Origin of the sequence: Corallococcus sp. CA054B (genome assembly GCF_003611625.1) — a bacterium.
Lineage (GTDB): Bacteria > Myxococcota > Myxococcia > Myxococcales > Myxococcaceae > Corallococcus > Corallococcus coralloides.
In genome coordinates this window covers 1-103,804 of sequence record NZ_RAVY01000007.1, presented here as the reverse complement: position 1 = coordinate 103,804, position 103,804 = coordinate 1, and the positions used below count along the sequence as shown (strand labels likewise).

The 103,804-nt window shown below is 68.9% G+C and carries 87 protein-coding genes, 1 other RNA gene and 2 pseudogenes; 42 read left to right on the top strand and 48 right to left on the bottom strand.

The features are described from left to right. Window positions 1–133 precede the first annotated feature (133 nt). From ssrA to D7V80_RS03505, 3 genes are all read left to right on the top strand, one after another. Window positions 134–497: a transfer-messenger RNA gene (gene ssrA, locus D7V80_RS03515) on the top strand. A gap of 57 nt (window positions 498–554) precedes the next feature. Continuing rightward, window positions 555–851 carry a hypothetical protein gene (locus tag D7V80_RS03510; protein ID WP_147446976.1) on the top strand — a complete coding sequence of 99 codons (297 nt, stop codon included), beginning with the start codon at window positions 555–557 and terminating at the stop codon, window positions 849–851. A 772-nt stretch (window positions 852–1,623) separates the two neighbouring features. Beyond that, the gene (locus D7V80_RS03505) at window positions 1,624–2,178 is read left to right on the top strand and encodes a DUF4145 domain-containing protein (protein ID WP_158616544.1); all 555 of its coding nucleotides are present in this window, start codon (window positions 1,624–1,626) and stop codon (window positions 2,176–2,178) included. Between the two features lie 104 nt (window positions 2,179–2,282). Here D7V80_RS03505 and D7V80_RS41650 read toward each other — a convergent pair whose 3' ends face one another. Together D7V80_RS41650 and D7V80_RS03495 are read right to left on the bottom strand one after the other, a co-directional pair. Next, entirely contained in the window at window positions 2,283–2,462 is a 180-nt protein-coding gene (locus tag D7V80_RS41650; RefSeq protein ID WP_158616543.1) for a hypothetical protein, read from the bottom strand. Between the two features lie 722 nt (window positions 2,463–3,184). Continuing rightward, entirely contained in the window at window positions 3,185–3,859 is a 675-nt protein-coding gene (locus D7V80_RS03495) for a hypothetical protein (protein WP_233585111.1), read from the bottom strand. A gap of 220 nt (window positions 3,860–4,079) precedes the next feature. On the opposite strand from D7V80_RS03495, the gene D7V80_RS03490 reads away from it, so the two are divergent. After that, window positions 4,080–4,355: a hypothetical protein gene (locus D7V80_RS03490; protein WP_233585110.1), complete on the top strand. Its 276-nt coding sequence runs from the start codon at window positions 4,080–4,082 to the stop codon at window positions 4,353–4,355. 45 nt (window positions 4,356–4,400) lie between these two features. Here the strand turns inward: D7V80_RS03490 and D7V80_RS03485 are convergent, their stop codons facing one another. Continuing rightward, window positions 4,401–4,808 (bottom strand): hypothetical protein, encoded by a 408-nt coding sequence (locus tag D7V80_RS03485; RefSeq protein WP_158616542.1) that lies wholly within the window; start codon window positions 4,806–4,808, stop codon window positions 4,401–4,403. Between the two features lie 177 nt (window positions 4,809–4,985). On the opposite strand from D7V80_RS03485, the gene D7V80_RS03475 reads away from it, so the two are divergent. Continuing rightward, the gene (locus tag D7V80_RS03475; protein ID WP_120586786.1) at window positions 4,986–5,264 is read left to right on the top strand and encodes a hypothetical protein; all 279 of its coding nucleotides are present in this window, start codon (window positions 4,986–4,988) and stop codon (window positions 5,262–5,264) included. A 7-nt stretch (window positions 5,265–5,271) separates the two neighbouring features. Here D7V80_RS03475 and D7V80_RS03470 read toward each other — a convergent pair whose 3' ends face one another. The 4 genes from D7V80_RS03470 to D7V80_RS03455 all read right to left on the bottom strand — a co-directional run bounded on the left by D7V80_RS03470 (window position 5,272) and on the right by D7V80_RS03455 (window position 8,012). Further along, window positions 5,272–5,640 (bottom strand): DUSAM domain-containing protein, encoded by a 369-nt coding sequence (locus tag D7V80_RS03470; protein ID WP_120586785.1) that lies wholly within the window; start codon window positions 5,638–5,640, stop codon window positions 5,272–5,274. Window positions 5,641–5,644: 4 nt separating this feature from the next. Further along, window positions 5,645–6,046, bottom strand: coding sequence for a hypothetical protein (locus D7V80_RS03465; protein ID WP_233585112.1), 402 nt, complete (start codon window positions 6,044–6,046; stop codon window positions 5,645–5,647). A gap of 124 nt (window positions 6,047–6,170) precedes the next feature. After that, window positions 6,171–6,374, bottom strand: coding sequence for a hypothetical protein (locus D7V80_RS03460; RefSeq protein WP_120586784.1), 204 nt, complete (start codon window positions 6,372–6,374; stop codon window positions 6,171–6,173). Between the two features lie 435 nt (window positions 6,375–6,809). After that, complete coding sequence (locus tag D7V80_RS03455; RefSeq protein WP_120586783.1) at window positions 6,810–8,012, bottom strand: hypothetical protein; 1,203 nt, start codon at window positions 8,010–8,012, stop codon at window positions 6,810–6,812. Window positions 8,013–8,358: 346 nt separating this feature from the next. Between D7V80_RS03455 and D7V80_RS03450 the strand changes: the two genes are divergently transcribed. From D7V80_RS03450 to D7V80_RS03420, 7 genes are all read left to right on the top strand, one after another. Then, window positions 8,359–10,680: a kelch repeat-containing protein gene (locus D7V80_RS03450; protein WP_233585109.1), complete on the top strand. Its 2,322-nt coding sequence runs from the start codon at window positions 8,359–8,361 to the stop codon at window positions 10,678–10,680. A gap of 195 nt (window positions 10,681–10,875) precedes the next feature. After that, a complete protein-coding gene (locus D7V80_RS03445; protein ID WP_120586782.1) occupies window positions 10,876–11,250 on the top strand; it encodes a hypothetical protein in 375 nt (124 codons plus the stop codon). Between the two features lie 724 nt (window positions 11,251–11,974). Continuing rightward, entirely contained in the window at window positions 11,975–12,817 is an 843-nt protein-coding gene (locus D7V80_RS03435) for a LirA/MavJ family T4SS effector (protein ID WP_120586781.1), read from the top strand. Window positions 12,818–12,946: 129 nt separating this feature from the next. Then, window positions 12,947–13,054, top strand: coding sequence for an SMI1/KNR4 family protein (locus tag D7V80_RS42525; protein ID WP_233585108.1), 108 nt, complete (start codon window positions 12,947–12,949; stop codon window positions 13,052–13,054). A 558-nt stretch (window positions 13,055–13,612) separates the two neighbouring features. Then, window positions 13,613–14,980 (top strand): hypothetical protein, encoded by a 1,368-nt coding sequence (locus D7V80_RS03430; protein WP_233585107.1) that lies wholly within the window; start codon window positions 13,613–13,615, stop codon window positions 14,978–14,980. A gap of 151 nt (window positions 14,981–15,131) precedes the next feature. Continuing rightward, complete coding sequence (locus tag D7V80_RS03425) at window positions 15,132–15,887, top strand: DNA alkylation repair protein (protein WP_199738352.1); 756 nt, start codon at window positions 15,132–15,134, stop codon at window positions 15,885–15,887. Next, complete coding sequence (locus tag D7V80_RS03420) at window positions 15,884–16,663, top strand: hypothetical protein (protein ID WP_120586779.1); 780 nt, start codon at window positions 15,884–15,886, stop codon at window positions 16,661–16,663. Before D7V80_RS03425 ends, D7V80_RS03420 begins: the two co-directional genes overlap by 4 nt. 110 nt (window positions 16,664–16,773) lie before the next feature. Here D7V80_RS03420 and D7V80_RS03415 read toward each other — a convergent pair whose 3' ends face one another. Next, window positions 16,774–17,046: a hypothetical protein gene (locus D7V80_RS03415; RefSeq protein WP_120586778.1), complete on the bottom strand. Its 273-nt coding sequence runs from the start codon at window positions 17,044–17,046 to the stop codon at window positions 16,774–16,776. Between the two features lie 428 nt (window positions 17,047–17,474). On the opposite strand from D7V80_RS03415, the gene D7V80_RS03410 reads away from it, so the two are divergent. Beyond that, complete coding sequence (locus tag D7V80_RS03410) at window positions 17,475–18,242, top strand: hypothetical protein (RefSeq protein WP_120586777.1); 768 nt, start codon at window positions 17,475–17,477, stop codon at window positions 18,240–18,242. Between the two features lie 69 nt (window positions 18,243–18,311). Here D7V80_RS03410 and D7V80_RS03405 read toward each other — a convergent pair whose 3' ends face one another. Further along, entirely contained in the window at window positions 18,312–19,148 is an 837-nt protein-coding gene (locus tag D7V80_RS03405; RefSeq protein ID WP_120586776.1) for a dienelactone hydrolase family protein, read from the bottom strand. 75 nt (window positions 19,149–19,223) lie between these two features. Here D7V80_RS03405 and D7V80_RS03400 point away from each other — a divergent pair, with 75 nt between their 5' ends. Beyond that, complete coding sequence (locus D7V80_RS03400; RefSeq protein WP_120586775.1) at window positions 19,224–20,222, top strand: GlxA family transcriptional regulator; 999 nt, start codon at window positions 19,224–19,226, stop codon at window positions 20,220–20,222. A gap of 173 nt (window positions 20,223–20,395) precedes the next feature. Here D7V80_RS03400 and D7V80_RS03395 read toward each other — a convergent pair whose 3' ends face one another. The 3 genes from D7V80_RS03395 to D7V80_RS03385 all read right to left on the bottom strand — a co-directional run bounded on the left by D7V80_RS03395 (window position 20,396) and on the right by D7V80_RS03385 (window position 24,593). Beyond that, complete coding sequence (locus D7V80_RS03395) at window positions 20,396–21,478, bottom strand: TIGR03118 family protein (RefSeq protein ID WP_233585106.1); 1,083 nt, start codon at window positions 21,476–21,478, stop codon at window positions 20,396–20,398. 292 nt (window positions 21,479–21,770) lie between these two features. Then, entirely contained in the window at window positions 21,771–23,168 is a 1,398-nt protein-coding gene (locus tag D7V80_RS03390; protein WP_120586773.1) for a chloride channel protein, read from the bottom strand. A gap of 96 nt (window positions 23,169–23,264) precedes the next feature. Beyond that, window positions 23,265–24,593, bottom strand: coding sequence for a CotH kinase family protein (locus D7V80_RS03385; protein ID WP_158616541.1), 1,329 nt, complete (start codon window positions 24,591–24,593; stop codon window positions 23,265–23,267). A 184-nt stretch (window positions 24,594–24,777) separates the two neighbouring features. Here D7V80_RS03385 and D7V80_RS03380 point away from each other — a divergent pair, with 184 nt between their 5' ends. Continuing rightward, window positions 24,778–25,134: a hypothetical protein gene (locus D7V80_RS03380; protein ID WP_120586771.1), complete on the top strand. Its 357-nt coding sequence runs from the start codon at window positions 24,778–24,780 to the stop codon at window positions 25,132–25,134. A gap of 6 nt (window positions 25,135–25,140) precedes the next feature. Here D7V80_RS03380 and D7V80_RS03375 read toward each other — a convergent pair whose 3' ends face one another. Continuing rightward, entirely contained in the window at window positions 25,141–25,527 is a 387-nt protein-coding gene (locus D7V80_RS03375) for an HNH endonuclease (protein ID WP_120586770.1), read from the bottom strand. Window positions 25,528–25,647: 120 nt separating this feature from the next. On the opposite strand from D7V80_RS03375, the gene D7V80_RS43425 reads away from it, so the two are divergent. Then, window positions 25,648–25,770 (top strand): hypothetical protein, encoded by a 123-nt coding sequence (locus D7V80_RS43425; RefSeq protein WP_255417614.1) that lies wholly within the window; start codon window positions 25,648–25,650, stop codon window positions 25,768–25,770. Window positions 25,771–26,063: 293 nt separating this feature from the next. Next, window positions 26,064–27,254, top strand: coding sequence for a hypothetical protein (locus D7V80_RS42520; protein WP_233585105.1), 1,191 nt, complete (start codon window positions 26,064–26,066; stop codon window positions 27,252–27,254). Window positions 27,255–27,685: 431 nt separating this feature from the next. Here the strand turns inward: D7V80_RS42520 and D7V80_RS03360 are convergent, their stop codons facing one another. The 3 genes from D7V80_RS03360 to D7V80_RS03350 form a co-directional block, all read right to left on the bottom strand. Beyond that, window positions 27,686–30,946, bottom strand: coding sequence for a type 2 lanthipeptide synthetase LanM family protein (locus D7V80_RS03360; protein ID WP_120586768.1), 3,261 nt, complete (start codon window positions 30,944–30,946; stop codon window positions 27,686–27,688). 116 nt (window positions 30,947–31,062) lie between these two features. Next, a complete protein-coding gene (locus tag D7V80_RS03355) occupies window positions 31,063–31,287 on the bottom strand; it encodes a mersacidin/lichenicidin family type 2 lantibiotic (protein WP_199738350.1) in 225 nt (74 codons plus the stop codon). A gap of 178 nt (window positions 31,288–31,465) precedes the next feature. Then, on the bottom strand, window positions 31,466–31,927 hold the full coding sequence (locus D7V80_RS03350; protein ID WP_120586767.1) for a hypothetical protein: 462 nt from the start codon (window positions 31,925–31,927) through the stop codon (window positions 31,466–31,468). A 212-nt stretch (window positions 31,928–32,139) separates the two neighbouring features. Here D7V80_RS03350 and D7V80_RS03345 point away from each other — a divergent pair, with 212 nt between their 5' ends. Then, window positions 32,140–33,066 (top strand): RluA family pseudouridine synthase, encoded by a 927-nt coding sequence (locus D7V80_RS03345; protein WP_120586766.1) that lies wholly within the window; start codon window positions 32,140–32,142, stop codon window positions 33,064–33,066. A 19-nt stretch (window positions 33,067–33,085) separates the two neighbouring features. On the opposite strand, the gene D7V80_RS03340 is transcribed toward D7V80_RS03345, so the two are convergent. The 7 genes from D7V80_RS03340 to D7V80_RS03310 all read right to left on the bottom strand — a co-directional run bounded on the left by D7V80_RS03340 (window position 33,086) and on the right by D7V80_RS03310 (window position 43,660). Beyond that, window positions 33,086–33,817 carry a hypothetical protein gene (locus D7V80_RS03340; RefSeq protein ID WP_233585104.1) on the bottom strand — a complete coding sequence of 244 codons (732 nt, stop codon included), beginning with the start codon at window positions 33,815–33,817 and terminating at the stop codon, window positions 33,086–33,088. Between the two features lie 299 nt (window positions 33,818–34,116). Continuing rightward, complete coding sequence (locus D7V80_RS03335; protein WP_120586764.1) at window positions 34,117–36,258, bottom strand: M28 family peptidase; 2,142 nt, start codon at window positions 36,256–36,258, stop codon at window positions 34,117–34,119. A 101-nt stretch (window positions 36,259–36,359) separates the two neighbouring features. Beyond that, window positions 36,360–37,673, bottom strand: a complete 1,314-nt coding sequence (locus D7V80_RS03330; RefSeq protein ID WP_199738349.1) for a kelch-like protein — start codon at window positions 37,671–37,673, stop codon at window positions 36,360–36,362. Next, window positions 37,670–38,560 carry a hypothetical protein gene (locus tag D7V80_RS03325; RefSeq protein ID WP_120586762.1) on the bottom strand — a complete coding sequence of 297 codons (891 nt, stop codon included), beginning with the start codon at window positions 38,558–38,560 and terminating at the stop codon, window positions 37,670–37,672. The genes D7V80_RS03330 and D7V80_RS03325 overlap by 4 nt, the downstream gene beginning before the upstream one ends. Before the next feature lie 157 nt (window positions 38,561–38,717). Beyond that, window positions 38,718–39,539 (bottom strand): hypothetical protein, encoded by an 822-nt coding sequence (locus tag D7V80_RS03320; RefSeq protein WP_199738347.1) that lies wholly within the window; start codon window positions 39,537–39,539, stop codon window positions 38,718–38,720. A gap of 120 nt (window positions 39,540–39,659) precedes the next feature. Next, window positions 39,660–40,559, bottom strand: a complete 900-nt coding sequence (locus D7V80_RS03315; RefSeq protein ID WP_120586761.1) for an RNA polymerase subunit sigma-70 — start codon at window positions 40,557–40,559, stop codon at window positions 39,660–39,662. Further along, complete coding sequence (locus tag D7V80_RS03310; RefSeq protein WP_120586760.1) at window positions 40,556–43,660, bottom strand: tetratricopeptide repeat protein; 3,105 nt, start codon at window positions 43,658–43,660, stop codon at window positions 40,556–40,558. Before D7V80_RS03310 ends, D7V80_RS03315 begins: the two co-directional genes overlap by 4 nt. Before the next feature lie 345 nt (window positions 43,661–44,005). Between D7V80_RS03310 and D7V80_RS03305 the strand changes: the two genes are divergently transcribed. Further along, window positions 44,006–48,304, top strand: a complete 4,299-nt coding sequence (locus D7V80_RS03305; RefSeq protein WP_147446974.1) for a hypothetical protein — start codon at window positions 44,006–44,008, stop codon at window positions 48,302–48,304. 24 nt (window positions 48,305–48,328) lie between these two features. After that, window positions 48,329–48,676, top strand: coding sequence for a hypothetical protein (locus tag D7V80_RS03300; RefSeq protein ID WP_120586758.1), 348 nt, complete (start codon window positions 48,329–48,331; stop codon window positions 48,674–48,676). A 1,674-nt stretch (window positions 48,677–50,350) separates the two neighbouring features. Here D7V80_RS03300 and D7V80_RS03290 read toward each other — a convergent pair. Both D7V80_RS03290 and D7V80_RS03285 read right to left on the bottom strand, forming a co-directional pair. After that, window positions 50,351–50,767: an EamA family transporter gene (locus D7V80_RS03290; protein ID WP_120563698.1), complete on the bottom strand. Its 417-nt coding sequence runs from the start codon at window positions 50,765–50,767 to the stop codon at window positions 50,351–50,353. A gap of 99 nt (window positions 50,768–50,866) precedes the next feature. After that, window positions 50,867–52,861, bottom strand: coding sequence for a S8 family serine peptidase (locus D7V80_RS03285; RefSeq protein ID WP_120586757.1), 1,995 nt, complete (start codon window positions 52,859–52,861; stop codon window positions 50,867–50,869). Window positions 52,862–53,095: 234 nt separating this feature from the next. Between D7V80_RS03285 and D7V80_RS03280 the strand changes: the two genes are divergently transcribed. The 3 genes from D7V80_RS03280 to D7V80_RS03270 are packed head-to-tail and all read left to right on the top strand — an operon-like array spanning window position 53,096 to window position 56,263. Further along, window positions 53,096–53,704 (top strand): TetR/AcrR family transcriptional regulator, encoded by a 609-nt coding sequence (locus D7V80_RS03280; RefSeq protein WP_120586756.1) that lies wholly within the window; start codon window positions 53,096–53,098, stop codon window positions 53,702–53,704. After that, a complete protein-coding gene (locus D7V80_RS03275; protein ID WP_120586755.1) occupies window positions 53,701–54,546 on the top strand; it encodes an alpha/beta fold hydrolase in 846 nt (281 codons plus the stop codon). Before D7V80_RS03280 ends, D7V80_RS03275 begins: the two co-directional genes overlap by 4 nt. Window positions 54,547–54,583: 37 nt before the next feature. Next, complete coding sequence (locus D7V80_RS03270) at window positions 54,584–56,263, top strand: hypothetical protein (RefSeq protein ID WP_120586754.1); 1,680 nt, start codon at window positions 54,584–54,586, stop codon at window positions 56,261–56,263. A gap of 12 nt (window positions 56,264–56,275) precedes the next feature. On the opposite strand, the gene D7V80_RS03265 is transcribed toward D7V80_RS03270, so the two are convergent. Together D7V80_RS03265 and D7V80_RS03260 are read right to left on the bottom strand one after the other, a co-directional pair. Beyond that, window positions 56,276–56,797, bottom strand: a complete 522-nt coding sequence (locus D7V80_RS03265) for a hypothetical protein (RefSeq protein ID WP_120586753.1) — start codon at window positions 56,795–56,797, stop codon at window positions 56,276–56,278. Window positions 56,798–56,930: 133 nt separating this feature from the next. Continuing rightward, complete coding sequence (locus D7V80_RS03260; RefSeq protein ID WP_233585103.1) at window positions 56,931–57,371, bottom strand: MetQ/NlpA family ABC transporter substrate-binding protein; 441 nt, start codon at window positions 57,369–57,371, stop codon at window positions 56,931–56,933. Here D7V80_RS03260 and D7V80_RS03255 point away from each other — a divergent pair. Then, a pseudogene (locus D7V80_RS03255) lies at window positions 57,253–58,215 on the top strand (PLP-dependent aminotransferase family protein); the annotation flags it as partial. The gene D7V80_RS03260 and the pseudogene D7V80_RS03255 sit on opposite strands and share 119 nt — an antisense overlap. Here the strand turns inward: D7V80_RS03255 and tam are convergent. Further along, window positions 58,196–58,969, bottom strand: a complete 774-nt coding sequence (gene tam / locus D7V80_RS03250; protein ID WP_120586752.1) for a trans-aconitate 2-methyltransferase — start codon at window positions 58,967–58,969, stop codon at window positions 58,196–58,198. The pseudogene D7V80_RS03255 and the gene tam overlap by 20 nt on opposite strands. 108 nt (window positions 58,970–59,077) lie before the next feature. Here tam and D7V80_RS03245 point away from each other — a divergent pair, with 108 nt between their 5' ends. Beyond that, window positions 59,078–62,737: a VIT domain-containing protein gene (locus D7V80_RS03245; protein WP_120586751.1), complete on the top strand. Its 3,660-nt coding sequence runs from the start codon at window positions 59,078–59,080 to the stop codon at window positions 62,735–62,737. Here D7V80_RS03245 and D7V80_RS41645 read toward each other — a convergent pair. The 3 genes from D7V80_RS41645 to D7V80_RS03230 form a co-directional block, all read right to left on the bottom strand. Then, window positions 62,729–63,865, bottom strand: a complete 1,137-nt coding sequence (locus tag D7V80_RS41645) for a (2Fe-2S)-binding protein (RefSeq protein ID WP_158616540.1) — start codon at window positions 63,863–63,865, stop codon at window positions 62,729–62,731. The genes D7V80_RS03245 and D7V80_RS41645 overlap by 9 nt on opposite strands. Beyond that, window positions 63,862–66,729, bottom strand: a complete 2,868-nt coding sequence (locus D7V80_RS03235) for a xanthine dehydrogenase family protein molybdopterin-binding subunit (protein ID WP_158616539.1) — start codon at window positions 66,727–66,729, stop codon at window positions 63,862–63,864. The genes D7V80_RS41645 and D7V80_RS03235 overlap by 4 nt, the downstream gene beginning before the upstream one ends. 137 nt (window positions 66,730–66,866) lie before the next feature. After that, a complete protein-coding gene (locus tag D7V80_RS03230; RefSeq protein WP_158616538.1) occupies window positions 66,867–67,988 on the bottom strand; it encodes a right-handed parallel beta-helix repeat-containing protein in 1,122 nt (373 codons plus the stop codon). Between the two features lie 205 nt (window positions 67,989–68,193). Here D7V80_RS03230 and aac(3) point away from each other — a divergent pair, with 205 nt between their 5' ends. Further along, a complete protein-coding gene (aac(3), locus tag D7V80_RS03225; RefSeq protein WP_120586748.1) occupies window positions 68,194–68,991 on the top strand; it encodes an aminoglycoside 3-N-acetyltransferase in 798 nt (265 codons plus the stop codon). A 13-nt stretch (window positions 68,992–69,004) separates the two neighbouring features. Here aac(3) and D7V80_RS03220 read toward each other — a convergent pair whose 3' ends face one another. Together D7V80_RS03220 and D7V80_RS03215 are read right to left on the bottom strand one after the other, a co-directional pair. Then, window positions 69,005–69,883: a hypothetical protein gene (locus D7V80_RS03220; protein WP_120586747.1), complete on the bottom strand. Its 879-nt coding sequence runs from the start codon at window positions 69,881–69,883 to the stop codon at window positions 69,005–69,007. Between the two features lie 103 nt (window positions 69,884–69,986). Then, complete coding sequence (locus D7V80_RS03215; protein ID WP_120586746.1) at window positions 69,987–70,430, bottom strand: putative immunity protein; 444 nt, start codon at window positions 70,428–70,430, stop codon at window positions 69,987–69,989. Between the two features lie 84 nt (window positions 70,431–70,514). Here D7V80_RS03215 and D7V80_RS03210 point away from each other — a divergent pair, with 84 nt between their 5' ends. Next, the gene (locus D7V80_RS03210; RefSeq protein WP_120586745.1) at window positions 70,515–71,543 is read left to right on the top strand and encodes a hypothetical protein; all 1,029 of its coding nucleotides are present in this window, start codon (window positions 70,515–70,517) and stop codon (window positions 71,541–71,543) included. A gap of 4 nt (window positions 71,544–71,547) precedes the next feature. On the opposite strand, the gene D7V80_RS03205 is transcribed toward D7V80_RS03210, so the two are convergent. From D7V80_RS03205 to D7V80_RS03195, 3 genes are all read right to left on the bottom strand, one after another. Continuing rightward, window positions 71,548–72,918, bottom strand: a complete 1,371-nt coding sequence (locus D7V80_RS03205) for a sigma-54 dependent transcriptional regulator (protein WP_120586744.1) — start codon at window positions 72,916–72,918, stop codon at window positions 71,548–71,550. Next, complete coding sequence (locus D7V80_RS03200; RefSeq protein ID WP_120586743.1) at window positions 72,915–74,264, bottom strand: PAS domain-containing sensor histidine kinase; 1,350 nt, start codon at window positions 74,262–74,264, stop codon at window positions 72,915–72,917. Before D7V80_RS03200 ends, D7V80_RS03205 begins: the two co-directional genes overlap by 4 nt. A gap of 157 nt (window positions 74,265–74,421) precedes the next feature. Then, a complete protein-coding gene (locus D7V80_RS03195; RefSeq protein WP_233585102.1) occupies window positions 74,422–76,026 on the bottom strand; it encodes a hypothetical protein in 1,605 nt (534 codons plus the stop codon). A gap of 363 nt (window positions 76,027–76,389) precedes the next feature. Between D7V80_RS03195 and D7V80_RS03190 the strand changes: the two genes are divergently transcribed. The 3 genes and pseudogenes from D7V80_RS03190 to D7V80_RS43810 form a co-directional block, all read left to right on the top strand. Beyond that, the gene (locus D7V80_RS03190; RefSeq protein ID WP_147446973.1) at window positions 76,390–77,388 is read left to right on the top strand and encodes an HlyD family secretion protein; all 999 of its coding nucleotides are present in this window, start codon (window positions 76,390–76,392) and stop codon (window positions 77,386–77,388) included. Further along, window positions 77,385–78,311 carry an ABC transporter ATP-binding protein gene (locus D7V80_RS03185; RefSeq protein WP_120586741.1) on the top strand — a complete coding sequence of 309 codons (927 nt, stop codon included), beginning with the start codon at window positions 77,385–77,387 and terminating at the stop codon, window positions 78,309–78,311. The genes D7V80_RS03190 and D7V80_RS03185 overlap by 4 nt, the downstream gene beginning before the upstream one ends. Further along, window positions 78,308–78,646: pseudogene (locus tag D7V80_RS43810) on the top strand (ABC transporter permease); the annotation flags it as partial. The gene D7V80_RS03185 and the pseudogene D7V80_RS43810, both read left to right, overlap by 4 nt. On the opposite strand, the gene D7V80_RS43420 reads toward D7V80_RS43810, so the two are convergent. Continuing rightward, complete coding sequence (locus tag D7V80_RS43420) at window positions 78,577–78,786, bottom strand: hypothetical protein (protein ID WP_255417613.1); 210 nt, start codon at window positions 78,784–78,786, stop codon at window positions 78,577–78,579. The pseudogene D7V80_RS43810 and the gene D7V80_RS43420 sit on opposite strands and share 70 nt — an antisense overlap. Before the next feature lie 23 nt (window positions 78,787–78,809). Between D7V80_RS43420 and D7V80_RS43415 the strand changes: the two genes are divergently transcribed. The 6 genes from D7V80_RS43415 to D7V80_RS03155 all read left to right on the top strand — a co-directional run bounded on the left by D7V80_RS43415 (window position 78,810) and on the right by D7V80_RS03155 (window position 85,144). Further along, entirely contained in the window at window positions 78,810–79,445 is a 636-nt protein-coding gene (locus D7V80_RS43415) for an ABC transporter permease (protein WP_199738346.1), read from the top strand. Between the two features lie 158 nt (window positions 79,446–79,603). After that, window positions 79,604–81,679 (top strand): hypothetical protein, encoded by a 2,076-nt coding sequence (locus D7V80_RS03175; RefSeq protein WP_120586740.1) that lies wholly within the window; start codon window positions 79,604–79,606, stop codon window positions 81,677–81,679. Window positions 81,680–81,755: 76 nt separating this feature from the next. Continuing rightward, window positions 81,756–83,063, top strand: coding sequence for a hydroxyacid-oxoacid transhydrogenase (locus D7V80_RS03170; protein ID WP_120586739.1), 1,308 nt, complete (start codon window positions 81,756–81,758; stop codon window positions 83,061–83,063). A gap of 23 nt (window positions 83,064–83,086) precedes the next feature. Further along, window positions 83,087–83,533 carry a thioesterase family protein gene (locus D7V80_RS03165; RefSeq protein ID WP_199738345.1) on the top strand — a complete coding sequence of 149 codons (447 nt, stop codon included), beginning with the start codon at window positions 83,087–83,089 and terminating at the stop codon, window positions 83,531–83,533. A gap of 160 nt (window positions 83,534–83,693) precedes the next feature. Next, window positions 83,694–84,803, top strand: coding sequence for a M4 family metallopeptidase (locus D7V80_RS03160; protein ID WP_233585101.1), 1,110 nt, complete (start codon window positions 83,694–83,696; stop codon window positions 84,801–84,803). A gap of 17 nt (window positions 84,804–84,820) precedes the next feature. Then, entirely contained in the window at window positions 84,821–85,144 is a 324-nt protein-coding gene (locus tag D7V80_RS03155; RefSeq protein WP_120586737.1) for a protealysin inhibitor emfourin, read from the top strand. Window positions 85,145–85,147: 3 nt separating this feature from the next. Here the strand turns inward: D7V80_RS03155 and D7V80_RS03150 are convergent, their stop codons facing one another. Continuing rightward, on the bottom strand, window positions 85,148–86,689 hold the full coding sequence (locus D7V80_RS03150) for a M91 family zinc metallopeptidase (RefSeq protein WP_120586736.1): 1,542 nt from the start codon (window positions 86,687–86,689) through the stop codon (window positions 85,148–85,150). A 350-nt stretch (window positions 86,690–87,039) separates the two neighbouring features. Between D7V80_RS03150 and D7V80_RS03145 the strand changes: the two genes are divergently transcribed. Further along, window positions 87,040–88,305, top strand: a complete 1,266-nt coding sequence (locus D7V80_RS03145; protein ID WP_120586735.1) for a porin — start codon at window positions 87,040–87,042, stop codon at window positions 88,303–88,305. Window position 88,306: 1 nt separating this feature from the next. Here the strand turns inward: D7V80_RS03145 and D7V80_RS03140 are convergent, their stop codons facing one another. From D7V80_RS03140 to D7V80_RS03120, 5 genes are all read right to left on the bottom strand, one after another. Next, window positions 88,307–90,865: a polynucleotide kinase-phosphatase gene (locus D7V80_RS03140; protein ID WP_120586734.1), complete on the bottom strand. Its 2,559-nt coding sequence runs from the start codon at window positions 90,863–90,865 to the stop codon at window positions 88,307–88,309. After that, window positions 90,862–92,265 carry a 3' terminal RNA ribose 2'-O-methyltransferase Hen1 gene (locus tag D7V80_RS03135; RefSeq protein ID WP_120586792.1) on the bottom strand — a complete coding sequence of 468 codons (1,404 nt, stop codon included), beginning with the start codon at window positions 92,263–92,265 and terminating at the stop codon, window positions 90,862–90,864. Before D7V80_RS03135 ends, D7V80_RS03140 begins: the two co-directional genes overlap by 4 nt. Window positions 92,266–92,344: 79 nt before the next feature. Further along, complete coding sequence (locus D7V80_RS03130; protein WP_120586733.1) at window positions 92,345–93,349, bottom strand: fumarylacetoacetate hydrolase family protein; 1,005 nt, start codon at window positions 93,347–93,349, stop codon at window positions 92,345–92,347. Further along, window positions 93,346–94,653 (bottom strand): homogentisate 1,2-dioxygenase, encoded by a 1,308-nt coding sequence (gene hmgA, locus D7V80_RS03125; RefSeq protein WP_120586732.1) that lies wholly within the window; start codon window positions 94,651–94,653, stop codon window positions 93,346–93,348. The genes D7V80_RS03130 and hmgA overlap by 4 nt, the downstream gene beginning before the upstream one ends. A gap of 41 nt (window positions 94,654–94,694) precedes the next feature. After that, the gene (locus tag D7V80_RS03120) at window positions 94,695–95,162 is read right to left on the bottom strand and encodes a MarR family winged helix-turn-helix transcriptional regulator (protein WP_120586731.1); all 468 of its coding nucleotides are present in this window, start codon (window positions 95,160–95,162) and stop codon (window positions 94,695–94,697) included. 100 nt (window positions 95,163–95,262) lie between these two features. Between D7V80_RS03120 and D7V80_RS41640 the strand changes: the two genes are divergently transcribed. Together D7V80_RS41640 and D7V80_RS03115 are read left to right on the top strand one after the other, a co-directional pair. After that, complete coding sequence (locus D7V80_RS41640) at window positions 95,263–95,424, top strand: hypothetical protein (protein WP_158616537.1); 162 nt, start codon at window positions 95,263–95,265, stop codon at window positions 95,422–95,424. A gap of 168 nt (window positions 95,425–95,592) precedes the next feature. Beyond that, window positions 95,593–95,874, top strand: coding sequence for a hypothetical protein (locus tag D7V80_RS03115; RefSeq protein ID WP_120586730.1), 282 nt, complete (start codon window positions 95,593–95,595; stop codon window positions 95,872–95,874). On the opposite strand, the gene D7V80_RS03110 is transcribed toward D7V80_RS03115, so the two are convergent. Next, window positions 95,871–96,275, bottom strand: a complete 405-nt coding sequence (locus D7V80_RS03110) for a hypothetical protein (RefSeq protein WP_120586729.1) — start codon at window positions 96,273–96,275, stop codon at window positions 95,871–95,873. The two genes, D7V80_RS03115 and D7V80_RS03110, sit on opposite strands and share 4 nt — an antisense overlap. 252 nt (window positions 96,276–96,527) lie before the next feature. On the opposite strand from D7V80_RS03110, the gene D7V80_RS03105 reads away from it, so the two are divergent. Further along, complete coding sequence (locus D7V80_RS03105) at window positions 96,528–97,103, top strand: M91 family zinc metallopeptidase (RefSeq protein ID WP_233585100.1); 576 nt, start codon at window positions 96,528–96,530, stop codon at window positions 97,101–97,103. Between the two features lie 126 nt (window positions 97,104–97,229). Beyond that, window positions 97,230–98,924, top strand: coding sequence for a tetratricopeptide repeat protein (locus tag D7V80_RS41635; protein ID WP_158616536.1), 1,695 nt, complete (start codon window positions 97,230–97,232; stop codon window positions 98,922–98,924). A gap of 2 nt (window positions 98,925–98,926) precedes the next feature. Here the strand turns inward: D7V80_RS41635 and D7V80_RS03095 are convergent, their stop codons facing one another. The 4 genes from D7V80_RS03095 to D7V80_RS03080 all read right to left on the bottom strand — a co-directional run bounded on the left by D7V80_RS03095 (window position 98,927) and on the right by D7V80_RS03080 (window position 103,049). Further along, window positions 98,927–99,967: a hypothetical protein gene (locus tag D7V80_RS03095; RefSeq protein WP_120586728.1), complete on the bottom strand. Its 1,041-nt coding sequence runs from the start codon at window positions 99,965–99,967 to the stop codon at window positions 98,927–98,929. Window positions 99,968–100,035: 68 nt separating this feature from the next. Beyond that, window positions 100,036–101,316 carry an MFS transporter gene (locus D7V80_RS03090; RefSeq protein ID WP_120586727.1) on the bottom strand — a complete coding sequence of 427 codons (1,281 nt, stop codon included), beginning with the start codon at window positions 101,314–101,316 and terminating at the stop codon, window positions 100,036–100,038. An 11-nt stretch (window positions 101,317–101,327) separates the two neighbouring features. After that, complete coding sequence (locus D7V80_RS03085; RefSeq protein ID WP_120586726.1) at window positions 101,328–102,065, bottom strand: dienelactone hydrolase family protein; 738 nt, start codon at window positions 102,063–102,065, stop codon at window positions 101,328–101,330. A 129-nt stretch (window positions 102,066–102,194) separates the two neighbouring features. Further along, window positions 102,195–103,049, bottom strand: coding sequence for a hypothetical protein (locus D7V80_RS03080; protein ID WP_120586725.1), 855 nt, complete (start codon window positions 103,047–103,049; stop codon window positions 102,195–102,197). A gap of 299 nt (window positions 103,050–103,348) precedes the next feature. On the opposite strand from D7V80_RS03080, the gene D7V80_RS03075 reads away from it, so the two are divergent. After that, window positions 103,349–103,804 (top strand): alpha/beta hydrolase (locus tag D7V80_RS03075; RefSeq protein WP_147446972.1); only part of this gene is annotated, 456 nt, incomplete at its 3' end.

Sequence of the window (103,804 nt, the reverse complement as noted above, 5' to 3'; positions counted from 1 at the left end):
GCCTGGGGGGCAGGCAGGGGAGGGGATGTTGCAGGAGCGACCGCCGTGGCCTCAGGAGGATTGACGGAGAGCGTTCAGCGGTTAATGTAGGACGGGTGCGGAGCAGATGGGGCCGCATGACGTACATCGAACCGGGGGCGACCTGGCTTCGACGGGGGCAATGACGTTCGAGACGCGTGCCGAGCTTGTTGGGTGCTCGTAAAACTTCCGACAACAACACAAAAGCCAACGACAACGTTGAGCTCGCGCTGGCTGCCTAACTAGCAGTCTTTAGTGCGCGGTCCCCCTGCTCTCGGTCCGTGGGGTAGGGATGGGCCGTCATAATGCGGACTGGTCGCCAAGGGTGCCTGGGCCCGAGGTGACGAGATCTTTCCAGGACCGGCATCAGGTATCCCGTCCGTGGGAGCCCTGGTGACGTAGCAAATCGCGGACTACGCACGTAGGGTCGAAGAGCCGACGGCTTTCGGACGAGGGTTCGATTCCCTCCGCCTCCACAGTGAAGCCTGGCAATCCAGTACGGGTTGCCAGGCTTTTTCTTTGGGCGGGAGCCCCCCGTGAGCAACGTGACGCCGTACGACGACCTCTGCCCCATCACCTGTGATGCGTCCGTCCGGGTGAAGCTTGATGCGCTGCCTGAGGCTGTTCGTGAACGTCTGGAGTGGGCTGTGAAGGTAGATGCCGCCGTGCGTGGCTATCCCGTGCCGCACTTGGTGGATCCGGTCGTGCCTCGCCCATTGTTTCCCATCGCTGTGCGCGTGGAGGGTTGGCGCGCCAGATACATGGTGGACTTCTTTACGAAGACCCTGGTGATCACGAACGTGGAGCAGATGGCCGACGACATCCGTGAGTAGCCGATGGGCAACACGCCGCGCCACTGACATGCCGTCGTCACCGTTATCCAGGTCGCGGCCAGGGTAGCGCGGGCGCGGCGCATCCAGGTGCAGCAGCTTGTGGTCCGGCAGGTCCACCAACTCGCTGGAGACGGTTGCCTCCTTCAGTGTCTTTGCGCGCAGCGCGGGATTGGCGGACTTCAGCCGGTGGTCGAGCACGCCCAGGACGCCGGGACGAGCGCTCTTGTAGACGAGCCAGCGGCGCGTGACCACGGCCTCCGCGACGGTGCGCAGCCAGCCGTTCTCCTTGTACGCGCGTAGCAGTTCGCGGCTACAGCGACGCGGGCTGAATCTGACGAGCGGGAGGGTGTGGACGAGCTACGGTTTCCCGCCCGGTGCTCTGAAGACGAAGCCGATGGACTTGAGAACACGGCGAACGAGAGAGGCCATGTTCATTTAGAAGGGGTGCCGCTATCGTGACTCCGCCGATTAGCCGGAGGGAATTGTGGCTACACTTAACTTGAATACGCTTGATGGACTTCGTAAGGCAATCGCAGAGAACGCTGATGTATTCATCGGGAATGCCTTGTCGAGTGTGACTGCGGGGACCGTCTATTGCCCCCGATGTTCAGATCGACGGCGAGTGACTCTGAGAGTGCATTATTACCGAGACGGCACGTTCACTGGTTTCCGCCTTCATGCTCGGAAGTCAGTTTCAGGAGCGCCGGTTCCGCCGACTCCGTTGACCGATGGAGAACGTATTGAGCAAATGCTCAAGAGGCTGGAGGGCGGAATGTCTCCCTTTCTGTTTACATATGTTTGCCTACAGTGTGAATGTCTGTTTACTGGTGTTGTTTATAGTGGGCCCGAGAAAGATGAGTTGGCGCTGTTCTCGAAGTCTCCTGGAGGAATTGCAACAGCCCATACCCCAAAAGCTGTCGCTTACTACCTTGACCAGGCGGCCCGCTGTCAATCGGTGGGTGCGTTGAGTGCAGCTATGGCGATGTATAGGGCTTCCCTTGAGCACATTCTAGGGCTGGCAGGTTTCAAAGGGATGCTTCATGCAAAGGTGCAGGCGCTCGTTGCGGCGATAAAAGACGGGTCAGCGCCCGAGTGGAGTAAGCGCCTTGATGTGGCGTACTTGAATTGCATTAAGGAAATAGGAAATGCTGCTATTCACACGAATGGCGGTGATATTTCGGTGCAGGAGCATATTTCGGCTGAGCTTGTTGCTCTCATTCAGGTGACGATCGAGGCGATAATTGATCGTGCGTATGAGGAGCCGGCAAAAGACAAAGCTCGCCTAGAGCAGATGCAGGCAGTTGCTGCGGCCGTTCCCAAGAAGTGAATGTCCAGGGCATTTAGTCCTCAAGCGCTGCATCCTCCGTTCCACGTTGCCCGCCCAGCGGCCCCCGCGTTGCGGCGCTTGGGGATGACGTAGAGATAGATGGGCTATGCGAAGGCATCTGCTCGGTCGTCTCTCGCGTGGCTCCCCTCCTGGCCAGTGAACATCGCCAACTGCGCCTCCATCTTGTCGATCTTCCCCTCCATGTGGACGAGTCCCGCCTTCGCGTAGGAGGACACGGGCGCCACGCGTTCGGCCTTCGACTGCATGGCGCGCTCGGTGAGCACCTTCACCTTCTTCGCCGTGCGGATGGAGCGTCGCGGCTGGGCTCGCGTCGGGGTTGCCCGCCGCCGGCCACACCTTCTCCAGCGTCACGCCGTCCGGGCCACTGCGGGCGAGCACCAGCCCCGCCAACTGGGCACCAGGGCCTGCCCGCGCTCCAGGTGGCGCACTCCCGCCACGAGGGTGCTCCGGTCCAGAACGGCGCTGTAGCAGAGGGCCTGAGCGGCGGAGGCGCCGCAGCGCGTCCCCGTTCGCTTTCACCTCATACCCGTGGAAGATGTCAGAGACCGGGGTAACGGATCGCGTCGGGGTCGGCAGAACGGATCGCATCCGCTGATCCAGCAGCACAGGCCGCTGGCGGCCGGTTGCCCTGCGCCCGCGCGCGGAGGGAGGGTCAAGGGCGCAGAACCGTTCAGGTTTCGGCGAAGCCGACCCTTGACGCTCCCGAGCACGCGGGCTCCTCGTTCTGATCGAAATCGCGATCCGAGCGGGTGACCCGCGAGCGATCCGACAGGGCGGCCCATGACAGAAGAGCGCGGGGCTGAGCGCGGCCATATCCACCCGCACTAGCCCGTACTCCAGCAGCACCCGCGCCTCCTGGTACGTCTCCTGGGGAAGGTGTCTTAAAAGTGGGCTGGCATCAGCATTGCGGCGCGCCTTCAGTCTGCGTTGCAGGTCGCATCCGGACACAATTGCGAGAAGTGTACAGTGTGAACCCGAATGAACGCTAAACTCGGGCATCAACGGAAATGGGCTCAATGAGCCCGATCCGCGTCTGGATAGCGACGCAAATTGCATCAATTTTCGAGGCAATCTGTTTCTGGCTATTCTCTACTTCCTCCTTGAAGAACTGCGGGTCGATAGCATCTATCCGCTCGTCGGAACTCCATTTGAGGGCCTCGTCAAGAGAAGAACCAGCGAGCTCACGAACCTTCTCGTAAACCTCTTTGGGAAAGAAGGGCTGATGCTCTTCGATAATATCTGTCGCGCTCCTCCAGGCGTCAGCAAACTCTTTGACGCGATGCGAAAGTTTCTCGTTGATGCCCTCGGCCGGGTGGAGAGACAAGGTCTTAATTTTCAAGTCGTTGAGCGCTTTCCATGTCAGCGTGTAGAGTTCGAACTCCTTGGTGAATTGCAAATTATGCACTCGGTGCTTGCGAGAGTGCTCAGCTTCAAGGTTTTTGATGAGAATGTCGGTGCGCTCCTTCAATTCGTGGAGACGCTGCGAGGACTCGGCCTGTAGCGCGTGCAACTCGCGCTGGATGGCTAACTTCTCTCGCTCAAGTATGCGGTTGGCCCAGACCTTCCCAATCCAGCTTGATAGCCCGAAGATGAGAGCACCTGCTCCGCCTACGGACAATAGGACCGCGCTCACGAGGTTCCATAGTTCCGTGCTTCTCATGGACTTCGAATGCCTCCTTACATGTGTGCCAGCGCAAGGTATCACTCCGCTGCTTCCACTGAGCGGCCGCGAGCACCAGCTGAGATCGGCCGCCCCTTCTTGCGAAGCTGCCCCCCCCGTTAGCACCGAGTCCGCCGTCCTTATCCTGGCCGTGAGCCAGTTCCTGGTTCCGCTCCTCAACGGCCTGCTGTCTCTCCGGCAGACGAAGCACGAGTCTGCCGTGGACCAAGTGCCCTTGCTGGTGCAGTCGCTGGGCGCGGTGGCTCAGGACGTGCGCGATATCAAGACGGAGCTGCTCGTGGTGAACGAGCATGGCGCGAAGCTCCAGACGCAGGACCTGCGACTCCGGGCCCTGGAGGACTGGATGGGCGCAGCACGGCCGCAGCTGCACCAAGTGGTGAACCATGTCACGGTGCTGATGGGGGAGCGCACCTTCAGGCAGCTTCAACACGCCGCGAACGCAGTGGCCAAGGACACTGGCCCGGGCCACCCGTGAGTCCTACATGCGGCAGTCACTTACGCTATTCGGGAGATAATGGCTTTACGCTCCCAGGTCACGATCACGCTGAGTGAGGACGTCCTCGACGGTCTGCTTGAACGTAGCCAGAGAGGAAAGCCGCTCCTCGCAGAGCGCGATGACTCCCTTGAAGTTGACGATTGCGTTGAACTTCCCCTCTTGAAACATGCCTTGGGCCTCTTGGAGGAGACTCGAAGCCTTCCGAGTCTCGGTGTCCACGTCGGTCAGCAGTTCGTAGAGCGACGTCTTAACCGGATTTGCCTTCGCAAGGCGGAGCCGGTCTTCAAGCTCTTTCATTGTTGCCATGGCCGAATGAGTCTCCTTCGAGATTGAGTGGCATTGTCCACCATAGACCTTGCTCCTGTGCCGGGCCACCTGCCGCCCCTTCTCCGGGAACACCTCGCAGTCCCCGGAGCCCGCCGTGCCCATCATCACCTCGCAGCGCGCCGCCTTCCTCGCGCAGATGCACGGGCCTTCCCGTTGGGATGTGAAGGGGCAGCTCGCGTCAAAAAACGGTCCACGCCTCTTCGACTGCTCCGGCCTCGTGACGTGGGCCTTCCACCAAGTGGGGGGAAGGACTGGCGGGCGACGTACAACACGGACCGGTAGGTGCCCACCATCGTCGCGAAGAAGGCGGGCACGTGCACGGCTGCCAGGTGTGGCGGGCGCATCCTCCAGGGCGAGTTCGTGGAGTACTCCGCCGCCACCGGCACGAGGCACCTGGTGTGCGCGAGCGCCGAGCAGGGCAGTCGCCTCAACCTCCGCGCCGGGCGCTGCCGGTGCGGCGCCCAGGTTGCCCCGCGCGAGGGCTCGCTCGTGCTGAAGGAGACGACTCTCGGGACCAGCTTCCAGAAGAAGTGGCTGGTGCTGTGCCTGCGGTGCGCGTGAGCGCCAGTCAGTCCAGGTCCTCCAACTCCAGCTCCGCCTGCTCACGGTAGAGAGGCACCACCTCCACTGTGAGCAGGTCCTCCAGCAGCTTCCGGGCCCCGGCTTTATCGCCCGCCTTCGCGAGCTCTCCAGCCAACATCCTCGTGCGCGCCAAGCGCATGGCGCCCTCGCGGATCCGCGAGCGAGCCTCGCGCAGAAGCGCGGTCGCCGCAGCCGCGTCCTGGACGGCGGCCTGGGCATCCGGCTCAGGGATGGCCACCTCGCGCGCAGTACGCAGCAGCAACTCGCGCACGTCTGGGGTGAGCGCGAGTGCTTCGCCGGCCTCGACGCGCGCGGCGAGCGCACGCACCTCGTCCCAGTTGATGTCCTGCTCCATGCCGCTACCGCCCCTTCCGTTGTCGGAAGCATCTGTCGTGCGGCCACTCGCCCTGCTGTCCTTCGCAAGCGCGGAAGCAGTCGTAGCAGGACCCTATCCAGTCTTGCTCCTGGCACTTCGCGTACTCGTTCATGCAGTAGCGCTTCCACTCCGGCAGGTCCTCGCGGGCCAGCTCCTTTGCGACCCTGGCGCCGAAGAGGATTTCCTCTGCCTCGAAGTCCGTGGCCCCGCAGCGCGCGGGGTTGCCCGGGTGCGTCTTCACGCAGCAGCTCACCGTGGAGTCCTGGGGGCCACACTGCGCCTGGGCCAGGTACACCGCGGTGGCGCTGGGCTCGGCGGCGCTCGCCCGGGCATGGGCGCCGCCACCGCAGCCCGCCCCCACCAGCGCGAGTGCCGCCACGACCATGGCCACGAATCGGGTGCTCCGATTGTGCATGTATGGCGGTCTATGCTTGTTTTGATTGAAGTTCAATCCCTCGCAAGAGGGAGCCGGGACCGCGCATGGAGGCCGACCCCGAGGCGCGGTGCACCTACGCGATGAGCGCGGGCATCTCGTCGCCCGGCTTCAGCAGAGCCAGCACGTCCCTTTCCTTCGGCGCGAAGTCTGGCGAGTGGAAGCTGATGAAGATGGGCAGCGAGGCCGTGGCCTCCACGCTTGTTACCTCCGCCGTCGCCTCCGTGCCCTTGAGGCGCACAGTGTCCCCCTGGTGGACCTCGCGCAGGCCGCGCTCCACCGCCAGCGTGGCGCCTGCGGGCGCCCGGCGCCGCTCCGGCGGCGTCTTCGTCTTGTCGTGGGTGGGTACGGCGCGGACATCGCACGCGCGGGCACGAGCGCCGAGGGTGTCGGTTCTACCGACCTCCCTGGCTGATGGCTTCCGTCGCGCCCGCCGCCCAGAGGATGTGGTCGCCAAAGCGAAGGGCCAGGGGCGCTAGAGGCACTACTCCTGGCTCTTCGAGGCCAACCCCGAGCCGGCAAACTCGGGTGCAACCAGCCCTCCTGCAAACCACCTCCGACAGCAACGTCAAGCGAGGGCCTCCTGGGTGATGTCATGGGTGCCCCCAGCCACGACGTGGCAGCTCGGGAGCCGCGCGCTCACCGTACAGGTCCGGCAGAACTCCTGAAACGACAGAGCTCCTTCTTCAGGGCCTGGAGGGGTGGGGCGGGGACCTCAGTGGATGCGCGCCGGCGTCTCCTGCTCCCGCGCTGCCGGGGATGCGCGTGGCACGGCGGCCGGGGCCTTGGGCGCGTGGGCCACGCCCTCCTCGCGGTAGCGCCGCACCAGCGTTTCCAGGTGCCCGCTGTCCAGGGAGGTGTGGAGGGCCTGAGCCGCCTTCTGAAGCAGGGCCCGCTCGGGTCCGGTCACGGCGAGGTCCGCGGCGGCGAGCGCGTTCAAGGACTCCTGGAGGACTTCACGCGCGCTGGCCGGTGCCGAGCGCAGGCGTTGGAGCCACTCGGACTCATCGTCCACGAAGCGCACCCGCGTCTCCCGGCGCCGCGCCGGGGTGAGCAGGGAGAGCTCGTGGGTGAGCACGGCGGACTCCTCCTCGCGGAGGCGGCCGTCGGAGACGAAGAGGAACCACGCGCTCTCCAGCAGCAGGCTCTCGTTGCGCGGCGCCACCTTGCGCAGGGCCGCGTCGGCGTCCTCCAGCGCGCGGCGCAGCCGCACGTAGCGCAGCATGGAGTCGCCCAGCCGCCGGGTGCGCCGCCAGTTGTCCACGGAGGACGTCACCACGTTCAGGAAGGGCACGATGTTGCGCGCCACGCTGTCGCCCAGCAGCTTCGACCCCAGGTCCTCGCCCAGGTCGGTCGCCTTCGCTTGCGCGAGGTGCTCCACGCGCTCCAGGCCGAGCGGATCCTCTTCCTCGTCGTGCTCTCCGCCACGGAGGAGGGCGTAGAGTCGCGAGAAATCCGCGGGGTCCTCCGGGTCGAAGCGGAGGTGGAAGGCGCTGGCCAGGTCGCACGCCAGCCGCAGGTGGATGAGGCCCTGCACGATCATCTCCGCCGTGACGACAATCCCCGATGCGGGAAGGGCCACCATCAACCCGGCGACGCCCGCGTCCGCCGAGGCCGCGGTGATGCCGGTGGTGACCGAGCCACTCCCCGCGCCGGTGAGCAAGGCCGCCTCGCAAGCCTGCCGGATGAGGGTTTCGGTGGCGTCAGCGCCCGTCCCCTTCGCCGCGGCGACCGCGTGCAGCCGGTGCGTGTCGTAGTGCCGCAGGTAGATGGACAGCAGCTGGGTGAACCAGCGCCCCGTGCGCAGGTCCCTGAGGGACAGCTCCTGCAGCAGCGCCCTCGTCAGCTGCCAGGAACGCAGGAGGGCCGCCGCGCCTTCCTCGCGCTCCCGTGGGACGACTTCCAGTGTTTCCGTCATGGTTCCTCCTCGCGGACTCGCAGCCGCGGAGTGGGAGACCATGCACTCACGTGTGGCATGGCCTCGCGGAACGATGGACACGCGGAGCATGGGAAGGACAGGAGCCCTCTTGGGCGTAGCGGGCGGAAGTAGGGCGGGAGGTGAGGGACGCTGGCGGTTGGCCCATGATCCGCACGCCGGGCCGACGTAGACGCCATTCATCTCCAGCAGACACACGCCTGCCCCGTACCCCGGGCGGAGGGGCTCCTACCTGGAGTCAACCCGGGAAGTGCTGTCACGCCGTTGCGCTACAGTGCCCGCCGCTTCATGCCGCGTGCAGCCTCCTTACGGCAGACAAGGAAATCCCGTGTCTTCACTGCGTTTGTCCGCAGTCCTCCCGCTCGTGCTGGCGTTGCTCGCCGGCTGTGACTCCGAGCCCCCCACCAGCGTGTCCGGGTCGGGTGCGATGCAGCTGACCGTCTACACCGCCGCGGTCGTGCCCGGGGACGTCTCGCGCGTCACCGTCACCGTCTCCGGCGCGGACATGGTCTCGCTCTCCAAGGACCTGGTGCTCACCAGCGGAGCGTGGAGCGGAGTCATCAGTGACATTCCCGCGGGTCTCCAGCGCACCTTCGTGGCGCAGGCCTTCACCTCGTCCAACACCCTGCGCTACGAGGGGCGCGTCGAGAGCGTTACCGTTACCGCCGGCGCCACGGGGCTGGTGACCCTCACCCTGCAGGATGTCTCCGTCCCACCGCCCTTCACCAACGAGGCGCCCATCCTCGACTCCCTGTTGGCCACGCCCACCACCGTGGCCCCGGGGGGCAGCGTCACCCTGACGGCCACGGCCCATGATCCCAACGCGGGGGACACCGTGAGCTTCTCCTGGGCGGCTCCCTCGGGCAGCTTCTCCGCGCCCACCTCGGCGAATACCACCTGGACGGCGCCCGCCCAGCAGGGCCCGGTGACCCTGGTGCTCACGGTGAGCGACTCGCGCGGCGCGACCCTGTCGGTGAACCTGACCTTGAATGTCTCCGCGGGCAGTGGCGCGAGCACCGTGAGGGCGGAGTTCAACGTCGCGCCCAGGGTGGTGACCCTGACGTCCACCCAGTCCTATCTGAACGTGGGCGCGCAGACGGCGCTGTCCACCTCGGCGACCGACGCGGACGGTGACCCGCTCAGCTATCAGTGGAGCGCCACCTGCGCGGGCAGCTTCACGGGCGCGAGCACCGCCACCGCGACCTTCACGCCCTCGGCCCTGCCCACGGGGACGTGCAACAACTGCCAGCTGAACGTGGTGGTGAAGGACGGCCGCGGGGGACAGAACACGGGCAGCCTGATGCTGTGCGTGTCCAAGGACGCCGTCGTGCGTGCGCCGCCGACGATGACGCGCGCCGCCCAGTCGAGCCAGACGGCCACGGCCGGCCAGGTGCTCACCTTCGAGGTGAACGCCACGGATCCCGCGGGCCTGGCCCTGAGCTTCACCTGGGCGGCCAACGTGGGCACGAGCGGCACCCCGAGCACGGGGCCCAGCGGCAGCATCCTCACCTGGACGGCACCCTCGTGTCTCAACACGGGCGTCACCCCGACCCTCGTCGCCACGGTGGGCAACACCCTGGGCCTGAAGGCGACCCAGAGCTTCACGGTGACGGGACTGCCGGCGTGCCCCTCGGCCTTCTGGGCCGCGGCGAACTCCATGTCCAACGCCCGCACCGATCACACGGCGGTCCTGCTGGGCAATGGCAAGGTGCTGGTCTCGGGGGGACGCAACAACATCGTTGGCCACATGGCGTACTCGGAGCTGTACGACCCGACCGCGGGCACCTGGAGCTCCGTCAGCTCCATGCCTTCGGATCGCTCCGGACATGCGGCGGTCCTGCTGGGCAATGGCAAGGTGCTCGTCTCGGGGGGAACCAACAGCATGGGCTATGCGGCGGCGTCGCTGCTGTACGACCCGGCCACGAGCAGCTGGAGCACCTCCGGCTCCATGTTCTCCCCGCGCTACCAGCACACGGCGACGGTGCTCTCCAATGGCAAGGTGCTTGCCGCGGGGGGATGGAACTCCAGTGGCCTTACGTCGATGACGGAGCTGTACGACCCGGCCACGGGCACCTGGGCCTCGAGCGGCTCCATGGCCGTCCCGCGCGATGTCCATACGGCGACGCTGCTCTCCAATGGCAAGGTGCTCGTCACGGGGGGGACCAACAACGTCAGCTACCAGGCGACGGCGGAGCTGTATGACCCGGCCACGGGCACCTGGAGCGCCACCGGCTCCATGATCTCGGTGCGCGGCTATCACGCGGCGACGCTGCTGCCCAATGGCAAGGTGCTCGTCACGGGGGGCGGGGGCAATGGCACCCTGGCGACGGCGGAGCTGTATGACCCGGCCACGGGCACCTGGAGCGCCACCGGCTCCATGTCCGCGCCGCGCCACTCCCACACGGCGACGCTGCTCAACACGGGCAAGGTGCTCGTCACGGGGGGATGCTGCACCGTTGGCGCCGCCCTGGCGACGGCGGAGCTGTATGACCCGGCCACGGGCACCTGGAGCGCCACCAGCTCCATGGTCCAACAGCGCCTGGAGCACACGGCGACGCTGCTGCCCAATGGCAAGGTGCTCGCCCTGGGCGGATACCGCGCCCTCGAAACCAATAGCGAGCTGCGGGCGGCGGACCTGTATACCCCCTGAAGCCCACCGGCTCGGGTGCCTGAGGTGGCGGCGGGGCTTGCCCCGCCGCGGTGCACGCCCTCGAACGTGAAAAAGAGGTGAGGGGGAAAAACCGTCCCGCACGTTGCTTCGAGCGGAAATGCAGAAACGCTTTCCGGAGCCCCACGCCCATCCTGGGCGCGGAGGCCTCAGCCAACGGCATAAGGGGACAACACCATGAAGCGAGCGTCCATCGTTGTTGCGGCGGTGATGATGTCGGTCGGATTTGCCAGCACGGCCCTGGCGGCGTCCCCCATCACCGTGAATGGCTACGTCTGCGCGGCGACGTACTCCCGGCAGCCCAACGTCACCTACGGCCAGGGCTACGTGGTCGTGCAGGTGAACACCGGGGCGAACTGCACCGGGAGCTTCGTCGGCCACTACTACTACCTGGGCTCGAACGCCTCGGCCGGCGGCTACGAGTACAGCGAGGCCGAGCGCCTGGGCCTGTTCGAGCGCGCCACCCAGGCCGCCACCCAGGGCACGTCCGTCAGCCTGTACGTGGAAGCCGCGGGCATCGGCATCCTCAACACCACCTACCGCGGCAACTGACGGCGGACGGGCTCTCGCGCTCCTCTGACGAGTAGCCGCGCGGGGGACCGGCCTCGTTTCGGACCGGCAGAATGATGGGAAGTGGTCGCGGGAGGGCACGTCAGCCCCCGATGTCAGGAAAGTTGTCGCCTCGGGGTACTCGCCGAGCTGACGATGCCCTCCGCGCGCCTCGCTCACTCGCTTCGACGAGAGCATGACGCAGTGAGCGAATTCTGGGCAGGCACAGCGGCGTCGAAGCGGTGAAATCGCCCCTCGGCGCAACTCCAACCATGGCGTGGCCCCAGAGCATGGGAAGGACAGGAGCCCCGTTGGGCGTAGCGGGCGGGAGCAGAGCGGGAGCTGAGAATCGCTCTCACCCCACCTGCTCCCTTCACGTACGCCAACACCCGCCGCCGCCTCCACACCTCAAGCACGCGAACACATCCAGGGCGAACGTCCTTTTCAGCAGCCCGGCCCAGTCCAAACGGGGTGTGTGCTCCTTCCTCGGCTCCTCGACCGTCGCGGCAAAGGCGAGGCTCTCCTCTTCCAGCACCGGCTCCGCCCCTGCTTGAGGGAACCCCGGCAGGCGCGTCGCTGCTTCGTCCCATGAGGACGCAAGTGCGTCCCATGAGGACGCACCAGGATGTGCTGACAACGCGCCGCCATGGCGGTCCTCCTTGTTTCCCGCCGTCACCTGGGAAAGGCAAGATGTTGTATAAGAAAGAGGTCACGGGGGACGGAACCAATGGTCAACATCCAGCAACTCCATGGGGCGAAGCTGAATACCAACATGGCCGCAGGCATGAGGCGGATCCAAGAGCTTCTTCGGGACGAAGAGGAGGTCCAGACGTATTTGAAGAGGCTCGAGGATGCGATTGCCCGGTGCCCGGGAGGCAAGGGTGGGAAGACCACACCGACCGCCAAGCTCAGTCTGGTGTTGGAGGACACCGAGAAGCGCTGGATGCGCTCCGGAGTCGATCGGCTCAGCCCGGAAGAGGGGGTCGTGGAGGTCATCAACTTCCTGGTCGACCACCTGTGGCAACGCAGGGCCCTGAAGGACGTCGGTGCGGGGCCGCAGCACGGTGAACACAGCCATCGGATCCAGTGGTACATCATCTTTCACTACTTCCGCTCCAAGGGGGCGCCCATCAGCTCCATCCAGGATCTCTATGACACGATGGTGAGTCCCACGCACACCGCGACGAATATGGTCGGCATCCAGGTGTCGCTGTGGGACTCCGTGCTCGACGTGAGGTTCTCCTGGTTGAATGGAAGGCACGACGCGAAGCCCGTGCCTGGGCTGAGCGAAATCTACGGAGACGTCAAGTACGCGTCGCCGGTCTTCCTGAACGAGGCGCTGACCCGTCCGGAGTCGAAACTGATTGAACTCTATCCGCGACTCAGCGCCGCATTGACTCATAGGCGTTTGAAGAGAACGCCGTCCACCGCGGCGAAGACCCGCGAGCTTCTCCAGCAATGCCTCGTGAAGGCGCAGATGAACATCAACCTCGACACTGTCGGCCAGGCACTGTGCGAGGAGGTGATCACGGACGTTGTCAGCTCGCAGGGGGCTCACACCTATTTCTAGTTGTCCGTGTCCGCCCTTGCCGGTGAGCACCTTTGCTCCGAAGCTTCGGGGAGGTTGGAGCCACGCCTTCCCACCAGGCTTCTGGAAGCCCTGTCCGGCCCACGCACCATCGCCGGGCCGAAGACGCAGATGGGGAACCTGCGCGACGAGCTGCCCGCGGGCCTGATTCCGTTCGCCATGGATGGGGGTGGAGGCGTCTGGTACCTCGACGTGGAGAACCGTCTGGGGAGAGCATGAGCAGAGGAAGGGCAGGAGCCCTATTGGGCGTAGCGGGCGGGAGACAGTGAGCAGTGCTGGAGCGGCAGGCAGCCATCCGCAGTCGGTGAGCCTCAAGGTGCTTGTCGCGTGAGAGGGTTCAGCCGAGGCGTTTGAGTTGCTGCGCTTCCAGTGAGGGGTTGAGGCGCCGGCATCCGCGCTCCCCGGAGCGCCCGGTACCCCGGCTGGCAGTGGGCCTGCACCGCCGCAAGCGTCGCCGCCGCGCTCGCGTGAAGCGCATTCCACCCGGCGGTGGCGCCGACCCGGCCCGAAGTCCCGGGCAATGGCGCGGCGCCACCATCCCGCGTGCCCCGCCAGCCCATGGTTCGTGCGAGCACCCGACGCACCTTCCGTTGCAACACAGGGGAGGTCCGCATGGCGAGGCAAGTGGTCACTCGGAAGGTCCGGCGGGGAGGGGGAACCCTGCCGCGCAGCGCCGCGAAACGTGCTCGGGGGCGTCCGTCGGAGGAGGCCCTCCTGGAGGAGGAGTCACCTGAAGCGAAGGCCTCAGCGCGAGGCTCCGGTGCAACGGCGCCGGCCGTGGACATCCGGAACCTGCCTGCCTGCATCCGCGAAGTGGTGCTGGCGGCGCAGGACACGGACCCGGGCCCGCCAGAGCCCACCGACTATCACCAGCTGCGCGGCAGGCTCGAGGCGGCGCGGGCCACACTGCCTCCGCTCTACCGCGACGCGGTCCTCGTGCCCTACCTGAAGACGCTGGACCGGATCGGCCCCCAGGGGTTCGCCGACACGCTGGTTCGCGACCCACGGCGTGAGTCCGAGGCCGGGCTCCTGATGGACGCGGCACACGCCATCCTCCAGAACGGGGAGGGCTACCAGCGCATCGCCACGGATGCGTTCGAGGAGGTGGTCAGCGACCTGTACGACGGCTTCCTCAGCGCGGAGGATCGCCGGGGCGTTCATCCTCCGGACCAGGGCACGCTCGCGCCGCTGGTGAAGTGGGGGAACCCGGACTTCGGACCGTACACGTGGCCGGTGGACGCGACCTTCTCCGTCCTGGGGCTGGAGTGCGGCATCGTCAACCTCCCGCCCTCGCAGGGCCGCGCGGGCCTGCTCGCGTGGGCCGCGCTCGGGCACGAAGTCGGCGGGCACGACATCCTCCACGCCGACACCGGGCTCGCGGAGGAGCTGTCCACCGTGGTCTACGACCGCCTCCAGAAGGAGGGCCTCTCCGCCGTGGCGAACTACTGGGCCCGGCGCATCGACGAGACGGCCTCGGACGTGCTCGGCATCCTCAACATGGGGCCCGCCGCGGGCATCGGTATCATCGGGTACTTCCGGGGGCTGGACACCGCGTTCGGTGGGGCAGGGCGCCTGAGGAACGTGGGGGGCTCGTCGGATCCACACCCCGCCGACATCGTCCGGGGCTACCTCGCCGGGAGTGTCGTGAAGCGCCTGCGCTTCAGCCAGGCGGAGCCTTGGGCCCAGGTCATCTTCGACGAGGTGGACAAGGACCTGAACCCCGCGGAGCTCCGGCTGGGCACCCAGCGCGTGACGCCCGAGCAGGCGCGCCGGTCGGCGGACGTGGTCGCGGACGCCATCATGACCCATCGCGCGAAGGCGCTCGAAGGGCAGTCGCTCGCGTGGATCCAGAACTGGCGGAACCAGGACGAGCAGCGGGTACAGCAACTGAGGCGCCGGCTCGCGACGGGCGTGGGCAACCTCACGGAGGAGCTCTCGACCGGAATCTACGCCGCGCACGTCGTGGCGGCCGGCGTCGTCGCCGGCCTGAGCGAGCAGGCCGACGTGCGCAAGATCTTCGACCGGATGGTCCGCATGCTCAAACAGATGCACGACCGGAACCCCGCCTGGGGGCCGCTGTTCGTCCGGCACCGGGGCGACGTCGTGCCGCACTTCATCTACCCCTTCCCGACCCGGAGGACGTGAGGCGGCCCCCTCCGCCTCCACGGTGAAAGAGCCTGGCAATCCAGTACGGGTTGCCGGGCTTCGGCTGCCCGGCCCTTCGTCAGGGCCCGGCCGGCCGTGGACCCGCCGCTTGAAGTGAATCCCCCAGCAGCTGGTGCAGGATGGCGGCGCGATGAGCGCGACCCATGCCATGACCGACGAGCTTCGACGCACCCTGAAGGCGCGGAGTGACCCTCGCCTCGCCGAGGCGACGCGCCGCTACTTCCCCACGGACATCCGAGCCCTCGGGGTCCCCAACGCGGAGGTGCGGCGCATCGCCGATGCGTTCATCCAGGAGCGGGGCCTGTCGCCCGAGGACCGCCTGGCGGTGACCGAGGCGCTGCTCGCCCGGGCGACCCACCACGAGGAGGTGCTCCTGGGGTTCGCCGTGGTCCGCAAGGCCGTCGGGCGCTCGTTCGACGAGTCGCTGCTGGACCGCTTCCGGTTCTGGCTGGAGCACTCCGTCTGGAATTGGGCCCAGTGCGACGACCTGTGCCTGACGGTGCTCTACCCGTTCTTCCTCACCCGGACGCCCGCGCTCACCCGAATCCAGCACTGGACCGGATCCCGTTCCCCCTGGTGCCGGAGGGCGGCGAACGTCGCGCTCGTGAAGTTCGTGAGCCGCAGGATTCGATCCTCCAGCTACATGCTGCCCCTCGATGTGATTCTCGGAAATGCACGCCGGTTGCTACCGGACCCGGAGCCGTATGTGCAGAAGAGCGTGGGGTGGCTGCTGAAGGTGGCGGCGGAGCACCACCGGGAGGCGGTGGTGGCGTTCATCCAGGAGAACATCTCCGGGATGCAGCGGGACACCCTGCGCTATGCCATTGAGCGGCTGGAACCGGAGCAACGGAAGTCGCTCCTTGCGCTAGAGTACAAGGCATCATGAACTCGCGAAGCGTCCTCAATGCCTGTCTCTCGACCCTGCTGTTCTTCTCCACGACAGCCCTTGCCGCGGAGACACGACTGGTCGTGAGGGCTCGCGCCCGGGACGGCAAGTTCGTCGGGACGTCCATGGGGGGCGTGCGAGTCGTGCTCCGGGATGGTCAGACCGGGCAGGTGCTGGCCAGCGGCGTCACCGCCGGCTCGACAGGCAACACCCAGACGCTGATGAAGCAGCCCCAGGTGCGGGGAGCGCCGCTCGCGGATGAGTCCTCCGCGAAGTTCACGGCCACCCTGGACATCGCCGAGCCGCGGCTGGTGACGGTGGAGGTGTCCGGGCCTCTTGCGCAGCGGCAGGCGCTCGCGACCAGCACGACCCAGCTCTGGCTGCTGCCCGGCAAGCACATCGAGGGCGATGGCCTCATCCTGGAGCTGCCTGGCTTCGTGGTGGATGTGCTGATGCCATCCGCTCATGAGTTCATCAAGCTCGCGAAAGACAAGAAGCTCACCGTTCCTCTTCGCGCCAACCTCACCCTCATCTGTGGCTGCCCGACCGAGCCCAAGGGGCTCTGGGACTCCAGTCGGTATGAGTTGCAGGCCACGGTGAAGCACAACGGAAAGCCGCTCACCCAGGTCCCCCTGAAGTACGCCGGGAAGACCAGCACCTTCGAGGCAGAGCTCTCCGTACAGCAGCAGGGCGCATACGAAGTCACGGTGACCGCGTACGACCCCGCCACCGGGAACACCGGCGTGGACTCCACCACGTTCATTGTAGAGGGATGAGGCGCCAGGGGGCGCCGGGTCCGTGGAACGCTGAGTGGATGAAGCACAGCGGCCCGCCCTGAACGTTCGGGGCGGGCCGCTGCGTTGGAACGAGAGGTATCAATCCGGCGTCAGCAGACGCCGTCGTGGGACGCGCAGTAGTTGACGCAAACGCCAGCCGAGGTGGGGCTGCGGCATTCGCTGCCGTCGCAGCAATAGATGATGATCCAGGAGGCAATCTTCGTGTCCGCGCTGGATGAGGCGCACTGGGCCTCGCACGTGGCTGCGGAACCGCTGCACGTGGTGCCGTCGGCGCACGAGAGGAACACCTCACCGTCGGAAGTGCCGCCACAGCCCGCCAGCATCCCTACTGCCATCAGTCCCGCGATGATTGCCTTGCGCATCGTGTGATGTCTCCTGGATGGGGTCCTGCGCGGGGCATGGTAGGTGGGGGGGGCCACGCTGGAAAGAAGTTGCTCCGGCGGTTCCTTGAAAGTCTGTTTTTGCAGTTCCATGCAAGGAATCCACCCACGCATCCTCGGGCCCTGGTGCGGGCCCGGTTCCGGCGCCTGGCCTGGACTTCTCCAATGCTGGTGCAATGTGCTTCCTGGTGCCGGTGTGAATCCTGGCAATAGCGTTCACCAGACAAACAATCGTTGCTCCATGGGTTTGGTTTGTTCTACCTTTCAAGGGCGTCGCCACCGGCCCGGGACGACGTCAGTTCCTGGGGAGTGCGAATCATTGTTCGCCCCCAGCGGCTGTCAGCGGAATCGCCGTGTCCACCGGATACTGGCCCGCTCGGCAGAACCCACCCTTGAATGGAGTTGAATCCGTGCGCGTTGTCTCGCTTCTCGCAATCTTTCCTCGTTGGCTCGCCCTGGGGCTGAGCCTCTTTGGTGCTCAGGCGCTCGCGGGCTACGCGCCCATCCCGGACGGTTACGTTCTCCTCAGCTCGGACACGACAAACCGATACGTGGTGGCGGGCGGAGCGCGGTTCTTCATCCCTCCCGCGCAGTGGAGCCATTATTCCGGCGCCAGCACGGTGGTGCTGCCCCAGGCCACCATCAACTCCTATGCGGAGATTCCCCAGGAGGGCACGCTGCTTCGCCAGATTGGCTACGCCGCGATCTACGTCGTGGTGGGAGAGAAGTTCTGGTGGATTCCGAATCCCACGGAGCTGGACTACTGGGATGACTGGAGGACCGTCAACAACATCCCGAACGCCGGCTGGAGTGATGTGTTCTACAACTACTCCTACAAGGTCCTGGTCCAGGAGCGCACGGGGAGCCAGATCTATCTTTATATCGCGGGCGGCAAGTACCCCATTACCAATGCGTCGGACCTCGCCTACTACGGGGGGGCGTCCAGCGTGAAGATCATCCCCTTGGGAACGCTTGACAACAACACGGCCGAGCCCTGGTGTGGCGCTCTTCTGCGCGAGCGCTCGAGCAGCACCGTGTATTTCTTTGGGACTGTCTCCTCCCTCCCCGGCCTGTATCGGTCTCCCGTGACCGCCACTGCGCACGGCGAGGTTCCAGATGGCGCGCTGAACTCCATCCCGGTGTTCACCCCCGGCGGGTTCCTCAGCTGCATCGGGTAGCGACACGCTTCCAAGGGGGCGGTGACCGCCCCCCCTGTCTCACGAAAGCGGCGACTCACCCGTGGCTTCTCACGGGGCCGCTTCCTGGCGAAGCCTTCGCGCGAAGAAGGACAGGATCTCGTCTCGCGCCGCGAGGGTCGGCTCTCCAGCCGCGTCGATGAGGTGCGCGGTCACGACGCTGTGCGCACCGCCGACGATCCGCTCGAAGAAGGGCGGGGGCCTGGGGTTCGCGGCCGACGACGGCAGCACCCTGGGGTGGAAGCGAGGCCCCAGCGCTTCGGCGTAGGCCGCGAAGCGCTGGGCCGTGCAGAAGCGATCGCCGTCGAAGCGGTACGCGAGCACCGTCAGGTCTTCACGCTCGAGCCGCTCCTTCACGGTCGCGGCCTCCTCGGGGGCGATTTGAATCGCTTCCGGATGGTCGAGCGGCAGCGAGGGCTGGCACAGGACGGGCGCCAGCACCGCGGGCTCGAGCATCAGGCTGAGCGCGAAGTTGCCGGTGAAGCACATGCCGATGGCGCCGACGCCGGGCCCTCCACATTCCTGGTGCGCGAGGCTCGCGAGCGCGCGCAGCCACTGCGTCACGGGGCTTGATGCATTCGCCGCGAACGCGCGGAACTCCGCGCTCACGCAGGCCCGCTTCATCACGGCGAGCCCCTCCTCCGCCTGCGGATAGGCCCCATCCCTCCCGAACAACGACGGCATGTAGACCGTGAAGCCGGTATCCCGGACCCAGCGGGCGAAGCGCGCGACGTGAGGGCTGATGCCAGGCATCTCGGCCATGACGATGACCGCGGGACCTCGACCGGCGACGTAGACGGCGCGCGGGGGCGACTGAAGCGTGATGGCGCGTCGCTCGAAGTCATCCAGGGGATCGTCGGCGGTGGGCTCGGGGGCGGGAGGAGTCATGCCCGGACGATGTGGGAAACCCTCCCGGGCGGGCCAGTGGCGACGTTGACAGGTTTCGGTCTACTCTTGCCAGACATGATCCTGCATGTCGTGCTGGATGGCGTGGCCGAGGGCCCGCTGGGTGTCGGCCTCGACGTGATCAACACGGCCACGCGCCTGCTGGAGTCAGGCCTCGTCCCGGGCGTTCCACGAGCGAACCCACTGCGTCAACGCGTGGTGTCGCTGGACGGCCGTCCGGTCCGCTCCGGCACGGGGCGCTCCGTCTGCGTGGACGGCGCGCTCAGCCTGCGAAGCGTGAAGGCGGGAGATGTGCTGCTGGTGCCCGGGCTCTCCGCGGCCAGCGAGCGTGCCGTCGAACAGTTGCTCTCCCGCGCCGACACCGCGCGCGGCACGGAGCTGCTCGCGCGAGCGGCGGCGAAGGGGGCGACGGTCGCGGCATCGTGCTCGGCGACCTTCGTCCTGGCGGCGGCGGGACTCCTCGAGGGACGGAGCGCGACGACGACCTGGTGGCTGGTGCCCGCGTTCGTGCGCCGCTTCCCCCAGGTCACCGTGCGTGCGGACCGGATGGTCATCGAGAGTGACGGCGTCCTCACCGCGGGCTCGGCCTTCGCGCACGCCGACTTGATGCTGGCCATCGTCGCGCGCGTCGCGAGCCCCTCCCTGGCGCACCTGGTGGCTCGCTACCTCGTGCTCGACGAGCGCGTTTCGCAGTCCCGCTACATGGTGATGGAGCACCTGCGCGTGTCGGACCCGGCGCTGAGCGCGGTCGAACGGTTCATCACCGCGAACCTCGGCCGGCAGTTGACGCTGGAGGAGCTCGCCCGCGCCGCCGCCACGTCCTCGCGCACGCTCGCGCGACGGGTCCAGGCCGGTCTGGGCATGACGCCGCTCGAGTTCGTGCAGCGGGTCCGCGTGGCGCATGCCTCCCACCTCCTGGAGACGACGCGGGACTCGGTCGATGACGTCGCCGCCCGGGTGGGCTACGCCGACGCGGCTGCCTTTCGACGCGTGTACCGGCGGTACGCCGGCGAGAGCCCCCGCGGCAGACGGCCGAGGGGCTCCCGTCAGGGCTGACTTCACCGGCACATTCGACAGACCTCGTGAAGCAGTACAAAGGCTGCCACCCAGGGGGTTGAGAGTGAAAAGGTCCATGCTGCGGGGCTCCCTCCCGGTCTTGGCTGGATGCGCCCGGGGCAAGCCTCCCCAGGCGCATCCCTGAGCCGGTCCCTGTTTCGACCGCGCTCGGCTCAGCGCCTGGGACGGTAGGGGACGCGGGTCGTGCTCGCGGTGGCCACGTCCAGCCGGCCATACAGGCCCTGGCTCTCCTCCGCCGGACCCGCGGTGAAGAACAGCGTGTTGGTGGGCTGGTTCAGAAGGCCGTTGCCGAACCCGAGCGCCCAGAGGCCATCGATGACGATCGGCTGCCCGTTGGTGCCCTGGAGCTGGGCATCCAGGGTGCCCGTCACGATGTCGAAGGCGTTGATGGTGCCGTCTCCGAAGTTGCCCACCAGCAGGCGCCCGGCGAACCGCCCGAAGCTGGCCGGCGCCACGGCCATGCCCCACGGCGCGTTCAGGCTGCCCGCGGAGATGAGCCGGCGGATCAGGTTCCCGTTCGCATCGAAGACGTTGACGTAGCCCAGGCCCGGGCCGTGCACGTCGTCCTCGCGCTCCTCGTCCTGCTGCGCATAGCTCACGTAGAGGTCGCCGTTGATGTTCTGGATGCCGAACGGCGCGAAGCCGGCCGGCAGGTTCGGATCCGTGAAGCTCCCGCTCAGCGTGGCGGGCGCGAACTTGCTGTCAAAGACATCCACCTTCCCGTTATGGAAGTCGGTCGCGTAGAGATAGGCGGCGGTGCCATTGTTCGCCAGGGCGACGCCCTTGTAGATTGCGTTACTGCCGGAGTTGTCCACCGTCAGGATGGCATTGGCAGGGGCCGCCAGCGGAGACCAGCCGGCCACGACGCCCTCCTCCGTCACGAAGATGAAGCGAGCAGCCCCAGTGTTGGTTCCCTGGGTGACCACGAAGCCCTCGGAGCCGTTGTAGACGACGCCCGTGGGGCTCGACGGAGCCGTGGCTCCCGTGGGCGCCGGGATGGTCACGACGAGCGACTGCGCGTTCCCATCGCCGTCATAGAGGGTTGACACCCCCGTCCCGTTGTCGGCGACCCAGGCCGCGCCGAACGGGTTGAAGGCAAGCCCCCAGCTGTTGATCAGCCGGGGATCCGGATGCTCCGCGCTCACGCTGCCGTCGGAGACAAGGTTCTTCTGGGTGTACGTATTGGGAAGCTCGCCCGGTGCCTGGGCGATGGCCGCTCCAGGCAGAGCCACCATGGCAAGCGACAACCCAAGCACATATCCCCCACACCGCAGCCCCAGTTCGCGAATCGACGTTGTCTTCATGTTCCCCCCCTTGAGATATCGCGCTGCTGTGACCTTCTCGTCTGGGTGAAACCTGAGAAGAGGGGGACTTCGCCGCAACAGGCCCTGTTGTGCTGGGAAGTGATTGCCAGTTTCTATTGCCCGGCTTCCAACGCGTCATCCGCCTCCGGGCCCCAGGCCTTCGTGGGTGACCCGTAGGGCGTCTCTTCATGGCGCTGGAACGGGTAGGCCAGAGGCACGAAGCTCACGTTCCCGCGACGGGCTCCGTGGCCACCGCCCGCACGCGGCGCTGTTCGTTGTAGACGGACAGCCGCAGTGTCAGCACGTAGGTGACGCAGCATGCGAGGACCGCGGGGGGCCCATAGGCGGAGCCGAACACCTCCAGCACCAGGGCAATGGCCGCCAGGGGCACGCCGACCACCGCCACCAGCGCGGAGGCGATGCCGACCACCACGAACACCGTCACGTCCGCGGGCCCCGTGCCCGTCAGCGACGCGAGGAGCTGCGCCGTGGCCGCGCCCGAAACGCCCCCCAGCACCATGGACGGAATGAGCATGCCCGCCGAGCCGCCCGACTGCACCGTGAAGCTGGTCGTGAGCAGCTTTCCGCCCACGATGAGCAGCAGATACCACCACAGCGACAGCGTCCCCGTCGCGCCCGTGAGCAATTGCGCGATGGTGTACTCCCCCATGCCCAGCACGTGCCGGAAGTCCATGCCCACGCCGTAGTAGAGGCCCCCGGCCACCACGACGGTGCACAGCGCGCCCATGGCGCCGCGCAGCAGGGGACTGGCGCGCTCCACCACCTGGCGCGTGTGCTGCATCGCCAGGCCGAACAGCAGCGCGATGGGCGCGGACACCGCCACGGCCACCAGCGCGGTGAGCCCGTACTCCCCCAGCGTGTACGTGTGCGCATGCGGTGGTGCCACGAAGATGGGCTTGAAGCCGAGGAAGCGGTTGTTGAGCGCGTACGCGATGATTCCCGCCAGCAGGCAATACGCCAGCTTCCGGTAGACGATGCGGTTGCCGTAGACGACCTCCAGCGCGAAGAGCGCCGCGGCGAACGGCGCATTGAGCAGCGTGCCCACCGCCGCGGCGATGCCCGCCAACTGGCAGGTGCGCAGCGTGTGTTCGGAGCGGGCGCGCGTCAGGCGGGCCACGCCCGCGCCCAGGGACTCGCCCACCAGCACCACGGGACCCTCCAGCCCCCCTGACGCGCCGGTGCCCAGCGTCAGCAGTGTGGCCACCGCCTTGCGCAAGGCGAGCCGGAGGGCGGGCCGTGAGTAGCGCGGGCTCGGATCGTCCGCCGAGTCCTCGTAGGTGATGTGGTAGTTGTGGAGCGCGACATTCACCCCGTCCGAGGCCACGTCGCTCCAGCCGGGCCGGCGGTTGAGGACGCCTCTCAGCAACCCGCCCAGCAGCAGCACGCCCGCGAGCACCAGCGGCGCCCACCAGACGCTCTGTCCGGAGGCGAAAGCCAGCAGGGCGTCGCTGGTGGCATGGACGCCATACCGCAGCGCCGAGCACACCCCCCAGATGAGCACCGTGCTCAGCACCACCCGGCCCACCGTGCGGAGCACCGTGTCCCAGGAGTCGTGGAGGGCACGCTGCTCTTCATCCAGGGGTTCGCGACGACCAGCCATGGAGCGGGAGGCTACGTAGTTTGAGGACAAAGTAAATGGCCTCGGCCGCTCCGGGCCCAGGGCATTGCTGGAGGTCGAGCGGGCAGGGGGCGTCTTCTAGCGGACCTCCTCTTCCAGGAGCGCCCAGTGGTCATCCACCCAGGCGTGGAGGTACTGCACCTCGTCCTCGAAGCCGAGGATGTCCGTGCGCTGGTTCCATCGCGGGAAGTGGCGATGGGCCTCGCCCCAGTGGGCTTCATCCTTGCGTGCCGCGCGGTCGATCTCCGCGGCGTAGGTGTCGATGAGCCCCTGGACGACGTCCCGGTGGAGGGAGGTGTGCAGCAGCGTGTGGAGCCGCTCGCGGAGGGGTTGGCGGATGGCGGGGTCCTCCAACATCCGGGCGAACAGGCGGTTCTCCTCCGTGAAGGAGTCCATCACGTCCGGGGCCTGTCGCGTGGTGTCCCAGTTCTGCCCGAAGCTCGCATCCAGGTCCCAGGGGATGTAGCGCCAGCGCCGCGCCTGACCTGACGCGCGAAAATGGTAGGCGTTCTTCGTCACGGAGTCGGACAGGGCCGCCAGGTGCGCGAGGATCCACCAGTCCTCGTAGTCCTCCACCTGCATCCAGGCGTCGCGCTCCGTGCGGAAGCGCTCCGCGGGGGAGTCCGCCACGAAGGCGGTGAGCTGCTCGATGCTGGCGTAGGCCCCGTCTCCCTCCTCGGGCTCGCCCTCCTTCTTCTCGTAGCCCAGACGCAGTGAGGCCTTGGGCCTGCCGGATGCGTCCCGCGAGGAGAAGTTGGCGTCGGGGTCCACGGCCTTGAAGAGCTCTCCCTGGACATCCATTCCCTGCGCGGAGAGCGAATGACGGTCGACGTGGTCCACCACCGTGTAGAGCCCGTGATAGCGCCCGTCCAGGTAGACGACCGCGCTGAAGGTCTTCACCTGGAGGTGGCCGGGAGACATGAGGCTCCACAGGGTGAAGCCCAGCCTCGCTCGCAGGTATGAGCTGTCATTGAAGGGGCTGAGCAACACCACCTTGCGCCGGCCGGAGAAGCCAGCCGCGAGCAGGGGCTCGTCGAAGGTCTGACCGCTGTGAAAGTCGAGCGTGTAGCTGCGCTTGGGGAAGTCCTTGGACGTCGCGCCGCGATGTCGGGCCCGGGCGATGTAGCAGCGTCCGCGATAGAAGACGCGCGCCGCCTGGTAGCCGTTGTCATCCGGCAGCGAATCCGCCACGTAGAGGTGGAGCACCGGCAGCCCATCCTCCTCGACGTGGCCGCGCGGATCCTGTTCCTGCTCGCGAGCCGCGTCTTCGCGGGCGGCGCCCACCGTCCCGGTGCATTCGGGAACGGGGGCCCTCCAGGGACTCTGGGGCTGGCAGCCCGCCGCGGCCACTCCCAGCACCAGCAGGGCCGTGGCGGCGCGCGACGACCCTCGCCTCCTTCGTCCCATTTCCATCCTCCACGCCATGACGCGAGCCATGCGTTCGTCCCCATACCTCTCCCTGGCTGGCGGCGGGCCCTGTCTCCGGGGCCGAGGTGCGTGTCGCCTACAGGCGGAATGGGGGCCGTGGTCGAGGGGGAGGCGCGGGGCGCGCTCCTTGCCGGGGCTGGTGTGTGCCCACTACCGTGGACGCATGAAGACCGTGCATGAATGGAAGGCAACGATGCGGGCCGCGCTGAAGGAGGCCCTGCGCGCTCGAAACGCTCCCGCCTCGGCGGTGCTTCGGGAAACACTCGCCGCCATCGACAATGCCGAGGCGCCTGACCTGAGCGTCGCCCCAGCCTCGGTCGGTGGCGGCATCGCTGGCAGCGCGGGGGGGCTCGGAAGTGGAGAGGTGTCCCGGTTGCTGTTGTCGCCGGAGGCGGTGGAGGCCCTCATCCAGCGTGAACTCCAGGAGCGTCGCGACGCGGTGGAGCTCTACACCCGGCTCGGCAAGCTCGAAGAGGCCCGGACGCTTCAGGCGCAAGTGGATGTGCTTCTGGCGCTTTGAGGGCGGTCAGAAGTCGTCGTCCTCGTCGTCCTCGTCGTCCCAGTCCTCGTCCTCGTCGTCCCAGTCCTCGTCCTCGTCGATGGCATCTCCCTCGAAGTCCGTCTTCGCATAGCAGTCCTCAGCCCAGTGGCCAGACCGCCCGCAGCGGAAGCAGGCATCGGGATCATCGTGGTGAACGCGGTCGTGGATGCTGTCCTTGAGGACAACGAGATTCCGGGAGCGGTTGTCCTCCTTGTCACCGTTGATGTGGTGGACCTCTTCGCCGGGGACGGGCTCGCGTCCGATCTTCTTCTCAGCGACCCGGCGGTGCGTGAATACCCAACGCTCCTCATCCTTGTCCCAAAACTGCTTGTAGCCGCTGGAATTGACCCGAGTCTTCAGCTTTCCTGCCATCGTCCCCCCATCGCGCGAGGCTCAGGGCCAAGCTCACTTCAGGTCTTTCGTTCCTGCAAGGACGCCATCTCGTCGAGCGGACGGGGCAAGGCAGACCGAGCCTCCTGGGACTCATATCCCATGCGAGACGATGGGCAGGTCGGTCAGTGCGAGCTGGATGCATCCTGCAATCCCACCTGCTGGGGCGTGGAGAGCGCCTATCCCGTCCACAGCGACTACTTCTACTGTACGTATTGCCCTTGAGTCCCTCGCTCCCGCCGCACAGCGCGGGAGCGACGAAGTCGGGCGCGGCTAGCGAGGGCGCGCCCGGCCGCGGGCACTACTCAGGCACGTCCCAGGGGAAGCGGGTTGCCAGCCTTCCGCGTGGTAACAGATTCCTTGCTTGTGGCCACAGCGCAGCTGAAGCCAATTTGCGCCTTATATCCCGAAGGTGCGCATCAGCTCCAGTAGGCGTAGGACCTCCCTGGTCCTGGCGGTGTTTGAAAGAAAGTCCATGCTGAAGGAGGTGCATCCACTTGAGGTTGTAGGGGGACCCCATGGCATTGAGGAAGACCCATCAGGGCGCCGCCAAGAGCGAGGCAAATCAGCTCTCCAGAAGAACCAATACCGCCAAGCCCAATGCCGTCAAGAACCATCAGCCCGCAAAGGACTTTCGTCAGCTCATCGGGCTTGTTCGCGCGACGGAGGAGCAACTCATCGCGAATGGGTATGACGATGTGGAGGAACGCATCCACGTCATTCGTGGCATCTACTATGGGACCACATGGAGCGCGGACTATCAGGGGGAGAAGAGCCTGGTTCGCAACCTGGGCTTCCAGACATACACAAACTCCTCTATGCCTGACGATCCCCGGCCCTTCTTGAAGAACAGCCTGTTTGAGTCGATGCGACAGAGTCGCGACGTGCAGGAAGGGGATCGGTATGTCGACTTCAGTCATCTCATCATTGGCATGGACGCGCGAAGGAGTCGCATTGCACGCAACGTGGCAGTTCCAATGCAAGGAGGTACTGGGTTGGAGTTGAGCACGTGGCTTGGGGACCTGGGAGGGGCTGCGGGCATGCTCGCCAGGGACAGGTCGACTTCGCCCAGCAGTTCCGTGCTGAAGCGATTCATCGGGCTTGATTTTGGAGGCTCCAACAACCTGGAAGGGGACGTCGCCGGATACGTCGTTGCGCGGGACAAGAGCGATGACAAAGGGTCCAGTGCTCTGGATATATCCAAGGGGAAATGGGTCGCGGATGCCCTTGAGGAATACATGTCGCCTGGGCGCCCTGGCTCCGAATGGAAGGACCGTTGCACCGTGTTCCTGAAAATGATGGGTGGAGAGTTCAAGGGCTACAAACTCGGCAATCGCGATGCGTTGATTGCCAAGTTGGCCGTCCAAATTGCGGAATTTGGCAGCGTCTACCTGCTGAATCGCTTGCGGCAGAAGAACCAGCTCACGGCAAGCTTGCTTGAAGCTTCGTATCTCCACCTCGTGGGCGCGGCCATGGAGGTGGCTCAGGTCTTTGTCAGCGCCCTCGTCTATAGCCACGAACATCAAGGTGTGCGTCTGCAGGCGCGCCCTCCGGCGCCTCCCGTGACTCCCAAGGCCCAGCAAGTGACGGTGGGCAGCACCCTCCTGAGTACCATCAAGTCCAAGGAGAACGTGGAGAAGGGCGCGAAGAAGATCGAGAAGGACCTCCAAGAAGTGGAGCACTGGCTGAAGAAGCACCTCGGTTTCTGAGGGTTGGGTTGATAGGCTCAGCCTTCTCCTGGTACGCGCGAAAAGTCGGAGGAAGCAATGAGATCCACCAGCGGAATCCTGGTTCTGACGCTTGGAATGGTGGGGTCCGCTGTTGCGTATTGGTGGATGGGGCTGATTCTTCTCTTCGTTGGCGAGGCCCTGGGCGTCTTGACGGACCGGGCGTTTGTCGAGGGGCTGTTCGCCGTGGGGGCAATCGCGGGGGGCACCGCGGGCCTTCTCGCGGGGAGCACGGGCCTGATGGGAGTCCGCGCATTGGCCGTCCGCCCACAGCGAGCACTCCCGGTGTTCCTGTTCATCTGGGGCGCTTGGATGCTCCTGGGCGCCATGAGCTCCGCCTTCCTTCGGAACGCGCTATCACCGCTCGCGGCCGCGAGCCTCCTGGGTGTCTGTCATCTAGCCGCGTGCGGGCTCTATCTCGTGACGGAGCGATTGAGGACCCGGTAGCCACGGAGGTGCTCGACACCGAGGAGTCGCACGGGCTGCAACGCCAGCACGGACGGCACGAAGTCCGGCGCGGCCAGGCGCAGGAGCCCCATCCCGATGCCGGCCAGCCCCAGCATCAACCCTGGCGCCTCGGTGAACTTCGGCAGGCCGCAGCGCCATGCTCCGTCCTGACCCTGCGCCAGCACCCGCGCGGCCCGTGAGCGTGCGGCCTCCTTCCAGGCCTCGTCTCCCAGCACCTCTCCCGCCAGGTGCAGCACCTCCAGGTTGCCCACGTCTCCGTGGCACAGGCAGTGGCTGCCGCCGAAGCCTTCTCGCTGCACGGTGGCGAGCCCCGCTCGAAGCTCGTCGCGCAGCCGCGCATCGTCCAGGTGGCGCAGTGACAGCAGCCGGGCCAGGACGCCGCCCGCGGCCCCGTTGCACCAGGCTGTCATGAAGCCGCCAGGCACCAGTGGCTCGCCTTCCTTCGACGTGCGCAAATCCTTCCAGTTGCCGCGCTCCGGGACGAACAGGGCCCGCTCGAAGGCCAATCCCTGACGTGCGGCCTCCCGGTAGCGCTCGTCGCCGGTGAGCGTGGCCAACTCCAGCAGGGCCCAGACGAAGCCGGCCGCGCCGTGGGCCAGGCCCGTGAGCGCACGTCCGGCCGCGGGCACCACCCAGGCGCGTCCTCCGTGCTCGGAGTCGCTCGCCGTCTGGAGCATCCGCTCCCCGCACTTGCGCGCCAGCCGGAGCGCCTCCGCGCTGCCGGTCTGCTGGTGGAGCCGTGTCAGCACCAGCGCTGCCCCCGCGACGCCCGTGACCAGGTCCAGCGCCGTGTCCGCGTCGATCTTCGCCTCCAGCGAGCCCAGGCCCGCGTGGACCTCGTCCAGCAGCGCGGCGTCGTCCAGCGCCACGGCCAGGTGGCCGAGGACGTAGACGTTCGCCGCGCGCCCCGAGAACGCCCCCACGCCGGACGGGTCCTGGGACTCGGGCGCACGCCACTGCTCGCGCACCGGCACCGCCGCCCTGCGCGCCAGCGTCGCGAAGTCCTCCCGGCCCGTCACCACCGCCAGGTAGCCGAAGAAGAGCGCCACGCCCCCCACGCCGTCGAAGAGGTCCGTGCGCAGGGGAGAGAGCCCCCAGCGACGGCGCTCCAGGTCCTGGAGCCCCACGCCAATCCAGCCGGCGTCGTGGGCACCCTGGATGGCGTGGGCCGCCAGCCGCTCGCCCAACTGGACCGCGCCGGCCAGGCACGCCTCGGGCGTGGCGGGCGGGGGCAGGGCCTCCCCGGCGGCGGTCACCGACGCGCGGGGCGCCACGGTCTCCTGCTCGCGCTCGAGCGTCACCAGGGACTGTCGGATCAGCGCCACCTGTTCGGCGCAGTCCTCGGGGCTGAGGGACTCCAGCAGTTGGAATGAGCCGTCCAGGCCGGCGCGCGGCAGGTGATCCGGGATGCAGCGTCCCCGGCTGTCCCAGACGTGGCGGGAGCCGGGCCGCGAGGTGAAGACGGGCACGTCGCCCAGCCGGAGGTCCTCGTGCTCGGAGTGCGTCAGCCCCGCCAGCGAAGGGCGCACGCGGACCTCCGCCCACAGCTTGTCGAGCAGCTGGTCCCGGGCGAGCGCGTCGCGCAGGAAGTCCGGGTGCAGACCCTCCTGGAGGAGGAAGCCGTAGCGCATCGTCGCCCGGGCGATGTGGCGCACCTCCACGTCCCGGAACCCCTCGAGCGTTCGCGCCACCTCCTCGCGATGCTGGAGCAGGAGCCCGTAGGTCTCCTCGAAGCCCTCCTCGATGCACGTCCCGAACGCCGTGACGTCCACGGGCCGGCCCTCCAGCAGCGGGCGGTTGTGGGCCCCCGCGGTGGCCGGCTGCCGGCGGACGACGTGCAGGGTGTCCCGGGCGCGGTCCTCCAGCGTGGGCGTGGCGTGAGGGAAGAGCTGGCCTGCCTCGCCGCCCAGACCGCTCAGCTCCACTCCGGCCCGGCCCTCCCTGCCGAACATGAGCGTGGGCAGCAGGCCGCTGCTGATCACCGACCGCTCCAGGAAGCGCGCGGCGCGGGATGCCGCCGTGTCGTCGGCGCGTGGGGCGGGCAGCTGGTGGAAGAGCCCCTCCAGGTCCACCAGGACGGGGAACTCCCCGGCGGCGAGGAGGTTGCCGGAGTGCAGGTCCACCCCGCGCAGCAGGTACAGCAGCGCCAGGTGGCTGCCCTGCCGCCAGTAGAAGCGCGCCACGGCGTCGCGGTCGTCGCACCCGCCGGTCTCGACGTGCTCCACCCAGCCATGCGACGCGCGCGTCAGCACCTTCAGCCGGCGATGGGGATGGCGCAGCCCCCAGCGCTCCAGCTCTTCCAGCAGGTCCTGGTAGCGCGACTCGACCTCCAGCGACCGCGGCTTGTAGACGACCCGCAGCCCGGAGCGGAAGGTCAGCAGCGCCACGCTGCGGCCCTCGCGGTGCAGGTCTCCCGCGCCGGTGCGCGCCTCCACGAGCGGTCCCGGATCCACCCCCGCGCCGAGCACTGCCACCAGGGCCTCCCGGTCCTCCGCCAGGTGCGTCAGCAGCTCCAGGCTCGTCCGGATCCAGCGCTCCAGGGCCGTCACCAGGAGCCGCGCCAGCACCGGGTACTCCTCCAGGAACGCGGCGAGCCGGCCCGGGGCCTCCAGGTGGCGCAGGGCGAAGTGCTCGAAGCGCGCCTGGGGCGTTTCGCCCAGCAGATCTCCGCGCAGCCGGGCCACGTTGATCTCCAGCACCAGCGACCGGGTCGCGGTCTGTATCAGCCGCTGCTCCAGCGCATCCACGAGCCAGGCTTCGGCGCGCGCGTCCAGCAACGCGTCGGGGGCACACCCGGTCCGGGCGGCCAATGCCCCCACGCCGGTCCGCAGCCGACGCAACCCCAGCTGGAGGAACCGGCGCGTCAGGGATGGCACGCGCATCCGTGGACCCGGGGCCACGGGAGAGGGGAGGGCGACGTCGGCCGCCCGGTCCGCCAGCACTTCTTCCAGGAGCGGCAGCCACGTCAGCGCTTCCGGCCGCGGGGCGCTTCCGGCGAGCCTGCGCACGAAGGACGCCGCGTCCAGCCCCACGCCTCGAAGCCGCTCGTCGAAGGACGCCTCATCCCCCAGCGTGCTGCGCCGCCACGCCTGGTGGCGCGACTCGGCCTGCTGGAGCGCCGGGGCGGAAGGATCCTCTCCCGCGGCCTCCCGCTCATGGAGGAAGGCAGCCCGCTCCCACGCACCCATCTTCGAGCCCTCTCGCATGCGCGCCCTGCACGTCCGGCTGGACGTGGAAAAAGACAGGCGCGAGGGCCGGAGCCCCCGCGCCTCGGGTGGTACGGGACGACTCCTCGTGGGAGCCGCCCGTCACACACCGTCCATCAGCACACGAACGTCAGGTTGGTGCAGATGTACTCACAGGAGTTGGTGGCGGTGAAGCCGATGTCGATCTTGCCGCCGACCACGTCCAGCAGCTCGGTCTCGCTCAGCTCGTTCAGCGTCTCGCCGGAGGGGTTCGCGGGCAGCTGGGCGCGCTGCTCGGAGGTGAGGCTCTCGCGGAACGACGGGTCCTTCCAGGCGCGGATGATCATGTCGGGGGTCATCATGTTGGGCCGCCTCCTTTTTGACGGCGCTTCCAGGCTAGCCCGCGAACTCCGGTTGCTTCAAACGTCTCCAGCCTTTTCATGTATCACCGGTGATACCGGTGTGAGTCGCGGGCGCCCCATTTCCCCTGGCGCGTGGAGGGACCACACGCGTGGTGAAGCGTCCTGCGCCGAGAAGCCTTCAGGACTCCGTCTCGGGTGTGGCTTCGGGGGCTTTCTGCATCGACTCCCGTGCGCGAGCGCGCTCCTCACGCTGCTTCTCGACCAGCGCTCGCGCTTTCTCCTTCTGCGGCTCCTCCAGGAGGGCTTCGACCTCGCGATACGCCGCCGCCTCGTTGTCCTCCATCGCCTGGAGCAGGAGCTGTTGCCGCTTCAGCGCTTCTTCGCTCAAGGGGGCGGGAGCTTGGGCCGGAGGCCTGTACGGAGGCCGGCCGCCCCGGCCCGCGGGGCCGACCCTGACAGGCATGGCTCCCGGCGGCGGATTGCCTCCCATGGGAGGGGTCCAGATGGCCCGGAGTTCTTCACGCAGGGGCTTGTTGGCCACGGTCAACGCCTCGTCCCGCTGGCCAATCTTGATCAGCTGGTCGGTGCTCAGCCCCAGCTCCTGGTAGTTCTCGAGCAGCAACGCGAGGGGCGACTCCAAGAGGATCCTGGGAGGCGGCTGCCTTCGCGGTTCCACCGGAGGGGACGATGCGCAGGCAGTTACGAGAGCCACCAGCAACAACCCCGGCACGAGATGACGCTGCGACATCGGTCCTCCTTGGGACGTGTGCCTTCTCTCTATGCTGATATCGCGTCCCACAGAAGGCCCGGGAGGTCCTGGTGCCAGGAGCACTGACGTAGAGTGCACGCGTGATGTCCCAGCCTGAAGACTCCGCCGGCCTGAATGACGGTTACGTGTACCGCGAGCGGATTGGCGCCACCTCCGTGGGGCGCACCGCGCTTGCCCACCTGACGGACAAGTACCGGCACTCCACCGAGGAAGAGTGGCGTGCGCGCTTCGTGCGCGGCGAGGTGCGACTGGACGGCGTCATCGCGACCGGCGACGAGCTGCTGCAAGCCCACCAGGAGCTCTGCTGGCACCGGCCGCCCTGGCGGGAACGGGAGACGCCCGACAGCTTCGAGCTGGTGTACGAGGACGCCTCGCTGCTCGCGGTCATCAAGCCGAGCGGCCTGCCGACGCTGCCCTCCGGCGGCTTCCTCAAGAACACGCTGCTCTCGTTCGTGCGGTTGCGCTGGCCGGAGGCCTCCGCGCTGCACCGGCTGGGGCGGGCGACGTCGGGGCTGGTGCTCTTCTCACGCACGCATGAGGCCGCCGCGAAGCTCTCAGGCAACTGGCGGGAGGGCGACGTGGAGAAGCGCTACCGGGCGCTCTCGGATGGGGTCGCGGCGCAGGCGTCCTATGACATCCACACGCCCATCGGGCTGGTGCCCCACCCCCTGCTGGGGTCGGTGCACGGGGCGACCGCGAAGGGCAAGCCGTCACACAGCCGCGCGGAGGTCCTGGAGCGGCGTGACGGGCAGACCCTCTTCGAGGTGCGCATCCACACGGGCCGCCCCGAGCAGATCCGCATCCACCTGGCGTCCATCGGCCATCCGCTCACGGGAGATCCGATGTTCGCCTCGGGAGGTCTGCCCCGCGAGCACGAGCCCGGTCTGCCCGGAGACGGCGGCTACCTGCTCCACGCGGAGACGCTCGCGTTCACGCACCCGCTCACGGGGGAGCGCCTGCGGCTGCACGCCCCCCCTCCGGCCGGGTTGAGGATGGCGTCGGAAGGCTGAGCTCCGACGCGCAATGGCATCAGTAGGAGCCCCACCGCGTAGGAAGCGGCCCACTCCATTGCGTCTGGTTTCCCGGAGTCGCCAGCGGCGTGGTGCCATTGATGCGCATGACGCTGGAGCTCGCGTTATTGAGGCCTGACCAGTCCACGGCGATGTTCCGGCAGTAGCGGTCCTTCGCGAAACCGGTGGTCATGTCGTGGACGCAGGGGGTGGCGTCCCAGACGCGGTCCGCCTGCAGGCGCTGGACGGCGGCGACGATGTTGGAGGGCATCTCCCCTGAGGCTCGGACGAAGGGAACGCCGTCGACAGGCGCGCCCTTCGACGACAGCAGTTCCAACACCTTGCCGGAGTAGCTCAGCGTGCCAGCCATGCTGAAGTCCCAGGCGCTGGCGCTGAAGGGCTGGGTCTGTCCACAGGAGGCCGGGTCGCCGGGAGCGTCGGTGCAGGCGCCGCCGAGGTGCAGCACCAGCACGGCGCCCGTCTCCACCGTGTAGCCCTGGGGGAAGGTGAAGGTGAAGTCGGAGTTGGTGAGCTCCTTGAGGGAGATACCGGTCAGCGTCCCGCCGGAGACGGCCACCAGCTCGATGAGGTCCTGCGGGGCGTCGGGGTTGATCTCGGTGATGCGAAGCGAGGCTTCCGGCGGGGGCCCACCGCCATCCAGCGTGCCAGCATCCGAGCCGCCGGCATCCGGAGCGCCCGCGTCGCCGGAACCCGCGTCCTCGGTGCCCGCGTCGGGAGTGCCGGAGTCCACACCCGAGTCACCCGTGCCTGCGTCTCCTGTCCCCGCGTCTGGCGAAGAGGCCTGAACGCAGCGTTCTTCAACGCAGACGATGTCAGGGCCCCGGGATGCACAGTCCTCCGTGTCGGTGCACTCTGGGTTGGAACAGGCGGAGACAAGCGGGAGCAGGGCAAGGGCTGCGAGTCGCGGACGGAGCATGGGAGGGACCGTGATGGAGAACGGGCGCATCGTCGAGCAGGGGCGCCATGAGACGCTCGTGCAAGAGGATGGCGCCTACGCCCGTCTGGTGTCAGCTCAATTCTGACCAGGCCTCAGCGTCCGCGCGTCATGATACCGCCCTGCTCCAGCAGCCCGAACAGGTCCAGCATCGCCTCCACGGGAAAGACATATCCGTACTCGGAATGGGCCGCGTCGCGGATGTCCGCCACGGAGCGCTTGCCGTCGGCGTAGCTCGCGAGCGCATCCGCCAGTTGGTAGAAGCGCAGCTCGCTCTCACCCTGTTCGCGCAGGGCCGTGGACGCGGCGGTCATGGCGGCCTTCACCGCGTCCACCCGCGCCTGGGCGCCGGGAAGCGCATGGCGCTCCAGTTCGTAGAACGACGCGAGCTCCTGGCCCTTCACGCGACGCGGAACGAAGGCCCGCGCCTTGCGCTCGGCTTCACCCGGGGAGGGCTCCTTCAAGGACACCCCGCGCGCCTTCGCGTCTGTTTCCAGGCGCTTCAGGGCCTGGGACTCGGCGGTCTCCAGCGCCTGGACCAGCGCCTTCACCGGCTCGGCGGGCGCGCCCAGGGCCAGGCAGGAGCGCAGGGCGTCGCGTTCACGCTGGTAGCCCGCGCGAATTCCGGCGCGAGCCAGCCGGGCGAAGCCGGGCACCTGCGCGGCGGGCGTCGCGGCCAGCTCGCGGCGGGCCCGGAACTCGTCCTCGGCCACGCGCTTCGCGCCGTGCACCGCCACCAGGCGCGAGAGCTCCAGGGCGCCCGTGCCTTCGGCCCACGCGGCGACGGTGATGCCGGCCAGGCTCGCGAAGGCGGCACGGTGCAGCTGGGTGGGGTCCACGTTCTCCGGCCGGTCGCCGCTGGTGTGGTAGCCGTCATCGGGCCACGTGGAGTAGGCGACGCCGGGGATGCCGTGGTCGTTGAAGAGCTGGTGATCCGAACCCCGGCTGTAGCGCTCCATGTGCGCATCCATCGGGTCCTGCGAGCCGGTGACCGACCCGATGCGGAAGTCCTTCCTCGGCGGGTAGGCCACCCCGTTGAAGCGGTTCATGAAGGCCACCGTGGACTCGGACACGGCGTTCACGAAGCTGCCATTCCAGTCCGGCGTGTAGGAGACCTGGAAGCGCGAGTGGGCGCGGGTCAGGCTGGCGCCGAGCATGTCGAAGTTGAACTGCGCCACCCGCCGCACCGGATCCGCGCCGTGGTGGGAGAACCACTCGCGGGTGCCCTCGAACTCCGGCAGCCACAGCACGCGCAGGGTGCGCACCGGCTGGGGCAGCACGCCCTTGCGGATGAGCGTGGTGTACGTGCGCACCAGCTCCAGCAGCGTGGCGGAGCCGGAGGCGTTGTCGTCCGCGCCGGGCTTGTAGTGGTCCAGGTGGGCGGTGAGGACGACCTCCTCGCCCGCGAGCTTCCCGGGGATGACGCCGCTGACGATGCTGAGATGCCCCGTGGGCGCTTGCGTGGCGACGCTCACGTCCACCTTCAGCGGCCCCTCCCGCAGCTGGGCGCGCAGCTCGTTCGCCTGCCGGTTCGACACCATGAACAGGAAGGGCGTCCGCATGCCCTGCGGCATCAGGCCCTGGGAGACGCCGGCCCAACCCACCTGATCCGGGAAGTCGCCGTCCATGCGGTGGGGCGCGTTCCAGGGCGGCGTCGAATAGGACGACACCACGCCCACGGCGCCCAGCTTCGCCACGGCGTTGCGCAGCGCGGGCATGGGGTGCCCCTGGGTGAGCACGACCTTGCCCTTCAGGTCCTTGCCTGCGTAATCGGCGTCCTGGGTGCCCATGCCCACGTCGACCAGCTCCAGGTCCGTGCCCTCGAAGCTGCCGCTGCCCATCGCCAGGGACATGGGCAGGTCGGCGTAGGACGTCACCCGGTACCGGTGGGGACCGGCCACCCACAGCTCGCCATGCGTGGCCCGCCACTGGGGGCCGTCCTTCATCGCCTCCAACCGGACGTCCTGGAGCCCCGCGGCCTCGGCGGCGGCCTTCGTCCAGGTGGCTGCCTCCGCGTAGCCCTCCACGCTGTCCCGCGCGATGAGGGACAGCCGCTGCACGCCGTCATGGATCCTGTCGCCCGAGCTCTCCTGGATGAGCGCACGCACCACGTCGTCCCGGAGCACCATGCCAGTGGTGGGGGAGATGGGCCCCAGCGGGGACGTGGGGGCCTGGGCAAAAGCGCTGAGTGAGACAGACAGCGCAAGGAAGGCGAAGGGCAACGGGCGGATGGGCATGGCTTCCCCGTTCTATACCGTGCCTGCGGGAAAGGCCTTGGCCGCTTACAATCCTCCGCGAGGGGAGCGCTCGACATCCATACCGCGAGCCCGGACGACGCTCAGGGGACGTACCGCTCGGCGGTGTTCAGCGCCACGCCGCCGTCGGTGCCCCCGATGATGAGCACACTCCCTGATTCCAGCCACGTCGCGGTGTGAGCGGTGCGCGCCGATGACATGGGGGCGATGGACTCCCAGCCGCCATCCCGCCGGAGTATCTCCGCGGAGGCACGCGGCTTCTCGTAGGGGGTGGCATACCCGCCTGTCACCAGCACCTCGCCCGAGGGCAGCGCGGTGGCAGTGTGGAGGAAGCGGGCTTCCCCCATGTTGGCCTGGGGCGTCCACGAAGCGCTGCCTGGTTCGAAGAGGTCCACTGACGGGAGGACCGTTCCAGGTGAACCCTCGAGGGATCCGGTGACCAGGACCTGTCCAGAGGGCAGCAGCGTCGAGGCGTGTCCGTTGCGCCCACGGCCCATCCGCTGCGAAAGGAGTCGCCATCCTCCATCCGGTAGGTTCGAGTCGTAGACCTCGGCGGTCGTCTCCGCTCTGTCGTAATTGAAGCCACCGATGGCCAACGCCACGCCACCGTCCAGCAGGGTGAGCGTCAGCATGTTGCGGTTGATGTTCAGGTCCCTCGCCTTCGTCCAGGATTGGCTGACCGGGTCAAAGAGTTCGGCGGTGTTCAGCCCGTCGTCCCCCGAGAATCCGCCCCCCGCCACCAGCACCTTCCCCGAGGGCAGCAAGACGGCGGCATGGCCGGCACGTGCTCCGCTGGGGAGGGGACCGACCACGGTCCATTGATTCGCACCTACGTCATAGATTTCAGCGCTGTCCAGCGCGCCACCCGTGGGGCCCCTGCCACCGGCCACCAATACCTTGCCATCCGGCAACAGGGTGGCGGTGTGGTCCATGCGAGCCGTCCTCAGGTTCCCCCCGGGACTCCAGCTGTTTGATGAGACGGTGTAGAGCTCCGTCGTGTTCGTCGGGCTGACCGCCGAGAGGTCGCCCGTGCTGCTTCCGCCAACAACCAGCACCCTGCCGTCTCGCAGCGCGGTGGCCGTATGGCCTGTGCGCCGCACCCGCATCGGCTCCACGGATTTCCATCCCGGTGGTTCGCGTTCGTCATCGGGAAGGCCTCCGTCAGGTCCTGCATCCTGCCCCGCGTCCTCGCCGTCCTGCCCCGCGTCCCCGCCGTCCGGTCCACCTGCATCCTGGAGGTCATTGCCGTCAGGCCCCGCATCCGACCCGCCATCCTTGCAGATGCGAGGATTGTCGAGGCAGAACTGGTCCACCACGCCGTCGACGTCGAGACACGCAGTGGCCTGGACGCCGAGCAGCAGCATGCCAAGGGCTGTCGAGCGGAGCAGGGGCTTCATGGCCACCTCCCAGACACGAACACGGACGTCCCATCCAGCCCGAGCTGCACGGGCACCGGCTTCTTCGGCGACCCCAGCAGGTACATCCCCGTGGAGGCGCCCAGCCCCACCAGGCCTCCCACCAGCAGCCCCACGGAGGCCGTCTGCAGCCTTCGCGCGCTCTGGGCTACGTTCCGGGCATCGGCCTCTGAATGGATGTCCTTTGCCACGTCATCCAGCTTCGACTTCCTCCCCTCCGCCACACCCCAGAAGACGCCCGCCGCGACGACGAGGGCCCCTCCCGCCACGGCGGGAATCATCGCCCGGTCTCGCAAGGATGGGTGCGCGCCGGACACCTCCCGCACGGGAGAGGATGAAGACTCCGGGAGTCCCGTGGTGACGACGGGGAGCGGCTCTCGCGGCGCCTGGACCTCCTGCGCTTCCGAGGGGGACTCCTGCTTCAGGGGCTCACTGGCCGCCCCCCGCGCGGCCAACGCCTTCAGGACTCTCTTGCGCACCGCTTCGAAGTGCCGCTTCACCTTGGGCGAGACAGTCAGCGGCAACTTCGCTTCGGGGTTCATGCTCAGGGCGGACGTGAAGGCGGCTTCGGCGTCGCTCAACCTTCCGCTCAGCTCCGCCAGGATGACGCCCTGGTAGAGCGACAGCACCACCTCATCCTCGGACCCGCGCGCTCCCTCCTTGCAGCGAGCCACCTGGTCCAGGGCACGCTCGTACTCGAGGTCCTCGAACAACAGGGAGATGGACTCCGTGCAGAGGCGTACGTCGGGGGAGACGTCGCCTCGGGCAACCCCTGGGATGAGGGAGAGCCAGAGAAGCAATCCCCAGACACAGGTTCCGGGCAGCCACGCCTTGCCGTGGATGGAGGGACGCATCGCATTGTCTTTCATTGCACGGGTCCATGCTCCCGGTGCTCGCGGAGATGAAGGGTTGCCCTGTCGCCGGGTGCTGCTCCGTCCTGCGATTGCGTGGCCCCGCTTCGTGGATGGACCCGTCGCCTCCGAGGGGCCTCGTCCACGAGGGGGCGCGCATGCCGCCTGACCGCGTCTACGGCTTCGGCGTCACCGGTGGGGTGTCGCTGCCCTCCGGCGTGGAGGGGAGGGCGGTGCCACCGGGCAGCGGGGAATGCGCCGCGTCGCCCAGCGGGGCTCCCTGCCGCTCCTGGAACCCGGTGCCGGCGGACGTCTGCCCGAAGGGGCCCGTGAAGGCGTCCTTCGTGTCCGAGTACTTCGCGTCCACCGTGCCGAGCGGAGCTCCAGGAGCCCCGCCCGCCCCGGACGTCTGGATGACCTCCTGCTGCGGCGGGGGCGTCAAGCCCAACACCTTCTCCAGCTCCGCCTTGCGATTCGTTCCCTCGAAGGCCGACTCGAGCTCGTTCTTCGTCGGCTTCACCTTGTCGATGTCCTTCTGGCTGTACGGGGCGGGCTTGCATTCCTCGAGGGCCAGCGCGTTCGCCTTGTGCATGGCCTGCTCCGCGCTCCTGGCGGCCAGGGCCGCCTGCTCCTCGGCCTTCTGGAGGTTCTGGGCCGCGGTCCTGGACGCCTCGTTGGCCTCCTTGAGCTTCTTCTCCGCGGCGGCGAGGGCTTCCTTCGACTTCTTCGCCTCCTCGGGCGTCTGCCCCGGCTTCTGCGCGGCCTTGCGTGCGTTGGCGGCTGCCTTCTCCGCGGTGGCCTTCTGCCGTCGCGCGGCATCCGCGGAACTCCGGGCCTTCGCCAGCGTGTCCCGGGCCTCCGTCGCCGCCTTGCGTTTGGCTTCGGCGGCGAGCCGCGCCGCCTCCGCCTTCTGTCGGGCTGCCTCCGCGAGACGCTGTGCCTCGGCGGGATCGACTTTGGATGCACTCGAACCACCGACTGCTTTCACTCCAGTCATGGGGCCGCTCCTCTTGATTGGGGCTGGCGGGTCAATGAATGGCCGCCCGTGCAATCAATGAGGAAGAGGGAGTGGGCCCAAGGGCATCCCAAGAAACCCCTGGGGCCCCCAGGCAGGGCTTCAGTCCAGCAAGCCCTGGAGGCTGAGATCCAGCCGGCTGCTGAGCAGGCCCAACAGGCTCTCCAGTGCGAGCCGGTCCTGCTTCAGCCGGGGCGTGAGTTCCATGCGAACACGTTCGAGCAACTGCTCGCGGGCCTCCGCGATCCTTCGCGCGATGCCGGAGCGCGAGCTGCCATACATGAGCGTCAGCCGGTCCATCGTGAACCCATGAAAGTGGTGCAGGCGCAGCAGGGTCCGCTCCTGTTCGGGGAGCACCGCCACCGCTTTCTTGAGCGACTCGACGAGGAGCTGGCGCGCGTCTTCGCGCAGCAGCGCGTACTCGGGGTCGCTCGGGGCCAGGAGCCGCGCGAGTTCCTCGGGAGGCTCCGCGACGAGCTCATGGCGCGCGTCCCGGCCCACCAGCTCCCCGGCGATGCGCGCGGCGACGATGCCCACCCAGGTCAGCAGGGGCCCTCGTCCCCCATAGCTCGCGATCCGCGGGGGCGTGTCGCCGCTGCCCACCAGCAACCGCTCGCGCAGCACCTGAAGCACTTCGTCCACCATGCTCGGCGACACCCTCCCGAGCCGGGCGGGAATGTACCGGAGGACGTTCTGCTCGAAGGCCCGGAGGGCCGAGGGCTCCCCTCTGGAGCAGGCGCACGCGAGGTACAGGTCGGCGCCGTGGAGGATGCGCAACACCTCCGCGGTCCTTCCCACGGGCAGGTGGCGGGCCAGGTGCCGCGAGAAGGCCTCTTCTGGAAGCGGCGTCAGGGGCCCTGTCCACCGGGTCCGCGCCGCCTCGACGTGTTGGTTCAGCAGGGCCTCCAGCCCCTCCACGGCGTCCAGCTCCGCGCGCTGCTCCCGGAGCAGGTGCTCCCGCAGCAACGCCGCCAGGGAGCCTGTCGTCCGTTGCTCGCTCATCGCTTCGCCTCCCGCTGTTGCCAGGCCAGCACCCGCTGGAGCTCCGGCCGGCCCCGGACCCCCACGGACTCCAGCCGCGTCCGGGCCTCTTCGGCCAGTTCGAGCGCCCGCGTCCGGTCCGGAGCGGGGCGCGTTTCGAGGAGCGCCCGGGCCAACAGGAAGGAGGTCCTCCCGGCCGCCTCCGCGTCACCGGGCGTGCCCCAGCGGGTCTGGATGCGACGGGCGCGCTCGAGCAACGGTGTAGCCTGCGCCGCGGCGCCCAGTGCCAGATGCGCCTTGCCGGCACAGGTCAGCGCGTTGGCACCGTCCTGGGACTCCGCGCCATCGGCCTTTTCGGTGAGGGTCCGTGCCCGCCCGCAGTACGCGAGCGCCTCCTCCGGGGCCCCTGTCTCCAGGGACAGCTCGGCCAGCAGCAGCAGCACGGACACCGTCTTCCCTCCCTCCGGGCCGGAGTTCCCCTCCAGCCGCTTCAGCGCGTCCAGCAGGTCGCGTCGCGCCTCGGGGTAGCGGCCCGCCTTCAGGTGCACCTGCCCCCGGACGGTCAGCGGCAGGGCGGCGCGCGGCGAGTCCGGGCCCAGCGAACGCTGGACGCGCTCCAGGGCCTCCGTGGCGAAGGCCAGCGCCTCGGCGCCCTGGCCCGCCTCTCGGGCGAGGACCGCCTGCTCCGTGAGCGCGAAGATGACGGTGATGTGATTGGGGCCCCGGCCCCGCTCGAAGATGGCGCGTGCCCGCTCGACCTGTGAGCGCGCCTCGTCCAGCCGGCCTTCCAGGCGCGAGACCCCGGCCAGGTTCAGCAGCACCGTCCCCATCGGGGTGGTCTCCGGGCTGGAGGACGCCTCCTGGAGGGCCAGGGCCCTGCGCCAGGCTTTGACGGCCTCCTCGTGCCGGCCCACCTCCAGCGAGGCCGTGGCGACCCGGTTGTAGGAGGTCACGAGGGCCGGGTTGTCGGGGCCCAGCAGGCGCTCGCGCAGCGCCAGGGCCTCGCGGTGGAGTTTCAGCGACTCCTCATAGCGGCCCTGGCCGTAGCGGATGCGTCCCAGCTGGTGGATGAGGTTGGGCGTGCGCAGGCTGTCCGGGCCATTCCTCCTGCGCGAGAACTCCAGGCCCTGGAGCGCCTCCTGCTCCGCCTCGGCGAGCTGGCCGTGCGCCTCTCGCAGCGACGAAACGCGCGTGTGCAGGTCCGTCGTGATGTCGGGGAAGCGCTCCCGTCCCAGCCGCTCGACGGCGGCCCGGGCGTGCAGGATGAGCTTCTCCGCCTCGTCGGTGCGGGACTGCTCCTCGCCCACCACCCAGATGAGCTCCAGCCACGCCCGGGCCACCGTCTCGTCGTCACGCGCGGCCTCGCCCGCCCACAAGGCCTGGTAGAGGAACGCCTCCGCTTCCTTGGGTTTGTTGAGGCCCCCGAGGAACACGGCGTGGGCCAGGAGCACCTCCGCCCGCAGCGGCTTGTAGTCGAGCCCCTTCAGCTCCTCGAGGAGGGCTGTCGTCACCGAGAGCCCCTCGGTGAACCGGTGTGACAGGAGGTGGGCGCGGGCCTGCGCCAGCTTGTGCCGTGCCGCCTCCACCGGGGCCCGGAGGTTCTCGGGCGGTTGCGGCCGGGCTGAGAGTCCGGGCGCGTCCCGACAGCCGGCGAGCCCTTCGAGCGAGGTCGTCAGCGGGTGCGCGTTCTGCACCGTCAGCGCGTCCGCCTTCTCCAGCACCTCGGTCACGGCGGCGAACTGCCAGAGCCGCGCGTCGAGGCACGCGGCCGTCTGCCAGGCGAGGTCCTCCGTATCGCTGTCCGCGGCCATGCAGGCCTCGGTGCGAAGCGTCCGCCACTGGGCGGCGTACGCGTCCAGCGTCGACGCGAGCTGCGCCCATGCTGGCGCGGCGTAGGTCGCGCCCGTCGACAGGAAGGCCGTGCGGATCCGCTCGCGCCGGGCGGGGCTCCAGGCCGCCGTGAGCTTCTCCACCTCCTGCTCGCAGTGGCTCCCCTCGCGATGCGTCATCCCATAGGCCGCGAGGGTGCCCAGGACGCCCGCCACGGCCGCGGTGGCCGTCATGCGCGCAAGCCACCGGATGGGGCGTGGAGCGAGGGCCGCCAGGAGGGACTCCATGGACGGGAAGCGCTCCTCGGGGTTGGCGCTGAGCCCCCGGAGGACCGCGCGCCGGACGCGGGCTGGAACCTTCACCTCCCGCTTCGGGGGGCTGATGGTGCCTTGCCGCGCGGCCTGGGCCAGCTCCTGGAGCGTCGCACCCTGGAAGGGGCGCACGCCAAAGAGGGCCTCGTAGAGCGCCACGCAGAAGCTGAACTCGTCGGAGTGCGCGTCCGCGTGCTGGCCCTCCATGATCTCCGGAGCCATGTATGCGGGCGTGCCCAGGAGCTGGCCCGTCCGCGTGAGGTGCCTCATGGAGGCGACCGGGGCCTTGTCGGGCTCCTGGAGCGGAGCGCCTTCTTCGTGGTGGATGGATCCAGCGATGCCGAAGTCCGTCACGAAGACGCGGCCCTCCTTGCTCAGGAGGGTGTTGGCGGGCTTGAAGTCACGGTGCACCAGGCCCGCGGCGTGCGCGGCGGCGAGGCCCTTGCCGGCTTCGCGGAAGACCCGGAGCACCTCCTTCCAGGGACGCGGCTGCTGCATCCACTCCGCCAGCGTGGTGCCCTCCACCAACTCCATGGCGAGGAAGACGCCGTCTCCATGGGTGCCCACGTCGTAGAGGGTGACGACATTGGGATGAGCGAGCCGGGCGAGCGCCTGTGCCTCGCGCAGCAGCCGCTGCCGCAGCTCTTCGCGTTGGCGTCCCTCGGGGCGCAGCATCTTGAGGGCCACCCGGCGTCCCAGTTCGGGGTCATCCGCCGCGTAGACGACGCCCATCGCTCCAATGCCGATGCGCTCTCGCACCACGTACCGGGAGAGCTTGTCGCCCGGCAGCAGTGGCTGGGACGCAGCCTGCGTGGAGGCCGTCGGAGCGCCGGCCAGGACCTGGGTGCCATTCCCCGCCGCCAGGACCCAACGGCAGTCCGTACAGCCTTCCAGGTGCGCCAGGACAGACGCCCGGTGCTCTTCTGAGAGCAGCCCCGCGAGAAAGTCCGTCAGCGTCACTTCCTCTGGACATGAATGCATGTGCTCACTCCGCGATGCGTTCCGGTTTGCCAGACAGAGCCGTCGGAGAGTTGATTCAAGCGCGTGGGCATTCCCCCTTTGAAGTCCTGGGATGCAGCTTAGACCATTTCCTCTCTCTCCACGAGCGCATGGGCAGTCGTGCGTTGACTCGCGCACGGAAGAAATCTTGGGACGCAGGCGCGCCCATTCCCTCTTTCCCCATGAGCGCATCACTGGATTCTTGGTTTCCAGGAAGAGCGCTCGGCGTTTCGTAAGTCCTGTGTGTCGGTGTCTTCCTTTCATCCGCGTGGTGTCTGTCCATCCCGATGATGGGCCGTGAAGCCTTCATCAAGAGGGGAGTGTCCCATGGGCGCTGTCGCAGCTGCGAGTGGTCCAGGAGCAAAGGTAGACACCGCCGAGCAGCAGCGAAAAGCGCAAGCGGATCGGCAGAAGGCGGAGGCAGCGAAGGTCGCCGCCGATGCCAAGATCAAGGCGGCGGCGGAGGCCCGGAAGGCCTTGCCTCCGGTCCGGCGCGCCGCGACGACCGCGCGGCAGGAGAAGGCCGCTGCGGCCACGGTCGCCAAGGACGCTCGCAAGGACGCGCGGAAGCCAGGGCAGACACCCTCGGAGGTGAAGAAGTCCAAGGAGACCTCCGCCACCGCGGACAAGAAGCTTGAGGCTGCCACCGGGAAGTCGAAGGCCGCGGACGCGAAGCTTCAGGAGGCCGAGGAGAAGGCAGCCCTGACCGCGACGCGCGCCGAGGAGGCCATGCGCAAGGCGAACGCGTTGGCCCTCGCGGAATGCAAGGCGCCGCCCTACAGCCAGAAGGACATCGACAAGGTCAAGCCGACGAAGAACGAGCTCGACTCGGCCTTCGAGGGCACGAGTCGAAAGGCGGAGCTGGAGAAGGTGTTGGGCTTGACGCCTCCGCCGCAGCGGAAGGCCGCACGCAAGCCAGAGAAGGGCGAGGCGCCTCCGAAGTCCCTCGATGCGGTGGATGCCAGGGTCGCGAAGGCCGCCGCGAACACGCCCAATGGGAACATGTACACGGACCCGTCCACTGGCGCGAAGTACCAGGTGAAGCAGAACGCCACCACGGGCGAGACGGTGTTGTCCGACACGACCCGCGGCACCACCGTCACCGTCAAGCCTGACGGCAGCTACACGTCCACGGTGACGTCAACGGAGTCGACGAAGTCAGGCGGCACGCGCGAGACGACGTGGACGAAGTCGTCAGACGCACAGGGCAAGCCGACGCGCCTCGAGTCGCGCACGAGCCAGACGGAGCAGCACCCCGAGACTGGAGCCACCACGACGACGTCCACCACGCAGTACGACGCCACGCGCTCGCCGCCAGGGCCTCGGTCGCGCACCGAGGAGGTGCTCATGGAGAAGCCTCCGGCGGCGCTGGAGCAGAGGCGCGGCACGCCGCAGGGCCCGGCGACGGTGAAGACGGAGACGCAATTCAACGCACAGGGCCTGCCGACGAAGCAGGTGAAGACGACGGAAATCCACACACCGGGCTTCAAGGCCCATGACGTGAGCGCCTTCGAGGCCGGGCAGGATTCGGCCCTGCGCAATGCCTCCAAGGGGGAGGACCACCACCGGACGAACAACGCCCCCACCCCGCTCAAGCCTGGAGAGTCCAGCCTTACCCTCACGGAGGAGACGCGCTTCAACGCCCAGGGAGAGCCCGCCGTCTCCACGCGGAAGACGGAATTGGTGGCCACCCAGGCGCTGAAGTCAGACAAGAACGGCAATGGCGTGCAGGTGGTGCGTACCCAGCAGGAGGTGACGCGCGGGCCCAAGGACTCCGTTTCCATCGACACGGCGCCCGCCCTCACCCCGAAGACGCCCGGCGCCGTCAACCAGCGCACCACGGTGACCGGGTATGACCCGGACGGCAGCCACTTCGAAGCGGGGCACGCCCGCCGCTCGCGGACGGTGACCCAGTCCTCCGGCACCGTGGACGCCCACGGACAGATGCAGCTGAAGCACCAGCCCACCCAGGTCCAGAGCCTCCACGAGGCCAGCGACAACCGGTGGCGGTATGACCACGTCGGCTTCGACGTGGGCGCGGACGGCAAGCCGGTGCCGGGCCAGGAGCCCCGGCAACTCGACAAGGAACGTCAGCTCAACTGGTACGAGGACGCGACGGAGTTCGTCGGCGACGAGCTGAAGGCCCTGGCGGACACGGTCGACGACATCGCGGATGCCGCCTCCGACTTCGTGACGGCGCCGCTGCAAGAGGCGCTGACGGACGAGATCCAGAAGCTCGACAGCGCCGGGGACTCGGTGTCGCTGAGCGGCAACCTGGACGTCAAGGTGGGGCTGAAGGGGGGAATCTCGGGCGAGGCCGCCATCGAGCGGACGGAGGACGGCAAGTACCAGCTGTCGGCGGAGGTGACCGCGGACGTGGGCGTGGGCCTGCTGGGCTCGGCGTCGGTGGGGGCCGGTGGCCGCATGGAGTGGATGTTCAACACGCCCGAGGAAGCAGCGAAGGCGGCCCTCACCCTGGGCAAGGGGCCCTCGGCGCTGGCCCCGGGGAGCGAGGGCCACACGTTCCTCAGGGAGCACCTGTCCGCGATGGAGGTGAACGTCACGGGCGAGGTGGAGGCGGGCATTGGCGGGGGGATCGGCACGGGGACCGCGGAGCTGTCAGCCAGCCTGGGGGCGACGGGGAGCCTGCGGGTGGAGTTCGACAAGGGCAAGCCGACGCACCTGGTGAAGTCGGTGTCGTTCGAGGGCTCGGGCGCGGCGGGAGCGGCCACGGGGCTCAAGGGCAAGGCGGACCTCAGCCTGGGCGGAGAGGTCAGCGGCTCGGTGAGCATCGAGACGAAGACGCCGCTGGATGCGAGCAAGCTGGACGGCAACGACGTGCTGTCGTTCCTGACGGGCGACAAGAGTGATGCGCTCGTGGGGCCCTCGGAGACGAGCATCACCGTGGAAGGCTCGGTGGATAGGGGCAACCAGGGCCAGTACTTCACGGCGGAGGTGAGCGGGCTGACCGACAAGGAAGTGCAGTCGGTGACGGACAAGTTGAAGGCCGGCAAGTTCGAGAACGCCTTCGACGACCTGCGGAAGGAAGCGAAGGTCACCCAGGGCAGCTTCAAGGACCGTGAGCTGGGCGTGGGGGCGAAGCTGGGCGTGGTGGACTTCGAGCTCAGCGCGCGGCACCGCGACGTGACGGCGGAAGGTGGCGGCGGCGGCGGGAATGGAAGCACCACGGTCAGTCTTGGCGGCGGGAAGCGGCGTGGGGGCAGCGACGGGCCGTCAGGGAGCCATGGCTCGACGGGAGGCCCCAACCGCTCGACGGGCAATGAAGCAACTGGCGGAACAGGGCCGTCCACGAAGAAGCCTGGGAACACCTCGACGGACCGAGATCTCCCTACCCAGTACCGGGTGAATCCCGCGACGGGGCATTTCACGCCCGTGCCGCTCCAGGATGGGGGCCCCTCGCGCGCGGATCAGTCCGACAAGCCAGGCACCCTGCGGTCCAGCGCTGAGAGCCGTCCTCCTTCTACGGAGAAGCGGACGTTGGCGTATGTCGATGTACCGACAAGCCCGAAGGTCGGCTCCAAGGTGAATGACGGGGTGAAGGACGCTCCCGTGGAACCCAGGGCCGCAGGCGAGGGCGGGGCAGGGAAGCCTCCCCCGAGCCGACCGGCCGGAATCAGCGAGCCGGGGGACACCCAACCGGATTTCATTCCCCTTTCGCCGAAGAGCACGCGACCGAACGGTGTCCCCGCCACGCCAAAGGACACTCGACCGGATGGGGTCACTCCTCGAAATGAGCCCACCCGACCCGAGGGAGTCACTCGCTCGAAGACGCAGGATGAGATCATCGATGACGGTGTCCGGGCGCTGGAGGTCGGGGATTTCGACATGAATGCTCCGGGACAACTCTATCACTCTTCGTCCTCCTCCGCGTTGGATGGGATTGAAGCGGCTGGCGGTCTATTGCCCGCGACTCAGCTCAAGGCGAAGGACATCACAAGAAAGTCCGGGGAGGGGCCCCAGTACTCTCGAACGAGCACCGAAAAGAATTTCATCTCCTTCGGCAAGGGCCCGGATGGATTGGGGACGGCACATGCCTACTCGGACCTCTACGAACAGTCCAGCCGCTACAATCCCTCTATTCTGACCCCCGAGGAACTCTCCACTCAGATCACCAAGTACCAAGATCTGCTCTCGCGCAAACTGCTCGAAATCGATCCGCTCCCCCCCGTGCTGGCGTCGAATAGCAAAGCGGCAACACGGCTTCGCCAACTCAAAGCAGAGCAGGCCCTTCGCGGGAGTTTGCCAGAGGACGATCGCCCGCGTCCGTATCCGATGTTGTTCGAGTTCGATGGGGCCCAGATCCCTTCCCAGCCGCATGGGAACTTGCCAGGTGAAGTCAAGGTGCTCCAGAAGGCGGGCCTCGAGAACTTGAAGCGGATCTTCGTGCCGGCGGACAAGGTCGCGGAGGTTCAGGCGCGAATGGACCGAATGCTTGGAAGAGAGCCTCAGGTCCAGGTTATCCCACTGGAGTCTCTGGAACAGGTGATTCCGTCCGACAGTTCGCCGGCAGATAATCGCAAATCGACTCGAGAGCGCATGTTGCTTAATGAGAAGAAGATTGAAGAGTATTACGATGACCGGCTGGAGAAATTTCCGCCGAACTAGTCTCAATCACTTGGGATCAAGAACATGAGCCTTTTCATCCAAGCAACGCCGAAAGCAAGTCCGTACTACCCGAAGGGCGAGACGGCGAAAATCACCTTCGAGCACGGGCAAATCCAGGTCGAGTGCAAGGAAGAGGAGACCCACGAACTTCTCCGTGGCTTGCTGGCCAATCAGCTTTTCGTTCAGGGGAGGGGGTTCCGACTGCTTCGCCGCAGCGAGAACGGGGCCCTGTTCCGGAATCCAGAGACCCAGCGCTACGAGCTTGAAGGGTATGTCCGTCTCGACGAAGCTCCGGAGCGCGTGCTGCGCGCCATCCAAGACGGGCTTGAGGCCACAGAGCAGTTCGAGACTTCGCTCGTCCATTCGCAGTGAAGTTCGAGGCATGTTCCACGGGAGTTCGGGGGGCCATGGCTCGTGCCTGGCGGCGCACGTCCGCCTCACCAGGGATTGTGGATTTGCCCCCGTCAAATCGGACAGTCCAGGATTGAGAGTTGGCAGAACGGGACTCGCAGAGTGACTTCATCTTCAACCCGTGGTGGTGGTGGGCCACGATTGGAGTCGTCGAACCAGGAGGGCAACTGGGCGAAGGCGTGAGCGGCCGAGGGCGGTTCGTTGACGTAGCTGTAGTCGCGCTTGAAGGTCATCACAAAGGACTCGGCCAGGCCATTGCTCTGGGGTGAGGGGGACGCACTTGCGGGCCGAGGCCGAAGTCGCGGATGTCCCTGGCGGTGTAGACGGGGCCGTTGTTGGACAGCCACTCCACTGCGTGGGGCGCTTTCGAGGTGCCCGAGCCGCAGCGAGCCTCCGCCTCCGCCTCCATCGACACCGCGACAGCGAGTCGCGTGCAGTTGCCCTGGGCCGAGCTGTCGAGCGTGTAGCAGAGGCCGTTCGAAGGACAGCCGGAGCTGGCTCTGGGCCCTGCTTTCGGGCACGAGGTGACGATACAGCCCAGATCCAGGACACATTGCAGGCCGCCGTGAGCTTGGATTCCTAATGCACCGTGCAGCGGAATGCACAGGTGCGCGGCCTCATGCACACCGGAAGGCCATCCTTCCCACCAGGGGCGGTCGCATGCGTTGGCACATGCGTTGCTCCAGAGTTGGACATGGTCGATCCCATCGTGCTGTTCGTGTGTTTCATCGTCCTCTCGGGGCCCGTGCTCTTCGTGGCGGGAATCGTCGTCATGTCGAAGGGCTCCGGAATCCGTGGAGGCATCCTGACGGTCCTGGGCGCCTCGACGATGGGGCTCGTGTACTGGGCTTACAGTGCAATCAGTGACATGAACTTCTCGAAGGGGCGCGTGCTGCGTCTCAGGGGGCGCGCTCGCGTGGCCCGTCGAGCCCTGGGCGACGGCTGGGCGGACGACGCCACTCCCAACATCGAGGGTCTCACGCCCTGGCAGCGGACCGTGCTGGGGGAGGCGTGGCTTTACTCCGCGGGCATGGAGCACGCGTCGGTTCCCGCCTTCGCGAAGCTGTCGCTCAAGCTCTCCGCCCTGGGGGCGCCGTCGGAGCTGCTGGAGGCGTGTCACCTGGCGGCCCTGGACGAGGTCCGTCATGCCCGGCGGTGTTTCGCGCTCGCCCGGGCCTACTCGGGGCTGCCCTGGAGCGCGGGAATGATTCCGGAGCTGAGCCAGGACCGTCCCCAGCGTCCCGGTCCAGCCGAAGGTGACGACTGGTCGCGGCTGGTGCGCGGGTCGTTGCTGGATGGATGCCTGGGGGAAGAGCTTGCCGCCAGCGTCGCCGCTGAAGCGTCAAGGCGGGCCAGCGACCCGGTCGTGCGTGAGACGCTGGCGGTCATCGCCGAGGATGAGGGACGGCACGCGGAGCTGGCCTGGGATGTCATTGCATTCGCCCTGGAGCGGGGCGGCGGCACGGCGAAGCAGGCGCTGCGTCAGGCATTGGAAGCGCTGGAGACACAACGCACGCCTTCACTCCCCAGCATCCCGGGAGTCGATGAGGCCTTCCTCGCGCGCAACGGTGTGTTGCCCCAGGCGGAGCTGGGACGGCTGATGGAGGAATGCATCCAGCGAACGCGGGCGAGGTGTCAGCCCAGCGTCAGCAGCGCGCCGCAGACCATCATCCCCACGCCCACGACGAGCTTCCACGACATGGGCTCTCCCAGCAGGCCCCACGCCAGCACGAGCGTGAGGGCCAGGCTGAGCTTGTCGATGGGCGCCACCCGCGAGGCGGGAGCGAGCTGGAGCGCTCGGAAGTAGGCCAGCCACGACAGGCCCGTGGCCACGCCGGAGAGCGCGAGGAAGAGGAGCGTGCGGCGGCTGAGGGAGGGAAGGGCGGCGCCCTCTCCCCGGGCCAGCGCGAGCGTCCAGGCGAAGACGAGCACCACCACGGTGCGCAGGGCGGTGGCGAGCGTGGACGGCACTCCCTCCACACCCACCTTTCCCAGAATGGCGGTCAGCGCGGCGAAACCCGCGGCGGCCAGGGCGTAGATCCACCACGTCATGTGTGTGACTCCAGGGGCAGCGGCATGGACGCCGAAAGCAGAAGCCCAGCAACCCGGTGGGGTTGCTGGGCCTCTGTACATCCACTTCCTGGCGGAGGACTACCGGACGACGGTCAGCGCCGTGTCATCGATGAAGAAGCTCGTCGCCAGCGACGAGTCCTCCGTGCCGTTGAAGTAGATGCGGACCGTCTGGCCCTTGTACGCGGCCAGGTTGAACGTCCGCTGGACGTAGGCCGTGCCCTTGTCCAGGTTGCTGTACGTGGCCAGCGTGGCCAGCACCGTGCCCGCGCTGTTGCGGACCTGGACGGCCAGCTTGTCGTAGGCCGTCGAGGTCGTCGTCTCGGAGGAGGTGATGCGCGCCCAGAAGGTGAACGTGGCGCTGCACGCCGAGGCGGGGATGGTGACGTCCTGGTAGGCGAACTCGGTGCGCGTGGTGCCGTAGCCGTTCATGTAGGCCTTGTACGTGCCCGTGCGCGGCGCGCTGCCGGACGTGGTGCCGTCGATGACGCCGGACGACGTCGTCCAACCCGTGTTGCCGCTCTCGAAGCCGGCGTTGACGAGGAGCTGCTCGGTGATGGAGCAGCTGCCCGTGCCGTTGTTCACCGTCACCGACACCGTGGAGGACGTGCCCACGTTGTTCGCCGCGTCATAGGCCTTCGTGGTCAGCGCGTAGGTGCCGTTGGCCACCGTCGCCGTGTTCCAGGAGATGCTGTACGGCGAGGCCGTCGCCGTGCCCAGCAGCGCGGTGCCCGCGTAGAACTCCACGCGAGAGACGCCCACGTTGTCGGTGGCGCTGGCGCTCAGGCTCGCGGTGCCGCTCAGCGTGGCGCCGCCCGCGGGAGAGGTGATGGACGTCGTGGGCGGGGTGGTGTCGCTGCCGCCGCCACCGGTGATGAACAGCGTGTACAGCAGCTTGTTGGGAGAACCGGTCCCCGGGCTGGTGACCTTGTTCGGCGTGGCGTTGTTCACCAGCGCGTCGCGCACCTGCGCGGGCGTCGCGCTGGGGTTGGCGCTCAGGTAGAGCGCCGCGGCGCCAGCCACGTGCGGCGACGCCATGGACGTGCCGCTCATGGACGTGCTGGACGAGTTGCCGGAGTTCGACGCGGAGGTGATGCTCGAGCCCGGCGCGAAGATGTCCACGCACGTCCCGTAGTTGGAGAACGACGAGCGGCCGTCGCTGCTGGTGGTGGAGCCCACGGTGATGGCGTTGGGCGCGCGGGCCGGCGAGTAGTTGCAGGCGTTGGCGCTGTCGTTACCGGCGGCGACCACCGTGGTGACGCCCGCGGCGATCAGCCGCTCCGTTGCGTCGTCGATGGCCTGGATGCCGACATCGCCCAGGCTCATGTTGGCGACCGCGGGCTTGACGTGGTTGGCCGCCACCCAGTCGATACCGCCAATGACCTGCGCGTCGTTGCCGTAGCCCGTGCAGTCGAGCACGCGCACGCCGTGGAGGGTGACCTTCTTCGCCACGCCCCAGGTCGTGCCGCCCACCGTGCCCGACACGTGCGTGCCGTGGCCATGGCAGTCGGACGGGTCGCTGTCGTTGTCGATGAAGTCGTAGCCGTTGCCGATGCGGCCGGTGAACTCGGTGTGGGTCTGCCGGATGCCGGTGTCGATGACGTACGCGTGCACGCCGGTGCCGTCGACGTTGTACGTGTAGGAGCTGTTGCGCGGCAGGTCCCGCTGGTCGATGCGGTCGATGCCCCAGGTCGCGCCGGTCTGCGTCGCGGACACGTGGATGAGGCCGTTCTCCTGCACGTACGCCACGCGCGGGTCGGACAGGAGGCGGCGGGCCTCGGCCTCGGTCATGTTCGCCAGGAAGCCGTGGATGGAGTGCTCATAGGTCCGCAGCACCCGGCCTCCGCCGAGGGACACCAGCTCCCGGGCGATGTTCGCCGCGCCCTGCTGCCGGACCTCCTGCGTCGAGTCGCGCAGGACGACGATGTACTCGTTGGGGATGGCCCGCTCGCGGCGGATCATCTGTGCCGTCTGGCCGATCTGCTCGCTGTCGGACTCCGGGCCCTCCGGCATCGGGCCGCACGCCGCGGCCAGAAGGGAGATGGCGCTCACCGCCTGGGTCAGTTTCAGTTTCATTCGGCCTCTCAGGGAACGTGCGGGCACCGGATCGGAAGCCCACGCACAAGCTGTGAAATTAGCTATTCTTGAATAACTGGTCAATACGGCTTTCGGCGCCGCGCCCCGTGTGTGTTTGCCAGGCATCGTCCGGGGCCGGTTCGTCGAGCCGGACCTGCGGCCGCTCCCGGGGTGGCGTGACGGCGGATATTGAGTCCCTTGCATTGAGCGAGCGTTCATTCAAAGATTGGGGGCATGCCTCGTACGGCTGACGCCAATGCAGTCCTCCGGGAGAAGACGCGGGAGCGCGTGCTCCAGGCCGCGGTGCGGCTCTTCTCCCGGCACGGCTTCGACGGGACCTCTGTCCGCGCGCTCGCGCAGGAGGCGGACATCGCCGTGGGGCTGCTCTATTCGCACTTCGAATCGAAGGAGGCGGTGCTCTCCGCGCTGATGCAGTCGTCGATGCTGGACGTCGCGCGGACGCTGGAGGCCGCGGACCGCGAACCCACCGCGCGGGGCTTCGTCACGGTCCTGCTCACGTCCGCCGTGGAGATGATGGACGCGCACCGGGACCTCTGGCGGCTGAGCCAGGGCCTGCGTCACCAGCCGGAGGTGCTGGCGCGGCTGAAGCTGCCGTTTGAGCACTTCCTGGGGGCCACGCACCAGCGGCTGAAAGCGGCACTGGCGGCGCGCGGCGTGCAAGAGGCTGACATTGAAGCGCGGGTGCTCTTCGCCTTGGTGGAGGGCATCTCCCAGCAGTACGTGCAGCACGAAGGCGGCTACCCCGCCGCCGCGGTGATCCGCGCCGCGGCCCGAAGGTGGCCCGCGACTCCTTCCCGCAAGCGAAAGGCAGACACCCCATGAAGCGGCTGAAGGTTCCAGGCGGTGAGATGGCGTGGCATGAGGAGGGGCAGGGTACGCCGGTGGTGCTGGTGCACGGAACGCCTTCGTCGTCGCGCGAGTGGCGGGACGTGGCCCGGCGGCTCTCGCCGTCGTACCGAGTGCTCGCGCCCGAGCACCTGGGCTTCGGCGACAGCGAACGGCCCGGGGACTGGCGCACCTATTCGCTGCCCTGGCACGTGGAGAACCTGCGCGCTTGGTTCGACCAGATGGCGCTGGGACCGTTCCACCTGGTGGTGCATGACTTTGGTGGGCCCATCGCGCTGCCGCTCGCCATCGCGGCGCCGGAGCGGGTGCTGAGCCTCACCGTGGTGCAGAGCTGGCTGTGGGACCTGAAGGGCCCCAATGTCGACAACGCGTTGATGCGATGGCTGTATCTGTCCTGGAACTTCTCCGCGCGGACGCTGGTGAAGATGTCCTGGGGACGCCGCACGAAGCTGACGCGGGAGCTGCACCAGTCGTTCATGTCTCAATTTCCGGACCGGGCGTCACGGATGGGCACCTGGGGCTTCGCGCGCTCCATCTCCCACGAAGGCCCGTGGATGGACGAACAGGGGCAGGGCCTGGGCCGGCTCGCGGACGTTCCATCGCTGGTCGTCTGGGGTAGGGCGGACAAGGTCGTGAAGCCCGAGCACCTGGCGCGGTGGAAGCAGGCGCTGCCCCGTGCGCGAGTGCTGGAGCTGGAGGACGTGGGTCACTTCCCGCAACTGGAAGCGCCTGACGCGGTGGGTGCCGCGCTGCTGGAGCAACTGGCCCGTGTGGGTCAGCCCCGCTCCATTGACTCCCTGCCGCCAGCGCCCGTTTGATCCTCAACGTCCGCTGCTGCTCCCCAGGAGTCACCCCGTGCCTCACCCCGATGCCCAGACGGCGCTGGAGATGCTGGAGTACTGCCGCTTCGCCTACAAGGCGTACGCCCAGGGCTGTGTCTATCCGATGGATCCGTTCTACGAATCCCACGGGGCCGGGATGTGGCAGGGCGCGAGGGATCGCGTCCTGGCCCAGGTGCACAAGCTGCTCGGCAGCGAACCGGACATCCACAAGTTCGATCCCATCGAATACGACCTGAGGACTCCGCCGAACCCCCGGAGCGGAGTCGTGTACCGGGGCGGCACGGGAGCCTCACCGTACATCCTGTTCCAGCCGCGGGAGCTGGACCGCTCCATCTCCTTCTCGAAGGGCGTGGACCTGGAAGGGGAGGACATCCCCATCAAGGTCCAGGAGCTCTTCGGGGAGCGGACGCTGCTGGGCCTGGAGCACTCCGAGGCGAGCGGCTCGAAGCGGTGCTGCTACTTCCAGGGCAAGACGGGGATGACGCAGACGCACCCCACGGCGGGCTGGCCCAGCTGGATGGGGGCCGCCATCTACGACCCCGACCTCGAGCGGCTGACGGTGGTCTTTCGCGGCAGCCGGAGCGGAAGCGGCGGACGCGCGCTGGGACAGGCGCTGGTCAACAGCGCGGGCAGCCCGGACTGGGTCACCGACATGAACCACCTGAAGGAGGTGAAGGTCGGCCGGTTCAGCAACGCGAAGCTGTCCGCTGGCTTCTGGTACGCCTACGCGAGCTGCCAGGAGTCCCTGGCGGCGGCCTGCCTGGAGGCGATGCACGGCCGCGTTCCACGGGAGATCATCTTCACCGGCCACAGCCTGGGCGGCGCGCTCGCGCAGTGCGCGTATCTGGACCTGGCGGGCGGCGAGCTCCTGGAGAAGGTCTACGCGAAGATCAAGAACCGGGTGAGCGTCTGCTGCTACGCCATCTCCGCGCCGCCCGTCGTGCTGGGTGAGAAGTCGAGAGAGAAGCTGGAGCTGCACATCGGCGGGCCCGCGCAGGTGTTCCACTACTTCTCGCCGTACGACGCCGTGCACAACAGCAAGAAGGTGAAGACCTCCGGGGTGACGGCCGTGAACTCGGTCGTGGGCGTGTTCACGCATCCGCTCACGTCACCGTGTCATCTGGGGCAGGAGATTCCCTTGAAGGATTGCACGCTGGCCTTCCCGGACGCGCATGAGCCCGAGGAGGTGCGCAAGGGGCTGGTCGGGCTCATCCGGAAGGAGAGCAGGATGGGCCTGCCCGCGGACCCGGGCTTCTGGCCCACGTTCGACTTCAACCCCACCGGGGCCTGGGGGGCGTCGGTGCGGCCGGGTAGGGATTGGGCCGCGGAGGCGCTCGCGGCGCACCTGAAGATCGCGCTCATCTCCAGTGTCTCCGAAGAGCGGGCGCGGGTGCGCGCGCGGCTCTGGGCGGACGTGGTCAAGGGCAGTGGGAAGAAGAAGGCCGACTACGAGATCGTGGACGACACGGATGGGGCCTCGTTCGATGCCTTCGCCGATGCGTGTGGCCTGGTGTCGGAGCTGAGCAACCCCTTCACGGACAACCGCTCACGGAACAAGACGCAGCTGCGAGCCCTGCGCAACGAGATGATCAAATCCTACCAGGGGGCCTCGGGCCACAAGGCCTCCTCGAGCGTCTACTTCGTGATGCTCCAGTACCTGACCGCCGCGCAGTACGGCCTGGATATCGTTTGATTCAGGGAGGCATCACTTCCGGTTCGCGCAGAACGGGGCGTCGAAGGTTCCCGTCAAACCTGTCCTCGTTCCGTCGGATCTTTCCTGGACCTGGACATCGAAGCTTCCAACGAGGCGGTCCGTCGTAGCGGTCGTCAGGTGGATGCTCCCGCTGGTGGCCACCCCGAGGGTCTCCGTTCCCCCGTCCGTGAGGCGCTGCTGGATCTGGACGAACCCGGGGCCGGTGGCGTTGCCGACCTCGAATGTCCCTGTCGCAGGGGGGCCGAGGACCGAGACCGTCACGAAGCGGGACGGCGGAAGGTCATAGCCGGCGTCCGCGGGGGTCGTGCAGAGCCCGGAGAAGTCGGTGTCAGCCAGCACGGCAATCGAGAAAGAGGTCCCGCCGTCGGGGCTGCGCGGCAGGAGCTCGCCGGACCAGGTCACCGGGAAGGCCTTGTCGCCCTGCAGGGACCCCACGCCCTCCGTCTGCTCCGACTTGGAGCCACAGGCAGGAAGGAAGAGCAATCCGATGACGGGAAGGAGGTTCAAGCGCATGGGGCGTCCTGGATGAGCGGGTTGGGCGTTCTGAGGATTCCATGTGAGCAGTGGGAAGCCAATCCGGCCATTGTACCGGGGCCAGGGGCACGACCTCCGGCCCTCGCCATCGCTCACTCGGCGCCCCGGCAGCTCAGAAGGCGGGGATGACGGCGCCGTCCACGTCCTCCAGCGTGCGGGGCTGCTGCTCGGCGTCGATCTCCTTCAGGTCCAGCTTGCGCGGATTGCCCACCACGTCCTGGAGCGTGGCGCCCGCTCCCGCGCCTTCGCGCAAGGTCAGCAGCCCCTGCTTCGCGAGCAGGTGCAGGGCGCGCGCGGCATTGCTGGGGTCCGCCGGCAGGCTGAGCTTCGCGCCCATGGGGAGCTCCGCGAGCTGCCGGAACCGGAGGGAGTAGAGCGCGAGCGGTTCCAGGTGCACCGCGCCCACGCTCTTCAACGCGAGGTGGCGCTCACCGGCGAAGCGCTCGCTGGAGTGGGGCTGCGCGCTGGGGGCCGATGACTTCGTCACCACCAGCGGGGCCTCCGAAGCGGTGCACCTGTGCCTCGTCGCGGCCGCGCGCAAGGGAGACACCATCGCCATCGAGTCCCCCGCCTACTACGGCACGCTGCTCGCCATCGAATCGCTGGGCCTCAAGGCGCTGGAGATTCCCTGCCATCCCCGTCATGGCATGGAGCTGGACTCGCTGGAGGCCGCGCTGGAGCGGCGGCGCGTGTCCGCGGTGCTGGTGGTCCCCAGCTTCAGCAACCCGGTGGGCAGCTGCATGCCGGAGGCAAACCGGCGCCGGCTGGTGGAGCTGGTGACCGCGCACGACGTGCCGCTCATCGAAGACGACATCTACGGTGACCTGCACTTCGGCCCGGAGCGTCCCCGCCCCTGCAAGACCTTCGACACGCGCGGGCAGGTGATGCTGTGTGGTTCGTTTTCAAAGACAATCGCCCCGGGCTTCCGCGTGGGCTACGTGGCCCCGGGCCGGTTCCGGGAGCGCGTGGAGCTGCTCAAGTTCGCGCACACCGTGGCGTCGCCGCTGCTGACCCAGGAGGCGGTCGCGCGCTTCCTGGAGAACGGCGGCTATGACAGACATCTGCGCGCCCTGCGCCGCAACCTTGCCTCGCAGGTGGAGCACGTGGCCCGCGCCGTCGCCGAACACTTTCCCTCGGGCACGCGCGTGGCCCTGCCCTCGGGAGGGCTGCTGCTCTGGGTGCAGCTGCCTCCCTCGGTGGATGCCCACGCGCTCAACGCGCGGGCACTGGAGGCGGGCATCAGCATCGCGCCGGGGTCCATCTTCTCCGCGCGGCCGGACTCCTACCGGAACTTCATCCGGCTGAGCTGTGGCCAGCCCTGGACGCCGCGCATCGAGGCCGCTGTCGCTACGCTGGGGAGCCTCGCCTCCGGACTTGCTAGCGCGTCGCGACGATGAACAGCCGGGGGAAGGGCAGCAGGACCGTCCCGTCGGGCAGGGCCGGGTACGCCTGGGCAATCCCTTCCTGGTAGCGGCCGAGGAAGTCTGTCTTCTCCCCCGCGTCGAGCGGTTCAAGGAAGGGCCGGAGCCCTGAGCCCTTGAACCACTCCACCACCGCGCCGGCGCCTCCGGTCAGCGGGTGGAAGTAGGTCGTGCGCCAGACGTCCACCGTGGTGGCTCCGGCCTCGCGCAGCGTGCGGAAGTACCAGTCGGCATCGTGGCGCTCCGTCCGGGCGCTCGCGGCTCCCTTCAGTGTGTCCGCCCAGGGCCCCGCGCTGGCGGTCTCCCGCATCAGCCGGTGGGACGGCTCCTCCAGGTTGTCCGGCATCTGCACCGCGAGGCTTCCACCCGGCGCCAGCTTGTGGAGGAGCACGGGCATCAAGGTGGCGTGGTCCGGCACCCACTGCAGCACAGCGTTCGCCAGGAGGGCGTCGTAGGGGCCCGGGTCGCTCCAGGTCGCGATGTCTCCCAGGTCGAACCGCACGTCCGGCAGGCGCTTGCGCGCCGCGGCGAGCATGTCCGGCGAGCTGTCCATTCCGGTGACGGCGGCCCTGGGGAAGCGGGCGCGCAGCAGCTCCGTGGAGTTGCCGGGGCCGCAGCCGATGTCCGCCGCGCGCTTCACGTCAGCCGTGGGAACCCGCGCGAGCAGGTCCCGGATGGGGCGGTTCCGTTCGTCCTCGAAGCGCGTGTACTGCGCGGCTGACCAGTCCATGGGCGTCCCCTTTTTTCTTGGGAACCTACCGCGTCACGGCGGTGTCATGGGTTGTCCATGTCTTCGCGGGCATGCGCTCGCCATTCGCGGATGGGTTAGCGTTCAATCATGAGCCTCTTTCGTACTTCCGCTGTCGTGTTGCTGATGGGGTTCCTCGCCTCGGGATGCAAACGGGACGCGGACGTGGCCCCTCCCAAGGTTGCCGCTTCGTCTGAAAAGACCGCGCCCTTCATCCAGGCGGGGCTGGTGGCTCCCGCCACCGTCGCGGGACAACCGGACACGGGTGAGGTGGACCTCGCGGCGCTGCGCGACTCCGTGGCGGATCCGAAGGTGCTCTCCGAAGAGGAGGTCGCGGCGCTCTCTCGATCCGCCGCCCGTCCACCGCGGGACCGTGATCTCGCGGGTGCACCTGCTCCGTCAGCCCCGCGCGCCCTGGAAGCCCCGGGGCTGGGGGAGGCGGAGCTGTTGGATGCCACGATGGGTGAGGAGATGGAGCGCCGCCAGAGGGATGCTCGCGCGGACCGTGAACGGCTCGCGGCCATGCCCGCCGCGCGGGCCCCCGCTGAGCCGGAAGCGGATGGAGTCGAGGGCGGTGTGGCCGGCGGTGTCGTCGGAGGCGTTGTTGGAAACATGTTCGGAGCGGCGCCCCCTCCTTTGGAGCAGCGCCGCCGTGAGATCATTCAGATCATCAAGGGCAGCGGTGGCGGTGGCGGTGGCACATCCGCTGGAGGCTTCGGCTCCGGGGCCGGAGCGAAGCCCGCGAAGAAGCAGGCCGCCAAGGCGGAGGATGCCCCGAAGCCCGTGCTGCCTCGCGTGGAGGCAGCGCCTCGCGCCGCCAAGGTGCTGGTCATGGGCGATGACGGCCGCTACCAGCCCCTCAAGGCCCGCGCCGTGCGCGTCGTCACGTACATCCAGGGCGCCCGCGCGCGGACCGTGGTCGATCACCTCTTCGAGAACGACTCCGGCCGCAGCCTCGAAGGCACGTTCTATTACCCGCTCCCTGGCGGTGCGACGGTGGCGGGCTTCGCGCTGTACTCAGGGTCGGTGGCGGTGGACACGCCCTCGCTGTTCCAGTCGCCGGACCTGCTGCCGCCCCTGGGGGATGACCCGGCGGAGCCGGAGCGGCTCGCGGCCTCCGCGCCTCCCTCGGCCCGTGGCGCGAAGCGCTCCTGGGGCGACATCCAGGAGGCCCGCGTCGTGGAGCAGAAGCGCGCGCGGGAGGTGTACGAGGACGTCGTGCGCCGCAACGTGGACCCCGCGCTGCTCGAATGGTCGGGCGCGTCCACCTTCAGCGCCCGCGTCTTCCCCCTGCCTCCGAAGTCCCTCAAGCGCGTCGTCATCGCGTATGAGCAGACGCTGCTCTTCGACGGAACCCACCTGCGCTACACGTGGCCGCTGCCTCCGGACGCAGGCAAGGAGCTGCGCGTCAGCGCCCGCGTCCACGTGGATCCCAACCATGCCAGGCAAATCCTCGTGGAGCCGGAGGGGGTGGTCTTGAAGCGCAGCAAGCTGGATGCTTTCTGGGTCTACGACCTGCCCAAGCTCACCGGGGACGGCGCTCTGAGCGTGGCCCTGGCGCCTCGCGAAAAGGACGCGGACGTGCTGGTGGGCTCGGATGACGCGGGCCTTCCGGGCCGCGCCTTCCACGCGCGGGTCCGGCTGCCGGAGCAGCTCACCTCGGGCGCGGAGGGGCCTCCCACGGGCCGCGCGGTGCTGGTGGTGGACACCTCGCTGTCCTCCGAGGACGGCAACGCCTGGGCCATCCAGGCGGCCACGCTGCGCGCCCTCCTGGAGAAGGACGCGACGTTGAAGGAGTACGCGGTCCTCCTCTTCGACGTGCGTCCGCGCTGGCTGCACGGGCCGGGCTTCCGCCCGAACGACGCGGCGAACCGCCAGGCCAGCTTCGCGGAGCTGGAGCGCGTCTTCCTGGAGGGTGCGTCACACGTGGACGGCGCGTTGGACGAACTGGACCGGGCCGGGCGTGAGTGGCTCAAGCCTTCCGCCGCCGGGGAGCGCGTGACGGCCTTCCTGCTCTCCGACGGCAACATCACGTGGGGGCAGAGCCGCGTGGACGCGCTCCTCTCCCGGCATCCGTGCGTGGAGTCCCTGCGCTGGGTGACGTACCGCTTCGGCGAGGCGGCGGTGAACACGGAGCTCTTCGACGCGCTGTCCCGCTCCAGCGGCGGGCGTGTCGTGAACGTCCTGTCCGCGGCGGAGGTGGATGCCGCGGCGAAGGCGCACCGCGCGGCGTCCGTGGTGCTGTCCCGCGTGTCGGTGGTGGGCGCGGACGTGAAGGACCTGGTGGTGGCGGGCCGGCCCCGGCTCGTCTTCCCCGGGCAGGAGCTGCAGGTGGCGGGGCGGCTGCCGGGCAAGGGCGAAGCGGCGCTGGAGGTGGTGACCCAGGCGGGCACCGGGCCCGAGCGCACGCTGCGCATCCCCCTGCCGGTGGACACGAACAGCACGTTCGCGCCCCGGGCGTGGGCGGAGCTCTTCGTGTCCCAGCTGGTGTCCCTGGATGACGAGCGATTGGACCGGATGGTGGTGGCGCTCAGCCAGCACTACCGGCTGGCCAACGCCCGCGCGTCCATGCTCGTGCTGGAGTCGGAGGGCGACTACACGCGCTACGCCGTCCGCGATGAGCAGGTGGACCTGGCGAATCTGGAGTCGCTGCGGCGCAGGGAAGAGGACCAGCGCCGCGACAAGCTCCTGGGCATCGCGCTGGACGACGTGCCCGCCGAAGGCCGCGCGGTGGTGGCCCGGCTCGCCGAGCAGAAGGGCCTGCCCGCGCTCCTGCGGCGCCAGCCCCTGAAGGACGCGCCGTACGCGGGCGGTGACGAGCGGCTCCAGGCCGAGCTGGCCTATCGCAAGGCGCGGCGGGAGAACCGGGACGACGTGATGATCTACGAGGCCGTGGCGCGCAGGCGGGCCTTCTCCGGGGACACCTGGGGCGCGGTGCGTGCGCTGTCGTCGCCCGTGGAGCTGCGGCCCCGCGACGCGGAGGCGCTGCGGCTGGTGGGGTATGGCCTGCTGGCGCTGGGGCAGTATCCGGCGGCGGCGGAGCTCTTCGAGCACGTGCGCCTCAGCCGTCCCTTCGAGGCGCAGGCCTTCCTGGAGGAGGCGCTCGCGCTGGACGCGGCCGGGCGCTACTCGGAGGCCGCCCGGAACTACGAGATCGTCCTGGCGCGGTCCTGGAAGCGTCATGGCGACGAGCTGCGGACCGTGGCGGGCTTCCACTACGCCCGGATGCTGGCGGGGCTGGAGCGGCAGCCCCGGCTCGCGGAGGTGGCCTCCGTGCTCAAGGCGCGCCGCGCCGGGCTCAAGGGACCTCTGGGTGAGGGGATGTTCGCGGAGGCCCGGCCCATCGACTACCAGCTCACCACGCACTGGAACTCGGACAGCACGGACATCGACCTGTGGGTCATCGAGCCGAACGGGGAGAAGTGCTTCTACCAGCACAAGCAGACGTCGCTGGGCGGGCAGCTGTACTGGGACATCACGGATGGCCTGGGGCCGGAGCTGTACCACGCGCGGAAGGCGGCGCCGGGGCCGTACCACGTGCTGGTGCACTACTACGGCAACCGCTCGTCGCGGTACGTGGTGCCCACCGCGCTGCTGCTCGTGAGCGACCGGAATGTCTTCACGGCCGAAGACATGGCCCAGCGGCGCTTCCAGGTGCGCATCCTGCCCAACACGAACGCGCGTCTGTTGTTGCGGCGCGAGGAGCTGGTGGCGTCCAAGGACCGCGTGGCGGCGCAGCCCTCACCGTGAGGGCTTGCTCCCGGTGCGCCAGAGCGCCGGGCCCGCCTGTTCCTTCGTCTCCAGAAGCAGGTCGAAGGTGACTTCGACCGTGCGCCCCAGCTTGAGGAAGAAGTCCTTCGCGAAGGAGTCGACGGCGAAACCGCAGTCCCGCATGTCGACCATCACCGGCGCGCGCGAGGTGATTCGCAGGTTGTTGGCGTCCAGCACCGTCACCACTGCATCGGCGAGCGCCGGGAGCTTGATGCCGAGGACTCCCAGGCGGCCCTGGATGTTCACCGGGATGGCCGTCCCGAAGGGCACCGCGTCGAGCTGGTAGCGCCCGTCGATGACCTCGGCCGAATCCAGGGTGAAGTCGATGGAGTCGACCTGCTGGAAGAAGAACCTCCGGAGGTTGAAGTCGCGGACCGGCTCCCCCGTCCGCAGGGCGTCCGTCTTGACGGTCACCTTCCCGATGCAGGTGTCCAACCGGAACGGCGTCGCGAACTGCACCGTCGCGTCCACCTGATCGAAGAACCCGACCAGCGCCTTCTCCTCGAGATCGTTCGAGGACTGCTTGCGGATCCGGAAGGTGACCACCGAGCGCGCTGCCTCGGGAGCGGGCTCCTCCAGGCAGGTCAGCCCCGGCGTCGCGAGGATGACCTTCTTGATGGCCTGGGCATACTTCACATACCCCGTGCACCTGCAGAGGTTGCCCGCGATGGCCTGGCGGATCCGATTGTCCAGCTTCGCGACCGGCACTGGTCGCCGCGCCAGCTGATCCATGAGCACGTCGGCTGCCATCAGCATGCCAGGGGTCGAGTACCCACACTGAAACGCATGCCCGTCGAGGAACTCTCGCTGCAGCGGGTGAAGCTCCCCGTCCGGCCCCTTCAAGCCCTCCACGGTGGTGATGTGCAGCGCTTCAATCGAGTCCATGCGCGCGTAGCACGCCAGCATGGCCATCTTCGGGCCTCCGGGCTCCTTCTGCACGATGACCTTGCAGGCTCCGCACGAGCCGATGCCGCAGCTCAGCTTCGTGCCCGTGAGGCCCAGTTCCTCATGCAGGACGTCCACGAGCAGATCGCCGCCCGCCGCGGTGGGTTTCTGTTCCACCCCGTTGATGTGGAGGGTGAACATGCGTCGGGTGCCCTGGCTCATGGCTTCAGCGCCTCCAGCACGCGCTTGGGAGTGAAGGGGAGAATGGTCAACCGGGCTCCCGTGGCGTGTGCGATCGCGTTGGCGATGGCCGGCATCACCGGGGTCATCACGGCTTCCGCGATGCCCTTCTTCCGGATGGGGGGCCCGGACTTCAGGATCTGCTCTCCGGGGGCGAGCTCCAGGATCCGCAGCTGGAGCCCTCCGGGCGGCAGGTGCGTGGCCCGGATGAGCGGATAGCGGTGGAGGTTGAGGTCGCCGTCCACGCCCACGGGCGACGGAGGAACCTCCTCGAGCAGCGCCATTCCCAGGCCCATGGCAAAGCCACCATCCGCCTGCCCCTGCACGCTCTCCAGGTGGTGGACCTCTCCCGCATCCAGGAGGGTGACGGCGTCCACGACTTCAATCGCTCCCGACCGCGTGTGCACCGTCAGCGCGATGAGGTGCCCCACCGAGGCGTAGACGCTCCGGATGTGGCGCTCCGCGTCCGCCGCGACCAGGTCCAGGGGAATGTCTCTCTCCCGGCGCACCCGCTCGTAGTTTCCGACGTCCTCCACGTCTCCCTGGTAGAGCACGGACAGCCCGTCGATGTAGCGCTCCTGCGTCGTCTGGTTGATTGTGTATGGCGAGCAGGCATACGCGTTCCGGTAATAGGTGTGCACGATTGCCCCGGTGCAGACCTGCCCGGCCTGTTGCGCTGCCTGCTCATGGGCCATGGCGGCGAGCGTCTCGAGCGCAATGGGCTGCCGGTCCGGAGCCACCAGCTGGCCGTCCTGCCAGGTGGCCGTCTCCGGCACGTCCCCCCAGATGCGCTTCGCGCAGGGCTTCAGCCCATGGTCGAAGACCACCTGCGCCGCCTGTTCGACGGCATGGATGTGGAAGAACGCCGTCACCGAGGCGCTCATGGAGTTGTCGAGCTTCGGTGTGTTCGTCGGCTGTCCCTGGGTGTAGTTGCCCCTTTGAAGCCTCACCTTCGGATGGTCGAAGCGATCCAGGACCCCGAGCACGACCCGGGAGGCTCGCCGGCCGAGCACCTTCGTCGTCGCGATGGCCAGCGAGGTATCCGAGCCCTGGCCCATCTCGATGGCGGTGGACCGCACCGTCACCTCGCCCTTCGGGTCGATGCTCACCTCCGCGAACACCGCGTCACCACTGGTCCCGATGGCCTGCATCGCGCAGGCGAACCCGACGCCGTACTTCACCAGCCCGCCTCCGCGCTCTTCGTACTCCTTGCGCTTCGCCTCCCGCTCCAGCCAGAGGGGCTCCTTCGCGGCCTCCTCGCAGATGCGCTGGGTGTCGAGGTGGTGACGGAGCTCGAAGCCCGCGACGTCCACATCCCCGGTCTTGAGGAGCCGGCTGTTCTTGAGCCGGAACTCAATCGGGTCCTTCGTGCCGACCGTGGTCCCGATTTCATCGATCATCGATTCGATGGCGAAGGCCGCCTGTGGAATGCCGAAGCCGCGCATGGACCCCGCGGGCGCGCTGTCCGTGCTGATGGCATATCCGCTGATCGCGTTGTGCTTGAAAGCATAGGGGCCCGCGGCGTGGAGCGCGCACAGCTCCACCACGGGCTTGGTGAGGTTCAGCACCCCGCCTCCATCCATGTAGATGGTGGAGTGGAGCGAGTGGAGGTCGCCCGTTTCGGGGTGGTAGGCGAGCTCGTTCTGGATCACCGCGGCGTGCCGCTTGATGCCGCAGAGGAACTGCTCATACCTGTCGAAGAGCAGGCGCACCGGCGTGTCCGAGAAGATCGCCGCCATGGCCAGGTAGACCGGGAACGTCGAGACGTCGCGACCCCCGAAGCCGCCGCCAATCGGAAAGGTCATCAGCTCGATCGCGTGCTTCGGCAGCGTGTCGCCCTTGACCGCGACCTCGGTGAGTTGCTCGATCGACTCCCTGTCCTTCCTGGGGGATTGGGTCCCGGCCGCGATCCGCAGCGCCGGCCCGGCGCCTGTCTCGTCGAACCAGGCCAGGCCGTTCTCCGGCTCCATGAACATCGGATCGATGCTCTGGGTGAAGTAGGTCCGGCGCAGCCACGCGAGCCCCTCCTCGGACGCGGAGCGGCGGATCGCCTCCCGCGCCTTGCGTGCCTCCAGGTTGAGGGCCAGTTGCCTGGGGTCCAGCGGCGGGTCCGCGTTGGCCGCCAGGCCTTCAGGGTCGTACCGGCTCCTGCCAATGTCTTTCGGTGGAAAGGGATGGTCCGGGCTCTTGTCCAGCTGGCTGCGGATGAAGTGGACGGAGCCGTAGTAGGACTCTTCTTTCAGGGGTCTGGCGGCCATCAATGGATTGAGGAGCCGCCGGATGTCCTGCTCCCGGTCCAGCTGCGAGGAGCGGTCGAAGCGCAGGAGTGTGTAGTCCTCCCGCCGGCGGGCCATCCGGTTCCAACTGGCGAAGTCACGGAGATCGCCAGCGCGGCTGAACAGCAGGAGCGCCACCGGTTGGCCGATGTGATCGGGATAACCGCCGGGAGGCGTGAGCCAATACAGCCCGAAGGACTCGACCGAGATCAGCTTCCCCAGCTTGACGCCATTGACCAGGGAGGCGAGGTCCACGCCCTGGGCCGGGTGCGCGATGGCTTCCGGCCTGGCGGAGAGATTGGGCTTCTGCTTGTAGGGGGCCCCGATCAGCCGCTCCGCGAGCTGCGCGGCCTCGATGACGTCCGGGGGCTGGAGGCCCCGCTCCGCGAAGACCTGGTCCAACTGCTGGCGGTCGAGGCCGAGGTACTTCTGATTCGCGCGGGTGGCGCGAAGCAGGTAGACGTAACGACAGCCCGATGACCCGCTCCAGAGCTCCTGCGGGCGGAAGTCACGCCCGTAGACCTTCATGCCGCGAACCTTCTTCTCGCGGTCATTCATCACTGAAGACATGGTCAACTCCAAAGGCTGCCCGGTGGAGGATCGCATGCCACGACAGGCGTGGACGGGGCTTCCATGCAAGTCGTTCGCGTTGGATGTGTTGAATTGCGAGAGTTGGGGCGCCAGTCCCCGGCCGCTCCTGCGAGGCTTTACGGGGCGCAGGCAACCCCGACGCAGCCGCCCGCGCCATTGCCGCGCGCGGCGTTGCCTCCTCCGTCAATGGCAGTGGGCGCGTGGATGCCCCAGCCCGTGTTGTTCTGGCAGGTATTGCTGGAGAGGGTGGGCGTGCTGCCCGGGAGGACGCGCAGGCCGTCCCCGCGATTGGACATGAAGCGGTTGTTGCGCACCGGGCCCTCCTGCGGGACGGGTTCGAAGTCCGGCAGGTTGGACAGCGTCAGCCCTCCTTCGTTGTCCCACCAGAGGTTGCCGCGGACGTCGAGCGTCTGGGCCGCCAGGCGCAGTCCCTCGCCATTGTTCATCACCCAGGTGTTGCGCATCTGGAAGTCGAACGCCTGCCAGTCGGGATTCTCAGGCGTCCCGAACGCGGTGTTGTTCGCGATGATGGAGTTTTCGAAGACCAGTTCATAGCAGTTGTCGAAGCGGCTGCTGCTCCATGTCAGGTCCGCCACGGAGGCGTTCCCGGTGAACGTGCTCGACCGGATGAGGACCTTGCCGGAGTAGCAGAACAGGGCGGTCTCGTTCGCCGTGAAGGTCGAGCCGGTGATGCGGGTGTCGTGATAGTCCACGTACAACCCGAGCCCGTTGCCGCTCAACTGGGACCCACGGATGTCGATGGAGCCGGACGTCGCGTCGAACTCGCTGCCGAAGCCCAGCCGGTTCCCGCTCATGCTCGAGTCCGTGAGCAGGAGCCCTCCACTGCCGTTCATGTGGAAGATGGCGGTCCAATTGTCGACGAGCGCGACCCGGTGCACGTGCACGGTGGCAGCGTACGCGTAGCCCCAGTTGAAGCCTCGGATCGTGCCGTTGCGCACCGTGCTGTCGCTTTCGGCCGCGATGCCCACCGTGTCGCCCGGCCCGCTCCCGGCCCGGCGCACGGTGTGGCCTCCCAGGTCGAGCACGACGCCCGGCGCGGCGATCCGCAGGGCGGGAATGGGCGTACCCGCGCAGGTGAGGTCGCGCGTGAGCCGCGTGTTCCGCGTCAGGACCTCTCCGCAGCGGACGGCGCGGGCCTCGAAGGCTTCTGGCTCCTCCTGGGTGCTGGCCTTCGCGGTGGTGGCCGCGAGAAGCAGCAGCGCCAGGGGCCACGTCACGATCCCATCCCGAATTCTTGTCATCCTGCTTCCCCCCTCGCCGGAGGCCGTCCGCCCCCGAGCGGGGAGGCTGCGCACACCCCCTCGTGCCCCCCAGTCCGTCTGTCGGTGTCAGGCGATTGCGAGGAGAAGCACAGACCTACAGCGCCCCACGGTGCGAGGCGGTTGCTATCCTCCAGTGCCCTGCGACAGGAAGGATGGAGCCATGAGGACCCCTGCCACCCGGACCGACTTGAGGGAGGACCTGCGGCGGTTGGGGCTGGAGGAGGGCGACCTCGTGATGGTCCATGCGGGCCTCCGGAGCCTCGGGCCCGTGCTGGGTGGGGTGAACGCGGTGGCGCAGGCGCTGCTCGACACGGTGGGCCGCCGGGGCACGCTCATGGCCTACCTGGACTGGGAAATGGGCGCGGAGCCGGAGGACTTCGAGGACGCGCGCCTGCGCGATGAGATCCCCACCTTCGACAAGCGCACCGCGCGGGCCAGCCGCGACCACGGCATCCTCGCGGAGACTCTCAGGACCTGGCCCGGCGCGGTCCGCAGCGACCATCCGGACGCGGGCATGGTCGCCATTGGCGCGCGGGCGGAGTGGCTCTGCGCGGACCACTCCTTCCACTACGGCTATGGCCCCGGCTCGCCGCTGGCCCGGCTGGTGGAGGCGGGGGGCAAGGTGTTGATGCTCGGCGCGCCGCTGGAGACGCTCACGGTCCTCCACCACGCGGAGCACCTGGCGGACCTCCCCGGCAAGCGCGTGGTCCGCTACCAGCGACCGCTCCAGGTGGGGGGCGAGCGGCGCTGGGTGGACTTCGAGGAGTTCGATACCCGCGAGCCGGTGACCGACGCCCTGCGCGCGTCCAGCGTGGACCCCTTCACGCGCATTGGAGAGCAATGCCTCGCGGAGGGAATCGGCCGCTCCGGAAGCGTTGCCCGGGCCGTGTCACATCTCTTCGACGCCCGCCGGTTGCTGCGCCGGGGTGTCGAGTGGTTGGAGGCGTATCACCGCTGAAGGGCGCCGTGCTTCAAGGACAGCCGGAGCTGACCTCGAGCGCGTCATAGGCCATCCAGCCGTTGCGGCGGGTGCCGGTGGCGGCGATGACGTAGCCGTAGATGAACTTCATGGTGCCGGACTGCTGGCGGTAGCGCCCCGCGCTGTCCTGCACCCAGAGCGGGATGTCGATGGAGGGGGCGCCCGAGTTCGTCGGCACGTCCAGGCGCTGGAACTTCGTGCCAGCGGGGAAGTGGTCCACCGCGACGCCGCCCAGGCCGAAGCCCGGCACGTTGAAGGTGAGGTTCGCCGAGCGCAGGCCATTGGCCCGCACGAGCGGAAGGTAGTCCCCCGCGCGCTCGTGGGTCGCCGTGCTGTCGTAGACCACCTTCTTGAGCTCAAGGTTGGTGTCGTGCCAGTTGCGCACGGCGTAGCACGCCATCTTGCTCAGCCCGGAACTCAGCGCGGAGACGTGGCCGACCTTCTGCTCGAAGGAGGTGAGGCCCAGGATGGCGGACATGGGCAGCCAGCCGGCGCTGGAGTTGGACGTGGACGTCGCGAAGGCGTGTAGCTCTCCCGCGAACGTGCGCGTCTGACCGTAGTTGAAGAGGGAGCGCGTCCGGGTGGACGTGCCCACCACGGTGCCGTTGCCGTCGCGGATGGGCACGCCCGTGGTGATGCCCCAGGAGTCGTCGTCGTCCGGGTCATTGGTCTGCACGCGGTTGCCGCCGGACGGCCGCAGCTTGCAGTTGTACGGGCTCTCCTCGCACACCGTCCCGTTCACGCCGGAGAAGGCCGCCTGCCGCGTGGTGGCCAGGTCCTCCGCCGCGACCGACTCACCCTCGAAGGTCTCGCCACCACAGGCGACGGAGGCCAGCACCACCGTGCACAACACTGGCTTTCTGAAGTTCATGATAAAAATGGAAAACTGATTTTGCCTGTTTTGTCAAATGGCGCGGCCGAGCCAATGCCGGGTGGTGGGCATGGCCGGGATGCGTCGCGCACGCGCAGTGCGTTCAGCGATTGTTCCGGGCAGGAAACGCCAGGGCGTGGAGGTGTTCTGGCAGCTGCTGGCGCTGCCAGTCGCGTTCCCGGGCGGTGGCTTCGGCGGCATCCGAGATATCGCTCACACCATGGGCCGCGGCGGTGGCCGCGAAGGTGGCGGCCTGCGACGCGTGGCTTGCGACGTGGGCGGTAGCGGCGGCGTGGCCAGCGGCGCGGGCCGCGGCGCATGCGGAGGCGTGCGCGGTGGCATCCGACGCAGCGGCGTGCGCGGCGATGGCGGCAGCATGCGCGTCGGTGATCAGCAGCTCACCCTGTTGCCACGCTCGCACTGCTTCGATGGCGTGGCGGGGACGGTGGTCCTCCGGGAACTTCTGTTCGAAGAAGGGGAGGACGTGCTCGGCGCAGTCGGCGGCCCAACGGGCCAGGGTTTCGTGGTCGGACTTGTCGAACTCCATGCTCCGCCCCTCCCGGCGTCACACTCCTTGCGTATTCACTGTCATTCCAGCCTCTCAGGTCAATGTGTGGCTAGACTGGCTTCCATGGTCAGGAACGCGTGGTGGATCGCGGTGCTGGTGGGATGGCTGGCGGTGCCGGCGTCGGCGTGGGCCTGCTCATGTATCTCTCGCACGCAGGGACTTCCCGGCGCGCTGAAGGAGGCGCGGGAGCAGGCCGGGTTCATCTACCTGGGGCGGGTCCGGGACTCGGAGGACCCGTCCGCACGCTTCGCCACCGTGGACGTCCTGGAGGCGTTCAAGGGCCACGTCAAGGCATGTGCGGTGTTGCAGCTCCCTTACGGGAGGGGCGGTGACTGCGTCCTGAACCTGCCCCGGGGCGAGACATGGTTGATCTATGCCGACGACACCAGCCCGGAGGATGCCTGGAGATGCATGCGAAGCCGCAGGGTTCTTTCGCCGGATGACAGCGAACTGACCTGGCTCCGCACGGGCATCCTTCCGCCGGTGCCCGTGGCGCTTCAGCGTGAGGCCGTTAGCTGCGAGGTGTGTGACATCCAGGCGGTTGGGGCACGTCTGGTGGCTCCTCCGGAGATGCCTCCCGCCACACCTGCGTGGCATGCGGATGCGGAGGCGCTGTGGAAGGCGGGCGAACCGTTCTTCACGGGGGCGTACGCGACGCACCGGGTGATGCTTGGGGTGTCACGGGAGGGCCGCGCGTTCGAGTTGACCGAAGCCTCCGGGTCGTCCCGAGGGGAACAGTCATGCGAGCGGCGGGTCCAGCTCCGCTGGTGCAAGCGATTGGAACTTCGACCGAGGACGCCAAAGGTGTCTGACTTCCACTGTGTCGACCCTGGCGAGCCACAGGAGGTCTGCGACGAGCGCCGGAGCCGGAAGTCGGAGTGGTTTCCGATGGAGCGTCTGCCGGCCAGGGCGTGCGATTGGTCCAACCCCTCCGCGCCCGCGTGTGAGTTGGCCGAAGGCCGCTTCCCCTTTCCCTCGGGCGCTCCGCCGTTGCCTGTCCTCGCCTGCCATCCCCGGAGACCCGGAGCCCGCTCCGGTAACTACGCCTGTGAGGTGAAGACGGCGCCGGAGCCCGTACCGCCCGAGCCGTGAGCCTTCAGCGCTCCTGTTCCTCGCCTTCGCTCAGGAGGCCGTGCTTGCGGAGCTTGTCGTGCAGCGTCGCGCGGCCGATGCCCAGCGCCTTCGCGGCCTCCGTGCGCTGCCCCTTGGACGCCGCGAGCGCCGCGAGGATGAGCTCTCGCTCGTGCGCATCCAGCTTCTCGCGCAGGGTGGCGCCCGTGTGGGCCGGGGCCTGGGACGTGGGCACGCTGGCGCCTCCGGGCAACAGCTCCAGGTCCAGGGTTCCGTCGGCGGACAGCACCACGGCGCTCTCCAGGGCGTTCTCCAGCTCGCGCACGTTGCCGGGCCAGGCGTGGGCCGTGAGGCGCTCCAGGAGGGCGGGCGTCAGTGGCACTGGCGGCATGTGGAAGCGCTCGGTGTGGCGGGCGAGGAAGTGCCTCGCGAGCGCGGCGATGTCCTCCGGGCGGCTTCGCAGCGGCGGCACCTGGAGCGTCACGACCTTGAGGCGGTAATAGAGGTCCTCGCGGAAGCGGCCCTCCGCCACGCGCTGGGGCAGGTCGCGGTGGGTCGCGGCCAGGACGCGCACGTCCACCGGGAAGGAGCGGTCCTCGCCCACGGGCCGCACCTCGCCCTCCTGCAAGACGCGCAGGAGCTTCGCCTGGAGGGGCAGGGCGAGCTCTCCCACTTCGTCCAGGAGCAGGGTGCCTCCGGAGGCCTCGCGGAAGAGGCCGGGCCGGGCTCGCACGGCGCCGGTGAAAGCGCCCTTCGAATGGCCGAAGAGCTCCGCCTCCGCGAGCTCCGGCGTGAGGGCGGCGCAGTTGAAGCGCACGTAGGGCTTGTCCGCGCGCGGTGAGGCGCGCACCAGGGCCTCGGCGACGCGCTCCTTGCCGGTGCCGCTCTCCCCTGTGATCAGCACGGTGACGTCGCGGGGGCCCACGCGCTGGATGAGCAGGGCCAGCCGTGCCATCGGAGGTGACACGAAGACCAGCGAGCGCAGCAGGTTCACCTCGCCGGACAGCCGCTCGTTCTCCGCCTCCAGGCGGACCATCCCGAGCGCCCGGCGCACCACGGCCAGCACGTCGTCCACGTCGAAGGGTTTGCGGAAGTAGTCCAGCGCGCCCAGCTTCATGGCCTCCACGGCGTGGCGTTCCGAGCCGTGCGCGGTGATGAGGATGACGCGGGGCGCATGCGGACGCGCGGCGACGCGGCGGAGCAGCTCCATGCCATCCACGCGCGGCATGCGCAGGTCGCTGAGCACCAGGTCCACGGGCGGCTCGGAGTCCAGGCGCGCGAGCGCGGACTCTCCGTCCACCGCTTCCTCCACGGTGAGCCCGTCATCCTCCAGCAAGCCACGCAGCGTGTAGCGCACGCCCGCGTCGTCATCCGCCACCAGCACGCGGGCCTTCATGACAGGGCCTCCTTACGCGGCGCTTCGACCTGTTGGGGCGCGGCCGGAAGAGTCAGCTCCGCCACGCAGCCTCCGCCGTCACGGGCTCGCAGGCTCAACTCTCCGCCGTGCTGGCGCATCAACGCTCGTGACAGGGCCAGGCCCAGGCCGGAGCCATGGGGCTTCGTGGTGATGCCTGGCTCGAAGACGCGCTCTCTCACCTCCGCCGCGAGCCCGGGGCCCCGATCCCGCACCTCCACGCGGCCGCCCCCCTCAGGGGCCGTCCAGGCCTGGAGCTCCACCGTGCTGCCCCGGGGCGCGGCGTCGAGTGCGTTCTGCACCACGTCGATCAACACCTGCCGCACCTTGCGCGCGTCACACCACGCCTCCACCGGCGGCCCCTCCGCGACCCGCAGCCCCACGCCCCGTTCTCCCGCCATGCCCTCGTGCAGCTCCGCCACCTGCCGGCACAGGCCATCCAGCGGCACGTGCGCTTCATTGAGCGGGAGCAACGGCCGGGAGAAGTTGAGGAACCCTTCGAGGATCTCCTGCATCCGGTCCACCTCCCGGCGCAGCACCGCGAGCCGCTCCGCGGGACGGCCCTCCACCTCGCGGGCAATCATCGCGGCCAGGCCCTTCACGCTCGCCAGCGGGTTCTTCAATTCGTGGGCAATCTCTCCGGACAGCGTGGTGAGCGAGCGCACCCGCTCCTCATGTGCCTTCAACGCTTCATCCCGCGCATCCAGAGCCGTGCGCACCATGCCCCGGAACGTGCGCCGCAGGTTCGTGCCGACGAAGTTCGTCCACATGACGAGGAACACCGTCACCGCGAGCATCGTCAGGAGCAGCGCGTTGTTGTGTCCCGCGCGCGGGCCTCCGCCAAAGAGCACTGGCACCAGGTCCCCCACCGCGCCCGTCAGCGTCACCGCCGCCTGCACGCCCACCAGCGCGAGCAGGTAGACCGCCCACCTGCGGGCCCGCGCGGGCGGGAAGAGGATGGCCGTGGCCAGTGATGCCGGCAGGACCAGGGGGATGAGCGGGCTCTCCAGTCCCCCCAGCGCCAGGTTCACCACCGTGAACAGGGGGAAGGCCACCAGTGGCAACAGCCTGCCCGACTCGTGGGACACCACCGGCTGGCGCCGCCACGCCGTGACGACCGCCAGCCCCCCCACCACGAGCGCCAACGCGAGCGCCACGCACCAGCGGCGCCACGCGGCCGTGTCGCCAATGAGCCCCAGCGACACCATCACCACCGGCAGGGGACTCAGGAACGTCAGCACCCGCGTCACCTGCCGGAACAGCCGCGAGAACGCCTCGCGTTGGACCTGCTCGACTCCGGCGGTCGTGGGCTGGGTTGGGGAATGCAAGGCGCGTCCTCCTGGACCGTGGGCGCTACCCTATGCCCAAGCAAGGCGGATGCCCCAGCCCGTGTGCCCCGGGGACTCTTCCTCTCCGACCTCCCGTGTCCGGAGACCCGGCACCGGGCGTCGGAAATCCGAACACGCCCGGTGCCGGGGGCAGCCGCTACTTCCGGATGCGCAGCGTGACGGAGGTGAACACCTCGACGCTCTTCCCGTTCTCCTGGACGAAGCTGCTCGTGTAGCCCACCGGCTTGATGAAGATGTCGCGCGCCTTGTGCTCATTGACGGCCTTGGCGCTGAACCGCGCCAGCTGCATCGTGCCCATGGCCATGCCCGTGCAGCCCACGCACTTGGGGGCCTGGTACGCGAACACCGTGCCGCCCTCGATTTGATTCGTGCCGTTGAGGCGCGGCTTCGGGACGGCGATGAACAGCCGCTGCTCGGTGCCAGGAATGTCCCAGACCGCGCCCAGCGGGAGGCTGCTGGTGCTGTCCGGGTTGGTGCCCACCGGACGGAGGGTCACCTCGGTGGAGCCGCTGCTGTCGATGGCCGGGTTGATCCTGACGAGCTCCTCCTTCTTCGTCCACCCCAGCCAGTGGAGCTGCGGGAGGTTGTAGTTGTCCGACGCGAAGGTGCTCATGAAGCTGCTTGCGTCGGCGGACGACTTGACCACCTGGGTAGAGGGGTCTCGCACGTTGCTGTGCGCGAGGCCGAGCACGTGCCCGATTTCGTGGGCATAGTCCCGCACCAGGGTGCCCTTGAGGAAGACGCTGCGCGAGCCGGCGTTCGAGGTGGGGCACATCCCGCCAGGCAGCACGAACACCGTGAGGAACGCGCTCGAGTTGGCCTTCTGGCGGGCCTGGTTCTTCGCCGTCGTGCAGTTGCTGCTCGTCACCTGCACGGTCTGCGAGCCGGTGAACTCCAGGCTCACCTGGCCGCGAGACGCGACGGCGTAGTGGCGGTACACGTCGCGGATGGAGTTCTGGATGGCGCTGAGGGTGGGCGTCGTCCTGCCATCCAGGGTGATGCGGACGACCTTGACGGTGTGCTTCTTGTTGATGGCGGCCAGCCTGTTGGCGTTGTTGTTGTTCTTGACGCAGGTCGACTCATCGCCAGCACAGTCGTAGCGGTGCTCCGAGGGGGGCGCCTCGACGTCTTGGACCCGGAACGAACGCACCTGGTCGTTCGCGCTCGCGCCGCTCCCGAACGAGGTCTCACAGAGGTTCGTGTCGGTATCGACCGTGACCGAGTCGCCGGTGCAGTCCCCAGCGGCATGGAGCGTCACGGCCTTGCCGATGGGCACGTCGACGAAGGAGGCGCCCGCGGCCTGCGCGAGGGTGTGGCAGCCGTTGGATGGAGCCTCCTGAATCACTTGGGAGCCGCCGTTACAGCTTTCACGCACGCGGACGAGCGGCGCGCGCGGGGCGATGAGCTGCTCGCGCAGCGCGGACCAGTTGGCCGCCGTGCAGTTCTCTGCCTGTACCTCATCCAGGAAGAGGCCGTCCTCGAGCTCCGCGTGCTCGTAGGTCTGGCACGTCTCCCACAGCTCGCTCCAGTGTGCCCAGTCGCAGGTCCCCGCGCCGACATACGTCTCGACGCACGTGAGCGACGCCGCGAGCTCCGGGGAGACGACCGCCTGCCGGGTGGCGGCGACGGCTGCCTCGGCGCCGCCAGGCTGTTCGTGGAGGGGCGGCTCCCAGTCCTCACCCTGACATCCTGAACCCAGTACGCCGAACAGCATCACGCCCATCATGGACAGCTTCCGCATACCTCTCCCTCGCAGCCAATGGCCGCATGACACCGCGAAACATGTGCAGTGGATCAAAAGTCTCTTTACACGACTTCCATGTGAAAAATGACAATCCGCGCGGTATGTTTTGGCGCGCTGTGTGTCTGGAATTCCGGCGACCCGGCGTCCGGCGCCGGAACTCCGAACAGGTGAGGGCCCTGCCCCTGGGGGCTCCCCTGGCGTTCAGTGTTGGCACGCCCAGTGCTCAAGGTGACGCCAGGACACGGGTTCAGGACAGGCCCGTGAGCCGGACGCGGACCCCCTGGGCGAGGCAGGCGTAGCGTGGACCCGCCGCGCTCGGGGGGCGCTCCAATCGCGGCGAGGCCGCGCCAGGAGGCACGGGTGTCGGGACCGGGCAGGAAGTCGAAACACTCGAAGCGGGGCGTCGCCGCGGGGGCGGTGCTGGTCGCCGTCATCATCAGCGGCATCCTGTGGCTGCGGCGGCCGGCCCCGGAGCCGCCGCCGCGCTTCACCGGCTTCGTCGTCAGCGACAACGTCTATTTGTCCTCGCCGGTGGCCGGCATGGTGGCGTCCGTGGCCGTGGTGCGCGGGCAGCGCGTGGAGGTGGGCACGCCGCTGTTCCGCATGGAGCCCACGTCGCTGACGGCGCGGGCCGACCAGGCGCGGGCGCAGGTGGGACAGATTGAAGCGCAGCTCCTCGCGCGCCAGTCGGATGTGGCCCGCGCCCGCGCCTCGCTCGTCGCGGCGCAGGCGGAAGCGGACCGCGCGGACGCGGAGCTGGCCCGGCTCGTCGCCGTCCAGAAGGCCATCGAGGGCGCCGTGACACCCCAGCAGCTGGACCTGCTCCGCGCGACGGCGACGCGCGCTCATGCCCAGCGCGACGCGGCCCGCACGGACGTGGCGGCGGCGGGCGCGCAGCTGGAGGTCGTCCGCGCCCAGCTCGCCAGCGGACGCGCGGGCGTCACCGCCGCGGAGCAACAGGTCGTGGAGCTGGCGCCCGTGTCCCCCGTCGTGGGCCGCGTGGAGGACGTCCTCTTCCATCAGGGAGAGTGGGCCATGCCCAACGCCCCCGTCGTCAGCATCATCCCGGACGCGCAGCTGAAGGTGCGCTTCTACGTGCCGCAGGGGAGGGTGGCGTCCTTCCCGCCAGGCACCGACGTGGCCATCGCCTGCGACGGCTGCGACACCGGGATGACGGCGCGCGTGGACTATGTCGCCTCGCGCCCGGAGTACACGCCGCCCATCATCTACAGCCTGGAGACGCGGCAGAAGCTGGTGTTCCTGCTGGAGGCGGTGCCCTCCGCGCCCACGCGCCTCCTGCCCGGGCAGCCCATCGACGTGACCCCGCTGAAGCAGGCACCCGTGGAGGCGGACCGATGAACGAGCGGGCCATCGACGTGCGCGGGCTCAACAAGTCCTTTGGCGATCGGCACGTCGTGCGGGACGTCTCCATCGCCGTGGACGCCGGACGCATCACCGGCTTCCTGGGCCCCAACGGCTCCGGCAAGACGACGACGCTGCGGCTCCTGTGCGGACTGCTCACGCCCGACAGCGGCGAGGGCACCGTGCTGGGCCTGGACTTCCGCGCCCGGGGCGACGCCATCAAGCGCCAGACAGGCTACATGACGCAGAAGTTCTCCCTCTACGAGGACATGACGCTGGAGGAGAACCTGGCCTTCGTCGCGCGCGTCCACGGCCTGGACCAGCGGCGCGAGCGGGTGGAGGACACGCTCCACCGGCTGGGCCTCTTCGACCGGCGCAATCAGCTCGCGGGCGCGCTCTCCGGAGGCTGGAAGCAGCGCCTGGCGCTGGCCGCGGCGACGCTGCACGAGCCCCGCCTGCTGCTCCTGGACGAGCCCACCGCGGGCGTGGACCCCAAGGCCCGCCGCGAGTTCTGGGACGAAATCCACACGCTCGCCGCGGGCGGGCTCACGGTGCTGGTGTCCACGCACTACATGGACGAGGCGGAGCGCTGCCACGACATCGGCTACATCCTGTACGGGCGCCTCATCGCGCGGGGCACGGCGGACGCGCTCATCCGCGACTCCGGGCTGGTGACGTTCCTGGGAGAGGGGCCCGGCATCGACCGCGCGGCGCACCTGCTGGCCCAGGCGGACGGCGTGCTCAGCGCCTCCGCGTTCGGCGCCGCCGTGCACGTCAGCGGACTGAAGCGCGAAGCCCTGGAGGCCGCGCTCGGCCCCTGGCGCAAGGAGCCCTACCGGTGGAGCGAGGTGACGCCCTCCCTGGAGGACGTCTTCATCCAGCTCATGGGTCGCGAGCGCGACGAACGGTACACGTCATGACGGGCTCGCTTCCGCGCATCCTGGCCGTGCTGCTCAAGGAGTTCACGCAGCTGCGGCGCGACCGCATCACCTACGCGATGATCCTCCTCATGCCGGTGATGCAGCTGCTCATCTTCGGCTATGCCATCAACATGGATCCCCGGCACCTGCCCGCCGCGGTGCTGTCCCATGACACCAGCACGCTGGCGGACTCCGTCGTCGCCGCGCTGGAGCGCACCGGCTACGTGGACGTGCGCTACCTGCCGCGCTCCGACGAGGAGTTGGATCAGCTCATCCGCCGGGGACAGGTGATGCTCGGCATCACCATCCCCCCGGACTTCAGCCGGCGGGTGCTCAAGGGCGAGCGTGCCCAGATCCTCGCGGAGGCGGACGCGTCCGACCCGCAGGCCGCGGCGGGCGCGCTCGCCGCGGTGAGCGTGCTGCCCGCGGAGGCGCTGCGGAACGAACGGCTGGGGCTGGGGGCGCCCCGGTCCACCGCGCCCCCCCTTCGAGGTGGTGGTGCACCGGCGCTACAATCCGGAGAGCCGCTCCCCGTTCCACATCGTGCCGGGCCTCCTGGGCATCATCCTGTCCATGACGCTGGTGATGATGACCGCCATGGCCGTCACCCGCGAGCGCGAGCGCGGCACCATGGAGACGCTCCTGTCCACGCCCGCCACCCCGGCGGAGATCATGGTGGGCAAGCTCACGCCGTACGTCGTCGTGGGGCTGGTGCAGACCGTCGTCGTGCTGGGCATGGCGCGGGGGTTGTTCTCGGTGCCCATGGCGCGCACCCCCGCGGGCTGGCTGGCCCTGGCGTGCGGCATCGTGCTGTTCATCGTGGGCAACCTGTCCTTGGGCTACCTCATCTCCACCGTGGCGCGCAGCCAGCTCCAGGCGATGCAGATGTCCATGTTCTACATGCTGCCGTCCATCTTCCTCTCCGGCTTCGCCTTCCCCTTCCTGGGGCTGCCGCCGTGGGCGCGGGTGCTGGGCGAAATCATCCCCGTGACGCACTTCCTGCGCATCGTCCGGGGCGCGCTGCTCAAGGGACAGGTGCTCGCGGACATGGGGAACGACCTGCTCGCGCTGGGACTTTTCGTGCTCGCGGTGGCCGGCGCGGCACTCGCGAGGTCACGCACGACGTTGGATTGATTGACGCCACACGTCGAGCATGACGCATCCTCGAAACGGGGGGGCCTGGACGTCCGGACGATCCAAACGGACCGCTGTTTGCAACCTTACTTCCGCACCGGAGCCACGTTTCACGTGGTTTCGCGGGGTTCAGTCCCGCGTCCGGTCTGGAGATGCCCATGTCCCGTGACGACTCCTTCGCGGTAGGTGCGGTGCGGACTTCGCGCCTGCTCGTGGCCCTGTTCGTGACGTCCTTCGCAGCCGGCTGTGGGGACGATGATGATGACTGCGTGCCCAGGACGTGCGAGTCGCAGGGCTTCAACTGCGGCGATGCGACGGACGGCTGTGGCGGCACGCTCAACTGCGGCACCTGCGGGGCGCCCGCCACCTGTGGCGGCGGCGAGGACAACGTCTGTGGTTGCCCCGACATCAAGACGGCGTGCAGCCCCGGGAATGAGTGTGGCACCGAACCGGATGGCTGCGGCGGCACCGTCTCCTGCGGCACGTGCGCGGCGCCGGAGGTGTGCGGCGGGCGCGGCGTGGCGCAGACCTGCGGCATCCCCGCGGAGAACCGCGAGTGCAGCGAGGGCTGGTGCTGGGAGTATCCGCTGCCCCACGGCTACAGCTTCCAGGGTGCGCACTTCAGCGCGGCCAATGACGGCTGGGCCGTGGGCGAGGACGGCTTCATCCAGCACTGGGATGGAACGCGCTGGACGCGCGTGGCCAGCGGGACGCTGAGCACCCTGCGCGGCGTGCACGCCCTCTCCGCGACGGACGTGTGGACGGTGGGCGCGGGCGGCACCGTGCTCCACTCCACGACGGGCGGGGCCTTCTCCGCCGTGAGCTCCGGGACGACGCGCGACCTGAACTCCGTGTGGGCCGCCGGTCCGGGCGACATCTGGGCCGTGGGCGCGAGCGGCACGGTGCGGCGCGACCGGGGCAGCGGCTTCCAGGGCGTGGACGCGGCCACGACGAAGGACCTCAACGGCGTGTGGGGCAGCGGGCCTTCGGACGTGTGGATGGTGGGGCAGTCCGGGACGCTGCGCCGGTATGACGGCAACGCGGTCTCCGGCATCGACGCGGGCACCACGGACATCGACTTCCACCAGGTGACGGGCACCGGCCCGAACGACGTCTGGACCGTCGCCTCGGATGACCCCTGCCTCTTCTGCAATGACTTCGGTCAGGTGTTCCGCACCACGCCCGCGGGCATCGAGCAGTCGCTGCGCTCGTCGGATCAGCTGTTCTACGTGTACGCCGCGTCGCCCTCGCTGGTGCTGTCGGGGGGAGAGGACTTCGGCTACGTCTACAACGGCACGAAGTGGACGGACACGGACGAGGACGCCGTGGGGCCCATCACCGGCAGCGGGCCTGACAACGTGTGGTCCTTCGGTTCGGGCGGGCAGGTGCAGAAGTGGAGCGGGCAGGCGTGGACCTCCCAGGCGCCGCTGCGCACCTTGAGCGTGGCGCGGGCCATCCATGGCACGGGGCCGTCGGACGTCTGGGCGGTGGGGTCCCCGGGCCGCGTGCTGCACTGGAACGGTGGCGGATGGTTCGAGCCGCAGCTGGACTTCTCCACCGTCGACAGCGTGTCGGGCGTCTACGCGGCCTCCCCGACGGAGGTCTGGGTGACGTCCTCTTTCCACGACCGCATCTACAAATTCGACGGGGCCCGCTTCATCACGCAGTACCAGTCGGAGAACTCCCTGGCCCTCAATGCCATCCACGGCTCGTCCGCGGCGGACGTGTGGACGGTGGGCGATTCCGGCCAGGCCATCCACTTCGACGGCACCGCCTGGACGCGGAAGCCCGCGGAGAGCACGGCGGCGCTCCAGGCCGTCTGGGTGCAGGGGCCCTCGCTGGCCATCGCGGTGGGCGACGCCGGCACCATCCTGCGCTGGGATGGCACCGCCTGGGGCACGATGACCTCCGGCACCAACAAGGGCCTGAAGGCCGTGTGGGGCAGCGGGCCCTCCGACATCTGGGCCGCGGGCGCGGACGGCACGCTGCTGCGCTACAACGGCGCGCTCTGGCTCCCCATGGCCAGCGGCACGACGTCCCAGCTCAACGGGCTGATGGGACGCTCCGCCACCGAGGTCTGGGCGGTGGGCGACAACGGCACGCTGCTGCGCTTCGACGGCGGCAAGTGGAGCGCGGAGACCACCGGCACCCGCCGCGCCCTGCGGGGCGTGTGGGCGCCGTCCTCGTCGGAGCTGTGGATGGTGGGGGACACGGCCGTCCTGCACAAACCCTGACACCGGCCCTTCGCGCGGACCCGCATTCCGGTCCCGCCCTGTAGATTGGGGCGGGACACGTCAGGAAGGAGCGCGCATGGGCTGCTGTCACTACCCCGCCGTGAAGGAAGGCTGCGACAGCGCCTTCACGGTGGACACCTCTCGCATCACCTTCGGCCCGGGCTGTCTCCGCGAGGTGGGCGACCGGGCGCGGGCGCTCGGGATGAAGCGGGTGGCGCTGTTCTCCGACGCGCGCGTGGCGCGGCTGCCGCACTTCGACAAGGTGCGCCAGTCGTTGCTCGCCGCGGGGCTGGACGTCGTCGTCTTCACGGACGTGCACGTGGAGCCCACGGACGCGTCCTTCCAGGAGGCGGCCCGCTTCGCCTCCGAGTCCCGGCCGGATGGCTACGTGTCGCTGGGCGGCGGCTCGGTCATCGACACCTGCAAGGCGGCGAACCTCTACGCCACGCATCCGGCGGACTTCCTGGCCTACGTGAACGCGCCGGTGGGGGAGGGGCGCGCGGTGCCCGGGCCCCTCAAGCCGCACATCGCGTGCCCCACCACGTCCGGGACGGGCAGCGAGGTGACGGGCATCACCATCTTCGACCTGCTGTCGCTGTCCGCGAAGACGGGCATCGCGTCACCGGCGCTGCGGCCCACGGAGGCCCTCATCGACCCGGACTGCACCGCGACCCTGCCCGGTGAAGTGGTCGCGGCCAGCGGACTGGACGTGCTGTCCCACGCGCTGGAGTCCTATACGGCGCGGCCGTTCGTCCACCGGCCCGCCCCCGCGCGCCCCAGCCTGCGGCCCATGAGCCAGGGCGCCAACCCCTGGAGCGACCTGGGCTGCCGCGAGGCCTTGCGGCTGATGGGCCTGTACCTGGAGCGGGGCGTGAAGGACGCCGGGGACACGGAGGCGCGCGAGCAGCTCATGTGGGCAGCCACGCTCGCGGGCATCGCGTTCGGGAACGCGGGCGTGCACGCGCCGCATGGCATGGCCTACGCGGTGGCGGGGCGCGTGCGCGACTTCCGCCCCTCCGGCTACCCCCAGGACGAACCGCTGGTGCCGCACGGCCTGGCCGTCATCGTCAACGCGCCCGCGGTGTTCCGCTACACGGCGTCCGCGAACCCCGAGCGCCACCTGGAGGCCGCGGGCTTCCTGGGCGCGGACGTGCGCGGCGCGGGCAGCGGGGACGCGGGCGAGGTCCTGGCGGGCCGCGTGGTCCAGCTCATGCGCGCGGTGGGCGTGCCCAATGGCCTGTCGGGCGTGGGCTACACGGCGGAGGACGTGGACGCGCTCACGGAGGGCGCCTTCCCACAGCAGCGCCTGCTCCAGAACGCGCCCCGGGAGATGACCCGGCCCGTCCTCACGCAGCTGTTCCACCAGGCGCTGCGCTACTGGTAACCCGAACCTGGAGGGCTTCTTCCGTGTCCGACGCAGAGACGGCCGACCGCTACCGCTTCTTCCTGCCCATCACCACGCGGTGGATGGACAACGACGTGTACGGCCACATCAACAACGTCACCTACTACAGCTACTTCGACACGGTCGCGAACCACTACCTCATCCACGAGGGCGGCCTGGACATCCACACGGGCGAGGTCATCGGGCTGGTGGTGGAGTCGAAGTGCGCCTACCGCGCGCCGCTCGCGTATCCGGACCGCCTGCGCGCGGGTCTGCGCGTGGACAGGCTGGGCAACCGCTCGGTCACCTACGGCATCGCCATCTTCAAGGAGGGGGAGGCGCAGGCGGCGGCGCACGGCCACTTCGTGCACGTCTTCGTGGACCGGCGGACGCGGAGGGCCGTGGCCATGCCCGACCGGCTGCGCGACGCGCTGGCGAAGCTGGTCGTGACGCCGCGCGAGCAGGCCTGAGCGCGTGGCGCCGCATGGGTTCCCTGGCGGCCGGGGAGCCCCCGCCGTCCCGGGGCCCGAGCACCACCCCGCCTCATCACTAACGTCTTCCTGTACCCCCTACAGAAGGAGATGGGTGATGTGCTGCAACACCCGAATTTGGCATTCCCACCATTGCATCGTGCCGCCGTACATCAACCGGCGGATTGCCCAGAACGGCTCGCCACAGCAGCGCGCGAAGGCCCTGCGGACGCTCTCCGTTGACACCACCCTGCGCTCCATCCGCCTGTCCACCAGCGGCGCGCCCCAGGCCGCGAAGCGGATGATTCCCGGCCCCATGGTCGTGGAGAGCCAGAAGCTCCGCACCATCTACGACGTGAAGAACACCGAAGCCCTTCCGGGAACGGTGGCCCGCAAGGAGGGCGATGACGACGTCGGCGACGCGGCGGTCGACGAAGCCTACGTCGGCCTGGGCGCGACCTACGACCTCTACTGGGACGTCTACGGACGCAACTCCATTGACGGCAACGGCATGCCGCTGAACGGCCACGTCCACTATGGCAGTGGCTACGACAACGCCTTCTGGGACGGCGAGCGCATGGTGTTCGGCGACGGCGACGGGGAGCTGTTCAACCGCTTCACCATCGCGGTGGACATCATGGGGCACGAGCTGGCCCACGGCGTGACGGAACACGAGGGCCCTCTTGCCTACTTCTCCCAGGCGGGCGCGCTCAACGAGCACCTGTCGGACTGCTTCGGCTCGCTCGTGAAGCAGCGCCTGTTGAACCAGACGGCGGATCAGGCCGACTGGCTCATCGGCGCGGGGCTCCTCTCGGACAAGGTCCAGGGCAAGGCCCTGCGCTCCATGAAGGACCCCGGCACCGCGTTCGATGATCAGGTGCTCGGCAAGGATCCGCAGCCGGCCCTCATGAAGGACTTCGTGAACACGTGGGAGGACAACGGCGGCGTGCACATCAACTCCGGCATCCCCAACAAGGCCTTCTGCATCGCGGCCACCAACCTGAAGGGCTACGCGTGGGAGAAGGCCGGCCTCATCTGGCTGGAGACGCTGCGCGACCCCCGGCTGAAGCCCAACGCCTCGTTCCTCTCCTTCGCCCGGCTCACCGTGACGGCGACCGTCCGGCTCTACGGCAGCGGCGACGAGGAGCAGATCGTGCGTGACGCCTGGAACCAGGTGGGCATCAAGGTCTCCAAGGAGCGGGCAGGCCAGCCGGCCTGGACGCCGCAGGTGCAGAAGCAGGCCGCGCAGCCGGTGGAGCGCAAGCACTAGGCCCTGGGGTCGACCAAATGCGAATCGAGCTCAAACGGGAGGGAGGCGTCGCCTTCTTCCCGGGCCTGGCCAGGCCCCGCACCGTGGACCTGGCGGCCCTGCCTCCCGCCACGGCGGAGGCGCTCCAGCGGGAGGTGCGGGAGGCCCGCTTCTTCGAACAGCCGGCCACCGTGGGGGCTTCCCCCCAGCGGGGTGCGGACCGGACGAGTTACTCCGTCACCATCGAGGACGACGGAGGGAAGAGGCACTCGGTCCGGCTGGTGGAGCCGGTGACGGAGCCGCACCTGCGCTCCCTGCTGGAGCTCATCCAGAAGGCCGAGCGGGAGCAGCGCTCCCCCTAGGTCCTAGTAGCGCGGGCGGGTGGGCAGGTTCAGGTCGTCGCGGAGGACGTTCTCTCCGGGGCGGCCGCCCTGCACCACGTCCGGCGTGGACGGGTCCTGGTCCAGGTCGATGGGCAGGCCTACCGCGGACGTCTCGCGGTTGTTCACGCCGTTCTTCTCACCGAGCGCCAGCGTGCCGTTGGCGTAGTCCGAGGCGTGCACCAGCTCGTGGAACAGGGCGACGACGGGCGGGCGGTTCATCCAGTCCTCGCTGCCAAGCGAGATGCGCGTGGTGTTGTAGTTCACCGTGCCGTTGGTGCCCTTGCCCGGCGTGCCGTCCGCGTTGAACCAGGCGTCGTCCTTGTTCTGCGCGGACGCGGAGTTGCCGCTGGAGGTCTCCTTGATGGTCGTGGTGTGGCCGCTGTCATCCAGCGTGCGCAGCAGCTCCTGGCCCGAGGGCAGCGAGCGCATCGCGTCCAGGTCCGACTGCACGCGCGCCTGGAAGTCCGCGCTGCCCGACACCGTCACCGAGCGGCCGCGCTGGTCGGCGTCCGTCATGTCGACGATTTCGCGCTCGCCCCCGGTCGCGTCGGCGGTGGTCTCGTTCTCCTCCACGTAGAGCTTGTCCGTGCCCGTGCCGCCGCGGACCTTGTCCTGGCCCGCGCCACCCGCCACCGCGTCGTTGCCCGAGCCACCGGACAGCGTGTCGTTGCCGCGCCCGCCGATGACCTGGTCGTCACCCGCGCCGCCGGAGGCCCGGTCATCGCCCGCGCCGCCGTCGATGTAGTCCCGGCCGCTGCCGCCGGACAGGGAGTCGTTGCCGTCCAGGCCGTAGAGCACGTCGCGGCCCGCGCCGCCCTGGATGCGGTCATCGCCCGCGCCGCCCTCCAGGTAGTCGTCGCCGTCCTGGCCCTTCAGCGTGTCCTTGCCGTCGCCGCCGAGAATGGTGTCGTTGCCGGCGCCGCCGATGAGCGTGTCGTTGCCCTTGCCACCGGTGAGCTTGTCGTCGCCCGCGCCACCGTCCAGGGTGAGGTCCTGCGTGACGCTCGCGTCCACGGTGATGGAGTCGTTGCCGTCACCGCCGTTGATGATGGCGCCCTTGGCCTGCTCCGCGGTGAGCGTCACCGTGTCGCTGCCGGACTTGATGGTCAGCCCGCCGTCCTTGTTCTGAGACACCGTCGCGGTGTTGTTGCCCGCGCCCAGGTCCACCACCGTGCGGCCGTCCGCGTTCGTGCTCACCTGCGGCCCGGCAAGGGCGCTGCCCACGCGGCCCGCGATCTTGCCCAGCGCTTCGCCAATGCCGCCGGCCGCCTTGCCCGCGGCCTTGCCCGCCGCCTTGCCCAGGGCGCCACCGGCGTCCCCGGCGCCCTCACCGGAGCGGATCTCCGCGGACAGCACCGGCCGGGAAGCGGCGCCCGAGCGCGGGGCCGCGTCAAAGCCGTCCTTCATCCGCTGCGCGACGGCGGCCTTCACCGCGTTGGGCTTCGCCGTGACGGGAGCCTTCACCGGCTGCGAGCTCACGGAGGACGAGGTGGGGCGCGAACCAGGCTTTCCAATCGAGGTCATGTCGCTTCTCGCGGGTGACGGAGACACCCGGTGCGGGTCCGGCGCACGGCTGCCGGGGAGCGGATGAATGCCGCCCGAAGGGGATTGTCGCGAAAGTGTGACGCAGGTTGCCTCGGCCCCGCTGATTCCAGGCAACCCCTGGGAATGACTCGTTCAGGGGTGGGGGGCAGGGCCATGTCACGGACGTGTGACATGGGTCGCTCGTTCGTGTGACAGGACGGGGTCGCCGGTAACGGTGTTGCAACAACAGGGGGCGGTGCGTGGCGGAAGGCGGCGTCATTCGGTAACGGAAGCGCCTCATCGGGACCGGGCGGGTCCCTCCCTGTTCCCCGCCCGGCTCCCACGCACCCATGACCCTCGCCTCGTCCCACCGCTCCGTCCTTCAGGCCCTGCTGGCTGGTGCCGCGCTCCTCTTCTCCTCTTCCGCCCCGGCCCAGGCCCAGGAGACCCCGCCCGAAGCCGCGCCTCCCATGGAGGAGAAGGAGAAGAGCAAGCCCTGGTACGAGAACATCCGCCTCCGGGGCTACACGCAGGTCCGCTACAACCGGCTGCCCAGCTTCCGGACGAACGACTCGCTCATCAACGACCAGGGCGACCGCTTCCTGGGCAGGGACACCGGCTTCGGCATCCGCCGCGCGCGGCTCGTCATCTTCGGGGACGTGCACCCGCACGTGTCCATCTACCTGCAGCCGGACTTCGCCTCCGTCATCGGTGACCAGTACAACGTCGCCGTCATGCGGGACTGGTACGCGGACATCTTCGTGGATGCGAAGAAGGAGTTCCGCTTCCGAGTGGGCCAGTCCAAGGTGCCGTTCGGCTTCGAGAACCTCCAGTCCAGCCAGAACCGCCTCGCGCTGGACCGCAACGACGCCATCAACAGCGCGCTGAAGGACGAGCGCGACGTGGGCGTGTTCTTCTACTGGGCGCCCGCGCACATCCGCGAGCGCTTCAAGTTCCTCGTCGACAGCGGCCTCAAGGGCTCTGGCGACTACGGCGTGGTGGGCCTGGGCGTCTACAACGGCCAGACGGCCAACCGCGCCGAGCGCAACAACAGCCCCCACGCCGTCGCGCGCGTCAGCTATCCCTTCCTCTTCGGCTCCCAGTACGTGGAGGTCGGCACCGGCGCCTACTACGGCCGCTTCAACCTCAGCGCGTCCCCGCGCGATGACGCGGCCTATGCGCTCGCGCGCGGCCCCAACCTGGTGGATGCCCGCGCCATCGTCAGCCTGATGGTCTACCCGCAGCCCCTGGGCTTCCAGGCCGAATACAACATCGGACGTGGGCCGTCCCTGGGCTCGACCCCGGACGACGCGCTGCTCATCGACAGCCGGAACCTGCAGGGCGGCTACGCGCAGCTCATGTACAAGCTGGACGGCGTGGTGGGCGTGTCGCTCATCCCCTACGTGCGCGGCACGCTCTACAAGGGCGGCAAGAAGTTCGAGACCAACGCCCCCCGCTACGACGTGCGCGAGCTGGAGCTGGGCGCGGAGTGGCAGATCTGGAAGGCCCTGGAGCTGACGGCCGCCTACGTCATCGCGGACCGCACCTCGTCGCGCTACCCGTATGTCCAGGAGCAGGGGCACGTGACGCGCCTCCAGCTCCAGTTCAACTATTGAGTCAGAGCCGCGGGTCGACGGGCTCGCTCTCCAGGGCGAGCACGCCGAAGACGCACTCGTGCACGCGGCGCAGGGACTCCTTCTTCGTGAAGCGCTCCAGTCCCTCCACGCCCAGCGCGAACTCGCGCAGCGCGAGGGAGCGCTTGGTGCCCAGGCCCCGCTGGCGCAGCCGGTCCAGGTTCGCGGGCGCGGTGTACTCCGGGCCGTAGATGATGCGCAGGTACTCCGGGCCCCGGGACTTGATGGCGGGCTGCACCACGCCCTTGCGCCCGCGCACCGCGAAGCCGAAGGGCTTCACCACCATGCCCTCGCCGCCGCGCGCGGTGAGCTCCTCCCACCACCGCACGCCGCCGGCCACCGCGTCCGCGTCCTCCAGCGCCACGACGCGGTAGGGCGTGGCCACGAGGAACGACGGGTCCGCGCGGCACACGCGCGCCAGCGTCTCCATGTGCCAGACATGGTCCTTGTCCACGTGGGTCGCGCCCTCCGTGGCCAGCAGGTGGAACGGCGCCAGGCGCACGTCGTCCAGCGACGTCACCGGCCAGCAGTAGCGCCGGTATGCCTCCACGTAGCGTTGCACATGGGTGGCCTTGTCCGTGAAGCGCGCGGACAGCTCGCCCAGCGGCAGTCCCCGGGCGGTGGCCTGTCCCAGCACGGACACCACGTCCGTCAGCGCCGCGCGGGAGGCAGCCCCCACGGCGGCGTACGGGTCACGCAGCAGCTCCTGGGCCTTGAGCGACCAGGGCATCAGCTCGCAGTCCAGGCAGGCCCAGTCCGTCTTCAGCTCCTCCCAGAAGCCGGACGCGTCCAGCGCCGCCCGGACGCGCGCGAGGAACGCGGCCTCCAGGGCGTCGTCGGTGAAGAAGCGCCGGCCCGTGCGCGTGTAGCAGACGCCCGTCTCGCCAGAGGTGACGCCGAAGCGGCGGCGGGCGGCGTCCGCGTCGCGCGCGATGACGACGACGGCGCGCGAGCCCATGTGCTTCTCCTCGCAGACGACCTGGGCCACGCCCTCCTTGCGGTAGTAGTCGAACGCCTGCTGGGGATGCTCCAGGAAGCCGGGCAGGGTGCTCGTCTCCGACGGCGACATGGTGGGCGGCAGGTAGATGAGCCAGCGCGGGTCGATGGCGAAGCGGCTCATCGCCTCCAGCGCGGCGGTGGTGTTCTCCTCGCGCAGGGTGACGTGCGCGGCCAGCCTCGTGGAGATGACGCGCTTGCCCCGCACGTCCTCCAGGTCCAGCACGTCATCCGCCTGCTGCTGCGCGCTCAGGCCGGACGGGGCCGGGGTGTCCAGGGGCTTCACCGGCTCGCAGTACACGCGCTGCGCGGGCACGGAGACCAGCTCCTTCTCCGGGTAGCGCAGGGCGGTGAGCTGGCCGCCGTAGACGCAGCCGGTGTCCACGCACAGCGTGTTGTTGACCCACTCGGCCTCCAGCACGGCCTGGTGGCCGTACACCACCGCCGCGCGGCCCCGGTACTCCGCCGCCCAGTTGAAGCGCACCGGAAAGCCGTACTCGTCCGTCTCGCCCGTCGTCTCTCCGTAGAGCGCGAAGGCGCGCACGCGGCCGGAGCCCCGGCCCTGCATGCTCTCCTTCAGGCCCGCGTGCGCCACCACCAGGCGCCCGTCGTCCAGCACGTAGTGGGACACCCGGTCGTCGATGAACTTCGCCACCCGCTGGTGGAACTCCGGCGGTTCCTTCTCCAACTGCTCCAGCGTCTGGGCCATGCCGTGGGACACGTTGACCTTGCCGCCGCGCAGCTTGCGCAGCAGCTTCATCTCGTGGTTGCCCGGCACGCACAGCGCGGTGCCGGCCTCCACCATGTCCATCACCAGCCGCAGCACGCCCGGGATGTCCGGGCCGCGGTCCACCAGGTCGCCCAGGAAGACGGCCTTGCGGCCTTCTGGCGGGCGCACGTCGAAGCCCGGCGCGCCATCCGCGCGCGGCCGCACCTGGTAGCCCAGCTTCGCGAGCAGCGCCTCCAGTTCCTCCCGGCAGCCGTGGATGTCTCCGATGATGTCGAAGGGCCCGCGCTCGTGCTTGAGGTTGCACCAGAGCGGCTGGCGCTCCAGCACCACGCGTTCGATGGCGTCCGGCTTGAGGACGTGGAGGTGGCGGAAGCCCTCGCGCTCCAGGCCTCGCAGGGAACGGTGCAGCTGCGAGACCTGGTTCTTCACGAAGCGGAAGCTGGCGGCGCGGTCCGGCCGCTGCTGGTTGCGCTCGATGCAGGTGCGCTCCGGCACGTCCAGCACCAGCGCCACGGGCAGCACGTGGTACTCGCGCGCCAGCTCCACGAAGGCCTTGCGGGACTCCGGCTGCACGTTGGTGGCGTCCACCACGGTGAGCAGGCCTCGCGCCAGCCGCTTCGCCGCGACGTAGCGCAGCGTCTCGAAGGCGTCCTTCGTCGCCTCCTGGTTGTTCTCGTCGTCGGACACGAAGCCCCGGTAGGTGTCCGAGGAGAGCACCTCCGTGGGCTTGAAGTGCCGGCGCGCGAAGGTGGACTTCCCCGAGCCGGAGGGACCGATGAGCACCACGAGCGACAGCTCTGGAATGTGGATGTTCATCGCGTGAACACCGCCATCTGCGTCGGCGCGCCGACCTCCGCGTCGTTCTCTCCCACGGGCCGGAAGCTCACGGTGTAGCCGTAGCGCTCGCACATGCTGGCCGCCCACGCCTCGAACTCGGCGCGGGTCCACTCGAAGCGGTGGTCGCGGTGGCGGAAGGTACCGGCGGGGAGCGAGGTGAAGCGCACGTTGTACTCGGCGTTGGGGGTGGTGAGGAGGATGAGGCCGGGCCGCGTGTACTCGAAGAGCACGCGCTCGAAGGCTGCGAGGCGCGGCATGTCCAGGTGTTCGATGACCTCGATGACGGTGGCGGCGTCGAAGCCCGCGAGCCGCTGGTCGCGGTACAGCAGCGAGCCGTGCAGCAGCTTCACGCGCTGGCGTTGCAGGTCCGGCATCCGCTCGATGCCGAGCCGGTCCTGGGCAACCTCCAGCGTGCGGTGGGACACGTCCATGCCCACGACCTCCGTGAAGCGGCGGTCCTTCAAGAGGGCCTTGATCAGCTTGCCCTCGCCGCAGCCCAGGTCCACCACGCGCGCGGCGCCGTGCTCCTGGAGGGCGGTCATCACCGTCTGGAGCCGCTGCTCGTTGAGGCTCAGGCGTGATTCGAGCACGGCCTCCTCGGCGTTGCGCGCCTCCTGCCGTTCCTCGGGCTCGGGGGCCTCGTCGCCCGCGAGCCGCTCCAGTGCCTCGCGCGCCAGGCTGTGGCGGTGGCGCAGGTAGCGGCGGGCAATCTGTTCGCGCTCCGGGTGCGTGGCGAGCCAGCCCTCGCCGTGGCGCACGAGCTTCTCCACCTCCTCGTCGCCGACCCAGTAGTGCTTGTCGTCGTCCAGCACCGGGATGAGGACGTACAGGTGCGAGAGCAGGTCGCCCAGACGCACCTGTCCCTTCAGCGTCACGGTGAAGTAGCGGCTGTCCCCCCACGCGGGCACCGTCTCATCCAGCGCGTGGCGGGTCGCGGTGACGGTGTAGCCGAGCGGCTCGAAGAGGCGGCGCAGGAAGGCTTCTCCGCCCCGGCAGGGCAGCACCGACAGGCGGGCGGAGAGGGGGATGGGCTGTTCCGCCAGCTCCGGCCGGTCCTTGCTGCGTCCCGACAGGGCGGTGCCGAAGACGCGGGACAGCGCCACGCTCATGAAGGACGACGCCACGTAGGGCCGGTCGTTGACGTACTGCTCCAGCGGGCCGCCCTGGCCGCCGCCTGACGACGGCCGGCCGCGGACCAATGCGACGGGGTCCACCTCCAGGAGGAGCGCCGCCGTGGTGCGGCTGGCGGAGGCCTCCGGGTAGAAGACGTGCGCCAGTCCGAAGGGAAGCTCGAAGGACTGGGGCCGTTCCGGGTTCTTGTGCAGCAGGTAGCCCAGGTCCGTCGCGGGCGTGTGGGTCGTCGAAAGGGTCAGGAGCATGGGAGGCGCGCGTGAATCCTGCTGCGCGCCGGACGGGTGGAACAAGGGCCCCTGACGAAAGGGGCCCCTTCTTTCCCGCCTACCCGCCGACCACCTGGTCGATGGCTCCGAAGATGCTGGCGCCCGAGTCGTCCCGCATCTCGATGCGCACCCGGTTGCCGCGCTTCAGGAACGGCGTCTTCGGCGCGCCGTCCCGGAGCGTCTCCACCACGCGCACCTCCGCGATGCACGAGTAGCCTGCCCCACCCGCACTCACCGGCTTACCGGGCCCGCCGTCCGGACCCCGGTTGGACACCGTGCCAGAGCCGATGATGGTGCCCGCGCACAGCGAGCGCGTCTTCGCCGCGTGGGCCACCAGCGTGCCGAAGTCGAACGTCATGTCCACGCCCGCGTCCGCGCGGCCGAAGGGCTCGCCGTCGAGGAAGACCTCCAGGCGGCGGTGCAGCTTGCCTTCCCGCCACGCGGCGCCCAGCTCATCCGGCGTGACGAACACCGGCGAGAACGCCGACGCGGGCTTGGACTGGAAGAAGCCGAAGCCCTTCGCCAGCTCGTTCGGAATGAGGTTGCGCAGCGACACGTCGTTGACCAGCCCCACCAGGACGACGGCGCCCAGGGCCTGCTCGCGCGTGGCGCCGAGCGGCACGTCGCGCGTCACGACCACGACCTCGCCCTCCATGTCGCAGCCCCACGCCTCGTCGGCGAGCGGGATGGGCTGACGCGGCCCGAGGAAGCCGTCCGAGCCGCCCTGGTACATCAAGGGGTCGGTCCAGAAGGAGGGCGGCAGCTCCGCGCCGCGCGCCTTGCGCACCAGCTCCACGTGGTTCACGTACGCGGAGCCGTCCGCCCACTGGTAGGCGCGGGGCAGGGGCGCCGCGCACCGGGCAGGGTCGAAGGGCGCGTCCGGAACCTCTCCGCGCTCCAGCCGCTCCGCCAGCGCGCGCAGGGCCGGCGCGTGGCGGTCCCAGTCATCCAGCGCGGCCTGGAGCGTGGGCGCGATGGCGGACGCATCCGCCTGCCGGGACAGGTCCTTCGTCACGACGAGGAGCCGTCCGTCCCTTCCTGTGTCGAGCGAGGCGAGCTTCACGGCTGGCCGCCTCCCGAGGACAGCTTCGCCTTGGGCAGGTCCGCCCAGCACGCGTCGTAGTCCTTCTGGAGGACGGGGCTCTCCATGGCCTGGAGCGTGGGCGCGATGACCCAGCGGGTCTCGAACATGAAGGCGAGCGTGTTGTCGATCTTCTTCGGCGTCAGCTCCGCGGCGACGGCGGCTTCGTACGTCTTGCGGTCCGGACCGTGGGCGCTCATGCAGTTGTGGAGCGACGCGCCGCCGGGCAGGAACGCGTCCGCCTTGGCGTCGTAGACGCCGTGGACCAGGCCCATCAGCTCGCTCATCACGTTGCGGTGGAACCAGGGCGGCCGGAAGGTGTTCTCCGCCACCATCCACCGGGGCGGGAAGATGACGAAGTCGCAGTTCGCCGTTCCCGGTGTGTCGCTGGGCGACGTGAGCACCGTGAAGATGGACGGATCCGGGTGGTCGTAGCTCACCGTGTTGATGGTGTTGAAGCGCGCCAGGTCGTAGGTGTACGGCACGTTGTTGCCGTGCCACGCCACGACGTCGAACGGCGAGTGGTCCAGCGTCGTCTCCCAGAGGTTCCCCTGGAACTTCTGCACCACGCGCGTGGGGCGCTCCACGTCTTCATACGCCGCGTGCGGCGCCACGAAGTCGCGCGGGTTCGCCAGGCCGTTGGAGCCGATGGGCCCCAGCTCCGGGAGCCGGAACTGCGCGCCGTAGTTCTCACAGATGTAGCCGCGCGCGGGGCCGCCGGGCAGCTCCACCCGCATGCGCATGCCGCGCGGGATGAGCGCGACGTGGCCGGGCGGGACCTCCAGCACGCCCAGCTCCGTGACGATGCGCAGCGTCCCGGACTGGGGGACGATGAGCAGCTCCCCGTCCGCGTTGAAGAAGGCCGTGTCCGTCATGGACGCGTTCGCCGCGTAGAGGTGCACCGCCGCGCCCGCGTTCTCCGCCGGGGAGCCGTTGCCGCCCAGCGTGAAGAGGCTCTCCAGGAAGGTGGTGGGCGTGGTGGGCATGGGCGCCGGGCTCCAGCGCAGCCGGTTGGGCGAGGGGGGCACCTCCCGGAACGGTCCGCTCCTCAGCGTGCGGGCCTCCACGGGCCGGTACGCCGGGTGGCCCGCGCTGGGCCGCAGCCGGTACAGCCACGTGCGCCGGTTCACGCCGCGCGGCGCGGTGAACGCGGTGCCGGAGAGCTGCTCGGCGTAGAGGCCGAACGCGACGCGCTGGGGCGTGTTCTGGCCCACGGGGAGCGCACCGGCGACAGCCTCCGATGCGTGCTCGTTTCCAAAGCCTGTCAGGTGGCGGACGTTTTCCATGGCGTCCGAAATAGTAACAGATGTAACCAATCCGGCAAGGCTCAGGGGCCGGGCTTGAGGGCGCGGATGGCGGCGCGCTCCACGCGCTCCAGCAGCGAGCGCAGCACCTGTCGTTCAGAGGGTGACAGCTCCGCGAGCACCTCCGCCTCCGCTTCGAGCGCGGCGGGGGCGATCCGCTGGTAGAGCCTGCGTCCCGAGGCGGTCAGCGTCAGGCGCCGCGAGCGGGCATCGCTCTGGCTCGTGGCGCGCCGCACCAATCCGCGCTCCTCCAGCGAGCGCGCGGCGCGGCTCACCGGGACCTTCTCCATCCGCGTGCGCCGCACGAGCTCCAGCTGCGAGCGCTCGCCGTCCTCGCCCAGGACGGCGATGAGCCGCCACTCCTGCGTGGAGAGGCCGTCCTCGGCCGCGTATACGCGGGCGATACGCTGGCTGACGACGTTGTCCGCGACCGACAGGCGATAGGGGAGGAACTCATCGAGGGTGAGGCTCGCGGCGCGTGCTTTCTTCATCAGGCATCCGACTATAGCCAGCCACCCAAGCGGGCGGACGTGGTGGGCGCATTGCGCGAGGGGCCGGTGGCGCGGACCTTCATGGGCAGGGAGGCCCACCATGGCCACGAGCAAGCAGCGCGCCGCCGGGCGCAAGAACATCAAGAAGGCCGCGACCGCGGCGAAGCGGAAGGGCACGCTCAAGAAGCTGCCCAAGAGCACCCGCACCGCGCTGGGCAAGCAGGCCAACAAGGTGAAGCGTCAGAAGGCGAAGGCGCGCTGAGTCGTCAGGGGTTCATGGACGGGAGGACGGTCTTTCGGGGAATGCCTGGGTGCTGGTGTCGCGCGCCCATCCGTCCTCGGCATCCGCCTGGGCCGTCCGCGCAGCTCGAAGGTCACGACGACCATCGGCTTCATCCTCGCGGCGGCGCTGCTCATTGGCGTGCCGGTGATGATCGACGGCCTGATGGATTCGGGCACGGATCAAACGCTGAAGCTGTTCGTGGGCCTGCCCATCACGGCAGTGGGCGTCGTGGGCGTGGTGCTGGTCGTCACGGGCTTCAGCCGAGGAGGGCGCATCGCGCGGGAGAACAAGGCCCGCCGCGATGCGCTCGTCGAAGAGAAGACCCGACTGGAGGCGGAGCTGCGGGACCTGCGGACCCGCCGCGATGGCCTGCGCTCGCGGCAGTGGCAGCCCCGCCCCTCCGTCCCCCTCATCGCCGTGAACTTCTAGTAGGTGCAAGCGCGGTTGTTGCAATACCCCTGATACGTGCCGCAGACGCAATCCGAGTCGTCGATGCAGCGGGTGGACGGGCACGTCGGGCCGCCACCTCCGCCGCCACCGCCCGGGAACTGGTAGGAGCATGCGTTGCGCGTGCACGAGACAGACTGCGCGTTGGGACACGCGTTCCAGCAGTCAGCCACGGACGAGCACCGGACCGAGAAACAGATCAGGCCCGCGGCCTCCTCGGGCGTGGGCTCGGAGGTCAGGGACTCGGAGGACTCAGCGGCGGCGCACACCGCCTGCGTGGCCATCTCCAGGGCCGGCACGGACGGCTCCGCGAAGGCCGAGGTGGCCGCGAAGGACAACAGGACTGCGACGCTCCAGGACAGGCTTCGACGGGACGACGACATGGCGGCGGCTCTTTGCTCCCAGTGAAGCCATGCGGCACTGCATGGAGATTCCTGGGAAGTCAAAATTAACATGGCTGTCCTGACTGGGACCGCGTGCCCCCTGATGACAGCCGCCACCAAGCACGTTACGGCGGCCATCAGGGCGGGGCCTCCGGGGCTGGGGCCAACCCCTGGAATCAGGTGCGGGCCGGGTGCTCCAGGGGCGGTACGACGGTTGCTATAGGGGAGGGCACCGCGCGGAAGCCGCTCACGGTGGCGGACATCTACTCCGGCCGCAGCGAGGCCATGCCCATGTCGCACCGCCCGCGCCACGACGGCACGCTCCAGTCGCTGCGCCCGGCGTACCGCCAAGACGGCCAGGCTGGTACGGGCCAGGCCAGCCACATCAACTACAACGAGAACCAGCCTGGCCAGCGCTTCAACAGCCTGGGTCACGAGTCCGTCCACGCCTGGCGCGCCGCCCATGGCGCGCAGGTCAGCCCCCTGGCCGCCAGCAAGCACGCGGACGCGGAGGTGTTCAAGCGCTACCCCAGCCACTCGGCCGCGATGAAGGACACCGTGGAGACGCGCCTGCAACTGCGCGAGGAGTTCGAGACCGTTGGCCTGCGCCCCACGCCGCGCATGCCCAATGCCCCCACGGAGAACGCCATCCGCGCCGAGCACGGGCTGCCCGCGCGCCAGGACTCCTCGGGCTTCCGGCCCGGCGCGAACAAGAACCAGGCGAACTTCGAGAACTTCGACGCGGGCTCGGATGACCGCAGCCGGTTCCAGAAGTTCATGGGGACGCCGTCGCCGCTCGGGCGGATTGTCGGTGACCTGGAGAAGTAGGCGCTCGCGCCGGACGCGTTCCGGGCGAGGGGTTCATCGGTTGGATTGATACCCGGCCCGGGCCCGATTGCCGCGTGCGCCAGGTCCCCCCACCGTTCCCGGGAGACCGCAGGCCCGGGGGACCTCATGCGCGCGCGACTCCTGTTCATCCTCATCCCGTCCTTGATGGTTCCAGGGACGTATGCCGGAGCGCAGGATGCCAGCTCGGCCGCGCACGGGGCGCATGGCAAGCCTTCCGCGCTGTCGAGCCTGACCTCGCTCGCCCAGGGCGCGGTGCTCTTCGATGACCTGGGGACCTTCCAGCGGAAGGTGACGACCCGGTCGCCCGAAGCGCAGGCCTTCTTCGACCAGGGCATGCGGCTCACGTATGCCTTCAACCACGACGAGGCCGCGCGCTCGTTCGCCCGCGCCGCGCAGCTGGATCCGTCCTGCGCCAGCTGCTTCTGGGGCGTCGCCCTGGTGCTGGGGCCCAACTACAACGTGCCCATGCTGCCGGACCGGGCGGGGACCGCGTGGACGGCCCTGCGAAAGGCCCAAGCGCTCGCCCCCACGGCGACTCCCACGGAGCAGGCGCTCATCGGTGCGCTGTCCCGGCGCTACGGCGGACCGGAGCCCCGCACGCCCGAGCAGATGAAGCCCTTCTCCCAGGCCTACGCCAACGCCATGCGCGACGTGGCGAAGCGCTTCCCGGAGGACAACGACGTGCAGGTGCTCTTCGCTGAGTCCCTGATGAACTTGAACCCGTGGAAGCTGTGGACGCTGGAGGGCAAGCCGGAGCCGGGGACGGAAGAGATTGTCTCTCGGCTGGAGAAGGTGCTCGCGCGCGCGCCGAAACACCCGGGCGCCAATCACTATTACATCCACGCCATCGAGGCCTCGGAGCACCCCGAGCGCGCGCTGGCCTCCGCGGACCGGCTGCCGGGGCTGATGCCCGGCGCGGGCCACGTGGTGCACATGCCGGCGCACATCTACCAGCGGGTGGGCCGGTACGCGGATGCATCCGAGAGCAACCGCCGCGCCGTGCAGGCGGACAATGCCTATCTGCGCAAGGTGGAGCCCATCGGGTACTACCCGATGTACACGGCCCACAACTGGGGCTTCCTGTCGTTCTCGTCATCCATGGAGGGGCGCGCGGGGGAGTCCATCCGCGCCGCGCGCGAGTCCGCGAACGTCCTGCCGCCGGAGATGCTGAAGGAGATGCCGGGCATGGACTTCTTCGCCTCCGAACCCCTGCTCGCGATGGTGCGCTTCGGGCACTACGACGAGCTGCTCACGGAGCCGCGGCCGGACCCGAAGTACCCGGTGCTGACGGGGCTGTGGCTGCACGCGCACGGGCTGGCGCTCGCGGCGAATGGGGAGTTCAAGGAGGCCCGCGCGGAGCACGCGGAGCTGGTGAAGCTGGCCGCCAACGTCCCCGACACGCTGACCGCCGGAAACAATTCAGCGAAGGACGTGCTGGACGTGGCGGCCCGCGTGCTCGACGCCTCCATCGCCGAGCGCCAGGGCTGCGCCGACGCGCTGACGCGCTGGGAGGACGCGGTGCGCGCCGCGGATCAGCTGGCCTACTCGGAGCCCAGTGACTGGTACTACCCCGTGCGCCACTTCCAGGGCGCGGCGCTGCTGGACGCGGAGCAGTACAAGGCCGCGGAGGCCGTCTACCGCGAGGACCTGCGCCGCAACCCCGGCAACGGCTGGGCGCTCTTCGGGCTCGCCCAGTCGTTGAAGGGGCAGGGCCGCACGGCCGAGGCCACCGCCGTGCAGCAGCGCTTCAAGAAGGCCTGGGCGGGCGCCGACATCGCGCTCACCCGCACGGCCTTCTGACGTCAGAAGCGCGCCTGGAGCAGGACGTTGACGCCCACGGCGTTCGCGGGTTGGAAGACCGGCCCTGAGACGCCCGTCTCGTCATCCTCGACGAGGGTCCGGTTCGGGTCGTGCGTGTAGGAGACCTCCGCCAGCACGCCGGCAATCGCTCCCAGGTCCCAGCGCGCCGTGGCCTTGACCGTCACCACCAGCCCCGGGTCCTCGCCCGCGGGCAGGATGCTGATGAGGTTGGGCCCCTGGAACACGGCGGTGTTGTCGCTGAACAGGGGGCTCTCCGGTGCGTTCCGCAGCGAGGCGGGGCGGGTGACGCGAACGAGCAGCCCAGGCGTCAGCCCCCAGTCCTGGAGGTGGTAGTTACTGCTCAGCGTGCCGGAGACCTCCGCGCGGGTCTCCGCGTCGCTCATGAAGGCCTGGTACGGAGGGAACCCGGGGACGTCAGCCTGGATGAACGAAAGCGTGCGGACATAGGCCAGCGCGTGCGCGCGCCAGAAGCCCTGCTTCACCCGCGCCTCCAGGGCCCCCGCGCCCCCCGTCTGCGTGCTCCGTTGAGGAGAGCCGGCCTCCGGATCCACGAGCCCCTGGGTCAAGAGGCTTCCCTCCAGCGACACCGACGCGGCGAAGCCTCCCGGGTACGTCTCCGGCAGGAAGAAGCGTTCGAAGAAGGTCGGGTCGCCCTGGTACAGCGCCAGGTCGACGTTGTTCCCAACGGGGGCGCCGTGGTGCCAGACCGCGCCCAGGGAGGCCCCCTTCACGGGGACGCGCAGCTCGACGCCCTGGTTCGCGACGTTGGGGACCTGCCCTCGATTGAGCACGGTGCCCTTGAGGGCCAGTCGCAGCTCGGGCGTGACGTCCAGGAAGCCGCCCGCGAGCAGGGCGTAGCGGCGCGAGGACTCCAGCAGCAGGTCATCGGCGACGGTGGCGGACTTGAGCGCCACGAAGGCATCCCAATGCATCCGGGACAAGCGCAGCTCCAGCGCGGACTCGTTTCCCGAACGGCGGGGGAAGGCCTGCCGCTCCCAGGTGACCGGGTACGTGAAACCCATGTACAGCCGCGACCATGGGCGCGCGCGTCTAGCACGTCCCGCCCGGGACGGGCATTCCACCTGACGCTTCAGGACGCGGCGTCGATGCGGCTGTGGCGCCGCGTGTCTGGCATCACCGTGTAGACGAGCAGCGAGCAGAAGATGCAGGCCGTGACGTACCAGAAGAACCACGCCTCGTGCCCGGCCAGCTTCAGGCGCGTGCCCACGTACTCCGCGGTGCCGCCGAAGAGGGACACCGTCAGCGCGTAGGGCAGCCCCACGCCCAGGGCGCGGATGCGCGCGGGGAACAGCTCCGCCTTCACCACCGCGTTGATGGACGTGTAGCCGGAGAGGATGACCAGCGCGGCGAGCACCAGCAGGAACGCGGTGAAGGCGTCCCGCGTCTGGGTCAGCGCCGTGAGCAGCGGCACCGTGAACAGCGTGCCCAGCACGCCGAACCCCATCAGCACCGGCCTGCGTCCCACGTGGTCGGAGACGTACCCCAGCACCGGCTGGAGGAACATGTAGAGGAACAGCGAGCCCGCGGAGATGAGCGTGGCCTCGTCCCGCGTCAGCCCCACGGAGTTCACCAGGAACTTCTGCATGTAGACGGTGTAGGTGTAGAAGGCCAGCGTCCCGCCCATCGTGAGCCCCACCACGACGGCGATCTCCTTCGGGTGGCGCAGGAGCTCCCGCATGGGGTGGTGCTCGGACTTCTTCGCGGCCTCGCGGGTGAAGGCCTCCGTCTCCACCATGTTGCGGCGCATGTAGAAGCCGAAGATGGCCAGCGCCGCGCCAATGCCAAACGGGATGCGCCACCCCCAGGCCTCCAGCTGCGGGCCCGTCAACACCAGCCGCTGCAACACCAGCAGCGTCAGCGTGGCCAGCAGCTGCCCCATGATGAGCGTGACGTACTGGAAGGAGCTGTAGAAGCCGCGGTGGCGGGAGGTGGCCACCTCGCTCAGGTAGGTGGCGCTGGTGCCGTACTCGCCGCCCAGGGAGAGCCCCTGGAGCAGCCGCGCGAGCATCAGCACCACCGGTGCCGCCACGCCGATGCGCGCGTACGTGGGGCACACGGCGATGACCAGCGAGCCCAGGCACATCAGCGTGACGGACAACGTCAGCGCGGACCGGCGGCCCCGGAGGTCCGCGTAGAGCCCCATCAGCCAGCCGCCCACCGGCCGGATGAGGAAGCCCAACGCGAACACCCCGGCGGTGTTGAGCTGCTGCACCAGCGGATCCGCGTCCGGGAAGAACGCCTGCGCGAAGTACAGCGAGAACGCCGAGTAGACGTAGAAGTCGTACCACTCGATGAGGTTGCCCACCGAGCCGCCGAAGATGGAGAGCAGCCGCTGCCGCACGGGGGACATCGGGCGGGGGCTCAGGCCTTCAGCGTGCGGCCGAACAGGTCCTCGATCCTCTTCCAGTGCGTCTCCGCGACGTCCGCGTTGAACTGGGGCGTGCCCGGCACCGAATAGCCGTGCTGCGCGCCGGGGTAGAGCTCCGAGCGGTACTTCACGCCCGCGTCCTTCAGCGCCTCTTCCAGCGTGCGGATGGCGTCCGCGGGCATGGAGTGGTCCTGGTCCGCGTGGCCGAAGTACAGCTCGCCCTTCACCTGGTTCACCAGGCGGTGGGGGCTGTCGGGTGCATCCGTGGCCAGGCGGCCGCCGTGGGAGGACGCCACCGCGCCGATGCGGTCCGGGAAGTCCGCGCCCATGCGCACGGCGATGCCGCCGCTGAAGCAGTAGCCGGCCACGCCCGCCTTCGGGCCCTTCACGGTGGGCTGCCGGGCGAGGAAGTCCAGCTCAGCGCCCGCGTCCAGCTTCAGGCGCTCCGGCGTCAGCGTGCCGATGAGGCCGTACATGCGCTTGCGGAACACCTCGTCCGCGAAGGTGCCCTTGAGGTCCAGCTTCGACGCGTGGCCCTCCCGGTAGAACACGTTGGGCAGCAGCACGACGTAGCCGGACTTCGACAGGCGCCGGGCCATCTCCTCGAAGACGGGACGGATGCCAAAGGCATCCGGAATCATGATGACCGCCGGCCACGGTCCCGAGCCCTCCGGCTGGAACAGCTTCGCGTCCATCACTCCATCCGTGGTCTTGATGTCGACGTCCTGCATGGCGTGGGTGACCTCCAGCGCGGGCAGTGCATGCGCCCGGCAGGAGGGTGACACCACACGCGCGGGCGATGCGCCATCCGTTTCGCGACGGGCCCCCACCGCCCCGCGCGAAACGGACAGTTGCTTGCATTACTTGACGCAGGTGCTCCAGCCGCGCTTGCTGTTGCTGACCGTCATCTCCCAGTAGCGGGTGCCGCTGTTGTAGTCGATGGAGACGCCGTCGTTGAAGTCGCTGGTGCTGAAGTTGCCGCCGATGCCAGACAGCAGGCAGGCCACGCCGCCCGGGTTGTAGTCCAGGTTGTGCGTGAAGGTGCCCGGGTTGCCCGCGATCCACAGCCAGTCGTACAGGGCCGTGGGGACGTCCACGCAGAGGGCGCGCGCGCCGCCGGACGCGCCCAGGTTGCCGCCCAGGTACCAGTTGTAGCCGTCATTCCAGACGCGGGCGTAGTCGGAGTTGGACGTGAAGCCGCCCGCGGCCTCCACCTGCGTGAGGAAGCAGCGGCGGTCCGCGGTGACCGCGCCCAGCAGCTTCGCCGCCTGGCCCTTGTACCAGGCGGCCTCCGGGGTGCGGTTGGTGGCGGTGTTGAGGCACTGGACGCCGGTGCCCAGTGCCTTGCTGTTGGTGTGGTTGACGAAGAGCTGCCAGTTGCCGGCGTACTGGTACACGCCCGCGCTGGCCCAGCTGGTGCCCTTGAGGTTGCCCTGGACGCCGGTCAGGAAGCAGGTCCGGCCCGTGGTGGTCCCGATGGCGGTGGAGGTCAGGCCGTTGTTGGACGTGCCCCACCAGTACGTCCCACCCAGGGCGACCGCCTGCTCGCTCGTCGCGAGGGACGCGTCCTCGGGCGCGGCCGGGGTGGCGGTCTCGCCCGGCGCGGCCTCACCCATCATGGACTCGTCCATCATGGGGTCGCCGCCACAGCCCACCGCGAAGAGGCAGAGGGGGGCCGCCAGGAAGAGCTTCCGCGTGAAGTGATTCGTGTGCATGTCGTTTCTCCGTTCGTCGTTCGGGAATGCCAGCGATGCGTCCGGCTGGCCGGGGTTCGTCCCGGCCGGGTCGCCAGCGGGAACGTGGCGGTCCATGAGCAACGGGGATGCCAGCGCCGCGTCCCTGGGCGCGTGCCGAGGGAGGCACACGGGAACGGCAAGCCTTGCGCTTCCACGACGTGTGCGGGACGGCAAGGCTTGCACGGACGGCAAGAGTTGCACGGCCGGGAGGTGTGTCCGCGCGGGGCTCCTGGCAGGATCGCGCCATCAGTCTACGGAGCGGGGAGGGCAAGTTGGTCATGCATCGCGAAGGCGCGGCCGTGGTCCGGACCCTGGTGCTGCTGGGCGCGCTGTTCGGGGCCGGCGCGCGGGCGGAGGTGACGCGCGCGGAGTTCCTGGTGCCGTCGGAGGAGGGCATCGAGGTCTCCGTGCGCGAGGTGAAGGACACGGGCATGCAGGTGGCCAACCTGCCGCCGCTCATCCTCCTGCACGGCGCGCGGGTGCCGGGGCGGGCCTCGTTTGATCTGCCCGTCGAGGGCGGCTCCATCGCGGCGGAGCTCGCCCGCACGGGGCATGCGGTGTACCTCATGGATGCGCGCGGCTATGGCGGCTCCACGCGGCCCCTGGCCATGAGCACGCCCGCGAAGGGCCGGCCCCTGGTGGGCTCGCATGAAGTCGTCCAGGACGTGCACGCGGTGGTGGGCTGGGTGAAGGCGCGCACGGGGCAGCGCCGCGTGGGGCTGATGGGCTGGGCC

What these genes read in the sequence shown, in the direction of transcription:
- D7V80_RS03375 (WP_120586770.1), bottom strand. Translation starts at nt 25,527, where the DNA reads ATGGCAGGAAAGCTGAAGACTCGGGTCAATTCCAGCGGCTACAAGCAG.
- D7V80_RS03155 (WP_120586737.1), top strand. Translation starts at nt 84,821, where the DNA reads ATGCGAATCGAGCTCAAACGGGAGGGAGGCGTCGCCTTCTTCCCGGGC.
- D7V80_RS03505 (WP_158616544.1), top strand. Translation starts at nt 1,624, where the DNA reads ATGTCTCCCTTTCTGTTTACATATGTTTGCCTACAGTGTGAATGTCTG.
- D7V80_RS03455 (WP_120586783.1), bottom strand. Translation starts at nt 8,012, where the DNA reads ATGACGGAAACACTGGAAGTCGTCCCACGGGAGCGCGAGGAAGGCGCG.
- D7V80_RS03140 (WP_120586734.1), bottom strand. Translation starts at nt 90,865, where the DNA reads ATGAACATCCACATTCCAGAGCTGTCGCTCGTGGTGCTCATCGGTCCC.
- D7V80_RS03355 (WP_199738350.1), bottom strand. Translation starts at nt 31,287, where the DNA reads ATGATGACCCCCGACATGATCATCCGCGCCTGGAAGGACCCGTCGTTC.
- D7V80_RS03485 (WP_158616542.1), bottom strand. Translation starts at nt 4,808, where the DNA reads ATGATGGGCACGGCGGGCTCCGGGGACTGCGAGGTGTTCCCGGAGAAG.
- D7V80_RS03470 (WP_120586785.1), bottom strand. Translation starts at nt 5,640, where the DNA reads ATGGAGCAGGACATCAACTGGGACGAGGTGCGTGCGCTCGCCGCGCGC.
- D7V80_RS41635 (WP_158616536.1), top strand. Translation starts at nt 97,230, where the DNA reads ATGCGCGCGCGACTCCTGTTCATCCTCATCCCGTCCTTGATGGTTCCA.
- D7V80_RS03395 (WP_233585106.1), bottom strand. Translation starts at nt 21,478, where the DNA reads ATGGTGGCTCTGCCTGGAGCGGCCATCGCCCAGGCACCGGGCGAGCTT.
- D7V80_RS03265 (WP_120586753.1), bottom strand. Translation starts at nt 56,797, where the DNA reads ATGCGCTTGAACCTCCTTCCCGTCATCGGATTGCTCTTCCTTCCTGCC.
- D7V80_RS03495 (WP_233585111.1), bottom strand. Translation starts at nt 3,859, where the DNA reads ATGAGAAGCACGGAACTATGGAACCTCGTGAGCGCGGTCCTATTGTCC.
- D7V80_RS03110 (WP_120586729.1), bottom strand. Translation starts at nt 96,275, where the DNA reads ATGTCGTCGTCCCGTCGAAGCCTGTCCTGGAGCGTCGCAGTCCTGTTG.
- D7V80_RS42525 (WP_233585108.1), top strand. Translation starts at nt 12,947, where the DNA reads ATGGGGAACCTGCGCGACGAGCTGCCCGCGGGCCTGATTCCGTTCGCC.
- D7V80_RS03095 (WP_120586728.1), bottom strand. Translation starts at nt 99,967, where the DNA reads ATGGGTTTCACGTACCCGGTCACCTGGGAGCGGCAGGCCTTCCCCCGC.
- D7V80_RS03260 (WP_233585103.1), bottom strand. Translation starts at nt 57,371, where the DNA reads ATGGTGTCTCCCTTGCGCGCGGCCGCGACGAGGCACAGGTGCACCGCT.
- D7V80_RS03465 (WP_233585112.1), bottom strand. Translation starts at nt 6,046, where the DNA reads ATGGTCGTGGCGGCACTCGCGCTGGTGGGGGCGGGCTGCGGTGGCGGC.
- D7V80_RS03345 (WP_120586766.1), top strand. Translation starts at nt 32,140, where the DNA reads ATGTCCCAGCCTGAAGACTCCGCCGGCCTGAATGACGGTTACGTGTAC.
- D7V80_RS03085 (WP_120586726.1), bottom strand. Translation starts at nt 102,065, where the DNA reads ATGCAGGACGTCGACATCAAGACCACGGATGGAGTGATGGACGCGAAG.
- D7V80_RS03170 (WP_120586739.1), top strand. Translation starts at nt 81,756, where the DNA reads ATGGGCTGCTGTCACTACCCCGCCGTGAAGGAAGGCTGCGACAGCGCC.
- D7V80_RS03420 (WP_120586779.1), top strand. Translation starts at nt 15,884, where the DNA reads ATGAACTCGCGAAGCGTCCTCAATGCCTGTCTCTCGACCCTGCTGTTC.
- D7V80_RS03175 (WP_120586740.1), top strand. Translation starts at nt 79,604, where the DNA reads ATGTCCCGTGACGACTCCTTCGCGGTAGGTGCGGTGCGGACTTCGCGC.
- D7V80_RS41640 (WP_158616537.1), top strand. Translation starts at nt 95,263, where the DNA reads ATGGCCACGAGCAAGCAGCGCGCCGCCGGGCGCAAGAACATCAAGAAG.
- D7V80_RS03210 (WP_120586745.1), top strand. Translation starts at nt 70,515, where the DNA reads ATGGTCAGGAACGCGTGGTGGATCGCGGTGCTGGTGGGATGGCTGGCG.
- D7V80_RS03275 (WP_120586755.1), top strand. Translation starts at nt 53,701, where the DNA reads ATGAAGCGGCTGAAGGTTCCAGGCGGTGAGATGGCGTGGCATGAGGAG.
- D7V80_RS03080 (WP_120586725.1), bottom strand. Translation starts at nt 103,049, where the DNA reads ATGCACACGAATCACTTCACGCGGAAGCTCTTCCTGGCGGCCCCCCTC.
- hmgA (WP_120586732.1), bottom strand. Translation starts at nt 94,653, where the DNA reads ATGGAAAACGTCCGCCACCTGACAGGCTTTGGAAACGAGCACGCATCG.
- D7V80_RS03380 (WP_120586771.1), top strand. Translation starts at nt 24,778, where the DNA reads ATGAAGACCGTGCATGAATGGAAGGCAACGATGCGGGCCGCGCTGAAG.
- D7V80_RS03320 (WP_199738347.1), bottom strand. Translation starts at nt 39,539, where the DNA reads ATGACTGGAGTGAAAGCAGTCGGTGGTTCGAGTGCATCCAAAGTCGAT.
- D7V80_RS03115 (WP_120586730.1), top strand. Translation starts at nt 95,593, where the DNA reads ATGATCGACGGCCTGATGGATTCGGGCACGGATCAAACGCTGAAGCTG.
- D7V80_RS03390 (WP_120586773.1), bottom strand. Translation starts at nt 23,168, where the DNA reads ATGGCTGGTCGTCGCGAACCCCTGGATGAAGAGCAGCGTGCCCTCCAC.
- D7V80_RS43425 (WP_255417614.1), top strand. Translation starts at nt 25,648, where the DNA reads ATGCGAGACGATGGGCAGGTCGGTCAGTGCGAGCTGGATGCATCCTGC.
- D7V80_RS03330 (WP_199738349.1), bottom strand. Translation starts at nt 37,673, where the DNA reads ATGAAGCCCCTGCTCCGCTCGACAGCCCTTGGCATGCTGCTGCTCGGC.
- D7V80_RS03310 (WP_120586760.1), bottom strand. Translation starts at nt 43,660, where the DNA reads ATGCATTCATGTCCAGAGGAAGTGACGCTGACGGACTTTCTCGCGGGG.
- tam (WP_120586752.1), bottom strand. Translation starts at nt 58,969, where the DNA reads ATGGACTGGTCAGCCGCGCAGTACACGCGCTTCGAGGACGAACGGAAC.
- D7V80_RS03415 (WP_120586778.1), bottom strand. Translation starts at nt 17,046, where the DNA reads ATGCGCAAGGCAATCATCGCGGGACTGATGGCAGTAGGGATGCTGGCG.
- D7V80_RS41645 (WP_158616540.1), bottom strand. Translation starts at nt 63,865, where the DNA reads ATGAGCCAGGGCACCCGACGCATGTTCACCCTCCACATCAACGGGGTG.
- D7V80_RS03425 (WP_199738352.1), top strand. Translation starts at nt 15,132, where the DNA reads ATGAGCGCGACCCATGCCATGACCGACGAGCTTCGACGCACCCTGAAG.
- D7V80_RS03135 (WP_120586792.1), bottom strand. Translation starts at nt 92,265, where the DNA reads ATGCTCCTGACCCTTTCGACGACCCACACGCCCGCGACGGACCTGGGC.
- D7V80_RS03215 (WP_120586746.1), bottom strand. Translation starts at nt 70,430, where the DNA reads ATGGAGTTCGACAAGTCCGACCACGAAACCCTGGCCCGTTGGGCCGCC.
- D7V80_RS03245 (WP_120586751.1), top strand. Translation starts at nt 59,078, where the DNA reads ATGAGCCTCTTTCGTACTTCCGCTGTCGTGTTGCTGATGGGGTTCCTC.
- D7V80_RS03445 (WP_120586782.1), top strand. Translation starts at nt 10,876, where the DNA reads ATGAAGCGAGCGTCCATCGTTGTTGCGGCGGTGATGATGTCGGTCGGA.
- D7V80_RS03220 (WP_120586747.1), bottom strand. Translation starts at nt 69,883, where the DNA reads ATGAACTTCAGAAAGCCAGTGTTGTGCACGGTGGTGCTGGCCTCCGTC.
- D7V80_RS03400 (WP_120586775.1), top strand. Translation starts at nt 19,224, where the DNA reads ATGATCCTGCATGTCGTGCTGGATGGCGTGGCCGAGGGCCCGCTGGGT.
- D7V80_RS03090 (WP_120586727.1), bottom strand. Translation starts at nt 101,316, where the DNA reads ATGTCCCCCGTGCGGCAGCGGCTGCTCTCCATCTTCGGCGGCTCGGTG.
- D7V80_RS03300 (WP_120586758.1), top strand. Translation starts at nt 48,329, where the DNA reads ATGAGCCTTTTCATCCAAGCAACGCCGAAAGCAAGTCCGTACTACCCG.
- D7V80_RS03145 (WP_120586735.1), top strand. Translation starts at nt 87,040, where the DNA reads ATGACCCTCGCCTCGTCCCACCGCTCCGTCCTTCAGGCCCTGCTGGCT.
- D7V80_RS03195 (WP_233585102.1), bottom strand. Translation starts at nt 76,026, where the DNA reads ATGCGGAAGCTGTCCATGATGGGCGTGATGCTGTTCGGCGTACTGGGT.
- D7V80_RS03435 (WP_120586781.1), top strand. Translation starts at nt 11,975, where the DNA reads ATGGTCAACATCCAGCAACTCCATGGGGCGAAGCTGAATACCAACATG.
- D7V80_RS03335 (WP_120586764.1), bottom strand. Translation starts at nt 36,258, where the DNA reads ATGCCCATCCGCCCGTTGCCCTTCGCCTTCCTTGCGCTGTCTGTCTCA.
- D7V80_RS03205 (WP_120586744.1), bottom strand. Translation starts at nt 72,918, where the DNA reads ATGAAGGCCCGCGTGCTGGTGGCGGATGACGACGCGGGCGTGCGCTAC.
- D7V80_RS03150 (WP_120586736.1), bottom strand. Translation starts at nt 86,689, where the DNA reads ATGACCTCGATTGGAAAGCCTGGTTCGCGCCCCACCTCGTCCTCCGTG.
- D7V80_RS03405 (WP_120586776.1), bottom strand. Translation starts at nt 19,148, where the DNA reads ATGACTCCTCCCGCCCCCGAGCCCACCGCCGACGATCCCCTGGATGAC.
- D7V80_RS42520 (WP_233585105.1), top strand. Translation starts at nt 26,064, where the DNA reads ATGGCATTGAGGAAGACCCATCAGGGCGCCGCCAAGAGCGAGGCAAAT.
- D7V80_RS03280 (WP_120586756.1), top strand. Translation starts at nt 53,096, where the DNA reads ATGCCTCGTACGGCTGACGCCAATGCAGTCCTCCGGGAGAAGACGCGG.
- D7V80_RS03235 (WP_158616539.1), bottom strand. Translation starts at nt 66,729, where the DNA reads ATGTCTTCAGTGATGAATGACCGCGAGAAGAAGGTTCGCGGCATGAAG.
- D7V80_RS03285 (WP_120586757.1), bottom strand. Translation starts at nt 52,861, where the DNA reads ATGAAACTGAAACTGACCCAGGCGGTGAGCGCCATCTCCCTTCTGGCC.
- D7V80_RS03385 (WP_158616541.1), bottom strand. Translation starts at nt 24,593, where the DNA reads ATGGGACGAAGGAGGCGAGGGTCGTCGCGCGCCGCCACGGCCCTGCTG.
- D7V80_RS03325 (WP_120586762.1), bottom strand. Translation starts at nt 38,560, where the DNA reads ATGAAAGACAATGCGATGCGTCCCTCCATCCACGGCAAGGCGTGGCTG.
- D7V80_RS03360 (WP_120586768.1), bottom strand. Translation starts at nt 30,946, where the DNA reads ATGCGAGAGGGCTCGAAGATGGGTGCGTGGGAGCGGGCTGCCTTCCTC.
- D7V80_RS03120 (WP_120586731.1), bottom strand. Translation starts at nt 95,162, where the DNA reads ATGAAGAAAGCACGCGCCGCGAGCCTCACCCTCGATGAGTTCCTCCCC.
- D7V80_RS03315 (WP_120586761.1), bottom strand. Translation starts at nt 40,559, where the DNA reads ATGAGCGAGCAACGGACGACAGGCTCCCTGGCGGCGTTGCTGCGGGAG.
- D7V80_RS03185 (WP_120586741.1), top strand. Translation starts at nt 77,385, where the DNA reads ATGAACGAGCGGGCCATCGACGTGCGCGGGCTCAACAAGTCCTTTGGC.
- D7V80_RS03290 (WP_120563698.1), bottom strand. Translation starts at nt 50,767, where the DNA reads ATGACGTGGTGGATCTACGCCCTGGCCGCCGCGGGTTTCGCCGCGCTG.
- D7V80_RS03305 (WP_147446974.1), top strand. Translation starts at nt 44,006, where the DNA reads ATGGGCGCTGTCGCAGCTGCGAGTGGTCCAGGAGCAAAGGTAGACACC.